The organism is Streptomyces corchorusii (assembly GCF_001514055.1).
GTDB lineage: Bacteria > Actinomycetota > Actinomycetes > Streptomycetales > Streptomycetaceae > Streptomyces > Streptomyces olivaceoviridis.
In genome coordinates this window covers 565,267-677,325 of the sequence record NZ_KQ948352.1, presented here as the reverse complement: position 1 = coordinate 677,325, position 112,059 = coordinate 565,267, and the positions used below count along the sequence as shown (strand labels likewise).

108 protein-coding genes, 3 tRNA genes, 1 pseudogene and 1 riboswitch (2 of these 113 cut by a window edge) are annotated in these 112,059 nt (G+C 72.6%); of the genes and pseudogenes, 40 read left to right on the top strand and 72 right to left on the bottom strand.

Annotation, left to right across the window (positions count from 1 at the left end; translation table 11 throughout):
* The 8 genes from AQJ11_RS07175 to AQJ11_RS52360 all read right to left on the bottom strand — a co-directional run.
* A protein-coding gene (locus AQJ11_RS07175; RefSeq protein WP_059262243.1) for an LLM class flavin-dependent oxidoreductase crosses the window boundary here: on the bottom strand, positions 1–1,160 show its 5' portion. 43 nt of this gene lie to the left of the window's left edge; 1,160 of the gene's 1,203 nt are visible here — the first part of the coding sequence; the start codon lies at positions 1,158–1,160; its stop codon lies beyond the left edge, outside the window.
* A 129-nt stretch (positions 1,161–1,289) separates the two neighbouring features.
* Positions 1,290–1,403, bottom strand: coding sequence for a putative leader peptide (locus AQJ11_RS52615; protein ID WP_359834900.1), 114 nt, complete (start codon positions 1,401–1,403; stop codon positions 1,290–1,292).
* Positions 1,404–1,417: 14 nt separating this feature from the next.
* On the bottom strand, positions 1,418–2,227 hold the full coding sequence (locus AQJ11_RS07170; protein ID WP_059262242.1) for a GNAT family N-acetyltransferase: 810 nt from the start codon (positions 2,225–2,227) through the stop codon (positions 1,418–1,420).
* A 47-nt stretch (positions 2,228–2,274) separates the two neighbouring features.
* Positions 2,275–3,294, bottom strand: a complete 1,020-nt coding sequence (locus tag AQJ11_RS07165) for an ABC transporter substrate-binding protein (RefSeq protein ID WP_014676299.1) — start codon at positions 3,292–3,294, stop codon at positions 2,275–2,277.
* A gap of 115 nt (positions 3,295–3,409) precedes the next feature.
* Entirely contained in the window at positions 3,410–4,198 is a 789-nt protein-coding gene (locus AQJ11_RS07160) for an amino acid ABC transporter ATP-binding protein (protein ID WP_014676298.1), read from the bottom strand.
* Positions 4,195–5,178: an amino acid ABC transporter permease gene (locus AQJ11_RS07155; RefSeq protein WP_014676297.1), complete on the bottom strand. Its 984-nt coding sequence runs from the start codon at positions 5,176–5,178 to the stop codon at positions 4,195–4,197. The genes AQJ11_RS07160 and AQJ11_RS07155 overlap by 4 nt, the downstream gene beginning before the upstream one ends.
* Positions 5,179–5,531: 353 nt before the next feature.
* Positions 5,532–5,642: riboswitch (SAM riboswitch) on the bottom strand.
* A 77-nt stretch (positions 5,643–5,719) separates the two neighbouring features.
* The gene (locus AQJ11_RS07150; protein ID WP_059262241.1) at positions 5,720–6,607 is read right to left on the bottom strand and encodes a glutathione S-transferase C-terminal domain-containing protein; all 888 of its coding nucleotides are present in this window, start codon (positions 6,605–6,607) and stop codon (positions 5,720–5,722) included.
* An 82-nt stretch (positions 6,608–6,689) separates the two neighbouring features.
* Positions 6,690–6,812 carry a putative leader peptide gene (locus AQJ11_RS52360; RefSeq protein ID WP_341846274.1) on the bottom strand — a complete coding sequence of 41 codons (123 nt, stop codon included), beginning with the start codon at positions 6,810–6,812 and terminating at the stop codon, positions 6,690–6,692.
* Positions 6,813–6,952: 140 nt separating this feature from the next.
* Between AQJ11_RS52360 and AQJ11_RS07145 the strand changes: the two genes are divergently transcribed.
* From AQJ11_RS07145 to AQJ11_RS07115, 7 genes are all read left to right on the top strand, one after another.
* Positions 6,953–8,113 carry an NAD(P)/FAD-dependent oxidoreductase gene (locus tag AQJ11_RS07145; protein WP_059262240.1) on the top strand — a complete coding sequence of 387 codons (1,161 nt, stop codon included), beginning with the start codon at positions 6,953–6,955 and terminating at the stop codon, positions 8,111–8,113.
* Positions 8,110–8,412: a (2Fe-2S)-binding protein gene (locus AQJ11_RS07140; RefSeq protein ID WP_107120797.1), complete on the top strand. Its 303-nt coding sequence runs from the start codon at positions 8,110–8,112 to the stop codon at positions 8,410–8,412. Before AQJ11_RS07145 ends, AQJ11_RS07140 begins: the two co-directional genes overlap by 4 nt.
* Positions 8,405–9,802 (top strand): FAD-dependent oxidoreductase, encoded by a 1,398-nt coding sequence (locus tag AQJ11_RS07135; RefSeq protein ID WP_059262239.1) that lies wholly within the window; start codon positions 8,405–8,407, stop codon positions 9,800–9,802. The genes AQJ11_RS07140 and AQJ11_RS07135 overlap by 8 nt, the downstream gene beginning before the upstream one ends.
* Before the next feature lie 79 nt (positions 9,803–9,881).
* Entirely contained in the window at positions 9,882–10,781 is a 900-nt protein-coding gene (locus AQJ11_RS07130; RefSeq protein ID WP_014676292.1) for a dihydrodipicolinate synthase family protein, read from the top strand.
* Positions 10,782–10,794: 13 nt separating this feature from the next.
* Entirely contained in the window at positions 10,795–11,796 is a 1,002-nt protein-coding gene (locus tag AQJ11_RS07125) for a proline racemase family protein (RefSeq protein WP_014676291.1), read from the top strand.
* A 23-nt stretch (positions 11,797–11,819) separates the two neighbouring features.
* The gene (locus tag AQJ11_RS07120) at positions 11,820–12,515 is read left to right on the top strand and encodes a GntR family transcriptional regulator (protein ID WP_059262238.1); all 696 of its coding nucleotides are present in this window, start codon (positions 11,820–11,822) and stop codon (positions 12,513–12,515) included.
* Between the two features lie 178 nt (positions 12,516–12,693).
* A complete protein-coding gene (locus AQJ11_RS07115) occupies positions 12,694–14,127 on the top strand; it encodes an amino acid permease (RefSeq protein WP_059262237.1) in 1,434 nt (477 codons plus the stop codon).
* Between the two features lie 18 nt (positions 14,128–14,145).
* Here the strand turns inward: AQJ11_RS07115 and AQJ11_RS07110 are convergent, their stop codons facing one another.
* From AQJ11_RS07110 to AQJ11_RS07085, 6 genes are all read right to left on the bottom strand, one after another.
* On the bottom strand, positions 14,146–15,363 hold the full coding sequence (locus AQJ11_RS07110) for a GAF domain-containing sensor histidine kinase (RefSeq protein ID WP_059262236.1): 1,218 nt from the start codon (positions 15,361–15,363) through the stop codon (positions 14,146–14,148).
* Between the two features lie 34 nt (positions 15,364–15,397).
* Positions 15,398–17,152 (bottom strand): sodium/solute symporter, encoded by a 1,755-nt coding sequence (locus AQJ11_RS07105; protein WP_059262235.1) that lies wholly within the window; start codon positions 17,150–17,152, stop codon positions 15,398–15,400.
* Between the two features lie 49 nt (positions 17,153–17,201).
* Positions 17,202–17,603, bottom strand: coding sequence for a hypothetical protein (locus tag AQJ11_RS50815; protein ID WP_063807663.1), 402 nt, complete (start codon positions 17,601–17,603; stop codon positions 17,202–17,204).
* A gap of 76 nt (positions 17,604–17,679) precedes the next feature.
* Entirely contained in the window at positions 17,680–18,468 is a 789-nt protein-coding gene (locus AQJ11_RS07095; protein WP_059262234.1) for a LytR/AlgR family response regulator transcription factor, read from the bottom strand.
* Positions 18,469–18,645: 177 nt separating this feature from the next.
* Positions 18,646–18,719 (bottom strand) — tRNA-Pro (locus tag AQJ11_RS07090).
* A gap of 45 nt (positions 18,720–18,764) precedes the next feature.
* The gene (locus AQJ11_RS07085) at positions 18,765–20,195 is read right to left on the bottom strand and encodes an MFS transporter (RefSeq protein WP_014676284.1); all 1,431 of its coding nucleotides are present in this window, start codon (positions 20,193–20,195) and stop codon (positions 18,765–18,767) included.
* Between the two features lie 243 nt (positions 20,196–20,438).
* On the opposite strand from AQJ11_RS07085, the gene AQJ11_RS07080 reads away from it, so the two are divergent.
* Complete coding sequence (locus AQJ11_RS07080; protein ID WP_058082875.1) at positions 20,439–21,017, top strand: TetR/AcrR family transcriptional regulator; 579 nt, start codon at positions 20,439–20,441, stop codon at positions 21,015–21,017.
* A 28-nt stretch (positions 21,018–21,045) separates the two neighbouring features.
* Here AQJ11_RS07080 and AQJ11_RS07075 read toward each other — a convergent pair whose 3' ends face one another.
* Positions 21,046–21,561: a hypothetical protein gene (locus AQJ11_RS07075; RefSeq protein ID WP_058082874.1), complete on the bottom strand. Its 516-nt coding sequence runs from the start codon at positions 21,559–21,561 to the stop codon at positions 21,046–21,048.
* 130 nt (positions 21,562–21,691) lie between these two features.
* On the opposite strand from AQJ11_RS07075, the gene AQJ11_RS07070 reads away from it, so the two are divergent.
* Positions 21,692–22,036, top strand: coding sequence for a cupin domain-containing protein (locus AQJ11_RS07070; RefSeq protein WP_059262233.1), 345 nt, complete (start codon positions 21,692–21,694; stop codon positions 22,034–22,036).
* A 25-nt stretch (positions 22,037–22,061) separates the two neighbouring features.
* On the opposite strand, the gene AQJ11_RS07065 is transcribed toward AQJ11_RS07070, so the two are convergent.
* Positions 22,062–23,069, bottom strand: coding sequence for a LacI family DNA-binding transcriptional regulator (locus AQJ11_RS07065; protein WP_059262232.1), 1,008 nt, complete (start codon positions 23,067–23,069; stop codon positions 22,062–22,064).
* 126 nt (positions 23,070–23,195) lie between these two features.
* Here AQJ11_RS07065 and AQJ11_RS07060 point away from each other — a divergent pair, with 126 nt between their 5' ends.
* Positions 23,196–24,356 carry a Gfo/Idh/MocA family protein gene (locus tag AQJ11_RS07060; protein WP_059262231.1) on the top strand — a complete coding sequence of 387 codons (1,161 nt, stop codon included), beginning with the start codon at positions 23,196–23,198 and terminating at the stop codon, positions 24,354–24,356.
* On the opposite strand, the gene AQJ11_RS07055 is transcribed toward AQJ11_RS07060, so the two are convergent.
* Complete coding sequence (locus AQJ11_RS07055; protein ID WP_059262230.1) at positions 24,337–25,368, bottom strand: LacI family DNA-binding transcriptional regulator; 1,032 nt, start codon at positions 25,366–25,368, stop codon at positions 24,337–24,339. The genes AQJ11_RS07060 and AQJ11_RS07055 overlap by 20 nt on opposite strands.
* Before the next feature lie 156 nt (positions 25,369–25,524).
* Here AQJ11_RS07055 and AQJ11_RS07050 point away from each other — a divergent pair, with 156 nt between their 5' ends.
* The 3 genes from AQJ11_RS07050 to AQJ11_RS07040 are packed head-to-tail and all read left to right on the top strand — an operon-like array spanning position 25,525 to position 28,513.
* Positions 25,525–26,691, top strand: a complete 1,167-nt coding sequence (locus tag AQJ11_RS07050) for a phytanoyl-CoA dioxygenase family protein (RefSeq protein ID WP_059262229.1) — start codon at positions 25,525–25,527, stop codon at positions 26,689–26,691.
* A gap of 8 nt (positions 26,692–26,699) precedes the next feature.
* Positions 26,700–27,476, top strand: a complete 777-nt coding sequence (locus AQJ11_RS07045) for an SDR family oxidoreductase (RefSeq protein WP_059262228.1) — start codon at positions 26,700–26,702, stop codon at positions 27,474–27,476.
* A 32-nt stretch (positions 27,477–27,508) separates the two neighbouring features.
* Positions 27,509–28,513 carry a Gfo/Idh/MocA family protein gene (locus AQJ11_RS07040; RefSeq protein ID WP_059262227.1) on the top strand — a complete coding sequence of 335 codons (1,005 nt, stop codon included), beginning with the start codon at positions 27,509–27,511 and terminating at the stop codon, positions 28,511–28,513.
* A 49-nt stretch (positions 28,514–28,562) separates the two neighbouring features.
* Here the strand turns inward: AQJ11_RS07040 and AQJ11_RS07035 are convergent, their stop codons facing one another.
* From AQJ11_RS07035 to AQJ11_RS07015, 5 genes are all read right to left on the bottom strand, one after another.
* Complete coding sequence (locus tag AQJ11_RS07035) at positions 28,563–28,763, bottom strand: hypothetical protein (RefSeq protein WP_014676274.1); 201 nt, start codon at positions 28,761–28,763, stop codon at positions 28,563–28,565.
* 159 nt (positions 28,764–28,922) lie between these two features.
* A complete protein-coding gene (locus AQJ11_RS07030) occupies positions 28,923–29,831 on the bottom strand; it encodes a sugar phosphate isomerase/epimerase family protein (protein ID WP_014676273.1) in 909 nt (302 codons plus the stop codon).
* 2 nt (positions 29,832–29,833) lie between these two features.
* Positions 29,834–30,745, bottom strand: coding sequence for an ATP-binding cassette domain-containing protein (locus AQJ11_RS07025; RefSeq protein ID WP_058082866.1), 912 nt, complete (start codon positions 30,743–30,745; stop codon positions 29,834–29,836).
* Positions 30,746–30,748: 3 nt separating this feature from the next.
* Entirely contained in the window at positions 30,749–31,825 is a 1,077-nt protein-coding gene (locus AQJ11_RS07020; protein WP_058082865.1) for an ABC transporter permease, read from the bottom strand.
* On the bottom strand, positions 31,825–32,844 hold the full coding sequence (locus AQJ11_RS07015; protein ID WP_059262226.1) for a sugar ABC transporter substrate-binding protein: 1,020 nt from the start codon (positions 32,842–32,844) through the stop codon (positions 31,825–31,827). Before AQJ11_RS07015 ends, AQJ11_RS07020 begins: the two co-directional genes overlap by 1 nt.
* A gap of 176 nt (positions 32,845–33,020) precedes the next feature.
* Between AQJ11_RS07015 and AQJ11_RS07010 the strand changes: the two genes are divergently transcribed.
* The 5 genes from AQJ11_RS07010 to AQJ11_RS06990 all read left to right on the top strand — a co-directional run bounded on the left by AQJ11_RS07010 (position 33,021) and on the right by AQJ11_RS06990 (position 39,311).
* Positions 33,021–33,812 (top strand): GntR family transcriptional regulator, encoded by a 792-nt coding sequence (locus tag AQJ11_RS07010; RefSeq protein WP_051009751.1) that lies wholly within the window; start codon positions 33,021–33,023, stop codon positions 33,810–33,812.
* Positions 33,813–34,079: 267 nt separating this feature from the next.
* Positions 34,080–35,393, top strand: a complete 1,314-nt coding sequence (locus AQJ11_RS07005) for an ABC transporter substrate-binding protein (protein ID WP_014676268.1) — start codon at positions 34,080–34,082, stop codon at positions 35,391–35,393.
* An 8-nt stretch (positions 35,394–35,401) separates the two neighbouring features.
* Positions 35,402–36,382 (top strand): carbohydrate ABC transporter permease, encoded by a 981-nt coding sequence (locus AQJ11_RS07000; protein ID WP_059262225.1) that lies wholly within the window; start codon positions 35,402–35,404, stop codon positions 36,380–36,382.
* Positions 36,379–37,266: a carbohydrate ABC transporter permease gene (locus AQJ11_RS06995; RefSeq protein ID WP_014676266.1), complete on the top strand. Its 888-nt coding sequence runs from the start codon at positions 36,379–36,381 to the stop codon at positions 37,264–37,266. Before AQJ11_RS07000 ends, AQJ11_RS06995 begins: the two co-directional genes overlap by 4 nt.
* Before the next feature lie 26 nt (positions 37,267–37,292).
* The gene (locus tag AQJ11_RS06990) at positions 37,293–39,311 is read left to right on the top strand and encodes a beta-galactosidase (protein ID WP_059262224.1); all 2,019 of its coding nucleotides are present in this window, start codon (positions 37,293–37,295) and stop codon (positions 39,309–39,311) included.
* Positions 39,312–39,321: 10 nt separating this feature from the next.
* Here the strand turns inward: AQJ11_RS06990 and AQJ11_RS06985 are convergent, their stop codons facing one another.
* Positions 39,322–40,308 carry an aldo/keto reductase gene (locus AQJ11_RS06985; RefSeq protein ID WP_059262223.1) on the bottom strand — a complete coding sequence of 329 codons (987 nt, stop codon included), beginning with the start codon at positions 40,306–40,308 and terminating at the stop codon, positions 39,322–39,324.
* A gap of 97 nt (positions 40,309–40,405) precedes the next feature.
* Between AQJ11_RS06985 and AQJ11_RS06980 the strand changes: the two genes are divergently transcribed.
* Positions 40,406–41,773, top strand: coding sequence for a cellulase family glycosylhydrolase (locus AQJ11_RS06980; protein ID WP_059262222.1), 1,368 nt, complete (start codon positions 40,406–40,408; stop codon positions 41,771–41,773).
* A gap of 57 nt (positions 41,774–41,830) precedes the next feature.
* Here the strand turns inward: AQJ11_RS06980 and AQJ11_RS06975 are convergent, their stop codons facing one another.
* The 4 genes from AQJ11_RS06975 to AQJ11_RS06960 are packed head-to-tail and all read right to left on the bottom strand — an operon-like array spanning position 41,831 to position 47,295.
* The gene (locus tag AQJ11_RS06975; RefSeq protein WP_107120796.1) at positions 41,831–44,215 is read right to left on the bottom strand and encodes a beta-xylosidase/alpha-l-arabinosidase; all 2,385 of its coding nucleotides are present in this window, start codon (positions 44,213–44,215) and stop codon (positions 41,831–41,833) included.
* The gene (locus AQJ11_RS06970; RefSeq protein WP_014676261.1) at positions 44,212–45,030 is read right to left on the bottom strand and encodes a carbohydrate ABC transporter permease; all 819 of its coding nucleotides are present in this window, start codon (positions 45,028–45,030) and stop codon (positions 44,212–44,214) included. The genes AQJ11_RS06975 and AQJ11_RS06970 overlap by 4 nt, the downstream gene beginning before the upstream one ends.
* Entirely contained in the window at positions 45,027–45,983 is a 957-nt protein-coding gene (locus AQJ11_RS06965; RefSeq protein WP_014676260.1) for a carbohydrate ABC transporter permease, read from the bottom strand. Before AQJ11_RS06965 ends, AQJ11_RS06970 begins: the two co-directional genes overlap by 4 nt.
* 7 nt (positions 45,984–45,990) lie before the next feature.
* Positions 45,991–47,295 carry an ABC transporter substrate-binding protein gene (locus AQJ11_RS06960; protein WP_058082860.1) on the bottom strand — a complete coding sequence of 435 codons (1,305 nt, stop codon included), beginning with the start codon at positions 47,293–47,295 and terminating at the stop codon, positions 45,991–45,993.
* 133 nt (positions 47,296–47,428) lie between these two features.
* On the opposite strand from AQJ11_RS06960, the gene AQJ11_RS06955 reads away from it, so the two are divergent.
* Positions 47,429–48,451 (top strand): LacI family DNA-binding transcriptional regulator, encoded by a 1,023-nt coding sequence (locus tag AQJ11_RS06955; RefSeq protein ID WP_079082236.1) that lies wholly within the window; start codon positions 47,429–47,431, stop codon positions 48,449–48,451.
* 168 nt (positions 48,452–48,619) lie between these two features.
* Here the strand turns inward: AQJ11_RS06955 and AQJ11_RS06950 are convergent, their stop codons facing one another.
* Both AQJ11_RS06950 and AQJ11_RS06945 read right to left on the bottom strand, forming a co-directional pair.
* Complete coding sequence (locus AQJ11_RS06950; protein WP_059262221.1) at positions 48,620–49,513, bottom strand: IS982 family transposase; 894 nt, start codon at positions 49,511–49,513, stop codon at positions 48,620–48,622.
* A 151-nt stretch (positions 49,514–49,664) separates the two neighbouring features.
* On the bottom strand, positions 49,665–50,750 hold the full coding sequence (locus AQJ11_RS06945; RefSeq protein ID WP_059262220.1) for an endo-1,4-beta-xylanase: 1,086 nt from the start codon (positions 50,748–50,750) through the stop codon (positions 49,665–49,667).
* Between the two features lie 311 nt (positions 50,751–51,061).
* Between AQJ11_RS06945 and AQJ11_RS06940 the strand changes: the two genes are divergently transcribed.
* The 3 genes and pseudogenes from AQJ11_RS06940 to AQJ11_RS49725 all read left to right on the top strand — a co-directional run bounded on the left by AQJ11_RS06940 (position 51,062) and on the right by AQJ11_RS49725 (position 52,893).
* Positions 51,062–51,757 (top strand): glycoside hydrolase family 11 protein, encoded by a 696-nt coding sequence (locus AQJ11_RS06940; protein WP_014676256.1) that lies wholly within the window; start codon positions 51,062–51,064, stop codon positions 51,755–51,757.
* Between the two features lie 64 nt (positions 51,758–51,821).
* Positions 51,822–52,502, top strand: a pseudogene (locus AQJ11_RS06935) (polysaccharide deacetylase family protein); the annotation flags it as partial.
* 220 nt (positions 52,503–52,722) lie between these two features.
* Entirely contained in the window at positions 52,723–52,893 is a 171-nt protein-coding gene (locus AQJ11_RS49725) for a hypothetical protein (protein ID WP_167360850.1), read from the top strand.
* A gap of 102 nt (positions 52,894–52,995) precedes the next feature.
* Here AQJ11_RS49725 and AQJ11_RS06930 read toward each other — a convergent pair whose 3' ends face one another.
* Positions 52,996–54,012, bottom strand: coding sequence for a zinc-dependent alcohol dehydrogenase family protein (locus AQJ11_RS06930; protein WP_059262219.1), 1,017 nt, complete (start codon positions 54,010–54,012; stop codon positions 52,996–52,998).
* Positions 54,013–54,287: 275 nt separating this feature from the next.
* Positions 54,288–54,361 (bottom strand) — tRNA-Pro (locus AQJ11_RS06925).
* Between the two features lie 104 nt (positions 54,362–54,465).
* Here AQJ11_RS06925 and AQJ11_RS06920 point away from each other — a divergent pair.
* A complete protein-coding gene (locus AQJ11_RS06920; protein ID WP_059262218.1) occupies positions 54,466–54,972 on the top strand; it encodes a DUF309 domain-containing protein in 507 nt (168 codons plus the stop codon).
* A gap of 94 nt (positions 54,973–55,066) precedes the next feature.
* Entirely contained in the window at positions 55,067–55,849 is a 783-nt protein-coding gene (cobF, locus tag AQJ11_RS06915) for a precorrin-6A synthase (deacetylating) (protein WP_203349072.1), read from the top strand.
* A gap of 257 nt (positions 55,850–56,106) precedes the next feature.
* On the opposite strand, the gene AQJ11_RS06910 is transcribed toward cobF, so the two are convergent.
* Entirely contained in the window at positions 56,107–56,853 is a 747-nt protein-coding gene (locus tag AQJ11_RS06910) for a cobalt-precorrin-6A reductase (RefSeq protein WP_059262217.1), read from the bottom strand.
* Between the two features lie 69 nt (positions 56,854–56,922).
* On the opposite strand from AQJ11_RS06910, the gene AQJ11_RS06905 reads away from it, so the two are divergent.
* Positions 56,923–57,702, top strand: a complete 780-nt coding sequence (locus tag AQJ11_RS06905; RefSeq protein WP_208616456.1) for an HAD-IIA family hydrolase — start codon at positions 56,923–56,925, stop codon at positions 57,700–57,702.
* 16 nt (positions 57,703–57,718) lie between these two features.
* Here AQJ11_RS06905 and AQJ11_RS06900 read toward each other — a convergent pair whose 3' ends face one another.
* The 3 genes from AQJ11_RS06900 to AQJ11_RS06890 all read right to left on the bottom strand — a co-directional run bounded on the left by AQJ11_RS06900 (position 57,719) and on the right by AQJ11_RS06890 (position 61,526).
* Complete coding sequence (locus AQJ11_RS06900) at positions 57,719–58,492, bottom strand: sulfite exporter TauE/SafE family protein (RefSeq protein ID WP_058082853.1); 774 nt, start codon at positions 58,490–58,492, stop codon at positions 57,719–57,721.
* 84 nt (positions 58,493–58,576) lie between these two features.
* Positions 58,577–60,088 (bottom strand): long-chain-fatty-acid--CoA ligase, encoded by a 1,512-nt coding sequence (locus AQJ11_RS06895; RefSeq protein ID WP_059262215.1) that lies wholly within the window; start codon positions 60,086–60,088, stop codon positions 58,577–58,579.
* Between the two features lie 250 nt (positions 60,089–60,338).
* Positions 60,339–61,526, bottom strand: a complete 1,188-nt coding sequence (locus AQJ11_RS06890) for a thiolase family protein (protein ID WP_059262214.1) — start codon at positions 61,524–61,526, stop codon at positions 60,339–60,341.
* 163 nt (positions 61,527–61,689) lie between these two features.
* Between AQJ11_RS06890 and AQJ11_RS06885 the strand changes: the two genes are divergently transcribed.
* From AQJ11_RS06885 to AQJ11_RS06865, 5 genes are all read left to right on the top strand, one after another.
* Complete coding sequence (locus AQJ11_RS06885; RefSeq protein WP_059262213.1) at positions 61,690–62,499, top strand: alpha/beta hydrolase; 810 nt, start codon at positions 61,690–61,692, stop codon at positions 62,497–62,499.
* Positions 62,500–62,583: 84 nt separating this feature from the next.
* Positions 62,584–63,075, top strand: a complete 492-nt coding sequence (locus tag AQJ11_RS06880; RefSeq protein ID WP_059262212.1) for a Dps family protein — start codon at positions 62,584–62,586, stop codon at positions 63,073–63,075.
* Between the two features lie 209 nt (positions 63,076–63,284).
* Positions 63,285–63,629, top strand: a complete 345-nt coding sequence (locus AQJ11_RS06875) for a DUF3140 domain-containing protein (RefSeq protein WP_059262211.1) — start codon at positions 63,285–63,287, stop codon at positions 63,627–63,629.
* Positions 63,630–63,642: 13 nt separating this feature from the next.
* Complete coding sequence (locus AQJ11_RS06870) at positions 63,643–64,290, top strand: HhH-GDP family DNA glycosylase (RefSeq protein ID WP_014676241.1); 648 nt, start codon at positions 63,643–63,645, stop codon at positions 64,288–64,290.
* A 67-nt stretch (positions 64,291–64,357) separates the two neighbouring features.
* Positions 64,358–65,155 (top strand): SAM-dependent methyltransferase, encoded by a 798-nt coding sequence (locus tag AQJ11_RS06865; RefSeq protein ID WP_059262210.1) that lies wholly within the window; start codon positions 64,358–64,360, stop codon positions 65,153–65,155.
* Here AQJ11_RS06865 and AQJ11_RS06860 read toward each other — a convergent pair.
* Positions 65,145–66,020, bottom strand: coding sequence for a Cof-type HAD-IIB family hydrolase (locus tag AQJ11_RS06860; protein WP_059262287.1), 876 nt, complete (start codon positions 66,018–66,020; stop codon positions 65,145–65,147). The two genes, AQJ11_RS06865 and AQJ11_RS06860, sit on opposite strands and share 11 nt — an antisense overlap.
* 185 nt (positions 66,021–66,205) lie before the next feature.
* Here AQJ11_RS06860 and AQJ11_RS06855 point away from each other — a divergent pair, with 185 nt between their 5' ends.
* The 4 genes from AQJ11_RS06855 to AQJ11_RS06840 are packed head-to-tail and all read left to right on the top strand — an operon-like array spanning position 66,206 to position 70,183.
* On the top strand, positions 66,206–67,018 hold the full coding sequence (locus AQJ11_RS06855; protein WP_014676238.1) for an SAM-dependent methyltransferase: 813 nt from the start codon (positions 66,206–66,208) through the stop codon (positions 67,016–67,018).
* Positions 67,019–67,057: 39 nt separating this feature from the next.
* Positions 67,058–68,461 (top strand): type I glutamate--ammonia ligase, encoded by a 1,404-nt coding sequence (locus AQJ11_RS06850; protein WP_059262209.1) that lies wholly within the window; start codon positions 67,058–67,060, stop codon positions 68,459–68,461.
* A 2-nt stretch (positions 68,462–68,463) separates the two neighbouring features.
* Complete coding sequence (locus AQJ11_RS06845) at positions 68,464–69,639, top strand: amidohydrolase family protein (RefSeq protein ID WP_059262208.1); 1,176 nt, start codon at positions 68,464–68,466, stop codon at positions 69,637–69,639.
* Between the two features lie 7 nt (positions 69,640–69,646).
* The gene (locus AQJ11_RS06840; RefSeq protein WP_086011601.1) at positions 69,647–70,183 is read left to right on the top strand and encodes an NUDIX hydrolase family protein; all 537 of its coding nucleotides are present in this window, start codon (positions 69,647–69,649) and stop codon (positions 70,181–70,183) included.
* 293 nt (positions 70,184–70,476) lie between these two features.
* On the opposite strand, the gene AQJ11_RS06835 is transcribed toward AQJ11_RS06840, so the two are convergent.
* Positions 70,477–70,550: transfer RNA gene (locus AQJ11_RS06835), tRNA-Pro, on the bottom strand.
* A 124-nt stretch (positions 70,551–70,674) separates the two neighbouring features.
* Between AQJ11_RS06835 and AQJ11_RS06830 the strand changes: the two genes are divergently transcribed.
* Positions 70,675–71,382, top strand: coding sequence for a thiamine pyrophosphate-dependent enzyme (locus AQJ11_RS06830; protein ID WP_059262207.1), 708 nt, complete (start codon positions 70,675–70,677; stop codon positions 71,380–71,382).
* A 22-nt stretch (positions 71,383–71,404) separates the two neighbouring features.
* Entirely contained in the window at positions 71,405–72,328 is a 924-nt protein-coding gene (locus AQJ11_RS06825; protein WP_059262206.1) for a transketolase family protein, read from the top strand.
* Positions 72,329–72,668: 340 nt separating this feature from the next.
* Here AQJ11_RS06825 and AQJ11_RS06820 read toward each other — a convergent pair whose 3' ends face one another.
* The 13 genes from AQJ11_RS06820 to AQJ11_RS06760 all read right to left on the bottom strand — a co-directional run bounded on the left by AQJ11_RS06820 (position 72,669) and on the right by AQJ11_RS06760 (position 85,629).
* On the bottom strand, positions 72,669–73,961 hold the full coding sequence (locus AQJ11_RS06820) for an MFS transporter (protein WP_059262205.1): 1,293 nt from the start codon (positions 73,959–73,961) through the stop codon (positions 72,669–72,671).
* A 123-nt stretch (positions 73,962–74,084) separates the two neighbouring features.
* Positions 74,085–74,444 (bottom strand): MmcQ/YjbR family DNA-binding protein, encoded by a 360-nt coding sequence (locus tag AQJ11_RS06815; protein ID WP_059262204.1) that lies wholly within the window; start codon positions 74,442–74,444, stop codon positions 74,085–74,087.
* A gap of 69 nt (positions 74,445–74,513) precedes the next feature.
* The gene (locus tag AQJ11_RS06810; protein ID WP_244218132.1) at positions 74,514–75,059 is read right to left on the bottom strand and encodes a GNAT family N-acetyltransferase; all 546 of its coding nucleotides are present in this window, start codon (positions 75,057–75,059) and stop codon (positions 74,514–74,516) included.
* A complete protein-coding gene (locus AQJ11_RS06805) occupies positions 75,056–75,622 on the bottom strand; it encodes a helix-turn-helix domain-containing protein (protein ID WP_059262203.1) in 567 nt (188 codons plus the stop codon). Before AQJ11_RS06805 ends, AQJ11_RS06810 begins: the two co-directional genes overlap by 4 nt.
* A gap of 46 nt (positions 75,623–75,668) precedes the next feature.
* Entirely contained in the window at positions 75,669–76,571 is a 903-nt protein-coding gene (locus AQJ11_RS06800; RefSeq protein ID WP_014676228.1) for a LysR family transcriptional regulator, read from the bottom strand.
* Positions 76,572–76,601: 30 nt separating this feature from the next.
* Positions 76,602–77,795, bottom strand: a complete 1,194-nt coding sequence (locus tag AQJ11_RS06795; RefSeq protein ID WP_014676227.1) for a glycine C-acetyltransferase — start codon at positions 77,793–77,795, stop codon at positions 76,602–76,604.
* Positions 77,796–77,840: 45 nt separating this feature from the next.
* Positions 77,841–78,869, bottom strand: coding sequence for an L-threonine 3-dehydrogenase (tdh, locus tag AQJ11_RS06790; protein WP_014676226.1), 1,029 nt, complete (start codon positions 78,867–78,869; stop codon positions 77,841–77,843).
* A 198-nt stretch (positions 78,870–79,067) separates the two neighbouring features.
* Positions 79,068–79,643: a GAF domain-containing protein gene (locus AQJ11_RS06785; protein ID WP_058082838.1), complete on the bottom strand. Its 576-nt coding sequence runs from the start codon at positions 79,641–79,643 to the stop codon at positions 79,068–79,070.
* A 61-nt stretch (positions 79,644–79,704) separates the two neighbouring features.
* A complete protein-coding gene (locus AQJ11_RS06780; protein ID WP_014676224.1) occupies positions 79,705–80,304 on the bottom strand; it encodes a GTP-binding protein in 600 nt (199 codons plus the stop codon).
* A complete protein-coding gene (locus AQJ11_RS06775) occupies positions 80,282–80,653 on the bottom strand; it encodes a DUF742 domain-containing protein (protein ID WP_014676223.1) in 372 nt (123 codons plus the stop codon). The genes AQJ11_RS06780 and AQJ11_RS06775 overlap by 23 nt, the downstream gene beginning before the upstream one ends.
* 2 nt (positions 80,654–80,655) lie before the next feature.
* On the bottom strand, positions 80,656–81,090 hold the full coding sequence (locus tag AQJ11_RS06770) for a roadblock/LC7 domain-containing protein (RefSeq protein ID WP_059262202.1): 435 nt from the start codon (positions 81,088–81,090) through the stop codon (positions 80,656–80,658).
* A gap of 89 nt (positions 81,091–81,179) precedes the next feature.
* On the bottom strand, positions 81,180–83,585 hold the full coding sequence (locus tag AQJ11_RS06765) for an ATP-binding protein (RefSeq protein ID WP_244218131.1): 2,406 nt from the start codon (positions 83,583–83,585) through the stop codon (positions 81,180–81,182).
* Between the two features lie 835 nt (positions 83,586–84,420).
* The gene (locus AQJ11_RS06760; protein WP_398780083.1) at positions 84,421–85,629 is read right to left on the bottom strand and encodes an MBL fold metallo-hydrolase; all 1,209 of its coding nucleotides are present in this window, start codon (positions 85,627–85,629) and stop codon (positions 84,421–84,423) included.
* A gap of 162 nt (positions 85,630–85,791) precedes the next feature.
* On the opposite strand from AQJ11_RS06760, the gene AQJ11_RS06755 reads away from it, so the two are divergent.
* Positions 85,792–86,970, top strand: a complete 1,179-nt coding sequence (locus tag AQJ11_RS06755) for a glutamate dehydrogenase (RefSeq protein ID WP_059262285.1) — start codon at positions 85,792–85,794, stop codon at positions 86,968–86,970.
* A gap of 56 nt (positions 86,971–87,026) precedes the next feature.
* Positions 87,027–87,647 (top strand): TetR/AcrR family transcriptional regulator, encoded by a 621-nt coding sequence (locus AQJ11_RS06750; RefSeq protein ID WP_107120794.1) that lies wholly within the window; start codon positions 87,027–87,029, stop codon positions 87,645–87,647.
* A 250-nt stretch (positions 87,648–87,897) separates the two neighbouring features.
* Here the strand turns inward: AQJ11_RS06750 and AQJ11_RS06745 are convergent, their stop codons facing one another.
* A complete protein-coding gene (locus AQJ11_RS06745) occupies positions 87,898–88,683 on the bottom strand; it encodes an SGNH/GDSL hydrolase family protein (RefSeq protein ID WP_059262199.1) in 786 nt (261 codons plus the stop codon).
* 194 nt (positions 88,684–88,877) lie between these two features.
* A complete protein-coding gene (locus AQJ11_RS06740; protein WP_059262198.1) occupies positions 88,878–90,953 on the bottom strand; it encodes an alpha-galactosidase in 2,076 nt (691 codons plus the stop codon).
* A gap of 172 nt (positions 90,954–91,125) precedes the next feature.
* On the opposite strand from AQJ11_RS06740, the gene AQJ11_RS06735 reads away from it, so the two are divergent.
* Positions 91,126–91,923, top strand: coding sequence for a tyrosine-protein phosphatase (locus AQJ11_RS06735; protein WP_014676214.1), 798 nt, complete (start codon positions 91,126–91,128; stop codon positions 91,921–91,923).
* Between the two features lie 279 nt (positions 91,924–92,202).
* Here AQJ11_RS06735 and AQJ11_RS06730 read toward each other — a convergent pair whose 3' ends face one another.
* The 20 genes from AQJ11_RS06730 to AQJ11_RS06640 all read right to left on the bottom strand — a co-directional run.
* Complete coding sequence (locus AQJ11_RS06730) at positions 92,203–92,325, bottom strand: DUF6126 family protein (RefSeq protein WP_014676213.1); 123 nt, start codon at positions 92,323–92,325, stop codon at positions 92,203–92,205.
* Positions 92,322–92,951 carry a helix-turn-helix domain-containing protein gene (locus AQJ11_RS06725; protein ID WP_059262197.1) on the bottom strand — a complete coding sequence of 210 codons (630 nt, stop codon included), beginning with the start codon at positions 92,949–92,951 and terminating at the stop codon, positions 92,322–92,324. Before AQJ11_RS06725 ends, AQJ11_RS06730 begins: the two co-directional genes overlap by 4 nt.
* A 91-nt stretch (positions 92,952–93,042) precedes the next feature.
* The gene (locus AQJ11_RS06720; protein WP_059262196.1) at positions 93,043–94,428 is read right to left on the bottom strand and encodes an aspartate aminotransferase family protein; all 1,386 of its coding nucleotides are present in this window, start codon (positions 94,426–94,428) and stop codon (positions 93,043–93,045) included.
* On the bottom strand, positions 94,425–96,323 hold the full coding sequence (dxs, locus tag AQJ11_RS06715) for a 1-deoxy-D-xylulose-5-phosphate synthase (protein WP_014676210.1): 1,899 nt from the start codon (positions 96,321–96,323) through the stop codon (positions 94,425–94,427). The genes AQJ11_RS06720 and dxs overlap by 4 nt, the downstream gene beginning before the upstream one ends.
* Before the next feature lie 36 nt (positions 96,324–96,359).
* A complete protein-coding gene (ispG, locus tag AQJ11_RS06710; protein ID WP_058082828.1) occupies positions 96,360–97,487 on the bottom strand; it encodes a flavodoxin-dependent (E)-4-hydroxy-3-methylbut-2-enyl-diphosphate synthase in 1,128 nt (375 codons plus the stop codon).
* Between the two features lie 4 nt (positions 97,488–97,491).
* On the bottom strand, positions 97,492–98,514 hold the full coding sequence (gene hpnH / locus AQJ11_RS06705) for an adenosyl-hopene transferase HpnH (RefSeq protein WP_014676208.1): 1,023 nt from the start codon (positions 98,512–98,514) through the stop codon (positions 97,492–97,494).
* A gap of 5 nt (positions 98,515–98,519) precedes the next feature.
* Complete coding sequence (locus AQJ11_RS06700; RefSeq protein WP_014676207.1) at positions 98,520–99,161, bottom strand: phosphorylase family protein; 642 nt, start codon at positions 99,159–99,161, stop codon at positions 98,520–98,522.
* Between the two features lies 1 nt (position 99,162).
* Positions 99,163–101,193: a squalene--hopene cyclase gene (shc, locus tag AQJ11_RS06695; RefSeq protein WP_014676206.1), complete on the bottom strand. Its 2,031-nt coding sequence runs from the start codon at positions 101,191–101,193 to the stop codon at positions 99,163–99,165.
* A 120-nt stretch (positions 101,194–101,313) separates the two neighbouring features.
* Entirely contained in the window at positions 101,314–102,447 is a 1,134-nt protein-coding gene (locus AQJ11_RS06690; RefSeq protein ID WP_078611855.1) for a polyprenyl synthetase family protein, read from the bottom strand.
* Positions 102,447–103,874 carry a hydroxysqualene dehydroxylase HpnE gene (hpnE, locus tag AQJ11_RS06685; protein ID WP_014676204.1) on the bottom strand — a complete coding sequence of 476 codons (1,428 nt, stop codon included), beginning with the start codon at positions 103,872–103,874 and terminating at the stop codon, positions 102,447–102,449. Before hpnE ends, AQJ11_RS06690 begins: the two co-directional genes overlap by 1 nt.
* Positions 103,871–104,092: a DUF6380 family protein gene (locus tag AQJ11_RS52610; protein WP_425265006.1), complete on the bottom strand. Its 222-nt coding sequence runs from the start codon at positions 104,090–104,092 to the stop codon at positions 103,871–103,873. The genes hpnE and AQJ11_RS52610 overlap by 4 nt, the downstream gene beginning before the upstream one ends.
* A 38-nt stretch (positions 104,093–104,130) precedes the next feature.
* Positions 104,131–105,093, bottom strand: a complete 963-nt coding sequence (gene hpnD, locus AQJ11_RS06680) for a presqualene diphosphate synthase HpnD (RefSeq protein ID WP_059262195.1) — start codon at positions 105,091–105,093, stop codon at positions 104,131–104,133.
* Positions 105,090–105,986, bottom strand: a complete 897-nt coding sequence (gene hpnC, locus AQJ11_RS06675) for a squalene synthase HpnC (protein WP_058082824.1) — start codon at positions 105,984–105,986, stop codon at positions 105,090–105,092. Before hpnC ends, hpnD begins: the two co-directional genes overlap by 4 nt.
* A 362-nt stretch (positions 105,987–106,348) precedes the next feature.
* Complete coding sequence (locus AQJ11_RS06670; RefSeq protein WP_014676201.1) at positions 106,349–107,137, bottom strand: ABC transporter ATP-binding protein; 789 nt, start codon at positions 107,135–107,137, stop codon at positions 106,349–106,351.
* Positions 107,130–108,059 carry an ABC transporter permease gene (locus tag AQJ11_RS06665; protein WP_014676200.1) on the bottom strand — a complete coding sequence of 310 codons (930 nt, stop codon included), beginning with the start codon at positions 108,057–108,059 and terminating at the stop codon, positions 107,130–107,132. The genes AQJ11_RS06670 and AQJ11_RS06665 overlap by 8 nt, the downstream gene beginning before the upstream one ends.
* A gap of 90 nt (positions 108,060–108,149) precedes the next feature.
* Entirely contained in the window at positions 108,150–109,022 is an 873-nt protein-coding gene (locus AQJ11_RS06660) for a glycosyltransferase family 2 protein (protein WP_014676199.1), read from the bottom strand.
* A gap of 8 nt (positions 109,023–109,030) precedes the next feature.
* On the bottom strand, positions 109,031–109,810 hold the full coding sequence (locus tag AQJ11_RS06655) for a CDP-alcohol phosphatidyltransferase family protein (RefSeq protein WP_079082241.1): 780 nt from the start codon (positions 109,808–109,810) through the stop codon (positions 109,031–109,033).
* Positions 109,788–110,849, bottom strand: coding sequence for an iron-containing alcohol dehydrogenase family protein (locus AQJ11_RS06650; protein ID WP_014676197.1), 1,062 nt, complete (start codon positions 110,847–110,849; stop codon positions 109,788–109,790). Before AQJ11_RS06650 ends, AQJ11_RS06655 begins: the two co-directional genes overlap by 23 nt.
* Positions 110,837–111,589 carry a phosphocholine cytidylyltransferase family protein gene (locus tag AQJ11_RS06645; RefSeq protein WP_014676196.1) on the bottom strand — a complete coding sequence of 251 codons (753 nt, stop codon included), beginning with the start codon at positions 111,587–111,589 and terminating at the stop codon, positions 110,837–110,839. The genes AQJ11_RS06650 and AQJ11_RS06645 overlap by 13 nt, the downstream gene beginning before the upstream one ends.
* On the bottom strand, positions 111,586–112,059 hold the 3' portion of the coding sequence (locus AQJ11_RS06640) for a DUF5941 domain-containing protein (protein ID WP_059262194.1). It continues 1,350 nt past the right edge of the window; the window shows 474 of its 1,824 coding nt (coding positions 1,351–1,824); the start codon falls outside the window, past its right edge; the stop codon is at positions 111,586–111,588. The genes AQJ11_RS06645 and AQJ11_RS06640 overlap by 4 nt, the downstream gene beginning before the upstream one ends.

Here is a 112,059-nt window from a genome sequence, read left to right as displayed (position 1 = left end):
AGGCCGCGCAGGGTGCCGGCCTCGTAGGCGTCCCGGAAGCGGCGGCGGCGCCGCAGCTCGGGTACCAGGTCCTGGGTGATCCGGGGCAGGTCGTGGCCGGCGACCGCGGGCCGCAGCCGGAACCCGGTCAGCCCGCCCTCCGCCAGCTCCTCCAGCAGATCGGCGAGTTCGGCGGCCGTGCCGGTGAAGATCCGGGCATCGCTGGTGTACGGCTCGCCCGCGAGGGTGTCGAGGCGGTCGCGGCGGGCCTCGGCCCCGGCCCGGCTGTCGTCCAGGAAGACGTCGAGGTCCCCGAAGACGTGCAGCGTCTCGCCGGCACGGCCCGCCGCCTGCTGCTCGGCGCGGATCTCGGTGACGATCGCCCGGGCCTGATCCGCGTCGTGCGGGGTGACGTAGCCGACGTCGGCCTGACGGGCCACGAGCCGGTACGGGACGGTCTGGTGGGCGAGGGCGGTGACCAGGGGCTGGCCCTGCGGCGGGCGGGGCGTGATGGACGGGCCCTTGACGCTGAACCAGCGGCCCTCGAAGTCGATGTAGTGCAGCTTGTCCCGGTCGATGAAGCGGCCGGTCGCCGCGTCCCGGATCTCGGCGTCGTCCTCCCAGCTGTCCCAGAGCCGGCGGACCACTTCCACGTAGTCGGCGGCCTCGTCGAACAGGTCGGTGATCGTCGCCTGCGCGTCCGGGGCGTCGAAGCCGTCGATCCGGGGGATGGTGCGCCGGCCGAAGTGCGCGGCCTCGTCCGGGCGGAAGTCGGTCCGCACGCGCAGGCCCGCGCGTCCGGTGCTGACGTAGTCGAGGGTGGCGATCGCCTTGGAGATGTGGAACGGCTCGGTGTGCGTGGCCACCACGGTCGGGACCAGACCTATGTGGCGGGTGACCGGGGCGACGCGGGAGGCGATGAGGACCGCGTCGAGCCGGCCGCGGACTTGGTCGGTGCGCTCGTCGGAGGTGAGGATCTGGGAGGACTGCGGGCCGAGGCCGTCCTCGATGGTGACGAAGTCGAGCAGGCCGCGCTCGGCCTCGGTGATCAGGTCGGTCCAGTAGCCGGCGGTGAACAGGTCGTGGGGGCGGGCGACCGGCTCGCGCCAGGACGCCGGGTGCCATCCGGTGCCGTCCAGGGCGACGGCGAGGTGCAGGGGTGCGGCGGGAGTTGGGGACACGTCGGTGCCTTCCTTGATGTCCGTACGAGAACGCCGGCTCACGGGGCCGGCGGCGGCCGGGCGGGCGGCGTCGGCCACGGGCGGGCGCGGCGGGAGGAGCCCCTGGCCGGGGCGAGGGCCGGGGAGAGGTCAGTGGCGACAGAGCGCGGCGGACACGCGCTGGAGGTCGATGTGCGGCCGGGAGTGCAGACGGACGGACCGGTACGGGTGCGGGGCACGCGGCGGGCGGGCCCGCGGGGGCACTCGGGTCACGGCCGTCACCTCCGTCCGTCGGGCGCGGCGGGCCGGGTCGGCGTCCGCCTTGCGGATCTCGTCGTGACGTCCAACGTCCGGCCGGCGCCGGTTGTTCCCGGGCTGCGCAGGTGCGTGATGCGGGAGCGGCGGCGCAGGGTGAACCCGATCGACTCGTAGAGCCGGATCGCGGGCGTGTTGTCGGCGGCGGCGTGCAGGAACGGGATGTCGCCGCGGTCCCGGATGCCGGCCGCGACCGCGCGCACCAGCCGGGTGGCCAGTCCCCGGCCGCGGTACGCGGGGTCGGTGCACACGGCGCTGATCTCGGTCCAGCCGGGCGGCCGCAGCCTCTCCCCCGCCATGGCGACGAGCCTGCCCCGGTGCCGGATGCCGAGGTAGGTGCCCATCTCGACGGTCCGCCTCAGGAACGGGCCCGGCCGGGTGCGGGCCACCAGATCGAGGATCTCGGGGACGTCGTCGGCTCCCAGGCGGACCGCCCGCGGGTCCGGCTCGGCCCGCAGCGCGGTGTCCACGAGCTGGACTCCCACGCCCTGGTCGAGCACCTCCCAGCCGTCGGGAACCCGCTCGACCGGCTTGACCCGTACCGGGTTTCCCGGACCGACCAGCGTGTGCAGGTCGGCCCAGGCCGCCGGGTCCGCCGGGTCGGCGAGCGCGGCGAAGGCGTAGGTCTCCGGCCGGTAGCGGGCCGCGCGGCCGTACCGGTCGGCGAGGTGGGCGTGCGGGCCGGTGAGGGCGGCCCAGACGGCGTTGTCCAGGACGGGGTCGGCGGGCGGGAGCGGGGCCGCGCCTGGGCGGACGTCGGTCGGGTGGGCCACGGAAGCGATCCCCTCTGTTGACTCCATGTCGGTGGGGCGGCGTCCCGTCAGGAGTTGTCCAGCGGCAGCCCGGGCGGGTTGACCTCCGACTTCGCCACGGACTCGTTGGAGAGGCCGTAGGCGGCCAGCCACTTGCCGTACTGCCCGTTCTCGATCAGGTGGTTGAGGGCGTCGGCGAGCGGCTTGGCGAGTCCGCTGTCCTTCTTGGCGGTCGCGGCGATCAGGCCCTGGAGCGTCTCTCCGGCACCGGAGAAGGTGCCCGCGTTGCGGGTGGCGTTGGGGGTGTTCGCGGTCTGCCGGGCGCGGTAGGCGACCGCGGGGTTGGGACCGAGGAAGGCGTCGATCTTTCCGCTGGCGAGCGCCAGGTTGGTGGCGTTCTGGTCCGGGAAGTACTTGACGGTGAGCGTCTTGCCCTCCTTGGCCAGCTTGGCCTTCCACTCCAGGAGGATCTTCTCCTGGTTGGTGCCGGCGCCCACGCTGACCGTCTTGCCGGCGAGGTTCTCGTAGTCGTCGTCGAAGTTCCAGGAGTTCTTCTTCAGCACCTCGAAGGCCAGGTTGTCCTTGCGGTAGGAGGCGAACTCGTACTTCCGCTTGCGTTCCTCGGTGACGGTGACGTTGGAGAACGCCACGTCGACCTTGCCGCTGTCGACGCCGACGAAGAGGTTCTCCCAGGTGGAGTTCCTGATCTCGGGCTTCAGGCCGAGGACCGCGGCCACCAGGCGGCCGAGGTCGGGCTCGGAGCCGGTGAGGGTCTTCTGGTCGCTGCCCACGAAGTTCAGCGGCGCGGAGCCCGAGGGCAGGGCTCCGACGCCGATGACGAGCTTGCCGCTCCTGCGCACGGAGGCGGGCAGTTCGGCGCTGATGGACTTCACTTCGGAGACCTTCAGCGCGGTCTCCTTGGCGGCTCCGTTGGACAGCCGCCCCACGGTCACCGTGCCGGCGGTGTCGGTCTTGGTGACGGCTTCGCTGTCGCCTCCGCAGGCGGCGAGCCCGGTGGCGAGGGTGGCGACGGCGGTCGCCGCGGTGATGCCGCGGAACACGGCGCGTCGGGAGAGGTGGCTGGGCATGGCGTGGCTGTCCTTGTCTCGCTGATGAGGGTGATGAGCGATGGGAGTGCGGTGGGGGGTGGGGGTCGTGGAGGGCCCGAGCGGCCGAGCCCGGACACCTTGCCGGGCGGCGCGGTCAGAGCACCTTGCCGAGGAATTCCCGGGTCCGTGTATGCCGGGGCCGGTCCAGCACCTCGCCGGGCGGGCCCTGTTCGACGATCCGGCCGCCGTCGATGAAGACGACCCGGTCGGCGACCTCGCGGGCGAAGCCGATCTCGTGGGTGACGATGACGAGGGTGGTGCCGCTGGTGGCCAGGTCCTTGATGACGGCCAGCACCTCGCCGACGAGTTCGGGATCGAGTGCCGAGGTCGGCTCGTCGAAGAGGATGATCCCGGGCCGCAGGGCGAGGGCGCGGGCGATGGCGACGCGCTGCTGCTGGCCGCCGGACAGCTGCCGCGGGTAGGCGCCGGTCTTGTCGCCGAGTCCGACGCGGTCGAGGAGTTCCCGGGCGAGTTCCCGGGCCGCCGCCCTGGTCAGCCTGCCGGTGGCGGCGGGTGCCGCGGCGACGTTCTCCAGGACGGTCAGGTGCGGGAAGAGGTTGAAGTTCTGGAAGACGAAGCCGATCCGGCTGCGCTGGGCGAGGATGGCGCGCTCGCTGAGTTCCCTGAGCCGGTCCCCGTGCCGCTTCACCCCGATCAGCTCGCCGCCCACGCTGACGTGGCCGATCTCGGGCTTCTCCAGGTGGTTGACGACCCTGAGCAGCGTGGACTTGCCGGAGCCGGACGGTCCGAGGATCACCGTGACCTCGCCGGGGCGGACGGTCAGGTCGATGCCGTCGAGGACGCGGTGGGAGCCGTACCACTTGTGGACGCCGTGCACTTCGAGCGCGGCGGGGGCGGCCTTCGGCAGGGTCTGCGCGGTCATACGGCGGCCTCCCGGCTCAGCCGGGCCCGCAGGTCGGCGAGGCCGGCCCGGGCCTTCTGCAAGGGGGTCGGCGGCAGGGTGCGGGTGGCGCCCCGGGCGTAGTACCGCTCGACGTAGAACTGGACGACGGACACGGCGCTGGTGAGGATCAGGTACCAGACGGTGGCGACCATCAGCAGCGGCACGACGTCACCGGGGTAGGTGCTGCCCATCGACTGCACCGCGCCGAACAGGTCGAGCAGCGACACGTAGAAGACCAGGGACGTGCTCTTGACGAGGCCGATGAGCTGGTTGACGTAGTTCGGGGTGATGGACCTGAGGGCCTGCGGGAAGACGATCCTGCGGAACCGGTAGCCCTGGGGCAGGCCGAGCGCGGCGGCGGCCTCGTGCTGTCCCTGGTCGACGGAGAGGATGCCGCCGCGGACCACCTCGGCCGCGTACGCCGCCTCGTTGAGGCTGAGGCCGATGACGGCGATCGTCATGTCCGTGGCCAGCCGGGACTCGTCGAAGGTGACGAAGGCGGGTCCGAACGGCACGCCGAGGCTCAACGTCTTGTACAGGGCACTGAAGTTGTACAGGAAGATCAGTACGACGATGAGCGGTACGGAGCGGAACAGCCAGGTGTAGGTCCAGCTGACCGCGCGCAGCACCGGGCTCCCGGAGAGCCGGGCGAGTGCCAGCAGGATGCCGCCGAGGAGCCCCAGGACGGCGCTGAGCGCGGCGACTTCGAGGGTGACGAGGAGGCCGTCGAGGACGGTGGGGCGCAGGAACCAGTAACGGAAGCGGTCCCACTGGTAGAAGGGGTTCGTGACCAGTCCGTGCAGGATCTGCGCGACGAGCACGAGGACGACGGCGGTGACGATCCACCGGCCGGGCCGGCGCAGCGGCTGGACCCGCTGGGCGGACGGGGATTCTGACGGTGTGTCGGCGGGGGCCGGCGCCTCGGCTAGGGAGACGGCGGCGCCTGGGAGTTCACTCATGGCGGGCTCCGGCGGAGTCGGTCACCCCGGGGCCGCGCGGGAGCGGAGGTGGGCCACGACGGCACTGGGGCACGAGGCGGCGCACGGACAGGCGCGGAACCGGGGGCTGGGCGGACAACGGCACACCGGACGGACGGTGTGCGGCGGGAACGCGGGGGCTGGGAGGAGACGTCAGCCCTGACAGCGGGCAGAGCCCGGTGCGGTACACAGTGCGCTGTTCACGCGGAGCAGATCGACGGCGCGGTCGGCGACGAGGAGACCGGCGTACGACGGTACGCAGCCCTGGGGGCGGCTCGCGGCCGTCCTGGGAGCTGCGTACATGGCGTCACCTGTCACTGTTGCGGCCCCGGGGGGCCTCGCGCTTACCGAAAACGTCATCCGGTCCGGTCGTCACCTGGGGCACCCCACCGCGATGCGAGGGTTGCCGGTCAGCGAGCCAGGGCTTGGCGCTGACGCTCATGACCGTTCTGAGCCGTAAGTAAGGCAGTTGCCCGTTCGAATGTCAACGGCCGTCCGCCCAGTGGACATCACAGGCCCGCTCTCACCTGCGCGAAGCGTCCGGGGCGTCCGCGGCATGGCCTGCCCAGTCCAGGATCTGGACAGCGGCTCCGGCGGCCTCCAGGCCCTGGCAGCGGCCGTGGTGGCGGCGGGCGATGCCGTCGAGGTCGAGGTGGCGGCCGAAGGCGGGGTGGGCGGCCAGGCGGCGGGCGTAGGCCCACAGGGCGTGGTGGCCGGCGATGCGGTGCACGGCGGAGGCGTCGAGGTGGCAGCGGTGGACGGTGTCGAGCTGCACGAGGGTGACCCACAGCTCGATGTCGGCGGCGGTGAGCCGGTCGTCGGCCAGGTACTCCTCGCCGCTCAGCCGCCGCTCCAGCCGGCCCAGGGTGTCCAGCAGCACGTCGAGGGCGGCGGCTCGTTCGGCGGGGTCGGCACCGGCGCGTCCGGCGCTCTGCGCGGCCTCCTCGATGCCCTCGGCGCACATCCGCTCGACGGCCTCGATCACGGACTCCAGGCCGGAGGGGTACAGGCGGGCGTCGCCGCCCGGCCTGAAGCGGTCCAGGTCGCGCAGGATGTCGGGGGTGTGGGTGCTGACGATGCGTCCGGACCAGTCGTCGCTGAGCACGGGTGCGAGCGCCGGGCCGGTGTAGTGGTGGGCGCTCGCCTCGTAGAGCGGGCGGAGCACGGCGTGGCCGCCGCCGGGACAGTCCGGGACGGCGGGCAGGAGGGTGACGGGACAACGGGCGTCCAGGCCGAGCAGGCTGTGGCCGACGGCGAGGCGCAGCCCGTCGGGGCAGGCGGTCGACAGATGGAGCCGGTAGCGGTGCGGCACGGCGTAGTGGCCGCTGCGCGCGTCCCGGCCGATCCGGCCCCGGAAGACGGGTGCGGTGGCGCGGGTGGACGGGACGGCGGCGAGCGGAGTGATGGACATGCGTCTCCCCGGGTGGTGGGTGTGCGAAGGGGCGCGCCGGCGCGGGCGTGACCGGCCGGTGGGGGCGAAGGGGCGGCCCGGCTCAGCGGTGGCGGCTGATCGCGCTGCAAACGCGCTGGAGGTCGATGTGGCGACGGGAGGTGAGCAGGGGTACGCGCAACGGCGTCCGGCCCGTCCGGCCGGTGCCCGTTCCGCGGCGCGTCATGATTCCCTACCTGTTCACTAGGATTCCCTCCCTGGAGTGTCGAACGGGCTCCGTACGACGTCAAGGGGGCGTCCACGCCTGGGGATCGATGTCGGCGCCGGGTACTCCTCAGAGAGAGGAACATGTGACATAGTACTGGCGTGGCGAAGCTACTGACCTGCGATGTCGTGGTCGTCGGGGCCGGAATGACGGGCGCGGCCTGCGCCCTGTACGCCGCGCGCGCCGGACTCGACGTACGACTGGTGGACCGGGGCCCGGTGGCCGGCGGCACCACCGGAGCCGGCGAGGGCAACCTGCTCGTCTCCGACAAGGAGCCGGGCCCGGAACTCGAACTCGCACTGCTGTCGGCCCGGTTGTGGGCCGAGCTGGCGGGGGAACTGGGCGCCGCGATCGAGTACGAGCCCAAGGGCGGCCTCGTGGTCGCCTCGACGCCCGGCGCCCTGGCCGCCCTGCGGGACTTCGCCGCGGACCAGCGCACCGCCGGTGTCACCGCCGTACCGGTCGACGCCGGGCAACTGGCCGATGTGGAACCGTACGTGGCGCCCGGCATGGCGGGCGCGGTGCACTACCCGCAGGACGCCCAGGTCATGCCCGCGCTGGCCGCCGCACACCTGGTCCGCGCCTCCGGCGCCGCCCTGCACACCGGCCGTACGGTGACCGGGGTGCTGCGCACCGCGCGGGGAGCGGTCCGCGGCGTCCGCACCGACCGGGGCGACATCCACGCACCGGCGGTGGTGAACGCGGCCGGCACCTGGGGCGGCGACCTCGCATCGCTCGCCGGCGTCCGGCTGCCGGTGCTCCCCCGGCGCGGCTTCGTGCTGGTCACCGAGCCGCTGCCGCGCATGGTCCGGCACAAGGTGTACGCGGCGGACTACGTGGCCGACGTGGCCAGCGACTCGGCCGCGCTGCGCAGCTCACCGGTCGTGGAGGGCACGGCCGCCGGTCCGGTGCTGATCGGCGCCACCCGGGAACGGGTCGGCTTCGACCGGTCGTTGTCGCTGACCGCGATGCGGGCGCTCGCCGCCGGGGCGATCGGGCTGTTCCCGTTCCTGGAAAGGGTCCGCGCGCTGCGCACGTACGCGGGCTTCCGGCCGTACCTGCCGGACCACCTGCCGGCGATCGGGCCCGATCCGCGGGTGCCCGGCCTGTTCCACGCCTGCGGGCACGAGGGCGCCGGCATCGGACTGGCCCCCGGTACCGGGCAGTTGATCGCGCAGGCACTCACCGGGAAGGCGCCGGAGCTGGACCTCACGCCGTTCCGGCCGGAGCGGTTCGACACCGAGAAAGGCGACGTCCGGTGAATCCGAGGGAGTTGACCCGGGCCCGGCCGGGCCCCGCCTGCACCGTGACCTTCGACGGCCGGCCCCTGGAGGCGCTGCCGGGCCAGACGGTGGCGGCGGCGCTGTGGGCGGCGGGCGTGACGGCCTGGCGCGGCACACGGGGCGCCGGGCAGCCCCGCGGGGTGTTCTGCGGGATCGGGGTGTGCTTCGACTGCCTGGTCATCGTCAACGGCCGCCCCAACCAACGGGCCTGCCTGGTTCCGGTGCGCCCGGGAGACGACATCCGCACGCAGGAGGGGACGGGCCGGGACGATGACTGAACGACCGCGCCTCGCCGTCGTCGGCGCGGGCCCGGCCGGGCTCGCCGCGGCGCTGGCGGCGGCCGCACGGGGCGTCCGGGTGACCCTGGTCGACGCAGCCGACCAGGCCGGCGGACAGTTCTACCGGCAGCCCGCCGCCGCCCTCGGCGCCCGCCGGCCCCAGGCCCTGCACCACCAGTGGCGCACCTGGGAACGGCTGCGGGACGGCCTGGACCGGCACCGCACGGCCGGCCGGATCACTCATCTGGCCGACCATCATGTGTGGTGCGTGGCGCGGGAATCCGCCTCCGGAGCGTTCGCCGTGCACGCCCTGCTCGGCCCTGCGCAGGAGGACGGCGTCACCGTGCACGCCGACGCGGTACTGCTCGCCACCGGCGCCTACGAGCGGGTGCTGCCCTTCCCCGGCTGGACGCTGCCCGGCGTCGTCACGGCGGGCGGGGCGCAGGCCATGCTCAAGGGCGGTCTGGTGCTGCCCGGCCGCAGGGTGGTGGTGGCCGGGACCGGACCGCTGCTGCTGCCGGTGGCCGCCGGGCTCGCCGCGGCCGGCGCGCGGGTCGCCGCGCTGGTGGAGTCCGCCGGTCCCGGCGCGCTGCTCCACCGGGCGCCCGCGCTGGCCGCACAGCCCGGCAAACTCGCCGAGGGCGCCGGTTACGCGGCCCGGCTGCTGCGGCACGGCGTGCGCACCCTGGCCCGGCACACCGTCGTGGCGGCGCACGGCGCCGACCGGCTGGAGGCGGTGACGGTGGCCGCGCTGGGCCGGGACGGACGCCCGCGGCCCGGCAGCGCCCGGCGCATCCCCTGCGACACCCTGGCCGTGGGCCACGGCATGCTGCCGCACACCGACCTCGCCGAGACCCTCGGCTGCGCCCTGTCCGGCACCGCCGTACGGGTCGACGCCGAGCAGCGCACCGACGTGCCGGGCGTCTGGGCCGCCGGGGAGGCCACCGGCGTCGGCGGCGCGGCGCTCGCGCTCGCCGAGGGGCACATCGCCGGGCGCTCGGCCGCCGCCCGGCTGCGCGGCACCGCCCCCGACCCGGGCGGCTGGGGCGCCGCCGCCCGGACCCGCGCCCGGCTGCGCGCGTTCGCCACGGCCCTGGACGCGGTGTACGCCCCGCCGGCGGGCTGGGCGGACCGGGTCCCGGACGAGACGGTGGTGTGCCGCTGCGAGGAGGTCACCGCCGGGGAGGTGCGCGGGGCCGTCGACTCGCTCGGCGCGGGCGACCTGCGCACGGTGAAGCTGCTCACCCGGGCCGGGATGGGCTGGTGCCAGGGGCGGATGTGCGCGCCCGCGGTGGCGGGCCTGACCGGCTGCCCGCTCACCGCCGGACGGCGGCCGTTCGCCCGGCCGGTACCGCTCGGCGTCCTGGCCGCCCTGCCGGAGACGGACTGAGGCGGCGGCCCGCCCCGCCCCTGACCGGCCTTCCGGACCGCTCAGTAATATGTCACACCCCATTGAATGAGGGATCACCATGAGCAACCCCGAGCACCACCGCCCCTGGCGCGGCATCCTCGTCGCCACCGCCCTCCCGCTGCGCGCCGACCTCTCGGTCGACCACGACCGCTACGCCGAGCACTGCGCCTGGCTCGTCGCGAACGGCTGCGACGGCGTCGTGCCGAACGGCTCGCTCGGCGAGTACCAGGTGCTCACCCCCGAGGAGCGCGCCCGGGTGGTGGAGACCGCCGTGGCCGCGATCGGCGGGGAGCGGGTGATGCCGGGCGTCGCCGCGTACGGCTCGGCCGAGGCCCGCCGCTGGGCCGAGCGGGCGGCCGAGGCCGGCTGCGCGTCGGTGATGCTGCTGCCGCCCAACGCCTACCGCGCCGACGAGCGCTCCGTCCTCGCCCACTACGCGGAGGTCGCGAAGGCGGGCCTGCCGGTGGTGGCGTACAACAACCCGATCGACACGAAGGTCGACCTGGTGCCCGAACTCCTCGCCCGGCTGCACGGCGAGGGGCTCGTCCACGCGGTCAAGGAGTTCTCCGGTGACGTCCGCCGCGCCTACCGCATCGCCGAACTCGCCCCGGAGCTCGACCTGTTGATCGGCGCCGACGATGTGCTGCTGGAGCTGGCGGTGGCCGGCGCCAAGGGCTGGGTGGCCGGCTACCCGAACGCGCTGCCGCGTGCGTCGGCGGAGCTGTACCGCGCCGCGCTGGCCGGTGACCTGACCACCGCGCTCCCCCTGTACCGGCAACTGCACCCGCTGCTGCGCTGGGACTCGAAGACGGAGTTCGTCCAGGCGATCAAGCTCTCCATGGACGTCGTCGGGCGGTACGGCGGCCCGGTGCGCCCGCCGCGCGTGCCGCTGCTGCCCGAGCAGGAGGCCGCGGTCCGCGCGGCCACCGAGAAGGCCGTCGCCGCCGGCCTGGCGTGAGAGGAGCCGGACCATGCGCAGCAAGCTCGTCCTGCACGCCGTCGACTCGCACACCGAGGGCATGCCGACCCGCGTGATCACCGGCGGGATCGGCACCATCCCGGGGGCGACCATGAACGAACGGCGGCTGTGGTTCCGCGAACACCGCGACGACGTCAAACAGCTGCTGATGAACGAGCCGCGCGGACACGCCGCGATGAGCGGCGCGATCCTTCAGCCGCCGACCCGCCCCGACTGCGACTGGGGCGTGGTCTACATCGAGGTCTCCGGCTATCTGCCGATGTGCGGGCACGGCACGATCGGCGTGGCGACCGTGCTGGTCGAGACCGGCATGGTGGAGGTCACGGAACCGGTGACCACGATCCGGCTCGACACCCCGGCGGGGGTCGTGGTCGCCGAGGTCGCGGTGGAGGACGGCGCCGCGCGGAACGTGACGCTGAGGAACGTGCCGTCGTTCGCCGTGGCCCTGGACCGCGCGATCACCCTCCCGGACGGCCGCACCGTCACCTACGACCTGGCCTACGGCGGCAACTTCTACGCGATCCTGCCGCTCGACGCCTTCGGGCTGCCCTTCGACCGCGCCCGCAAGGACGACATCCTCGCGGCCGGCCTGTCCCTGATGGACGCGATCAACGCGGAGGCGGAGCCGGTGCATCCGGAGGACCCCTCGATCCGGGGCTGTCACCACGTCCACCTGCACGCGCCCGGCGCCACGGCCCGGCACTCCCGGCACGCCATGGTCATCCACCCCGGCTGGTTCGACCGGTCCCCGTGCGGCACGGGGACCAGCGCGCGCATGGCGCAACTGCACGCGCGCGGCGAACTCCCGCTGCACACCGAGTTCGTGAACGAGTCGTTCATCGGCACCCGGTTCACCGGCCGGCTGCTGGGGACCGCGGAGGTCGGCGGGGTCCCGGCCGTGCTGCCCAGCTTCACCGGCCGCGCGTGGATCACGGGGACCGCGCAGTACCTGCTGGACCCGACCGATCCGTTCCCGGAAGGGTTCGTCCTGTAGCGTCCTCTACACTCACCCCGGTGATGCGTGACATGGCACAGAACACCCAGGGCGACCAGATGCCCGCGCTCCCCCGGCTCGGCGGCCGGCGGAGCAGCTACCGCGAGCGGGTCGCGGACGCCCTGCGCGCCGCGCTGATCGCGGGCGAGCTGCGGCCGGGCGAGGTGTACTCGGCGCCCTCGCTGGCCGCCCGGTTCGGCGTCTCGGCCACGCCGGTGCGGGAGGCGATGCTCGACCTGGCCAAGGAGGGGCTGGTCGACACCGTGCCCAACAAGGGCTTCCGGGTCACCGCCGTCTCCGACCGACAGCTGGACGAGTACACGCACGTCCGGGCGCTCATCGAGATCCCCACCGTGGTGGACCTGGCCCGCACGGCCGACCGCGTCTCCCTGGAGGCGCTGCGCCCGGCGGCCCGGGAGATCGTCACCGCCGCGGTGGCGGGCGACCTGATCGCCTACGTCGAGGCCGACACCCGCTTCCACCTCGGGCTGCTCGCCCTGGCGGGCAACGCCCACCTGGTCGAGGTCGTCGCCGACCTGCGCAAGCGCTCCCGTCTGTACGGGCTGACCGCGCTGGTGGAGGCGGGCAGGCTGCTCGCCTCCGCCGAGGAGCACCTGGAGCTGCTGGACGCCCTGCTGGAACGCGACGAGAAGGCCGTACACGCGATCATGACCCGGCACCTGGGGCATGTGCGCAGCCTGTGGGCGGCGACGGACTGACCGGCGTACGGCGCCGGACATCTCACGGCCAGGGATCCGCGCCGCGATGGTTTTTGCATGATCCGGCGGCCCGCACGGAACAAAAACCGGCGATTTTGCGTCACATCGGCACATCCCCGACCATGGGACGCGTCCCGGTGATCCCGGGAACACCAGTTCCATGAGAGGCGCACCACCCATGCACAACACCGGAACCGTCCCGCAGTCGGCTCCGGCCCCCGCGGAGATCCCCGCGGAGACCCCCACGGCTCCCGTCGAGGACCCGCACGGCGACAGCGGCAGGCATGCCCGCCGGTTCGGTCTGCCCGTCGCCACCGCGCTGGTCATGGGCAACATCATCGGCGGCGGCATCTTCCTGCTCCCCGCGTCCATCGCCCCCTACGGCACGGTCAGCCTGGTGGCCTTCGGGGTGCTGACCGTCGGCGCCATCGCGCTGGCCCTGGTCTTCGGCCGGCTCGCCGCGCGCGACCCGCGCACCGGCGGCCCCTACGTCTACGCCCGCGAGGCGTTCGGTGACTTCGCGGGGTTCCTCGCGGCCTGGTCGTACTGGATCACCACCTGGGTGTCGAACGCCGCGCTCGCCGTGGCCGCCGTCGGCTACCTCGACGTGCTGATCCCGGTGAACCAGCACCGCTGGACCGCCTGCCTGGCCGCGCTGGTCCTCCAGTGGCTGCCCGCCCTCGCCAACTTCGCGGGCACCCGGTACGTGGGTGCGGTGCAGCTGGTGTCCACGGTGCTGAAGTTCGTGCCGCTGCTGCTCGTCGCGGTCGGCGGGCTGTTCTTCTTCGACCCCGGCCGGCTCGGCCCGTTCAACTCCAGCGGCCAGGGCGCGATCGGCGCGGTGTCGGCCTCCGCCGCCCTGCTCCTCTTCTCCTACCTCGGGGTGGAGTCCGCCGCCGTCAGCGCGGGCGAGGTCAGGAACGCCCGCCGCAACGTGGGGCGCGCCACCGTGATCGGCACCGCGGGGGCGGCGCTGGTGTACCTGCTGGGCACGCTGTCGGTGTTCGGCACGGTCGCGCACGACCGCCTGGTGACCTCCACCGCGCCGTTCTCGGACGCCGTGAACACGATGTTCGGCGGCAGCTGGGGCGGTACGGCCGTGGCGCTGGCCGCCCTCGTGTCGATGACCGGCTGCCTCAACGGCTGGACCCTGCTGAGTGCCCAGACACCGTACGCGGCGGCCCGCGACGGGCTGTTCCCGAGCGCCTTCACGCGCCGGCGGCGGGGCGTGCCCACGGCCGGGGTGGGCGTGACGGTCGTCCTCGCCTCGCTGCTCACCGTCTACAACTACGTCTCGGGTTCGGGCAGGGTCTTCGAGGTCCTGGTCCTGGTCACCACGTTCACCGCGACCGTGCCGTACCTGCTGGCCGCCGCCGCGCAGATCTTCCACCTCGTGTCCGGCCGTCCCGAGGCGGTCGACCGGGCCCGGCTGGTGCGGGACTGCGTGGTCACCGCGGTGGCCGCCGCCTTCTCGGTCTGGCTGATGGCGGGCGCCGGCTACGCGGCGGTCTACCAGGGCGTGCTGTTCCTGTTCGTCGGGATCATCGTCTACGCCCTGATGGCGGCACGACGGCAGCGCAAGCAGGCGATGCCCTCGGCGACCGGTCGCTGACGTACCGGCCGGCCCCCTTCAGGCGCCGCCGGACGCCGTGCGCGGGGGCGTGCTGTGTACTCCCGGCCGGTACTTGGGGACGCGGATCGTGATCTTCATGCCGGCTCCGACGCCGGTCTCGATCACCAGCCCGTGGCCGTCGCCGTAGACCTGCCGCAGCCGCTCGTCCACGTTGCGCAGCCCGATGCCCGTCGACGGGCCGCCCTCGCCGCGCAGGATCCGGCGCAGCCGGTCCGGTTCCATGCCGATCCCGTTGTCCTCGATGACGATGCGGGCCAGGGCCCCCTCGTCCAGCGCGGTGATGCTGATCCGGCTGCGCTCGACGCTCTCCTCCAGCCCGTGCTTGACGGCGTTCTCCACCAGCGGCTGGAGGCACAGGAAGGGCACCGTCACGGGCAGCACCTCGGGGGCGATCTGGAGGGTCACGCGCAACCGCTGCCCGAACCGGGCGCGGACCAGTTCCAGGAACTGCTCGATGGAGCGCAGCTCCTCGGCCAGCGTGGTGAACTCGCCGTGCCGGCGGAAGGAGTAGCGGGTGAAGTCGGCGAACTCCAGGAGGAGCTCGCGTGCCCGCTCGGGGTCGGTGCGGACGAACGAGGCGATCGCCGCCAGGGAGTTGTAGATGAAGTGCGGGGAGATCTGCGCGCGCAGCGCCCGGATCTCCGCCTCGATCAGTCCCGTGCGGGCCCGGTCCAGCTCGGCGAGTTCGAGCTGCACGGAGATCCAGCGCGCCACCTCCTCGGCGGCCCGCAGGAGGGACGCCGACTCCCGGACGCCGAGCACGACGAGGGCGCCGAGCACCCGCCCGTCGACGGTGAGCGGCACGGCCGCGCCCCAGCGCACGGGACAGTCCGGGTCCGGGCAGCCGACGGCGAAGGTCTGGGCGCGGCCGGTGCCGAGCACCTGGCGGACCCGGTCCGAGACGGTGTCCTCGTGGTGCCGGCCCGGCCCGTCCCAGGCCAGCGGCCGGTCCCGGTCGGTGAGGCCGAGCGCGGCCGTGCCGAACAGCGGCCGGAGCCGTCGTACCGCCTTGCGGGCCGCGTCCTCGGTGAGTCCGGCGCGCAGCGGGGGCGCGGCCTCCGACGCGGTGTGCAGGGTGTGGAAGGTGGCGCGTTCCACGGGGGTGCCGGGGTCCGTCCCGCCCCCGGCTGCGCGACGGGCCAGCAGGCGTCCGGCGGCGAGGCCCCCGGCGAACAGCAGCGGGGCCCCGGCGGCGAGGAGGGCGAACGCGTTCACGCGCGGGCCCCCTCGGCCGCGGGCCGGTGGGTCGTCATGGGGTGGTCGCTCCTCGGCGGGTGGTGGGGGCGCCCTGGCCGGCGGGGCGTTCGGGCAGGTGGAGGCGGGCCATGGCGGCCTCGGTGCCGGCCGGGATCCGGTCCCGGGTGGCCACGGAGACCAGGAGCATGGTCAGGAAGCCGAGCGGTACGGACCACACGGCCGGCCAGGCGAGCAGGGTGTGCGCCCAGCCGTCGGTCAGGGGCCCGGCGATGGTCAGGGCGACCGCGACGAGGGCGCTGCCACCGCCGGTGAGCAGCCCCGCGACGGCGCCGGGCGCGGTGAGGCCGCGCCACCAGATGCCGAGCACCAGCAGCGGGCAGAAGGAGGAGGCGGCCACCGCGAAGGCGAGGCCGACGGCGTTGGCGACGGGGAGGTTGCCGGCGGCCACGCTCACCGTGACGGGCACGGCGACCGCCAGGAGCGTCGCCAGCCGGAAGTGGCGGACGCCGAGGGAGGGCAGGACGTCCTGGCTGAGCACGCCCGCGACGGACAGGGTGAGCCCGGAGGCGGTGGACAGGAAGGCGGCGCAGGCGCCGGCGGCGATCAGCGCGCCGAGCAGGTCGCCGCCCGCTCCGCCGACGAGGCGTTCCGGCAGGACGAGCACGGCGGCGTCCGTGGTGCCGGTGAGCAGCAGGTCGGGGGCGTAGATGCGGCCGAGCAGGCCGTAGAGGGGCGGCAGCAGGTAGAAGCCGCCGACCAGGGCGAGCACGATCACGGTGGTGCGCCGGGCGGCGCGGCCGTCGGGGTTGGTGTAGAAGCGGACGAGGACGTGGGGCAGCCCCATGGTGCCGAGGAAGGTGGCGAAGATCAGCCCGTACGTCGTGTAGAGCGGGTGATCGTCCTTGCCGCCCGACAGGGGCGCCGCCCAGCTGGAGGCTCCGGTGCGCCGTCCGTCGTCAGACGCGCGCTCGGGCACCGGGGTGTCCGGCGGGAACCGGAGGGTCGTCCCGGCCCGGACCTCGTGCACCCCGGGGTCGAGCAGCAGGGGGCCGTCGTCGTAGCCCTGTCCGTCCACGGCGCCGGTCGCGACGGCCCGCAGCGGCGTCTCGATCCGGATGCGGACGGTGGTCTCGACGGTGACCTGGGTGTGCCGGCGGAAGGTCGGCGGTTCGTCCAGGGCGCCGGCGGGGCGCGGGTCGCCGTGCCAGGCGAGCACCAGGAAGACCGCGGGCACGAGCAGGGCGGTCAGTTTCAGGCAGTATTGGAAGGCCTGGACGAAGGTGATGCTGCGCATGCCGCCGGCGGCCACGGCCAGGGTGACGACGACGGCGACGAGCACCCCGCCGAGCCAGCGCGGTGCGCCGGTGACCAGGCCGAGGGTGAGGCCCGCGCCCTGGAGCTGGGGCAGCAGGTAGAGCCAGCCGACGCCGACGACGAGCACGCTGGCGACGCGCCGGGCGGCCCTCGACTCCAGCCGCGCGTCGGCGAAGTCGGGCAGGGTGTACGCCCCGGAGCGGCGCAGCGGGGCGGCGACGAACACGAGCAGCACGAGGTAGCCGGCGGCGTAGCCGACGGGGAACCAGAGCATCTCGACGCCCTCGGCGGCGACGAGTCCGGCGATGCCGAGGAAGGAGGCCGCCGACAGGTACTCGCCGCTGATGGCCATGGCGTTGAGGTACGGCGGCACGGTACGGGAGGCGACGTAGAAGTCGGAGGTGGTGCGGGAGATGCGCAGCCCCGTCGAGCCGATCACCAGGGTCGCGACGACCGCCGCCGACACGGCCACGATGCCGTACGTCTGGTTCACCAGGCGGCCCCCGCGCGGCCGGGCCGGTGGTGCGGAGCGTCGGTCACCGTCAGGCCCTTTCGGCGAGGTCCGCGGTGTCCCGTTCGTTGCGTTCGGCGCGTACGACGTACCAGCGGCCGATGACGACGAGCGCCGGGTAGACGGCGACGCCGAGAACGGCCCACACGATCAGGGCGCTGCCCGGCCGGACACCCGTGTCCGGCCGGGCCGTGAGAACGAGGGGCAGTGGCCCGAGGAGGACGACGAGCAGACCGAACGCGAGGAGGCCGAGCCGGAGTTGACGGCGTATCAGGGCGCGAAGGGCGAGGGATGCGACGGCCGGGCCCTCCTCGCCGGCCCGGACGGCACCGGGGCGGGCGTGACCTTGGCCCCCGTGGCCCCCGTGGTCCACGCGGGCCGCACGCGGAGTCCCCGTGACCACTTCACGTCGAGGAGTCCCAGGAGCACCCATGCCGCGTCCTCCGACCGCGATGATCACACGTCGCAGTGGAGTGTACGCACCAGGGAACCAAAGCGACAGCTTCCGGTCAGCGACCGTTGCCGGGCGGGTCCGTCGTGGCCTTCTCGACCAGCAGATCCCGCAGTTCGCGGGCGCACCGGCGGCTCACGAGCAGCACCGACGCGCCGATCCTGACCGTCAGCCTCCCCCCGTCGACCCGCAGGGCGTCGATGCGGGCGAGGGAGACGAGATGGCGCCGGTGGATCCGCACGAAGCCCTTCGCCCGCCAGCACTCCTCCAGCGTGGACAACGGGATGCGCACCAGGTGGCTGTCCTCGCGGGTGTGGAGCCGGGCGTGGTCGCCATGGGCCTCGGCACGGGTGATGTCGGCGACGGGCAGGAACCGTGTGACGCCCTCGCGCTCCACCGGGACGCCGTCGGCGAGCGGCCGGGGCCCGGAGCGGCCCGGGTGGGGGGCGCGGTCGGCCGCGACCAGTTCGGCGACCCGCCGCACCGCCTCGGCCAGGCGCTCGCGCCGCACCGGCTTGAGCAGCCAGTCGACGGCCCGGACCCCGGGCGCCCGGAGCGCGTACTCCTCGTGTTCCGCGTGCGCGGAGACGAAGACGACGCGGGGCGGCTCGGCGCGACCGGCGAGCAGCCGGGCGAGGTCCAGACCGCTGAACCCCGCCATGCGGACGTCCAGGAACACCGCGTCGATGTCCGCCGCGCCGTCCGCCCCTCGCCGGCCCAGCCGCCGCAGCGCCTCGGCCGCTTCGAGGACCCCCTCCGCCGACCGCACCCGGGGATCGGCCCGCAGCAGGAACAGCAGTTCGGCGAGGGCCGGTTCCTCGTCGTCGACGGCCAGCACCCGAAGCATGGCGACTCCCCAGGAAGCGGACGGGCGGGGGCCGTGGGCGTGCGGTGTCCCCGTGCGGGACCACGGGGCGGGGGGCCGACGGGTTCAACGGGAGGGAGGCGTCCGATGGCCGGGCACAGCACAGGGCCGGTTTTCGGATGACTCCGAAAACCGGCCCTGGTCTACGACTCTCACGAGTCGGGACGACAGGATTTGAACCTGCGACCCCTTGACCCCCAGTCAAGTGCGCTACCAAGCTGCGCCACGTCCCGCCGCGGTCTCACGCGGAGCGTTCCGCGTGATCACGCAGGTCAACCCTACCGCACCTGAGCGGGTGCCCGTGTCGCCTCCGGTACGGCGTCCGGGACGGACGGGCGGCCGGTGCGGTGGACCGGGACGAGGAGGGCGGCGCCGGTCGCGGCCAGGCAGAGGACGGCGAGCAGGGCCCAGCCGTGGGTGTAGCCGGAGGCGTACGGCAGGCCCGAGGGCTGGAGCCGGCCGGTGACCAGGACGCTGGTGAGCGCGGCGCCGATCGAGCCGCCGATGGTGCGGATGTTGGCGTTCATGCCGGTCGCGGCGCCGGTCTGCTCCGCCGGCACGCTGCCCACGATGAGGTTGGCCATCGAGGCGAAGGCGAGTCCGATGCCGAGGCCGAACAGGCCCGAGACGACGGCCACCTGCCACTGCTCGTCATGCCACAGGGTGAGGAAGCCGCAGGCCAGTGCGCCGAGCGCGGCGCCCGTGGTGAGCAGCGCCTTCGCGCCGACGCGGGGTTCCAGGCGGCCCGACAGGACGCCGGAGAGGAACATCGCGACCAGCATCGGCAGCATGAGCAGTCCGGACGCGGTGACACTGGCGCCGAAGCCGTAACCGGCCGCGGACGGCGTCTGGACGAAGCCCGGCAGGAAGGACCAGATGGAGTACATGCCGGCGCCGAACAGCAGCGCGGCCGTGTTGGTCGTCCACACCGCGGGCAGCCGCAGCACCCGCAGGTCGATGAGCGGGGTGCGCGAGCGGGCCTCGGTCGCGAGCCACACGCCGAAGAGCACGACGGCGGCGGTGAACAGACCGAGCACCTTCGCCGAGCCCCAGCCCCACTGGCCGGCCTGGCTCAACGGCAGCAGCAGGGCCACCAGCCAGCCGGAGAGCAGCACGGACCCGCTCCAACTGACCTTCCCCTGCGCCCGCTTGGGCGACTCGGGGACGTAGCGCAGCGCGATCAGGACCGTCGCGGCGACGACCGCCACCGGGATCCAGAACAGCCAGCGGTAGTCGAGCGCGGACACGATCGGACCGGCGGCCACGATGCCGACCCCGCCGCCCGCGGCGATCACGGCCGAGAGGTTGCTGATGCTGCCGCTGACCTCGCCGGGGGCGAACTCGTCCCGGATGATGCCGAAGGAGAGCGGGAACAGGGCGCCGCCGACGCCCTGGACGACGCGGGCGATGATGAGCACGCCGATGTTCGGGGCGAGCGCGGCGACGAGACAGCCCGCGAGGACGGCCAGCAGGACGGCGACGAGGGTCCGCTTCTTGCCGACGAGGTCGCCGACCCGGCCGAGGATCGGGGTGAAGACCGAGGCGGACAGCAGGTAGGCCGTCATCACCCAGGTCGCGGTGGACTGCGAGGTGTGCAGGGCGTGTTGGACGGTCGGCAGGGCCGGCGCGATCAGCGACTGGAGCATGGAGAACACGCCGGCACCGGTCGCGAGGACCGCGAAGGTGAGGCGAGTGGACGCGCGGGGCATGAAGAAGCCTCTCCGAAATCAGGGACGCGGAGGGAGAACAGGGACGCGGAGGGTCGGTACCGAGTGAGCCGGGCGCCGCGGGCGCGGTCGTACGGGCCGCGCCACGCAGATGCCCGGCAGCCGGCTCCGCGGGCCGCGTCCGGCCACGGCGGAGCCGACCCCGCACTGTTAAAGTGGAGGTATGCCTCCACTGTAGCGGAGGTACCCCTCCGGTTCCAGTCGATTCCCTCCCGGGAGGCAGCAGTGACGGCCACGCCGTTCCCCGTCGGCGAGATCGTGGCGGCCCGCCGGCCGCACCGAAAGGACGCCGCCCGCAACTACGACGCCCTGCTCGACGCGGCCCGCGAGGCGTTCGCGGAGCACGGCGCCGACGCCTCCCTGGAGGACATCGCCCGCCGCGCGGGCGTCGGCATCGGCACCCTGTACCGGAACTTCCCGACCCGCCGCGACCTGTTCGAGAGCGTCTACGCCGACGACGTCAACGCCCTGTGCCGGGCGGCCGTCGAGCTCGCGGACCGGGAACCGTGGGAGGCGCTGACGGCCTGGCTGAACCGGTTCTCCGGGTACATGGTCACCAAGCGCGCCGTGCGCGAAGCCCTCGACGGCGAGTCGGACATCTTCCAGTCCTGCCGCGACTCCATGTTCGCGGCCGGCGGCCCCCTGCTGGAGCGGGCGCAGCGGGCCGGCGTCGCCCGGACGGACATGGACTTCGGTGATCTGGTGCGGATGGTCGCCGGGATCACGGCGACGGCGTTCGAGGACGACGCCCAGCGCGACCGGGTCCTCGCCATCGCCTTGGACGGAGTCCGCACCACCCGCTGAGCGCACCGGTCCGCGGACCGCCCGCCCCCTACTTGATGAGCGCGTTCGCCACCACCACCACGACCCCCAGGCACGCGTCCCCGAGCCCCATGAGGACGGCGGTCGGCCAGCGGCGCGCCGACCAGCGGGCGGTGACGAGGCCGATGCCGAAGAGGATCACGATGTTGAGGGCGAACGCCACGTACTCGACGCCTTTCGCGGGCCACCACCCCCAGCGCGCGCCCGCGAGCAGGAAGACCGTGGGCAGCACGGCCGTGACCAGCGGCCACTCGTTGCGCATGGCGAGCAGGACGTCCCACCGGCCGTGCGGGGCGCGCTCGGCGATGTAGTGGGCGTAGCCGTGGGCGAGGGCGGAGGCGCACGCGGTCACCAGCACCCATGCCGCGTCGTAGCCGCGGACGTCGGCGGACGTGTGCCCGTACTGGGTGAGCGCCGCGACCATCGAGCTGGCGAGGACGGCGCCGTACACCCCGCCGAACAGGACGATCTCCCGTGTGCCGTGCTGCCGGGGCGGCGCCGGTCCGGCCGCCGTGGAGTCAGCCATGTCCCCACGATCACCCGGGCCCCGCGCCCCCGCCAGCCGGCGCTCCCCGACGAAGTGTCCCCCGACCAGGCCCGATGCCCCACACCCTGTCCATGGCGGCGCGGCTGCCGCACCGGCCAGGGTCGGTGGCATGACGCACAGCTTCGCGCTTCACATCCCCGACGCCGACCTCGAACCCGAGCCCCTGGACCCGGGGCAGATCGTGGCCGGGAACCCCGAGGTGACGGGGAAGGTGGTGTGGGAGTCGGCGGACGGCCGGCAGCTCCGCGGGATCTGGCAGATCACCCCGGGCGTGGTCACGGACACGGAGGCGGACGAGCTGTTCGTGGTGATCAGCGGCTCGGCGACCATCGAGGTCGAGGGCGGGCCGACGCTGAGGGTGGGGCCCGGCGACATGGCGGTGCTGCGCGCGGGCGACCGTACGACGTGGACCGTGCACGAGACGCTGCGCAAGGCCTACGCGATCAACCTGTGAGACCGCATCCCGGTGTGAGGCCGTATCACCGCGGGGAGCCGTCCCCCGGCGGCCCCGTCGTCCCCCGGATCTCCAGTGTCGGCACGGCCAGCCGCACCCGCCCCTCGCCGTCCGGCCGTTCGAAGCGGTCCAGCAGGCAGCGGGCGGCGCGCCGGCCCACCTCGTGCGGGGCGGTGTCGACGGTGGTCAGCCACAGGTGCCGCAGCCGGGAGACGCTGGTGTTGTCGTACCCGGTCACCGACAGCTCGCCGGGCACGCTCAGCCCCAGCTCACCGGCCGCCGACAGCGCGCCCACCGCGGCCATGTCGTTGACGGCGAAGAGCGCCGTGGGCCGCTCGGCGCGGCTGAGCAGGCGGACGGTTCCGCGGTAGCCGCCCTCCTCGGTCAGATCGCCGGGTTCGACGAGCGGTTCGGCGCCGTGCGCCCGCATCGCCGTCTCGAAGCCCCGCCGGCGCAGCGCGCCGACGGCCCCGTGGCCGGCGAGGTGCGCGATCCGGCGGTGGCCGAGCCCGAGCAGGTGCTCGGTGGCGAGCCGGGCGCCCCGCTCGTCGTCGCCGGCGACGACGTCCACGCCCGGCGGCTGCGCCTCGCGGGCACCCGCCACGACCACCGGCATCCGCCGCGCGAGCGCGCCGAGGCCGCCCGCGTCCGGGACCGTGCCGACCACCACCAGTCCGTCGACGCCCAGGTCCAGGAAGGGCTCGGCGAGGTCGTGGCCCATCCGCCGGCCCAGGCGGGCGTCGGCGAGGAGCATGTGCAGACCGGCCGCGTGCAGCAGGGAGTTCAGCCCGTCGAGCAGCTCGACGAACCAGGGGTTGCGCAGGTCGTCCAGGAGGACACCGATGGTGCGGGTGCGCTGCTCGCTCAGGCTGCGGGCCGCCGCGTTCGGCCGGTAGCCCAGCTCGCGCACGGCCCGCAGGACCGCCTCCCGCTTCTCGGGGCGCACCGGACCGGAGCCGCGCAGCACCAGGGACACGAGCGACTTCGACACGCCGGCCCGTTCGGCCACGTCGCGGATCGTCGGCGGTCTCATGGGATGGACCGTTCCATGCGGCGCGCCGCGCTGTCAAAGGGTTGACACGCTGGTCATGTCCGAACAAAGGTGGCCCGGAGCGGATCTGGACCGGTCCAACAACCGGTCCGAGGGAGAGGGGCTGTCATGGTGGACGCGCTCGGTGTCGCCGTCATCGGGTTCGGCTGGATGGGCCGGGTGCACACCCAGGCGTACGCCCGTCTCCCGCACCACTACCCCCGGCTGCCGTTGCGGCCCCGGCTCGTCACCGTCGCCGAGGAGGTGCCGGGGCGGGCGGAGGAGGCCGCCGAGCGGTTCGGGTTCGCCTCGGCGACCCGGGACTGGCGCGAGGTGGCCGCCGACCCGCGCGTCCAGGCGGTGAGCGTCACCGCGCCGAACTTCCTGCACCGGGAGATCGGCGTGGCGATGGCCGAGGCCGGCAAGCACCTGTGGATCGAGAAGCCGGTGGGCCTGACCGCCGATGACGCCCGCGCGGTCGCCGACGCCGTCGTCAAGGCCGGCGTGCGGGGCACGGTCGGCTTCAACTACCGCAACGCGCCCGCCGTCGAGGCCGCCCGCGAGCTCATCGCCGCCGGCGAGATCGGCACGGTCACCCACGTCCGCATCCGCCTCTTCAGCGACTACGCGGCCCATCCGGACGGCGCCCTGACCTGGCGTTACGAGCGCGAGCGCGGTGGCAGCGGGGTGCTGGGCGACCTGGCCTCGCACGGCGCCGACCTGGCCCGCTTCCTGCTCGGCGACATCGCCTCGCTCACCGCGGACACGGCGGTCTTCGTCCCGGAACGCGCCCGTCCGAGCGGGGCGACGGCCGGCCACGCCCTGGCCGCCGGCGGCGAGCCGGGCCCGGTCGAGAACGAGGACTACGTCAGCTGCCTGCTCCGCTTCGCCTCCGGCGCCCGCGGCGTCCTGGAGGCCTGCCGGGTCTCGGTCGGCGAGCAGAACAACTACGGCTTCGAGGTGCACGGCACCCGGGGCGCGGTGTTCTGGGACTTCCGCCGGATGAACGAGCTGAAGGTGAGCCGGGGCACGACGTACCAGGACCAGCCGGTGAGCACGGTGTACGTCGGTCCGGGTGCCGGGGAGTTCGCCGCGTTCCAGCCGGGCGCGGCCAACGCGATGGGCTACGACGACCTGAAGGTGATCGAGGCCTACCGCTTCGTCCGCTCCATCGCCGAGGGCACCCCGTACGGCACCACGCTCGCGGACGCGGTGCACAGCGCGACCGTGCTGGACGCGATGGCGGAGTCGGCCGCGAGCGGGACCTGGGTCACCCTGCCGGGGGCGTAGGCATGTTGTACGGCGTGACCACCTGGATCGGGGACGGCAGGACCGGCCCGGCCGGCGGCAGCGCGCCGTGGAAGCGCATCACCTCGTGGCAGGCCTCGCGCAGATCGTGCCGCAGGTCGTGGTGGAGCACGGCGGACAGCCGGTGCTCGCGCAGCAGCCGGGTGTTGTCGTGGTCGAGGTCGTGCGCGACGAACACGGCGCACTCGCGGCCGAGGTCGGCGAAGGCCCGCAGGGTGGCGTTGTTGCCGCCGCCGATGGAGTACACCGCCCGGATCCCCGGGTCGCGTTCCAGGGCGGTGCGGACCAGGTCGTACTGCGTGGCGTCCAGACCCTGGCCCTCGGCGATCTCCACCAGCGCCCGGTGCGGGTGCCGGGCCCGCATGACGCCGCGGAAGCCCATCTCGCGCTCCTCCTCGTTGCGGAAGAAGCCGCTGCTGAGGCTGGTGAGGACGTTGCCGGGCCGGTCCCCGAGCCACTGGCCCATCAGGTAGGCGGCGGTCGCGCCGGCCGCCCGGTTGTCGATGCCGACGTAGCCGACGCGTCCGCTCGCGGGCAGGTCGGTGACGAGGGTGACGACCGGGACCCCGGCGGCGGTCAGCCGGCCGACGGCCGCGGTGACCTCGGGGACGTCCGGCGCCTTGAGGATCACGCCCTGCGAGCCGCGCCGGGCGATCCGGTCGAGCGTGCCGACCAGCTCGCGGACCGGTCCGGTCTCCCGGAAGTGGAAGCGGGAGCGCACGACGGCCGGGTGCAGGGCGGGCAGTTCGGCCTCCAGGGCGGCGCGTACGGCCGTGGTGAACCGCTCGGGCGCCTGGGCCACGATGTCGACCATGAAGGTACGGCCGACCAGCCGGACCTGGGTGCGCTGCCGGTCGAGATCGGCGATGGCCCGGTGCACCTCCCGCGCGGTGCTCTCCCGCACCCCTCCCCTGCCGTTCAGCACCCGGTCCACGGTGGCCTCGCTGAGACCGGCCTGACGTGCGATCTCCCGGATCGGGAAGGGGTGGCCCATGGACCGGCTCCTTGAGGGGTTTTTGATGGCCTCGTGCTGGTTGTTCGAGGGGTTTGTACTGACAAGAATGACAGGACCGCGCCACTGCCGTGACCGGAATCCCGGCGCTCCCGTGACCGAAGGCGCGCCGCTCCCGTGACCGAAAGAGGGACACCGATGTCCGTCGCCGCCGTGCCAGGCCCTGCCTGGCTGTCCGAGCAGGACTGCGATCTCGGCGCGTTCCGCGCCCTGGTGGAGCGGACCACGGACGCCGCCGGCTACCCGCACGCCGCGTCCGTCGTGGAGAACGTCCTCGTGTACGAGGGTGAGCGGCTGCGGACGGCCGGCGACCGGAGCGCGCTGCGGGCCGAACTGGTGCGGGCGCTCGCCGAGGGCCCCGGGATCGTCGTCGTCCGGGGCGCCTTCCCGGAGCCGGACGTCGTCGACCGGGTCACGGCGGTGTTCGAGGCGCTGATCGCCGAGCAGCGGGCCGCGGGGGCGACCGCGGGCGACCACTTCGCCGCGCCGGGCGCCAACGACCGGGTGTGGAACGCGCTGGAGAAGACGGCCCTGTACGACGCGGAGGCGTTCGCCGACTACTACGCCAACGACGTCCTGGCGCTGCTCGCCACGGCCTGGCTGGGCCCCGGCTACCAGGTCACCTCCCAGGTCAACGTGGTCAACCCGGGCGGCGCCGGACAGACCGCGCACCGGGACTACCACCTGGGCTTCCTGAGCAACGCGGTGGCCGCCGCCTACCCCGCGCACGTGCACCGCCTCTCCCCCGTGCTCACCCTCCAGGGCGCGGTCGCCCACTGCGCCATGCCGGTGGAGTCCGGGCCGACGCTGTACCTGCCGTACTCCCAGCTCTACGAGCCGGGCTACCTGGCCTGGCGGCTACCGGAGTTCCAGGAGTACTTCGCGGCCCACCACGTGCGGCTCCCGCTCGCGAAGGGCGACGCCGCCTTCTTCAACCCGGCGCTCTTCCACGCCGCCGGCACCAACCGGACGGCGGACGTCCGGCGCACGGCCAACCTCCTCCAGATCTCGTCCGCGTTCGGCCGCGCGATGGAGACCGTGGACCGCGAGGCGGTGTCGAACGCGGTGTTCCCGGTGCTGCTGCGGCGCAAGGCGGCGGGCGCGTCGGAGGAGTGGCTGGAGAACGTGATCGCCGCGAGCGCCGAGGGCTATCCCTTCCCCACCAACCTGGACAGCGATCCGCCGGTCGCCGGGCTGGCCCCGCCGGCGCAGGCGGACCTGGTGCGGCGGGCGCTGAGGGAGACCTGGCAGCCCGAGCGGCTGCGCGAGGAACTGCGGGCGGCGGCGGAACGCCGGGAGAGCTGAGGCGGGGCATGGGACTTCTCGACGACAAGGTCGTTCTCGTCAACGGCGGCAGCCAGGGCGTGGGGGCCGCCGTCGCGCGGGCCGCCGTCCGCGAGGGCGCCGCCGTGGCGGTGAGCGGGCGGCGCCGGGAGCCGGGCGAGGCGCTGGTGGCGGAGCTGTCGGCGGCCGGCGGCGAGGCGGTGTACGTCCAGGCCGATCTGGCCGAGGCCGGGCAGGCCAAGGCGTCGGTCGCCGCGGTGGTGGACGCGTACGGCCGGATCGACTGCCTGGTCAACTCGGCCGGGCTGACCTCGCGGGGCACGCTGCTGGACACCACGCCGGAGCTGTTCGACGCGCACATCGCGGTCAACCTCAAGGGGCCGTTCTTCGCGATGCAGGCCGCGGTCGCCGACATGACGGCCCGCAAGGCGCCCGGCACGATCGTCAACGTCATCACCTCCTCGGCGCACGGCGGACAGCCGTTCCTCGCGCCGTACGTCGCCGCCAAGGCGGGCCTGGCGGGTCTGACCCGCAACGCGGCGCACGCCCACCGCTGGGACCGGATCCGGATCAACGGCCTGAACATCGGCTGGACCGCGACCGAGGGCGAGGACGCCACCCAGCGGGCCTTCCACGGCGCCGGCGACGACTGGCGGGAGCGGGCCGCGGCCCGGCTGCCGATGGGCAGGCTCGGCCGGCCGGACGAAATCGCGGACTTCGTGGTCTTCCTGCTGTCCGAGCGGTCGGGGGTGGTCACGGGGTCGGTGATCGACTGGGACCAGAACGTGCTCGGCGGCCTCGACTAGAACTGAAGCACCCACCCTAGGAGCACTACCGCATGCGTATCGGAATCCTCGGCCTCGGCCGCATCGGCGCCTTCCACGCCGAGACCCTCTCCCACCTGGACGCCGTCGAGTCGCTCGTCGTCGCCGACCCGTTCGCGGAGGCGGCCAAGGCCGCCGCCGAGCGGTTCGGGGCACAGGTCGCGGACTCGCCGGAGGCCCTCCTCGCGGCCGGCGTGGACGGCCTGGTCGTGGCGGCGGCCACCGACGCCCACCCCGCCCTGATCCTGGCCGGCGTCGAGGCGGGCGTCCCCGTCTTCTGCGAGAAGCCGGTCGCCCGCACCATGGCGGAGGGCGTGGAGGTGCTGAAGGCCGTGCGGGGCAGCGGCGTGCCCATCCAGATCGGCTACAACCGGCGCTTCGACGCGGGCTTCGCCGCCGCGCGGGCCGCCGTGCGGGCCGGTGAGCTGGGCATGCTGCACACGGTCCGCTCCACGACCCTGGACCCGGCGCCGCCGCCCGCCGCCTACGTCGCCGCGTCCGGCGGCATCTTCCGTGACTGCTCGGTGCACGACTTCGACATCATCCGCTGGGTGACGGGCCGCGAGGTCACCGAGGTGTACGCGGTCGGCGGCAACCGGGGCGCCGACTACATCAAGGCGGCGGGCGACGCCGACACCACCGGCGCCGTCCTGACCCTGGACGACGGCACGATCGCGGTGGTGTCCAACTCCCGGCACAACAAGCGCGGTTACGACGTGCGCATGGAACTGCACGGCTTCGCCGACTCCATCGCCGTCGGCCTGGACGACAAGCTGCCGCTGCGTTCGGTCGAGCCCGGTGTCACCTTCCCCGCCGGCACCCCGCACGACTTCTTCATGGACCGCTTCACCGACGCCTACCGCGCCGAACTGACCGCGTTCACCGAGGTCGTGGCCGGCACCCGGACCTCGCCGTGCACCGTCGAGGACGCCCTGGAGGCCGGCTGGATCGCCGAGGCCTGCACGCTGTCCCTGCACGAGCACCGGCCGGTGACCCTCGCGGAGGTGCGGACGGCCTGACCGCACGGGAACGGCGCCGGGCAGGTGCCCGGCGCCGTCGGCGTGCCGCTCAGCCGCAGTACCGGATCAGCCACTCGTCCGGGTTGTAGGTGTCCCGCGCCGGGTCCGGGACCGTCGCCGGCTTCGTCTCCACCGTGTCCTGCGGGCGTATCCGCTCCGGCAGCGCGCCGAAGCGGTCGCGGCGCCGGGCCTCGGCGTCGGCCGCCTCCTGGGATGGCGGTGTGGTGCGAGCGTCCGTACGGTGTGTCATCTCGTCCTCCCGTCCGGGCGTTCCCCGTCGTCTGTCGGAACGCCCGCGTGACCCCGTTGGTTCCCTGCGGGCCGGTGACCGAATCCCCCGGAACAGCGCAGGAACCGGGCCGCGGTCGTCGGCACCGCGGCCCGGCTGACGGTGGGACCGCCCGGCCCCTCAGGCCCCGCAGGACCGCAGGAAGCGCCGGGTGCGTACGGCGATCGGCAGCGGCTTGTCCGGCTCGCACGGGTACATGTCCTGCTCCACGATCGCGAACAGCTCCACGCCCAGCTTCTGCGCCGCCTCCAGCACCGGCCCCAGCTCCGGGACCCCGGAGGGCGGTTCGCACATCACCCCGCGCTGCACGGCCGGCCCGAACGGCACCCCGCCCGCGACCACCTCGGCGAGGATGTCCGGGTCGACCTGCTTGAGGTGCAGGTACCCGATGCGCTCGCCGTAGGTCTCGATCAGCTTGACGCTGTCCCCGCCGCAGTAGGCGTAGTGCCCGGTGTCCAGGCAGAGGTTGACCAGCTCGCTGTCGGTCGAGTCCAGGAAGCGCTCGACGTGTTCCTCGGTGTCGATGTGGGTGTCGGCGTGCGGGTGCACGACGATGTCCAGGCCGTAGGTCTCCTTGACCTCGTGGCCGAGCCGTTCCATGCCCTTCGTCAGGTGGGCCCACTGCCCGGCGGTCAGCTCGGGCGGCTCCAGGATCTCGGCGGTCTTGTCGTCCCGCCAGAAGGAGGGGATGACGACCAGGTGCCGGGCGCCCATCGCCTGGGTGAGCGCGGCGACCTGGCTGACGTGCGCCCAGGTCTCCTCCCAGACGGCGGGGCCGCGGTGCATGCCGGTGAAGACCGTGCCCGCCGAGACCTTCAGGTTCCGCTTGGCCACCTCGTCGGTGAGCCGTGCCGGGTCGGTGGGGAGGTAGCCGTAGGGGCCGAGTTCGATCCAGTCGTAGCCGGCCTCGGCGACCTCGTCGAGGAAGCGTTCCCAGGGCACCTGCCGGGGGTCGTCGGGGAACCAGACGCCCCAGGAGTCGGGGGCCGAGCCGACCCGGATGCGGTCGAGCGAAGTGGGGTGCGCCATGATCAGGGGGTTCCTTCCGGGGAGGTCGCCACGGGTGCGCTGAGGTCGCCCTCCTCGGGCAGCTCCTCCACGTCGACGCCGCGCACCTGGGCCAGCTCGTGCTTGAGCGCGGCGAGTTCGGCGCCGCCGGCCATGTGGTTGGTCAGTTCTTCGAGGCCGATCTCACTGCGTTCGGCGCTCAGCTCCAGGGTGCCGAGGCGCAGGACGCTGAAGTGGTCGCCGACCATGTAGGCGTGGTGGGGGTTGTGGGTGATGAAGATGACGCCGAGGCCGCGGTCGCGGGCGGCGGCGATGTACTTCAGCACCACCCCGGACTGCTTGACGCCGAGGGCGGCGGTGGGCTCGTCCAGGATGAGGACGCGGGCGCCGAAGTAGACGGCGCGGGCGATCGCGACGCACTGGCGCTGGCCGCCGGAGAGGGTGCCGATGGGCTGTTCCAGGTCGTCCAGGACGATGCCCATGTGGCGCAGTTCCCGGTCGGCGGTCTCCTTCATCCGGGCGATGTCGAGCCGGCGCACCGGCCAGGGGCCCTTGGTCAGCTCGGAGCCGAGGAAGAAGTTCCGCCACACCGGCATCAGCGGGACGGTGGCGAGGTCCTGGTAGACGGTGGCGATGCCCCGGTCCAGGGCCTCGCGCGGGGTGGTGAAGCGCACCGGCTGCGCGTCGACGAGGAATTCGCCCTCGGTGTGCTGGTGCAGCCCCGAGATGATCTTGATGAGGGTGGACTTGCCGGCGCCGTTGTCGCCGAGGACGCAGGTCACCCGGCCGGCGTGGACCCTCAGGTCGACGCCGTGCAGGGCACGGATGTTGCCGTAGGACTTGCCGGCGCCGCGGAGTTCGACCAGCGGCCCGTCGGGGGCCGGCGCGCCGTCCTGGAGGACGGCGCCATGGGTGCCCGTGGTGTTGTCGGTCATCGCTTACCTCCGGGTCGCCGTGCGCTGGACCCACAGATTGATCAGGACGGCGCCGAGGAGCATCACGCCGAGGAAGGCCTTGAACCAGTCGGGGTTCCAGCCGGCGTAGACGATTCCCTGCTGCACCATGCCGAACATGAAGGCGCCGAAGACCGGGCCGATCGCGGAGCCGTAGCCGCCGGTGAGCAGGCAGCCGCCGATGACCGCCGCGGCGATGTAGATCAGCTCCTGGCCGACGCCCTCGCCGGACTGCACGGTGTTGAACGAGAACAGGTTGTGCATGCCGACGAACCAGGCACCGAAGCCGACCAGCATGAACAGGGTGATCTTGGTGAACTTCACCGGGACGCCGACCGCGCGGGCGCTGTCCTTGCTGCCGCCGACGGCGAAGATCCAGTTGCCGTACTTGGTGCGCAGCAGCACCCAGGTGGCGAGGGCCGCGAACACCAGCCACCACAGCACGGTGATCTTCACCTGGACCCCGCCCACGTCGAAGGAGGAGGCGAAGATCTTCCGAGCCTGGTCGAAGCCGTCCATGTCGCTGATGTCGTCGGTGGCGACGTTGCCGGTGACCAGCTTGGTGACCGCGAGGTTGGCACCCTGGAGGATCAGGAAGGTGCCGAGGGTGACCAGGAAGCTGGGCAGCCCGGTCTTCATCACCATCCAGCCGTTGAAGGCGCCGATCGCGAGGGAGACGATCAGGGCGACGATCACGCCGGTCCACACGTTCACGGTGAGCTGGTAGCTGAGCATGCTCGCGGTGAGCGCCGAGGAGATCACGGCGACGCCGGAGGAGAGGTCGAACTCCCCGCCGATCATCAGCAGGGCCACCGGGAGGGCCATGATGCCGATGGTCGAGGACTGGTACAGGATGTTCGCCATCGAGCTGCCGTCGCGCACCGGCGGCGCCGTGATCAGGAAGAAGACCAGGACGGCGACGGCGCCGAGGAAGACACCCACCTCGGGCCGGGCCAGCAGCCTGAGGGCCGGCGAGCGCCGGGCGGTACGGCCGTCGGTCGGTTTCGGGCCGGATGCCGGCGGCCTGCCGACCGCCGGTTCAGCCTGCTGGGCCATGCTCATCACCGGGTGCCCTTCGCGGCGAACCCGGCGACCTTGTCGACGTTGGACTTGTCCACGAAGGCCGGGCCGGTGAGCACGGCCTGCTCACCGCCGCCGCTGTAGTTGCCGTTGTTCTTGTAGAGCCACAGCGAGTCGACCGCCAGGTAGCCCTGGAGGTAGGGCTGCTGGTCGACGGCGAACTCGATGGTGCCCTTCTGCACCGCCTTGACCAGGTCCTTGTTGAGGTCGAAGGTGGCCACCTTCGCCTTGCTGCCCGCGTCGCCCACCGACTGCACCGCGGTCAGCGCGAAGGGGGCGCCGAGGGTGACGACGGTGTCGACGGACTTGTCCTGCTTCAGCTTGGCCGTGATGGTCGACTTCACCGACGGCATGTCGGTGCCGTTCACGTACAGGGTCTCGGTGGTGCCCTTGAACGTCTTCTTCACGCCGTCGCAGCGCTGGGTGAGGCCCACGTTGCCCTGTTCCTGGATCACGCAGACGATCTTCCTCGCGCCGGTGGTGTTGAGCTTGTTGCCGAACGCCTCGCCCGCCACGCTCTCGTCCTGCCCGAAGAACTCCAGCAGGCCGAGCTTCTTCCAGTCGCTCAGTCCGGAGTTGAGGCCGACCACCGGGATGCCGGCCTGCTCGGCCTTGGCGATCGCGCCCTTCATCGCGTCGGGCTTGGCCAGGGTGACCGCGATGCCGTCGACCTTCTGGTCGATCGCGTTCTGCACGTAGTTGGCCTGGGTGCCGGCGTTGGGGTCGGCGGAGTAGATCAGCTTGATGTTGTCCTTGGCCGCCGCGGCCTCCGCGCCCTTGCGGACGGTGTCCCAGAAGGTGTCGCCGGGCGCCTGGTGGGTGACCAGGGCGACGGTCATGCGGGGGGTGTCGGCCTTGCCCGCGGAGGGGTTCGCCGCTTCCTCCTCGGCCTTCTTGCCGCCGGAACTGCTGGAGCAGCCGGCGAGGGTGAGGGCTGCCGCGGCGGCCACCGCCACCAGGGGGGCCAGTCTGCGGGAGCGGGGACGAGAAGAGCGGTCCATCTTTCCAGCACCTCACTGTGCGTGCGACGGGGCAAGGACGCTGTTGCGTTGGGACGGGATACAAGCCTCTGTCGAGCCCGCTGTCAATACTTTGTTAAGACATCATTTCACAAGCAGGTCCGAATGTAAGTACAAACTATTGACACCTTCGGCGCCGGGACCTACACCTGAAGGGCATGAGCCCAGTACACCGCACCCCGCAGCGAACGGCACCGGGTGATCGCGCGCTGGATCCCGTGGCCTTCGCCCTGGACCGGTCGAGTCCGGTTCCGCTGTACTACCAACTCGCCCGGCAACTGGAGGCGGCCATCGAGCGCGGCGTGCTGGTGCCGGGGAACCTGCTCGGCAACGAGGTCGACCTGTCGGCACGGCTCGGGCTGTCCCGGCCCACCGTCCGCCAGGCGATCCAGTCCCTGGTCGACAAGGGGCTGCTGGTGCGCCGCCGAGGGGTCGGTACGCAGGTGGTGCACAGCCAGGTCAGACGCCCGCTGGAACTCAGCAGCCTCTACGACGACCTGGAGTCGGCCGGACAGGGCCCGACCACCCGGGTGCTACGCAACGAGCGGATCGCGGCGCCCGCCGACGTGGCCGCCGCCCTCGGCCTTTCCGAGGGCGCCGAGGTCGTCGTGCTGGAGCGGCTGCGCCGCACCCACGGCCGGCCGGTGGCGTTCCTGCGCAACCACCTGCCCGCCTCGCTGCTCGAACTCGGCACCGACCGGCTGGAGTCCACGGGCCTGTACCGGATGCTGCGCTCCGCCGGGATCGTCCTGCACAGCGCCCGCCAGTCCATCGGCGCCCGCGCCGCGAGCGCCGAGGAGGGCGCCCTGCTGGAGGAGCCGGAGGGCGCGGCCCTGCTCACCATGCGGCGCACCGCCTACGACGACGCGGGCCGGCCGGTGGAGCACGGCAGCCATGTCTACCGGGCGTCCCGGTACGCCTTCGACTTCCAACTGCTGGTCAGAAGCTGAAACGGAACGCTCTGTTTCACACAGCCCGCTCGGCCGCCCGGGCCGTGGGGGCCGCCGCGTTCCGCCGTCGCCAACGGCGCAGGTGACGATGACGATTACGTTTCGGGCAAGAGACACCTCCGCGCGACCGGAGCTATTGACGCATGAGCGGACATGGGGCTGTTATTACGCCCACGATGTTCGGTCGAGTTGATTTCTGAGCGGTTTCGAACCTTTCGGTGATCAACTCATCCCCTTGGCCGAACCCTGGATGCCTCAGGAGCCGCCATGCGCCTCTCCCCCTCCGGTCTCTCCGTTCCGGGGCCCAGCCGACGTTCCCTGCTGCGCGGGGCGGGCGGTACCGCCCTGCTCGCGGGTGCCGGCATACCCCTGCTGTCCGCCTGCGGAGGCAGCGGTTCCGGATCCGACCCCAAGGCCGTCTCCCTGGGCTCGAACGCCTCCGACGCGGTGCCCAAGAAGGCCTACGAGAGCGTCTACGCGGCCTTCAAGAAGCAGTCCGGCCTCAGCGTCGATGTGAACACCAAGGACCACAACACCTTCCAGGAGCAGATCAACTCCTACCTCCAGGGCACGCCGGACGACGTGTTCAACTGGTTCGCCGGGTACCGCATGCAGTTCTTCGCGGCCAAGGGCCTCGCCAGCCCGATCGACGACGTGTGGGCGAAGATCGGGGACAACTTCCCCGAGGCGATGAAGAAGCTCAGCAAGGGCGCGGACGGCAAGTACTACTTCGTGCCGCTGACCACCTACCCGTGGGCGGTCTTCTACCGCAAGAGCGTCTTCCAGCAGCACGGTTACAAGGTCCCCGCCACCTGGGACGACCTGGTCGCCCTGTGCAAGCAGATGAAGAAGGACGGCCTGGTCCCGATCGCCTTCGGCGACAAGGACGCCTGGCCGGCGATGGGCACCTTCGACCAGATCAACTTCCGCCTGAACGGCTACGACTTCCACGTCGAGCTGATGGCCGGCAAGGCGTCCTGGACCGACGCCAAGGTGAAGGACGTCTTCGACCACTGGGCCGAGATCCTCCCCTACCACCAAGACGGCTTCATGGGCCGCACCTGGCAGGACGCCGCGCAGACGCTGGTGGCGAAGAAGGCCGGCATGTACCTCCTCGGCTCCTTCGTGGCCCAGCAGTTCACCAACAAGGCCGACCTGGACGACCTCGACTTCTTCGCCTTCCCGGAGATCAACTCCGCGTACGGCCAGGACACCGTCGAGGCCCCGACCGACGGCTTCATGGTGAGCAAGTCCCCGAAGAACCACGCGGGTGTCGTCAAGCTGCTGGAGTACCTGGGCACCCCGGCGGCCGAGGAGCTGTACCTGAAGACCGACCCGAGCGTGGTCGCCGCCTCCAGCAAGGCCGACACCTCCTCCTACTCGGCGCTCCAGAAGAAGGCGTTCGAGATGATCGGCAGCGCCAAGAGCCTCACCCAGTTCATGGACCGCGACAGCCGCCCCGACTTCACCGCCACGGTGATGCAGCCGGGTCTGCAGAAGTTCCTCCAGAACCCCAAGGGCGTGGACGGTCTGCTGTCGTCCATCGAGCGCCAGAAGAAGACCATCTTCGCGTCCTCGTGAGCGGCCCGATGAGCACTGACACGACGACGAAGACCCCGGAGCCGGCGGCCGTGCCGGCTCCGGGGGCCGCGCCCGAGAAGAAGCGGGCCTCGCAGGGCCACCAGCGCCTGCTGACCCGCCGTGACCGGATCACGCTCGCCCTCATGGCGGGCGTTCCGACCGTCCTGCACGTGATCCTCGTCTGGTTCACCGCCCTCGCCTCGATCCTCCTCGCCTTCACCACCTGGGACGGCATCGGCTTCGACTCGATCAAGTGGGTCGGCCTGGACAACTTCACACAACTCTTCACCGACAACCCGCAGTTCTGGCCGGCCGTCCAGCACAACGTCATCTGGTTCGTCGTGCTGATCCTGATCCCGACGCCGTTCGGCCTGTTCCTCGCGGTCCAGCTCGACAAGCGGATCCGGTTCAGCCGGGTCTACCAGACCGCGTACTTCCTGCCCGTCGTCATCTCGATGGCGTGCATCGGCTTCGTCTGGCAGCTGGTCTACAACCCGGACACCGGCCTGATCAACAGCATCATCGGCGCCAACAAGCCCGGTCACTACATCGACTGGATCGGCGACCCCGACCTCAACCTGTGGGCGGTCCTGATCGCCGCGTCCTGGCGGCACGCCGGCTACATGATGATCCTGTACCTGGCCGGCCTGAAGAGCGTCGACCCCTCGCTCAGGGAGGCGTCCGCGCTGGACGGCGCCAACGAGTGGCAGACGTTCAAGAACGTCATCTTCCCGACCCTGCGCCCGACCAACACGGTCGTCCTCGTCGTCACCATCATCGAGGCACTGCGCGCCTTCGACCTGGTCTTCGTCTTCAACAAGGGCGCCCAGGGCACCGAGTTGCTGTCGATCCTGGTCACCAACAACATCATCGGCGAGTCCAGCCGCATCGGATACGGCTCCGCCATCGCCGTCGTCCTGCTGGTGATCTCCCTCGCCGTCATCATCCCGTACCTGATCGCCACCTTCCGGAAGGAGCGGCGCGCATGAGCACCGTGAGCGCCCTGGGAAAGCGGCGTACCCCCGTCCGGCCGGCCCGCATCCTGCTGCATGTCTTCCTCGCGGGCACCGCCCTCGCCTGGCTGGCGCCGCTGCTCTGGGCGGTCTTCTCGGCCCTGCGCCCGTACAGCGAGACCAGCGCCAAGGGTTACGTCTCCTGGCCGGACACGCTGAACTTCGACAACTTCACCAACGCCTTCCAGCAGTCGGACATGCTGCACTACTTCGGCAACACGCTGATCATCGCGGTGCCGGCCGTCCTGCTGACGCTGTTCCTGTCGTCGATGGTCGCCTTCTACGTCAGCCGCTTCGACTTCCGGGTCAACCTGGCGCTGCTGCTGGTCTTCACGGCGGGCAACCTGCTGCCGCAGCAGGTCATCATCACCCCGCTGTACCGGCTGTACCTGCTCACCGACCTGCCGGGCATCACCGCGAGCGGGAAGCTGTACGACTCCGCGCTGGGCCTGGTCCTGATCCACGTGGCGTTCCAGTCCGGCTTCTGCGCCTTCGTGCTGAGCAACTACATGCGCTCGCTGCCGCACGAGCTGACCGAGGCCGCGCTGGTCGACGGCGCCTCGGTGTGGCGGCTGTACTGGCAGATCACGCTGCCGCTGTGCAAGCCGGCGATGGCGGCCCTGGCGACCCTGCTGTCCATCTGGATCTACAACGACTTCTTCTGGGCCCTCGTACTGATCTCCACCGGCGAGAACATGCCGATCACCTCGGCGCTGAACAACCTCTCCGGGCAGTACTTCACCGACCCCAACCTGGTCGCCGCCGGCGCGCTGCTGACCGCGATCCCCACCCTGGTCGTGTACTTCGTGCTCCAGCGCCAGTTCGTCAGCGGCCTCACCCTGGGCTCCAACAAGGGCTGAGGCACCCGCACGTGAAAGAGAACCCCGTGAAGCGCACCCTGTCCGTCCCCGGCCTCGCCTACGGCGGCGACTACAACCCCGAGCAGTGGCCCGAGGAGGTGTGGGCCGAGGACATGCGCCTGATGCGCGAGGCCGGGGTGAACCTGGTCAGCGTCGGCATCTTCTCGTGGGCGCTGCTGGAGCCGTCCGAGGGCGTGTACGACTTCTCGCGCCTGGACAAGGTCCTGGACCTGCTGCACGAGAACGGCATCGCCGCCGACCTCGCCACGCCCACGGCGGCGCCGCCGGCCTGGTTCTTCCGGGCCCACCCGGAGGCCCTGCCGGCCGACCGGGACGGCCGTACCCTCTCCTACGGCAGCCGCCAGACGTTCTGCCCGTCCAGCCCCGCCTACCGGCGGGCCGCGCTGCGCATCGCGGGCGCGCTCGCCGACCGGTACGCGGACCACCCGGCCCTCCGCATGTGGCACGTGCACAACGAGTACGGCTGCCACAACGCGGCCTGCTACTGCGACACCAGCGCGGCGGCCTTCCGGCGCTGGCTGCGCGACCGCTACGGCGACGACCTGGCGGCCCTCAACCACGCCTGGGGCACCGCGTTCTGGTCCCAGTGGTACTACGACTGGGAGGAGGTCCTGCCGCCGCGCGCCACCGGCGCCGTGTCCAACCCGACGCACCAGCTGGACTGGCGGCGGTTCTGCTCCGACGAGCTGCTGTCGCTGTACACGGCGGAACGGGACCTGCTGCGGGCGGCGGCCCCCGCGATCCCGGCCACCACCAACTTCATGGTCAACTTCAGCTTCGACGCCCTGGACTACTGGCGCTGGGCGCCCGAGCTGGACATCGTCTCCAACGACCACTACCTCCGGTCCACGGACCCCGAGCCGCAGATCGACATCGCGCTCAGCGGCGATCTGACGCGCTCGCTCGCGGACGGCCCGTGGCTGCTGATGGAGCACTCGACCGGCGCGGTGAACTGGCAGCCCGTCAACCGGGCGAAGAACCCCGGCCAGTTGCGCCGGGACGCGCTCGCCCACGTGGCGCGCGGCGCGGACGGCATCGCCTACTTCCAGTGGCGCCAGTCCAAGGCCGGTGCCGAGCAGTGGCACTCGGCGATGGTGCCGCACGCCGGGACGGACAGCCGGATCTGGCGGGACGTGGTCCGGCTCGGCGCCGACCTGAAGGCGCTGGCCGAGGTGCGCGGCAGCACCGGCACCGCCGAGGCCGCGATCGTCTGGGACTGGGACGCCCGCTGGGCCTTGGAGCTCCCCTCCCAGCCGAGCGGCGAGCTGCGCTACCTGGACCTGGTGCGGGCCTGGTACGAGCCGCTGTGGCGGTCGGGCGTGGCCGTGGACTTCGTCCGGCCGGGCGCGGACCTGACCCGCTACCGGCTGGTGCTGGCCCCGAGCCTGTACCTGGTCGACGAGGCGGGCGCGGCCAACCTCACGTCGTACGCCGCGGGCGGCGGGACCCTGGCGGTCGGCTTCCACAGCGGGGCGGTGGACGAGAACTGCCATGCCCGGCTGGGCGGTTACCCCGGAGCGTTCCGGGAGGTGCTGGGCGTGCGCTCCGACGAGCCGTTCCCGCTGCTGCCCGGCGAGCCGGTCGCGCTGACCGGTGCCGTACCGGACGGGGCGACGGGCTCCCTGTGGTCGGAGCGGCTGCGGCTCGCGGGTGCCGAGGCGGTCGCCTCGTACGCCGACGGACCCCTGGCGGGGGTCCCGGCGGTGACCCGGCTCGCGCACGGCACCGGGTCCGCCTGGTACCTGGCCACCCTGCCCGACCCGGCCACGCTGGCCGCGCTGCTGGACCGCGTCCGCGAGGAGGCGGGTGTGGCGCCGGTGCGGACCGCCCCGCCCGGGGTGGAGGTGGTCCGCCGGCGCGGTCCGCGGGCGGACTACCTGTTCGTCATCGACCACACCGGCCGGGGTGCCGAAGTCCCGGTGCGCGACGGCTCGTTCGAGCTGCTGACCGGCAAGGAGACGACCGGCGCGGTCACCGTCGCCCCCGGCGACGTGGCCGTCGTCCGCGAACCACGCGATCAGTAGGCGGCGCGGCTCAGTGAGCCGCGTCCAGCCGGGCGCGCTGTTCCCCGGTGAGTTCCAGGTCGACGGCGGCGAGGCTCTCGTCGAGCTGGGCCACCGAGGAGGCGCCGACGAGCGGGATCACGGGCAGCTCACCGCCCAGCTGCCAGGCGAGCACGACCTGGTTGACGGTCGCCCCGGTCTCCCGGGCCACCTCGCGCAGCACCGCGAGCCGGGCCGGGGTGCCGGGGTGGTCGTAGTCCGGCGGCAGCGGCTTGTCGGCGCGGGTGTAGGCGCCGGTGAGCAGCGGTGAGTAGGCGACCAGGGTCAGCCCCGGCTCCGCCCGCAGGTAGTTCAGCAGCTGGGCGTCCGCGCCGCCGAGGCCGCCGTCCGGGAACAGCTCGCTCGGCACGTCCGTGCGCGGGCGGAGGTAGCTGTGCTGGTACTGGAGCACCTCGTACCCCGGCAGTCCCGCCGCCGCCGCGAGGGCGCGGGCCCGTTCCACCCGCCACACGGCGTGGTTGCTGACGCCGAGCAGACCGACGGTGCCCTCGGCGACGAGCGCGGCGAAGCCCTCGACGGTCTCCGCGAGCGGGACGGCGGGGTCCTCTATGTGCGCGTAGAGCAGGTCCAGCCGGTCCACGCCGAGCAGTTCCCGGCTGCGTTCGGCCGACTCCCGGATGACCTTGGCGGACAGGCCCTCGGCGTTGTCGGTGTAGCTGGTGCCGGGGGCGAGGGGCCGGGCGCCGAGCTTGGTGGCGATGACGATCTCGTCGCCGGCGCCCCGGCTGCGCCGCCACCGCCCGAGCAGTTCCTCGCTCTGACCGCCCTGGCCGCCGTCCTCCCAGAAGGCGTAGTTGTCGGAGGTGTCGATGAAGGTCCCGCCCGCCTCGACATAGCGGTCGAGGACGGCGAAGGAGGTCTTCTCGTCGGTGCGCGACCCGAACAGCATCGCGCCGAGCGCGAGCACGCTCACCTCCCGGCGGGTGGCCGGATCGGTGCCGATGGTGCGGTACTTCATGCTGGTCCTCCCCGTGCGTGGCTGGTAGCACGGAAGTGTTCAGCTTGAAGTGCACACGAAGTCAAGGAACTCGGCGCCGGCTTCCCGGAGGTCTCCCGTGCTGCGAGCGATGCTGACGGCGGGCGCGGTCCTCGCCGCCCTCCTCACCCCCGCCACCGCCCGCGCCGAGGAGACCGGGCCGGACATCCCGCGGCTCACCGACCACAGCGGACGGGTGCTCACCCTGCACGGCTGGAACATCGAGGACAAGGCGCACCGGGGCGAGGACGCCTTGACCGCCGTGACCGAGCGCCATCTGCGCGACCTGCGGGCCCGGGGCTTCGACTTCGCCCGGCTGCTGGTCTTCTGGGACGACCTGGAGCCCGCGCCCGGGCGGTACAGCCGGCGTTACCTGCACAAGATCGAGCGCGTCCTGGACTGGGCCCACCGCCATGACGTGAAGGTCGTCATCGACGCCCACCAGGACGTGTTCGGACCCGCCTTCGGCCATCGCGGCATACCCGAGTGGGCGACCCGGACCGACGGGCTGCCGTTCACCGCGCACCCCGACGACTGGTTCGCCGAGTACTTCGAACCCGCCGTGCAGCGCGCGTTCACCCATCTCTACGAGGACGAGGACCTCCGGCGCGCCCAGGCCGGGATGTGGCGCACCCTCGCCGCCCGCTTCGCCCGCCATCCGGCCGTGCTCGGCTACGACCTGATCAACGAGCCGATGGGCGAGCCGAAGCCCGGGGAGGACCTGCCGACGGCCGCGCGCCGCATCGAACGCGAGCAGCTCACGCCGATGTACGACCGCCTCACCGACGCCGTCCGTTCGGCCGACCGGGACGCCTGGCTGTTCGTGGAGCCGACCCCGGTCGTGGGCGAGGGCGTACCGACCGGACTCGGCCGCGTCCACGATCCCCGGGTGGTGTACGCGCCGCACTTCTACGACGCGGCCATGGAGGCGGGCGCCGACTACGACCCCGGGGCCGGCTGGATCGAGGCGTACGAGCGGGCCGTCACCGCGTACCCGAAGCGGTACCGGGTCCCGGTGGTGGTCGGCGAGTGGGGTCCGCCGGACAGCTCGCTGCCGCACATGGACCGCTTCTACCGGGACGCGATGGCCTCCCTGGGCCGCTACACGTCCGGCTGGGCGGGCTATGTGTGGTGCTACGGCGGCGGGTACTGCGCGCTGGACGGCACCGGTGCCTTCCGCGCCCACAAGGAGCTGACCGCCGAACCGTACGCGCAGGCCGTGGCGGGCACGGTCCGCTCCGCCGCGTACGACGCCGGGACGGGCGTGTACCGGCTGGTCTACCGCGCGGCGCCGCACGGCTCCCGGGTGACGGAGCTGTCCCTGCCGCCGGGCGCCTGGCGGATCACGGCCGACGGCGGCGCGAGCGTCGTACGCCGGACGGCCGGCCGGGCCCGGGTGACGGCCGCCCCGGGCGCTCTGGTGACCCTCACCGTGGAGCGGGGCTGACCGCGCCGTGGCCCGGTCCCCGGGCGTGCGGGGAGCGGGCCACGGCGCGGTGACGGGTCACACGGCAGGGTGCGCGGGCTCCTGCTCGAAGCGCGCGTGGAACCGGCGGGTGTGGTCCACGTGGCGTGCGGGGCCGGTCAGGGTGACCGTCGCGGTCAGCCGGGCGTCGCTGCTGGACGCCGCCAGCCGCAGCTCCAGTTCGCCCGGTTCGACCACCCGGCGCCCGTCGCGGCCGGTGAAGGAGGCCAGGTCGGCCGGCACGGTGACCCGCAGCCTGCGGGCCTCGCCCGGGGCGAGCGGGACCCGCGCGTAGCCGACGAGGCGCTGCACCGGCTGGACGACGGAGGCGACCGGGTCGTGCAGGTAGAGCTGGACGACTTCGGTGCCCTCCCGCTCCCCCGTGTTGCGCACGGTCAGGGCGAGGGAGAACGCGCCGCTCGTGTCCGCCTCCGGCCGGTCGACCGTCAGCCCGCCCCACTCGAAGGACGTGTACGACAGGCCGTGTCCGAACGCGAAGGCCGCCGTGGGGTCGATGTTGGACACGTCGCTGGCCTGGGCGAGCCGGGCGCCGAGGTAGCCGGCGGGCTGGCTGCCGGTACCGCGCGGCACGCTGACGGGCAGCCGTCCGGAGGGGTTGGTCCGGCCGCTGAGCACGCCGGCGATGGCCGTGGTGCCCTCCACCCCGGGGAAGAAGGACTGCACGATGGCGGCTGCCTCGTCCACGGCGCGGCCGAGGGCGTAGGGCCGGCCGGCCAGCAGGACCGTCACCACGGGTGTGCCGGTGTCGAGCAGCGCGTCGAGCAGGTGCTGTTGGGCGCCGGGCAGGGCCAGGGACTCGACGTCGCAGCCCTCGCCGCTGGTGCCCCGGCCGAAGAGGCCCGCGCGGTCGCCGAGCGCCGCGACGACGACGTCGGCCCGGCGCGCGGTGTCGACGGCCTCGGCGATGCCGAGGAGGTCACCGTCGTCCACGCCGGTGCCGCGTACGACGGTGAACTCCGCGTCGGGGAACTCGCGCCGGAGGGCGTCCTCCAGGGTCGGCAGGTCGATGCCGGGCGGGGTCTCGGGGTGGTGCACGCCGACGTGCTGGGGGAAGGAGTAGCAGCCCAGTACGGCCGTGGGCTCGGCCGTGTTGGGGCCGATCAGGGCGATGCGGCGCGGCCGGCCGAGGGGCAGGGTGCCGTCGTTGCGCAGCAGGACGACCGCTTCCTCGGCGACCGTGCGGGCCAGCTCCCGGTTCTCGGCGGAGTCCAGGTCGACGGTGCCGCGCAGGGCGTCGGGGTCGTCCAGGTCCGCTCCCCCGAGGGCGGCCGGGACCGGGTTCCAGTTGGCGTCGAGCAGGCCGAGCCGGGCCTTCTGGAGGAGCACCCGGCGCAGCGCGCGGTCGATCAGCGCCTCCGGTACCCGGCCGTCGGCGACGGCCTCGGCGAGGGGCGCGCCGAACGTCTTCACGGTGGGCAGTTCCACGTCGACGCCCGCGCGCAGGGCCGTGCCCGCCGCGTCCGCCCAGTCGCCGGCGACGCCGTGCAGGATGCGGAGGAAGGCGATGCCGAAGTAGTCGGCGACGACCGTGCCCTCGAAGCCCCAGGTGTCCCGGAGCAGCCCGGTGAGCAGGTCCTCGTCGGCCGCCGAGGGCATGCCGTCGGTGTCGGTGTAGGCGTGCATGACGGAGTCGGCCGCGCCCTCGCGCACCGCCATCTCGAAGGGGGGCAGCAGGACGTCCGCCCGCTCGCGCGGACCCATGCCGACGGGGGCGAGGTTGCGCCCGGCGCGGGAGGCGGAGTAGCCGGCGAAGTGCTTCAGGGTGGCGACGACACCGGCGGACTGGAGGCCCTGGACGTAGGCGGTGCCGATGCTGCCGACGAGGTAGGGGTCCTCCCCGATGGTCTCCTCGACACGGCCCCAGCGGGCGTCCCGCACCACGTCCAGGACGGGCGCGAGGCCCTGGTGGACGCCGACGGACCGCATGTCGCGGCCGATGGCGGCGGCCATCCGGCGGATGAGGGCGGGGTCGAAGGTGGCGCCCCAGGACAGCGGGACGGGGTAGGCGGTGGCGCCCCAGGTGGCGAATCCGGCCAGGCACTCCTCGTGGGCCAGGGCGGGGATGCCGAAGCGGTTCGCGGCGGCGATCCGGGTCTGGGTGCGCAGCAGGGACAGCGCGCCGAGCGCGGGGTCGACGGGCGCCGTGCCGAAGGGGCGGGTCAGCTGGCCGAGCCCGGCCGGCAGGAGCGCGTCGAGGTCGACGGCCTCCTCCATGTCGTGCTGGTGCGGGGCGACTTCGCCGCCCTCGTCGGACGCGCCGACCCACACGCCGTACAGCTGGGCGATCTTCTCCTCGACGGTCATCGCGTCGATCAGCGCGGACACACGGGTGCCGATGTCCTGGGTCGGGTCGTTCCAGAGGGGGATCTCGGGGGTGGTCTCTACGGCCACGTTGGCGGTCACTTTCCTCCCATGCCCATCAGGCCCTGGACGAGGGCGCGGCGGGCGAACAGGTAGACGAGCAGGACGGGCACCATGGACAGCGTCACGGCTCCCAGCAGGCCGGGGATGTCGATCCCGTGTTCGGTCTGGAAGTTGTACAGACCCAGGGTGATGACCTTGGTCGAGTCGGACTGGGTCAGGACGAGCGGGAACAGGAAGCCGTTCCAGGCCTGGAGCGCGGAGAACACCACGATCGTGGACAGGCCGCCGCGCGAGAGCGGCACGACGAGCTGGAAGAACATCCGCCGCGGGGTCGCTCCGTCCACCGTCATGGCCTCGAACAGCTCCGGGGAGATGTCGCGCATGGAGCCGCTGAGGATCAGCGCGGACATCGGCAGGCAGAACGCGGCCGTGGGCAGGATGACCCCGAGGAGGTTGTCGTACAGGCCCGCCTCGCTGATCAGGTAGAACATCGGCACGATCACGGCCTGGGCGGGGATGGCGAGGCCCAGCAGGAACAGCCGGAAGATCTGCGAGGTGACACGGCTGCGGCTGCGTACGATCGCGTAGGCCAGGGGCGGTACGAGCAGCAGCACCACGGCGACGACGCAGACGGTGACGATGATGGTGTTGAGGAAGTACCGCCCGAAGCCCGAGTCGAACGCCCCGGTGTAGTTGTCGAGGGTGAAGTCGCCGGGGAAGGACAGCGGGCCCTTCTCCGCGTAGTCCTGCCGGGTGCGCAGGGTCGCCGCGAGCATCACGTACAGCGGCAGACCCACCAGGACGAGCCAGACGATCGAGCCCGTTCCGGCCAGGTAGTTGGGGCGGCGCCTCATGACACCCCTTCCATGTCGCTGCGCATCTTGTCGTAGCCGGAGACGCGGACGACGATCAGCGAGATCACCGTGGCGGCGACGACCAGGCACAGGGCGATGGCCGAGCCGGCGCCGAAGTCGAAGCCCTTGAATGCCTTTTGGTACATGTAGTAGGCGCTGATCGTGGTGTCGGTGCCCGGTCCGCCCTGGGTCAGGATGAGCACGGTCTCGAACGTGGTGAGCCCGCCGACGATCATCAGGATCATCGAGGTGACGATCGAGTTGCGCAGCTGCGGCAGGGTGATGTGGAAGAACTGGCGGTAGCGTCCCGCGCCGTCGATCTCCGCCGCCTGGTACAGCACCGGCGGGATCGCCCGGGCGGCGCCCTGGTAGATCAGCGTGTGGAACGGCGTGAACTGCCAGGTGCTGACGAAGGCCAGCACCCCGATGGCCGAGGCCTGCTCACCGAACAGGTTGCCGTCCCCGAAGAGCCAGGTCATGCGCGCGGGGATGCCGAAGTTGGGGTCGAGCAGCGCCCGCCAGAGCACCGACACCGCGGTGGAGGACAGCAGCAGCGGGATGAAGTAGATCGCCGAGAGGACGGCGCGGTTGCGCTGGTGTCCGGCGGCCCAGACGCCGAGCACGATGCTCAGCGGGGTCTGGATGGCCACGCCCAGGGCGGTGAGCAGCAGGGTGAGCCAGATGCTCTTGATCATGACGGGGTCGTCGAGGATGCGCTCCCAGTTGTCCGTCCCGACGAACTGCGGTGACCCCAGGCCGTTCCAGCTCATGAAGGACAGCACCGCGACCATGATCAGCGGTACGAGGGCGAAGAGGGCGAAGAACAGGGTGGCGGGCAGCGCCCAGCCGAAGCCGGGGCGCGTGCCGCGTGCGGTGTAGGAGTCCTCCGGCCGCCGCCGGGCCTTCCGGGAAGGCACGGCGGAGGGCGGAGCGCTCGTGAGCTGTGTGGTCATGAGCGGTTCATTCGGTCGGGAGGGCCTGCATGGCCTTGATGAAGCCGTCCGTGTCGAGCTGTCCGTTGAAGAACTGCTGGACGGCCTGGTGGATCGGCGTCATGGCCGACGGCGGGAAGGCCTGGTCCCAGGAGAGCTGGAAGGACTTGGCCTTGGCGACGAGGTCGTACTGGAAGCGGGAGTACTCGGGGCTGGCCGAGGTGTCCAGGAACTTCTGGGTGTTGGTGGTGGTGGGGAGGTTGCCGATGGCCATCTGGGCCTTGACGAACTCGTCGGAGTACATCAGCTTCAGGAACTCGGCGACCGCCTCGGGGTGCTTGGTCTTCTTCAGCACCGAGTAGAAGTTGTTGGTGTTGCCGACGACGTCGGTCGGGTCGCCCTTGCCGCCGGGGACCGTCGGGAACGTGCTGTAGCCGAGCCCCTTGACGGCGAAGTCCTTCGCGTCCTGCTGCTGCTGCGCGTAGTACCAGGACCCCATCAGCTCGAAGCCGGCCTTGCCCTGGGCCACCAGCGCGGGCGAGGCGCCGTTGGTGTACTTCACCGAGTCGTAGTTCTTGCCGAAGGCGCCGGTGTCGACCAGCTCCTTGAGCATGCCGAGCGCCTTCTTGCTGTCCGCGCTCGCCCAGGCGTCCTTGTCGCCGCTCAGGGCCTTCTGGAACAGCTCCGGGCCGGCCACACGGTCGTAGACGTACTCGAACCACATCAGCGTCGGCCACTGGTCGCCGCCGCCGAGGGCGATGGGGGTGACGCCCGAGGACTTGAGCTTCTTGACGGCGTCGAGCAACTGGTCCCAGGTCTGGGGCTGCTTCACGCCCGCCTTGTCGAGCACGTTCTTGTTGCTGAACAGCAGCACCGGCTGCGTTCCGCGCATGGGGATGCCGTACGGCTTTCCGTCGACGACCGCGCTGTTGTAGACGCTGGGCAGGAACTTGTCGTCGAGGTTCGGGTCCTTCTTGACGAAGTCGTCCAGCGGCATCAGCAGCCCGGCCTTGACGAACGGCTGGATGCTGCCGCCGCCCCAGTTGAAGAAGATGTCGGGCGCCTGGGGCGTGTTGATGATCGTCTGCAGCTTCTGCTGGTAGTCGGCGCCGGGGATGGTGTCCAGGACGGCCTTGACCTTCGACGTCTTGTTGAAGGTATCAACGATCTGCTTCTCGACCTTGTTGCTGGCGTCCCCGTACACCAGCACATGGATCTTGCCGTCGTTCGAGGAACCCCCGCCACTGCCGTTCCCGCAAGCGGCGAGACTCGCCGCGAGCGCGAGCGTCGCGCCGCAGGCGAGCACCCGGGGCATCCGTGTACGCATGATCATCCGCCTTCCGAAAGTTTCGGCTCTGGACCCGAAAGTCATGCGCTGGACAGTAGGAGCGGAGGGAAGAAATGGTCAACGGTCGTGCACCTACGCGGCCAAACCGTTATCCGGCGGAGTGGCCTATGCTGCGGCCATGCGCGAAGAAGCCCAGGTCGGTCGCAGAGTCACCTTGGCAGCCGTGGCACGAGAGGCCGGCGTCTCGCTGCCGACAGTTTCGAAGGTCCTCAACGGTCGTTCGGATGTGTCCCCCGCGACCCGCGCCAAGGTCGAACGGCTGCTGGACGCCCACGGCTACCGTCGGCGCACCCCCGGACAGCCGCAGGCCCCACTGATCGAGATCGTCTTCCACGAGCTGGAGAGCGTCTGGGCGATGGAGCTCATCCGCGGTGTGGAGAACGTCGCCAAGCAGAACGACGCGACCGTCGCGCTCACCGAGAGCGGCACCCGGCAGGCTCCCGGGCCCGAGTGGATCGGGGGCGTACTGCGGCGTCGGCCCCTCGGGGTGCTGCTGGTCTTCTCCACCGTGCCGGAGGACGTGAAGCGGCAACTGCGGTCCCGGGCCATCCCGTTCGTCATCGTGGACCCGGCGGGCGATCCCGACCCCGACGTCCCGTCCGTCGGTTCGGCCAACTGGGCCGGAGGAGTGGCCGCCACCCGCCACCTCACCGACCAGGGACACCAACGCGTCGCCATCATCACCGGCCCCGAGGACCTGATGTGCTCACTGGCCCGGCTGGACGGGTACCGCTCCGCGATGGCGATGGCCGGTCACGAACCGGACCCCGGGCTGGTGCGGTTCGGCGACTTCCACGTCCAGGGCGGCTTCGAACACGCCATGGACCTGCTGCGGCGGCCCGACCGCCCCACGGCGATCTTCGCCGGGAGCGACCTCCAGGCGCTGGGCGTCCTGGAGGCGGCCCGGGTCCTCGGCCTGAGCGTCCCCGGGGACCTGTCGGTGGTCGGCTACGACGACGTCCCACCGGCCCGCTGGTCGAGCCCCCCGCTGACCACCGTGCAACAGCCCCTCCAGCGCATGGCCGAGGAGGCGGCCCGGATGCTGCTGCGGCCGAAGGACACCAAGAAGGCGGCCCTGCGCATCGAACTGGCCACCCATTTGGTGGTACGCCAGAGCACGGCACCCCCCGCGGGGCGTTGAGGGGCACGGGAAGGTGACGGAGCCGCCGGTGGCAGGCGGGGCCGCCCGTGGGCGGAACCGATGGACGGCCGCTCGTGTCGTTCGCCCACGCGTGCGCGCGCATGCCCCTGCCGGCGCCCGGACGGCCCGGCACGCCGCGGACCTAGACGAGTAAGTCCGAAGGCCGGGTCAGTGGTCGTAGGCGGTCAGTGATCGAGTGATGGCTTGGCCCGTGTTGCGGTTGTGCCAGATGGCGGCCGTCATCGCCAGGATCCTTTGTCCGACGCGGGCGAGGCCCCCGGCCGGGGTCCTCGCTCCGTGGCGTTCGAGGTCGAGTTGACCCTTGAGGGTGTCGTTGACCGACTCGATGAGCTGACGGATGGGCTTGAGCAGGTGCTCGCCGGGCCGGGCGGTGAGGGTGCGGTAGGTTGGCCGCAGCAGGGTCAGGCCGTGCTCGGCCATGAACGCGTCGAGGTGCTTGGACACGTAGCCCTTGTCGCCGACGATCGTCTGCCCCGGATGTGTGGCCAGCAGGTCCTGGTCACCCGTGAGCATGTCGGCCAGTACCTCGCGTTCGTCGGTCTTGGGGTTGGCCAGGGCCCAGGTGATCGGCAGACCGCCGGGGGTGCATACAAGGTGCAGGCGCAGGCCCCAGAAGAACCGGGAGTGGGAGGGGCAGTAGCCGTATCCGGCCCAGCCGGCCAGGTCGGAGCGCTTGACGGTGGGCCGTGAGCGGGCGCACTCGACAGGGGTGGAGTCCACGGTCCACACGTCGTCGTGCCACAGGTCGGTGTCACGGGCGAGGGTGCGGATGAACTTGCTGATCAGCGTGTTCGCGGCCCGCAGGCGTTTGTTGTAGCCGGACTGCCCGGGCAGGTAGGGAAACTCGGCCGCCAGATGGGCGCGGGCGAAGCGCAGCCAGCGGGCCTCGGAGACGAAGCCGAGCAGGGCCTGCATCACCGCCAGCGTCAACAGCTCGGCATCGGTCAGGCTCGGCGGGCGTCCCCATCGGCGTGATCCCACCAGAGAGTCATCGATCTTCACGTACAGTGCAGTCGCGAGGGTTTCGAGGTCTGTCGTCACAAACGGACCAACGAGACCCTCGCTTCATGCACCCGGCCCCTTAGGACTTACTCGTCTAGGCGGGGGTACGTCGTCCGCCGTATCGGGCCGCAGCCGTACGGACCGGCCGGCCACCAAGGGCCGGCCGGTCCGTACGGCACCGACGCACGTGCTACTCGGCACCCCCGGCCCGTGCCCGGCCCGCCAGTGCGGACTGGAGCGTGCGGTACGCCGGCTTCGGGCGGTAGTCCTCGTCGTACAGGTTCGCGGCGCCCTCGCCGGGGAACGTGCCGGGGACCCAGGAGTACGTGTCGGTGAAACCCCAGACGGTGAACGAGATGCAGTGGCGGGTGCGCAGGCAGGCGTCGAGCAGGAGCCGGTAGCCCTCGGCCTGCGTGGCGAGCTTGTCCGCGTCGGCCGGCAGTGGCATGCGCACGTCCGCCTCCGTGACGGCGGTGGCCAGTCCGAGCTTGTCGAAGCGGGCGAAGTTGGCCGCCATCCCGGAGGGCAGGCCGTATTGGATGCCGAGGTGCCCCTGGAAGCCGACTCCGTCGATGGGAACGCCCTGCGCGCGCAGGCGGCCGGCCAGTTCGTAGACGGCGTCGCTCTTCGGGCCCGTCCACTCGGTGTTGTAGTCGTTGTAGAACAGCAGGGCGTGCGGGTCGGCCTCGTGGGCCCAGCGGAAGGCGTCGGCGATGTAGCCGGGACCGAGCTCGCGCAGCCAGATGCTGTCGCGCAGGGTGCCGTCCTCGTTGAACGCCTCGTTCACCACGTCCCACTGCCAGACCCTGCCCTTGAAGTGCCGGACGGTGTCGGTGATGTGACGGTGCAGGATCTCGCGCAGCTGGTCGGCGCCGAAGTCGCCGGAGGTGAGCCAGGACGGCAACTGGCTGTGCCAGACCAGGACATGGCCGCGCACCTTCTGGCCGTGCTTGCGCGCGAAGTCGACCAGGCGGTCGGCGGGCGCGTAGTCGTACTCCCCCTGGCGGGGCTCGATCGCCTCCCACTTCATCACGTTCTCCGGGGTGACGGTGGAGAACTCGGAGCCCGCGAGCCGACGGTAGGCGGCGTCGTCGGCGAGCGCGGACATGTCGACGGCGGTGCCTACCCGCAGGTGGTCGTCGGCGGCGAGCTGCCGCAGCGGACGGTCCGGTACGCCGGTGCCGCCGAAGGCGCTCGCGGGGCTCGCGGCGACGAGGGGGAGCAGGGTCAGGCAGCAGACCGAGGCGACGGCCGCGAGGGAGCGGGGCAGGTTCACGGGCACTCCTGTGAGGAATCGAAAGTTTCGTATTGCCTGACGAGCGTTGCGTCACGCTAAGCAGGCGCCAATTCCGCGTCAACCATCGTGTCGACAGTCTTTTCGGCCACCCCTTCCAGCGGCTTCGAAAGTTGCGGCTCTACACGCCGGAGTTCACCGTCAAGTTTCGATGAAGTTTCGGAAACAGACGCATTGACCGCCCTTTCGAACCCGCCCCATACTCTCCAGCAATCGAGCCCTCCCTCCCACGGGAACGGCCCGGCCATGGCGTATGGCGCGAACATGACAACCCACCTCATCCAGGAGGCACGATGGACATGGAGCACGCCCTCACCCGCCCGATGAGCCGCAGGGGCTTCATCAACCGTGCCGGCGCGCTCGCGCTGGCCACCACCGCGTCCGGGCTGCTGCTGCCCGACACCGCTCAGGCCGCCACGGTCATCACCACCAACCAGACCGGCACCAACAACGGGTTCTACTACTCCTTCTGGACCGACGGCGGCGGTTCGGTCTCGATGACCCTGAACTCCGGCGGCAACTACAGCACCTCGTGGACGAACTGCGGGAACTTCGTCGCCGGCAAGGGCTGGAGCAACGGCGGACGCAGGAACGTGCAGTACTCGGGCAGCTTCTACCCGTCCGGCAACGGCTACCTGGCGCTGTACGGGTGGACCTCGAACCCGCTCGTCGAGTACTACATCGTCGACAACTGGGGCAACTACCGGCCCACCGGAACGTACAAGGGCACGGTCACCAGCGACGGCGGCACGTACGACGTCTACCAGACGACGCGGTACAACGCCCCCTCCGTGGAAGGCACCAAGACCTTCAACCAGTACTGGAGCGTCCGGCAGTCCAAGCGGACCGGCGGCACCATCACCACCGGCAACCACTTCGACGCCTGGGCCCGCTACGGCATGCAACTGGGCAGCTTCAGCTACTACATGATCCTCGCCACCGAGGGCTACCAGAGCAGCGGCTCCTCCAACCTCACGGTGAGCGGCTGACCCTCCCCGTCCCGTCCCATCCCCCACGGCGGTCACGCCGCCCACCCGAGGAGGACGCACCCGCATGCGTGCCGCACCCCGCTCCCTGCTGACCGGACTGGCCCTCGCGGCGACCGCCGTGGCCGGCACGGTCACCGCCGTCACCGACGCCGCCCCGGCGCACGCCGCCGCCTGCTCCGGGTACGTCGGGCTCACCTTCGACGACGGCCCGTCCAACGACCACACCCCGGCCCTGCTCAACGCCCTGCGGCAGAACGGCCTGCGCGCCACGATGTTCAACGAGGGCCAGTTCGCCGCCGCCTACCCGGCCCAGGTCCGGGCCGAGGCCAACGCCGGGATGTGGATCGGCAACCACAGCTACACCCATCCCCACCTCACCCAGCAGAGCCAGGCGCAGATCGACTCCGAGATCTCCCGTACCCAGCAGGCCATCGCCGCGGCCGGCGGCGGGACGCCGCAACTGTTCCGCCCGCCGTACGGCGAGACCAACGCCACCGTCCAGGCGGTGGAGGCCAAGTACGGCCTGAGGCAGATCATCTGGGATGTCGACTCGCAGGACTGGAACGGCGCGAGCACCGACGCGATCGTGCAGGCGGTGTCCCGGCTGACCAACGGCCAGATCATCCTCATGCACGAGTGGCCGGCCAACACCCTGGCGGCCATCCCGCGCATCGCGCAGACGCTGGCGGGCAAGGGCCTGTGCGCCGGCCGCATCTCCCCGCAGACGGGCCGCGCCGTGGCCCCCTGACCCCGGGCGCGAAGTGGTGAGGGGCGGCTCCGGACACCACCGGAGCCGCCCCTGACCCATGTCCGCGGGGGCAGGTCGTCCGCGCGGGCATGCCCCCGTGTCCGGCGAGAACCCGCACGTCGCGGGCGCGCGGCGGGACGACATGCGCGTTACGCCGTTCGGGCGCATGCTGGGAGCGGCCCAACCAGGTGCCACAGACCGACCTCCGGGAGGTGCTGTGATCCTGATTGCCCTGCTCGTGCCCGTCCTGATGATCGCGTTCCTCTTCATCACACCGGCGCTCGAAGAACTCCTGTTCCCCCTTCCCGAGACCGACGACGTCGCCGGTCCCCCGGCCCACGCAATCGCGCCCCGCCTCGTGCACCCGAGGCAGGAGGAAGAGCAGTGAACCGGTCCGCCGGCCCGGTGCGGCGGCGTACCCCCCGCCGAGGCGGCGGCGCACCCCTGGTCGGCGCCGTCCTCCTCGGCGCCGACCTGTCCACGGCGCGGGTCAGGGCGTGAGGAGGGCCTTGACGGCGCGGCGCTCGTCCATGGCCCGGTAGCCCTCGGCGACCTGCTCCAGGGGCAGGGTGAGGTCGAAGACCCTGCCCGGGTCGATCCGGCCCGACAGGACGCGGTCGATCAGGTCGGGCAGGTAGCGCCGCACGGGGGCGGGACCGCCGCGCAGGCCGACGTGGGTGAAGAACAGCTCCTGGCCGTCGATGGCCACCTCGTGCGGGAGGCCGACGAAACCGACGTTGCCGCCGGGCCGTGCCGAGTGCAGGGCCTGCTGCATGGCCTGGGCGGTGCCGACGCACTCCAGGATCGAGTCCGCGCCGATGCCGTCGGTCATCTCCTTGATCCGGGCGACGCCGTCCTCACCGCGCTCGGTGACGATGTCGGTGGCGCCGAACTCCCGGGCCAGCTTCTGCCGGGGCTCGTGCCGGCTCATGACGACGATCCGCTCGGCGCCCATCTCCTTGGCGGCGATCACGGCGCACAGCCCGACCGCGCCGTCACCGACGACCACGGCCGTGGAGCCGGGCTCCACCTCTGCGGCCTCGGCGGCGTACCAGCCGGTGCCCATCACGTCGGAGACGGCCAGCAGGCCCGGCCAGAACTCCTCGTCCGGCACCCCGTCCGTGGCGACCAGGGTGCCCTGGGCGTTGGGTATGCGGACGTAGTCGGCCTGGCAGGTGCTCATGAACTCACGGTTCAGGCAGTTGGACTGCCACCCGTTGCGACAGTTGGCGCAGGTGTTGTCCGAGGTCGCGAACGAGCCCACGACGAACTGGCCGGGCTCGACCGAGGCGACCTCGCTGCCGACCGCCTCGACGAAGCCGACGTACTCGTGCCCCATGGGATGCGCCTCGTCGGTCGCGTCCAGGCCGCGCCAGGGCCACAGGTCGGAGCCGCACACACAGGTGACGGCCGTACGGATGATCGCGTCCGTCGGCTCCAGGATCTCCAGGTCGTCCAGGGTCTCGAAGCGCACGTCTCCGGGGGCGTGGATCACTGCTCCGTGCATGGGGGAAGTCCTTACGTTGCGTGGGGGGGGGAGGGGCTCGGGGCGGCTCGCGGGCCGCCGGGGCCGTGTGCGGCACGGATCGGGGACGCCTCCAGGCGTCGTCGTCCCTCACGCGCCGCCCGGCCGGGTACCCCGCCACGCGGTCGATGCCACCCGGGGTTGGACCTCCCCGGACACCCAGGACGCCGGCCGGGCTCCCCGACCGGTCTCCACACACACGTCAGGGCCGGTTTCGGATGCCTCCGAAACCGGCCCTGACCTGCGACTTCCATAAGTCGGGACGACAGGATTTGAACCTGCGACCCCTTGACCCCCAGTCAAGTGCGCTACCAAGCTGCGCCACGTCCCGCCGCACTCACGCGCGGTGCCCCGCGTGATCGTGCGGACAGCACTTTACCCCACGCCCGGGGGTGCGCCGAAGGAGGCCCGGCGGTGCGGGGGACAATCGGCGGTATGACGAACGCGGGCGCATCGGATGCCAGGGACCGGGACGTGGCCGGGCGGGCGCGGAACGCGCGGCCCCGGGACGGGCTGGGACGCCCGCTGCCGTACGGCGCCGAGGGCGTCCCGCGGCAGCCGGAGGGGGTCCTGCGCACGCCGCAGGACACGGTCGCCGAGGCACGGGCGCTGCTGGCCTCGGGGCGGCCGTTCCACGCGCACGAGGTGTTCGAGGACGCCTGGAAGTCGGGGCCGCCGGAGGAGCGCGCGCTGTGGCGGGGGCTGGCCCAGCTGGCGGTGGGCCTCACCCACGCGGCCCGCGGGAACGCCGTCGGCGGGGCGCGGCTGCTGCGGCGGGGCGCCGGCGCGGTCGAGGAGTGGGCGGCCGAACGCGGCGAGGACCGCCCGTACGGACTGGACCTGCCGGGCCTCGCCCGCTGGGCCCGGGAGCTGGCGGGACGGGTGGAGGACGGCTCGGCACCGGTCGACGCCGAGACCGAGGCACCGCGCCTGGGACCGTGACCGCCGACGCCCGCAGCAGCGCCGGGCAGGCCGTCGTCGCAGGCTGTGCGGAGGCGGTGGACGGATGGTCAGCGGGATGCGGCAGACTCGGGGCGTGCGAAAGATTCATGTCATCGGTATCGGCGCGGGCGACCCCGACCAGCTGACCCTCCAGGCGGTCAAGGCGCTGCGGAGCACGGATGTGTTCTTCCTGCTCGACAAGGGCGAGGTGAAGAGCGATCTCACCCAGCTCCGCCGGGACATGCTGGACGCGCATCTGCCCGAGGGGTCGTACCGGGTGGTGGAGGCCCGTGACCCGGAGCGGGACCGGACGGCGGGCGGGCCGGCCTACTCCCCGGCCGTCGGGGACTGGCGCAGTGCCCGCGCCGGGATCTACGAGCGGCTGATCGCCGAGGAGCTGGACGAGGACGGCACGGGCGCCTTCCTGGTCTGGGGGGACCCGGCGTTGTACGACAGCACGCTGGGCATCCTGGAGGAGGTGCTGGAGCGGGGCGCGGTGGCGTTCACGTACGACGTGGTGCCCGGCGTCAGCAGTGTCTCCGCGCTGGTCGCCCGGCATCGCACGGGGCTGAACCGGGTCGCCCGGCCGGTGCAGATCACCACCGGGCGGCGGCTGGCCGAGGGCTTCCCGGAGGGCGTCGACGACGTGGTCGTGATGCTCGACGCGCACCAGGTCTTCCGGCGGTACGCCGAGGAGGACATGGACATCTACTGGGGTGCCTACATCGGCACGCCGGACGAGATCCTCGTCTCCGGGCCGATCGCCGAGGCCGCTCCGCGCATCGAGCGGCTGCGGGCCGAGGCTCGGGAGCGCAAGGGCTGGATCATGGACACGTACCTGCTGCGCCGGCGCCCGTCGCGGGACGGGCGGGACTGACACCGGCCGGAGGAAGGCGCGGGCCGGCAGCCCGGCCGCCGGGCGGTGGAGCGGAGCAGCGGTGGCTCCGGCGCGAGACCCGGCACGGCCGGGTGTGGGCGTACGACCTGCGGCAGCCGGACCTCGTCCGGCGCTGTGTCACGGCCGGTCTGCGGGAAGGCGCCCCTTGGTACGACACCGGCCGGAAGACGACCCTCGTCTGGTACGACCCCGGCCGGAAGACGACCCTCGTCACCCGTCTCCCCGGGCCACCGCCGTCAGGCCGGGCCGAAGCCCAGGCGTTCCAGGGCGCCCGCCACGTCGGGTACGGCGGTCACGCCGGCCGGCAGGGCGGGGCGGCGTACGACGACCACGGGCAGTCCCAGCCCGCGTGCCGCCGTCAGTTTCGCGGCCGTCGCCTCGCCGCCGCTGTCCTTGGTGACCAGGACGTCGATCCGGTGGGCGCGCAGGAGTTCCGTCTCCCCGGTGACCGTGAAGGGGCCCCGGGCCAGGACGACGGCGGTGTCCGGGGGCAGCGGGGGCTCGGGCGGGTCGACGGAGCGGACGAGGAAGCTCAGGTCCGCGAGGTGGGCGAAGGCCGCGAGGCCGAGGCGGCCGGTGGTGAGGAAGACCCGGCGGCCCAGGCCGGGCAGGGCCTCGGCGGCTGCGGCCAGGGACGGGACGTCGTACCAGCGGTCGCCGGGGCCCGGCCGCCAGCCTGGGCGGCGCAGGACGACGGCGGGGACGCCCGTGGCCCGCGCCGCACGGGCCGCGTGGTCCGTGATCGACTCGGCGAAGGGGTGGGTGGCGTCCACGAGGGCGTCCACCCGGTGCGCGCGCAGCCAGTCGGCGAGGCCCTCCGGCCCGCCGAAGCCACCGGTGCGCACCTCGCCGGGCAGCGCTCCGGGCCGGGCGACCCGGCCGGCGAGCGAGGTGGTGACCCGCACCCCGGGCCGGGCCGCGAGGTCGGCGGCGAGTCGGCGGGCCTCGGTGGTGCCGCCGAGGACCAGGACGTGGGCGGGCATAGGGGTGAGCGTACGAGGTCGTGCGGGCCGGCGCGCCGGCCGGGTCGCTACCGTCGGGCCATGGAGTCCTTGGCGTCCGTGCGTGCCGTCCTGATCGACATCGACGGGGTCCTCACCGTGTCCTGGAAGCCGCTGCCCGGTGCGGTGGAGGCGCTGCGCGGCATCCGCGCGGCCGGGTTCGGCGTGGCGCTGGTGACGAACACGACGTCCCGGACCCGGGCGTCGATCGCCGCGACCCTGTCGGAGGCCGGTTTCGAGGTGGGCGCGCGGGACGTGCTGACCGCGCCCGCCGTCACCGCCGCCCATCTCGCCGAGCGCCATCCGGGCGCCCGGTGCCTGCTGCTCAACAGCGGGGACATCGCGGCGGACCTGGGCGACGTCACGCTGGTCGAGGAGGGCGCCGACGTGGTCGTGGTCGGCGGCGCCGGGCCGGGGTTCGACTACGCGGCGCTCAACCGGGCGTTCGGCGAGTTGCAGCGGGGTGCGCGGCTGGTCGCCATGCACCGCAACCTGTACTGGCGCACCGACGCCGGGCTGCAACTGGACTCGGGCGCGTTCCTGCTGGGGCTGGAACGGGCGGCGCGCGTGGAGGCCGAGGTCACGGGCAAGCCGTCTCCGGCGTTCTTCGCGGCGGCGCTCGCCCGGCTGGGAGTGGACGCCGGGCGGGCGCTGATGGTCGGCGACGACATCGAGTCGGACGTGCTCGCGGCGCAGCGGGCCGGGCTGACCGGGGTGCTGGTGCGGACGGGCAAGTACCGGCCGGAGACGCACGAGGAGGCGAGCGGCACCCCGGACCATGTGCTGGACTCCTTCGCGGACGTCCCGGCGCTGCTGGGACCGGCGCGGTAGCCGTTGGGCGCAGGGCCTAGCGGAGCAGCAGTTGCAGGCCGCCCACGATCGTCGCCGCGATGACGAGTTGTTCGAAGAGCCGCTGGTTGATCCGGTTCACAGCCCACTTCCCGAGGAACGCGCCGGGCACCACGAACACCACCAGCGCGGCGTCGAGGAGTAGCGAGTGCCCGTCGATCAGGCCCAGGCCGGCGCTGAACGGCACCTTGGAGACGTTCACGATGAGGAAGAAGAACGCGGAGGTGCCGAGGAAGCCGAGCTTGCGGAACCCCGCGGACAGCAGGTACATCGACATCACCGGCCCGCCGGCGTTGGCGACCATCGTCGTGAACCCGCCGAGCACCCCGTAGGAGCGGGCCTTGACGCGGCCCGCCCGGGTGGCGACCTCGTCCGGGTCCTCCGGGGTGCCGGCCGTCCGCCGGCGCCACAGCGTCACCCCGGCCATCAGCAGCAGAATCGCGCCGATCGAGGTCCGTACGGCCCCGTCGCCGGCCCACACCAGGAACAGCGTGCCGGCCACCACGCCCGCCGCCACCGCCGGGAACAGCCGCCACAGCGTGGGCCAGTGCGCGTGCCGCCGGTAGGTGAGGACGGCGAGCACGTCGCCGGCGATCAGGACGGGCAGCAGGACGCCGGTGGAGGCGCGGGCGGGCAGGATCGCGGCGAAGACCGCGAGACTGACCGTGTTGGCCCCGCTGACGGCCGTTTTGGAGAAGCCGACGAGCAGGGCCGCGAAGGCGAGCGCCGCGAACCCCCAGCCGGATATGTGCCAGAGCGTCATCGTGTTCATGGAGGAACCGATGCTATGCACATGCATGGGTGGGGCGTAAGCGGCGTCTCGCCGGTCGGTCCTGGTGGGACGGCCGCTCGGCGCCTAACGGCCCGTGTACCGCGCCCGCAGTTCCCGCTTGAGCACCTTCATGCTCGGTCCGAGCGGCAGCGCGTCCGCGAGCTCCACCCGCCGCGGGTACTTGTGCCGGCCCAGGTGCTCCTTGGACCACTCGGTGAGCGCGGCGGCGTCCGGCGCGGTGCCCGGCGCCGGGACGACGACCGCGCACACCTCCTCGCCGTGCAGGTCGTCGGGCAGGCCGATGACGGCGACCTGGGCGATGTCGGGGTGGCGCATGAGGACCTCCTCGACCTCCCTCGGGTACACGTTGTAGCCGCCGCGGATGATGACGTCCTTCTTCCGGTCGACGATCCGCAGGAAGCCCTCGTCGTCCTTGGTACCGAGGTCGCCGGTGCGGAACCAGCCGTCCACCAGGGCCTCGGCGGTGGCCTCGGGGCGGCCGAGGTAGCCGGAGAAGACGTTGTGGCCGCGGATGACGACCTCGCCCACCTCACCGGGCGGCAGCAGTTCGATCCGGCCCTCCGTCTCCGCGCGGGCGATCTCCACGTCGATGCCCCACAGCGGGTGGCCGATGGTGCCGGCCTTCGTGCCGAACACCGGCTGGTTGACGGTGGCGGTCGGCGAGGTCTCCGACAGCCCGTACCCCTCGTGGATCTTCGCGCCGAAGGCGGCCTCGAACCGCTCCAGCACGGCGACCGGGAGCGAGGCCCCGCCGGAGACGCACACGCGCAGCACCGGGAGCCGCTCCGCGTCCGCGGCAGCCGCCGCGAGGGCGACGAACATGGTGGGCACGCCGTGGAAGGTGTTCACGCTCTCGCGCACCATCAGGTCGATGGCGCGGGCCGCGTCGAAGCGGGGCAGCAGCACGAGCGTGGCGCCGGCCCGCCAAGTGGAGTTGAGCGAGACGGTCTGGCCGAAGGCGTGGAACAGCGGCAGCGCGCCGAGGGCGATGTCGTCGGCGCGGATGTCGTTGGCGTCGAAGGCGTTGACGGTCGCGTTCATCACCAGGTTGAAGTGGCTGAGCACGGCGCCCTTGGGGACACCGGTCGTCCCGCTGGTGTAGAAGATCACCGCGGGGTCGTCGGCGGCCCGGGTGACGTACGACGCGAGGGGCTCGGCGCCGGCCGCGAGCTTCTCGAACTCCGTGCCGAGGGTGAGCGCCCGCACGCCCGTCGCCTGTGCGGCGGCCGTGCCGGTCTCCGCCTGGGCCGGGTGGACCAGCAGCAGGGTGGCCCCGCTGTCGCGCAGCACGTGCTCGACCTCGCCGGCGGAGAGCAGCAGGTGCACGGGGACGACGACCCCGCCCGCCGCGGCGATCGCGTAGTACGCCACCGGGAACTGGGCGGTGTTGGGGGCCATGAGGGCGACCCGGTCGCCGGGCCGTACGCCGAGAGCGGTGAGCGCGCCCGCCTGGGCCAGCGCGCGCTGCCACGCGTCGGCGAAGGTGAGCCGCAGGTCGCCTTCGACGAGGGCGGTCTTGCCGGGGCGGCGCCGGGCGTTCTCGGCGAGGATGGCGGCGACGGACAGGGTGGCCATGGAGTGCTGCTCCGTTTCCTTGCTGCGGCTCGTGTACCGGATCCCCTTGCGGGGAGCCCCCGTTGAGGTGGCTCTAGGTCCTGTCGTCAAACTCCCGTCGTCCGCCCGGAGGGCGGGCCGCGCGGCGTCAGGTGCGTGCTCTCGGCGTGCCGGGCCCTGGCCCTCGTACTGGATGTACTTGGGTCGGGGCCCGGTGCGGCGAGAGTGCGTGCATGGCGTCGCGTGGCAGACGGGAGTTTGACGACAGGGCCTAGTGCCTCTCGACCAGCACCGCGCTCCCCTGCCCCACGCCCACGCACATCGTCGCGAGTCCCCGCCGCGCGCCCGTGCGGCGCATCCGGTGCAGCAGGGTGGTGAGGATACGGGCGCCGGAGCAGCCGAGGGGGTGGCCGAGGGCGATGGCGCCGCCGGTGGGGTTGACCAGGTCGGGGTCGATGCCCAGCCGGTCGACGCACGCGAGTGCCTGCGCGGCGAACGCCTCGTTGAACTCGGCCTCCTGGACGTCGCCGGTCTCCCAGCCGGCCCGGGCCAGCGCCTTGCGGGTGGCGGGGACCGGGCCGAGGCCCATCACGTCGGGGTGGACACCGGCGGAGGCGCCCGCGACGTAGCGTCCCAGGGACTCCAGTCCCAGCTCGTTCAGGGCCTCCTCGCTGACCAGCAGCAGGCCGGCCGCGCCGTCGTTCATCGGCGAGGCGTTGCCGGCGGTGACGGTGCCGTCCGGACGGAAGACCGGCTTCAGCCGGGACAGTTTCTCCAGCGAGGTGTCCTCGCGGACGCACTCGTCCCGCTCGACCACGATGCCGTCGGGACGCTCGACGGGCAGGAGTTCGTCGTCGAAGTGGCCCTTGTCGCGCGCGGCGGCGGCGAGCCGGTGGCTGCGCAGGGCGAACTCGTCCTGGCGCTCGCGCGGGATGCCGTACCGCGCGGCGACCTCCTCGGCGGTCTCGCCCATGGAGAGCAGGCCGTGCAGTTCCCTCATGGCGGGGTTGACCAGCCGCCAGCCGAGCCGGGTGTCGTAGGTCTCGATGCGCTGCGGCAGGGCCTCGTCGGGGCGGGGCAGGACGAAGGGGGCGCGGCTCATGGACTCGGAACCGCCGGCGATCACGATGTCGGCCTCTCCGGCGGCGATGGTCCGGGCGGCGGTGGTGACGGCTTCGAGTCCGGAGGCGCACAGCCGGTTGACGGTGGCGCCGGGCACGGAGTCGGGCAGTCCGGCGAGCAGGGCGGCCATACGGGCGACGTTGCGGTTGTCCTCGCCGGCCTGGTTGGCGGCGCCCCAGTAGACGTCGTCGATCCGGGCGGGGTCGAGTGCGGGCACGTCGGCCGCCAGGTGGCGGATGACGGTCGCGGCCAGGTCGTCGGGGCGGACCGGGGAGAGGGCTCCGCGCAGCTTGCCGATGGGGGTGCGGCGGGCGGCCGCGAAGTGGACGGGACGCACGGCTGGGACTCCTGACCTACGACGCTGTGGATCAGCACGGACCTCGCGACAGCCTCTTTCGCTGCCCGGCAGCTTAATTAGCACTGCTAGTTTTGGACTATAGACCGCCGACCGCCCCCCTGGGAAGATCCCCAGGACCTTCCCCGAGGCAGCTGGAGGAGAGATGTCCCACGTCCGCGAGCACGTCCTCGACGGCACGCACGGAGCCCTCGCCGTACGGGAGTGGCCGCACCCGGCCCCCCGCTGCCTGGCACTCCTGGTGCACGGGTACGGCGAGCACGCCGGCCGGTACGCGGAACTCGCCGCCCGGCTCACCGGCTACGGCGCCGCCGTGTACGCGCCGGACCACGCCGGCCACGGCCGCTCCGCCGGGGAGCGGGTGCTGATCGAGGACTTCGAGGACGTGGTCACGGACGTGCACACGGTGGCGGACTCGGCCCGCGCCGCGCACCCCGGCCTGCCGCTGGTCCTGGTGGGCCACTCCATGGGCGGGCTGGTCGCGGCCCGCTACGCCCAGCGGTACGGCGGCGAACTGAGCGCCCTGGTCCTGTCCGGCCCGGTGATCGGCGCCTGGGAACTGCCGGGGCGGCTGCTGGCCCTCAAGGAGATCCCGGACATCCCGATCAGCCCGTCCGCGCTCTCCCGGGACCCGGCCGTGGGCGCCGCGTACGCGGCCGATCCGCTGGTCTGGCACGGGCCCATGAAGCGGCCGACGCTGGAGGCGTTCGCCCGGACGCTGGACACCGTCGCCCGGGGCGGTGACGTCGGCGCACTGCCGCTGCTGTGGCTGCACGGCGACGACGACCGGCTGGTGCCGCTGCCGGGGAGCCGCACCGGCGTGGAGCGGCTGAGCGGCGGCCGGCACACCGGGCGGGTCTTCCCGGGGGCGCGGCACGAGGTGTTCCACGAGACGTGCAAGGAGGACGCCTTCGCGGAGCTGCTGGCCTTCCTGGACCGGGTACTGCCCCGCTGATCAGCCGGTTTGCTCCCCGGCGCAGCGGGCACCCGCCCTGTCGGACATGACCGTGGACAGTTGCCGAAAGGGGATATACGGACCATGACCGTGGTCAAGAGCACGCTGCCCGAGGAGGCGCTCCGCGTCACCGGAACCGCCCTCCAGGAAACCCTGGTCGACTTGCTCGGGCTGTCGCTGATCGGCAAGCAGGCACACTGGAACGTCGTGGGCCCGCGGTTCCGGTCGATCCACCTCCAGCTCGACGAGGTGGTCGCCACGACCCGGAGCCACTCGGACACGGTGGCCGAGCGTGCCGCCGCGCTGGGCGTGCCGCTGGACGGCCGGCCGGAGACCATCGCCGCGACCTTCGCGCTGCCGGGCGCCAAGGACGGCTGGCTGCGCGACACCGAGGCCGTGGAGCTGATGGTGTCGGCGCTGGAGGCGGCCATCGGCCGGCTGCGCGAGCGGATCGAGGCGACCGAGAAGGCCGACCCGGTCACCCAGGACCTGCTGATCTCCGTCACCGCCGACCTGGAGAAGCAGCGCTGGATGTTCGAGGCCGAGAACCACCCGCGCGACGACGCCGCCCGCTAGGCCCTGTCGTCAAACTCCCGTCTGCCACGCGACGCCATGCACGCACTCTCGCCGCACCGGGCCCCGACCCAAGTACATCCAGTACGAGGGCCAGGGCCCGGCACGCCGAGAGCACGCACCTGACGCCGCGCGGCCCGCCCTCCGGGCGGACGACGGGAGTTTGACGACAGGACCTAGTACACCCACTCCCGCACGGAAGGGGGAGACCCATGGCCGACGCACTGGAGATCGAGGCGCTGTGGGAGGACTTCCACCGCGTGGTGAACATGACCTCCGCGGAACTCGCGGCCTGGCTGAAGGTCCGGGACGCCGACGAGGAGACGGAACCCCTGCCGGAGGAGGCGGGCACGCCCACCGGGCAGCACGTCCTCGCCATCCTCCAGAAGCGCCGTACCGACCTCACCGACGACGACATCCGGGTCATGCACAAGGTCGTCGACACGGTCGATGACCTGGTCGACATGGAGAACGAACCCGAGCCGGAGAGCACGCCGGAGGACACCCGGCGCCGGCACCGGCTGATGACGCTGGGCCACGACCCGCTCAAGCCCTAACCGGAGCCGGACCATGGACCGGGACCAACGGGTCGTGCGCGAGCTGGTGTCCGAGTACGGGCGGACGTACGCCGAGGAGGCGGGCATCCGCCTGAAGGACACCCCGCAGCCGCTGTACCGGCTGCTCGTGCTGTCCCTGCTGCTCAGCGCCCGGATCCGGGCCTCCGTCGCGGTGGCCGCCGCCCGGGCCCTGCACGAGGACCGCCTGGACAGCCCCCGCCGGATGGCCGAGGCCGACTGGCAGCGGCGGGTGGACGCGCTCGGCCGGGGCGGCTACCGCCGGTACGACGAACGCACCGCGACCCAGCTCGGCGACGGCGCCCGGTTGCTGACCGAGCGCTGGGGCGGCGACCTGCGCCGGCTGCACCGGGAGGCGGAGGGCGACGCCGGCGAGTTGAAGCGGCTGCTCCAGGAGGAGCCGGGCATCGGGCCGGCCGGCGCCGACATCTTCCTGCGCGAGGCGCAGCGGGTGTGGCCGGACATCGCCCCCTACCTGGACGGCAAGGCGCTGTCCGGGGCCGGGCGGCTGGGCCTGCCGAAGGACCCGGAGAAGCTGACGGAGCTGGCCGGGGACACCCAACCGGCCGTCCTCGCCGCCGCGTTGGTCCGGGCGGCGCTCGACGGACAGGTGGCCGAAGACTGTCTGCGCCGGGCCGCTTGATCGTGTCAGACTGCTCCCCGCACGTCCCGGAGTGACCACCGGGGCCTGACGGGTGGAGGAGCGGCGCGTGACGGGGACAGGCCCGCGGAGCCAGGACGGCATCGACACGACCCGGCCGCATCCGGCCCGGGTGTACGACTGGTTCCTCGGCGGCAAAGACAACTACCCGGTCGACGAGGAACTCGGCCGGCGGATCGCGGAGATCGACGGGGGCGCCCCGAAGGCCGCCCGCGCGAACCGCGCGTTCATGCGCCGCAGTACGCGGATTCTGGCCACGGAGCGGGGGATCCGCCAGTTCCTGGACATCGGCACCGGCATACCGACCGAGCCGAACCTGCACCAGATCGCCCAGTCCGTGGCCCCCGACGCCCGCGTGGTGTACGCGGACAACGACCCCATCGTGCTGGCCCACGCGAGCGCGCTGCTGCGCGGCACCCCGCAGGGCGTGACCGAGTACGTGCAGGCCGACGCCCGCGATCCGCACGCGATCCTCGACGAGGCCGCCCGCGTCCTCGACCTCGACCGCCCGGTGGCCCTCTCCCTCATCGCCCTGCTGCACTTCATCGCCGACGAGGACGGCGCCCACGACCTGGTGGACACCCTGGTCGGCGCGCTGGCGCCGGGCAGCTGTCTGGTGCTGTCCACCATGACCGCCGACTTCGAGCCGGAGAACGTCCGGCGGGGCATCGCGGCCTACGCGGCCGGCGGGGTCACCCTGGTGGCGCGTTCGCGGGCCGACGTGGGCACCTTCTTCGAGGGGCTCCGGCTGCTGGAGCCCGGGATCGTGCCGGTGGCCGACTGGCGGCCCGAGGAAGCGCCCGACGGGCCGGTCTCGCTGTACGGCGGGGTCGCGGTCAAGCCCTGACGCCGTCGTAGGGCAGGTCCAGCACGCGGGCGATGGTCCGCAGTACGCCGTCGTCGTTGTTGGACGGGGCCAGGTGGCGGGCCCGCCGGATCACCTCGGGGTGGGCGCCCGTCATGGCGAAGGACCACTCGGCGGCGTCGAGCATCTCCAGGTCGTTCAGGTAGTCGCCGAACACCATGGTCTGGGCGGGCGTGATGCCGAGCGCCCGCTGGAGGCCGCGCAGGGCGGTGCCCTTGTCGGCGGTGCGGTTCATCACGTCCACCCAGTGCTCGCCGGAGACGACGACCTGGTGGGTCGCGGCGAACTCCGCGAGGGCCGGGGCGGTGGTGTGCTCGGCGGACCCGAAGTCGAACAGCGCCACTTTGATCATCTCGTCGTCCACGGCGGTGACGTCCTCGACGATCCGGTGCTCGACGTAGTACTTGCGCACCTCCGCGAGGAACGCCTCGTCGGTCCGCTCGACGTACGCCGCCCGCTTGCCGCAGACGACCGCGCCGACGTCCGCGCCGTCCGCGACCAGCCGCCGCGCCGCCCGGGCCACCCCGGCGGCGACGGACCGGTCCAGCGGGTCGGAACTCAGCTCCACGCCGTCGCGGACCACGTACGTGCCGTTCTCCGCGATGAAGACCATGCCCTCGGCGACCTCTTCGAACTGCCGGAAGAGGGTGGCGTACTGGCGTCCGCTCGCCGGGCTGAACAGCACCCCGCGGCGGCGCAGTTCGGCGAGCATCGGCCACAGTCCGTCGGGAATCCGCTTGGCGTCGTCCAGCAGCGTGCCGTCCATGTCGGTGACGATCAGCCGGATGTCGGCGGGGCCGGCGGGCAGGCCGGAGGAGTCGAGGAGGGGCGTGGGCGTGGCGGGCATGTCCTGCTTCCGGTCGGGGGCGGGGATACCGGTCCAGTGTTCCTCATGCGCCTCGGGGACCCGGAACCGCCCGGGGCCGGGGCGCACGGCTGTCCGGAACCGCCCACCGTGCCCGTTTCCCGGGACAGCTCGATCACCGGGGGGCACAATGACGGCGGAGAACCGCACGTGAGAAGGGCGGACAGGTGAGCGAGGTCGACTCCCCGGGGGCCGGATCGGCGCGGCTGGACACCAGCGTGGCGCACAACGCCCGGGTCTGGAACTACTGGATCGGCGGCAAGGACCACTACGAGGTCGACCAGCGCGTGGGCGACCACATCGCCGGCATGTTCCCGGTGATCCGGGCGGTGGCGCGCGCCGACCGGGAGTTCCTGGGACGGGCGGTGCGCTTCCTGGCCGCCGAACGGGGGATCCGGCAGTTCCTCGACATCGGCACCGGCCTGCCGACGGCCGACAACACGCACGAGATAGCGCAGCGGATCGCCCCCGAGTCCCGGATCGTGTACGTCGACAACGACCCGATCGTGCTCGTGCACGCCCGCTCGCTGCTCACCAGCTCCCCGGAGGGCGTCACGGACTACGTCGACGCCGACGCGCACGACCCGGACGGCATCATGCGACGGGCCGCCGAGACCCTGGACCTGTCCCGGCCGGTGGCGGTGCTGATGCTGGGCATCCTCAACTTCGTGCTGGACACCGACGAGGCCCGGGACATCGTGCGCCGGCTGATGGCGGGGGTGCCCGCCGGCAGCCACCTGGTCCTCACCCACCCGACGTACGACCGTGACGTGGGCGGCGAGGGCAACGTGGCCGCCATGGAGTTCTGGAACGCGCACGCCACCCCGCCGATCACCGCCCGCGGCCGTGCCGAGATCGCCGGGTTCCTTGAGGGCCTGGACCTGGTGGAGCCGGGACTGGTGCCGTGCTCGCAGTGGCGCGCCGAGCCGGCGTCCGCCGCACCGGTGCCGCAGTTCGGCGCGGTGGCCGTGAAACCCTGACCCCGGCCGCGCGCGGGCCGGACTCGCCGAGGAGGACGCATGACGACTTTCGCCGACCCCGTGCCCGGCGGCCGCCCCGACGACCTGCGCCGGGTCGCCGGCCTCACCGCCGACCTGGCCGCGCGGGGCGTGCGCGGCATCGTGCTGGCGTACGTGGACACCGCGGGCGTCTGCCGGGTGAAGACGATCCCCACCGGGCGGCTGGAGGCGGCCGTGTCGTGGGGCGTCGGCATGTCCCCGGTGTTCGACACCTTCCTCGCCCACGACGCGATCGTCACCACCGACGTGCTCGGCTCCCCCGACGGCGACCTCAGGCTCTACCCGGACCTGGACCGGCTGGTGGCGCTGGCCGGGCAGCCCGGCTGGGCGTGGGCGCCGGTGGACCGGATCACCCAGGAGGGCGCCCGGCACCCCGGCTGTGCCCGGACCTTCCTGCGCCGGATCGTCACCGGCGCCGCCGAACGGCACGGCCTCGCCTTCAAGGCGGCGATCGAGATCGAGTGGTCCGTCGGGCTGGACTCGGCGCCCGCCGGGGAGTTCGTACCGGCCGTCTCCGGCCCGGCGTACGGCGCGATCCGGCAGGTCGGGCTGAGCGACTACACCGCCGATCTGCTGGCCGCGTGCGCCGCGCAGGGCGTGGACGTCGACCAGGTGCACCCCGAGTACGCGCCCGGGCAGTTCGAGATCTCGGTGGGCGCCCGGGATCCGGTGACGGCGGCCGACCTCAGTGTGCTGGTCCGGCAGACGATCCGGGCGGTGGCCCAGCGGCACGGTCTGCGGGTGTCGTTCGCGCCCGCGGTGTCCGCCGAGGGCGTCGGCAACGGCGGCCACCTGCACCTGTCCTGCTGGCGCGACGGCGTCAACCTGCACGCCGGCGGCGAGCGCCGGTACGGCATGACGGCCGAGGCGGAGTCCTTCGCGGCCGGGGTCCTCGCCCACCTCCCGGCCCTGACGGCGGTCACCGCCCCCAGCCCGGCCAGCTACCTGCGGCTGAAGCCCTCCCAGTGGGCCGGTGTCTTCACCGCCTGGGGCCGCGAGACCCGCGAGGCCGCCCTGCGGATGATCACGGGCACGGCGGGCCGCCACGACCAGGACGCCAACATGGAGGTCAAACCGGTCGACCTGGCCGCCAACCCGTACCTCGCCCTCGGCTGTGTGATCGCCGCCGGACTCGACGGCGTCACGGCGGCCCGCACGCTGCCCGACGAGATCACCGGCGATCCGGCCCGCCACGGCCCCGACGAGGCGGCGGCCCTGGGCGTGCGGCGGCTGCCGCGGTCGCTGCCGGAGGCGGTGGAGGAGTTCCGCGCGGACCCGGTGCCGCGGGCCGCGCTCGGCCCGGTCCTCGCGGACGCGGTGATCGCCGTACGGCTCGGCGAGGCGGCGGCCGTCGACGGACTCGGCCCCGACCAGGTGGCGGCGGCCTACCGCTGGACGTACTGACCATGGCCGCCTCCGGACCGGTCCACGAGGCCCTCGCCGCGCTGCCGCTCGTCGACCACCACTGCCACGGCGCCGTCACGGCCGACCTGAGCGGCACGGAGTTCGCGTCCCTGCTCACCGAGGGCGCGGCCTGGCCGGACGTCTCGCCCTTCGACAGCCCCGTCGGCCTGGCCGTCCGCCGCCACTGCGCGCCCCTGCTGGACCTCCCCCGGCACGCGCCGCCCGCCGACTACGTGGCCCGGCGTGCCGAACTGGGCTGGCGGGAGGTCAACCGCCGCTTCCTGACGGCGGCCGGAGCCGGGGTGTTCTGCGTGGACACCGGCTACGCCCCGCACCCCCTCACCAGCCCGGCCGAACTGGGGGCAGCCGCCGGCACCGCCGCCTGCGAGGTCGTACGGCTGGAGCAGATCGCGGAGTCGGTGGCGGCGCGGGGCGTGGAGGCGGACGAGTACGCGGCCGTGTTCCGCACAGCCGCCGAGGAGGCCGTACGGCGGCCGGGCGTGGTGGCGGTGAAGTCGGTCGCGGCCTACCGCACGGGTTTCGCCCTCGACCCGGAGCGCCCGGCCGGGGCCGAGGTGACGGAGGCCGCCCGGCACTGGCTGGCGCGCGGCGGACGCCTCACGGACCCGGTCCTGGTCCGGCACCTGCTGTGGACCGCCGTGGAACTGGGGCTTCCGCTGCAACTGCACACCGGCTTCGGCGACGCGGACGTACGGCTGCACCGCGCGGACCCCGCCCTGCTCACCGACTGGCTGCACCGGACCGCCGGCACGATCCCGGTGCTGCTGCTGCACTGCTGGCCGTACCACCGCCAGGCCGCCTATCTGGCCGCGGTGTTCGAGCAGGTGTACCTGGACGTCGGACTCGCCCTGCACTACACCGGCCCGGCCCGGTGCCGGGCGGTGCTGGAGGAGGCGCTGGAGATCACCCCGTTCCGCAAACTGCTGTACAGCTCCGACGCCTATGGTGTGTCCGAGTTCCACCACCTGGGTGCCCTGTGCTTCCGGCAGGGCCTCGCCGATCTGCTGCAAGAGCGCGTGGACGCCGACGAGTTCGGTCTTGCCGACGCCCTGCGCATCGCGGCCTGGACGGGCCGCGACAACGCCCGCCGACTGTACGGACCGCCCGTATCCGAACCGGCCCGCGATTCCAGCGGGCGCCCCACCCGGAAAGTATGATCAAGCAATGTCTGACATGACCGAGACCACGCCCGGCTGGCTGACCACGGACGAGTTGGAAATGGCCAGGGCCCGGATGCCGATCCTGTACGTCGAGGCCGTGCCCGTGCGCGTGGACGACAGCGGTGAAGTCACCAGTATCGGGCTGCTGCTGCGCATCGGCCCGGACGGCACGGTCAGCCGGACCCTGGTCTCCGGCCGGGTGCTGCACCACGAGCGGGTCCGCGACGCGCTGCTGCGCCATCTGGAGAAGGATCTCGGCCCGGTCGCCCTGCCGCGCGTCCCCGCCTCGCTCCAGCCGTTCACGGTCGCGGAGTACTTCCCGACGGCGGGCATCACGCCGTACCACGACCCGCGCCAGCACGCGGTGTCGCTGGCCTACATCGTGCCGGTGACCGGCGACTGCCGGCCCCGCCAGGACGCGCTGGACCTCGTCTGGTTCAGCCCCCAGGAGGCCGCCTCGCCGGCGGTGCAGAACGAGATGCCGGGCGGTCACGGGGTACTGCTGAAGCAGGCGCTGGCGCACGTGGGGCTGGCCTTCTGACCAACCGTCACATCCTGGGGAACCGGACTTCCACGGCGGCCGTCACGAGGTGACAGGCCGCCCGGGAAACGCGGCAGACCCAAGCTCGGCCAGTCCGGCGGCGGGAATCCCGGGACGGTCGTCTTCTCGGACCACGAGAAGCCGGTCAAGGCGGTGCTCCCGCCGACGGGACAGGTGATCGACGCGGCCAAGGGCGACGAGGCGGCTTCCTGACCCGTTGCAGAACCGATCGAACGCTTGAGGGCCGGTCCCGGATGTCTCCGGAACCGGCCCTCACCGCCGACTCTCACACGTCGGGACGACAGGATTTGAACCTGCGACCCCTTGACCCCCAGTCAAGTGCGCTACCAAGCTGCGCCACGTCCCGGTGCCGTTTGACCTGGGGTTTCCCCGGCCGAACGCGCAGGGAAACAATACCGCACTCGGCTCGGTGGTCGCGCGCCCCTTTCCCGGTTGACCTCAAGTTTGATTGAGGTTGCACGATCATCGGCATGACGACCGCAACGGACCAGAGCCGTACGTACGGCTACGACGACCTGCCCCGGCTGATGAGGCTCATGACCGGCGACGAGAAGCACGGACCGGCCGCCACGTCCACGCTCGACGTGCTGTGGGTGCTCTACGACCGCGTGCTCCGGGTCGCTCCGCAGCGGCGGGACGACCCGGCCCGGGACCGCTTCCTGCTGAGCAAGGGGCACGGGCCCATGGCGTACTACGCCGTGCTGGCCGCGAAGGGGTTCGTGCCCGTCGAGTGGCTGCCGGGCTTCGGATCGTACGACTCCCCGCTCGGGCACCACCCGGACCGCGTGCTGGTGCCGGGGGCCGAGATCGGCAGCGGCTCGCTCGGGCACGGGCTGCCGATCGCCGTGGGCACCGCGCTGGGCCTGCGGGCGCAGGGCCGGCCCGATCCGGCGGTCTGGGTGCTGATCGGCGACGCCGAGCTCGACGAGGGCAGCAACCACGAGGCGATCGCCTTCGCGGGGCCCGCCGGGCTGGACCGGCTGCACACCGTCGTGATCGACAACTCCTCCGCCAGCCACGCGCTGCCCGGCGGGATCGCCGCCCGGTTCGAGGCCGCGGGCTGGTCCGCCGTGACCGTCGACGGGCGCGACCACGAGGCGCTGTACACCGCGTTCACCGCGCCGCATCCCGGCCGGCCCCATGTCGTCGTGGCCCGCGTCGAGCCGAAGAACGCCTGACTTCCCGGAAAGGGTCTTTTCGATGGACACCATGCGTGACCGTTTCGCCCCCGTCGTCTCCCGGCTGCTGGACGAGGACCCCCGGGTCGCGGTCGTCCTCGCCGAGATCGGCCGGGACGGGTTCCGCGAGGCCGAGCGCCGGCACCCCGACCGGGTGATCAACGTCGGCATCCGTGAACAGCTGCTGATCGGCGCGGCGGCGGGGCTGGCGCTCACCGGGCTGCGGCCGATCGTGCACACCTTCGCCAGCTTCCTCGTGGAGCGGCCGTTCGAGCAGGTCAAACTGGACCTGGGGCACCAGGGCACGGGCGCGGTGCTGGTGAGTGCCGCCGCCTCCTTCGACTGGCCGGCCGGCGGCTTCACGCACATGGCCCCGGGCGACGTGGCCCTCCTCGACACGCTGGACGGCTGGACCGTCCATGTGCCCGGACACCCGGACGAGGCCGAGACGCTGCTGCGCCACGCGGTCGCGGCGGGCGACGACCGGGTGTACGTACGGCTGTCCGTGCAGGCCAACCGGCAGGGGCGGGCCGTCGACGGCCGGCGCTTCGTCACCGTCCGCGAGGGCCGCTCGGGGGTGGTCGTCGCCGTGGGCCCGGTGCTGGACGCGGTCCTCGCGGCGACGGAGGGCCTGGACGTGACCGTGCTGTACGCGACGACCGTACGGCCGTTCGACGCGGCCGGGCTGCGCCGGGCGACGGAGGCGGCGGGCACCGACGTCGTGCTGGTCGAGCCGTACCTGGCCGGGACGTCGACGGCCGCGGTGAGCGAGGCACTGACCGATGTCCCGCACCGGGTGCTCGGCCTCGGCGTCGCCCGCCGCGAACTGCGCCGGTACGGGACGGTCGAGGAACATGTGGCCGCCCACGGCCTGGACGCGGCGACCCTGCGGGAACGGATCGGGCACTTCATGAACGCGGGCCGGGTGACAGCGGAACGGGGGTGAGCGCCGACGCGGGGGGCGTGGCGGAGGGAACCAGGTCGGCACCCACGGCCCAGACCGCCGACGAAGCCGCACGTGCAAGGTCCGGCGCAGGTGGCCCCCTCGACCCGGACCAGGGCGCGGGTGAAGCCTCGCGGCGAGTGCGGTCGCGGTCGTCCCGGCCAGGTCGCGCCGATCCCCGCACTCAGGCGATCCCTCGGTCCGGGGCAGGACACGTGCAGCCCCGTGCGCGGAGCGCGGTCGGCCGGTGGCGGCTCGCACAGAGCGCGTCCGGCCCGCGCGCCCGAGTTCCCGTGGAGGGCAGTCGCGTCGGCACGGGCCAGGACGCGTCCGGCACTCTTCCTCACGCCGCGGCGGATGCCCTCGCGTCGGCCCGGGTCAGGTCGCGTATCGGGGGGATCGCCAGCAGGAGGGCCGCCACCGCCAGGCTCACCGCCGCCGAGGTCAGCAGGACGTGGCCGGCGCCCAGGGATTCGGCCGCCGGGCCCGCGAGGGCCTGGCCGACCGGCATCATGGCGAGGGAGCCGGCCACGTCGTAGGCGTGGATGCGGTTGAGCACGTCGGCCGGGACCTGGGTCTGCACGGTGGTCGCCCACATCACGCCCCAGAACGACATCCCGGCGCCGGCGACCGCGGCCCCGGCCGCCATGGCCGGTACGCCGAGGCCCGCCCCGACGGTCGCGGGGAAGCCGAAGAAGGCGAAGAGGGAGAGCGCGCCCGCGCGGAGCATGCGGCGAGGGCGCAGCCGCAGGGCGAGCAGGCCGCCGACCACCGTGCCCGCGCCGAGGGCCGAGTTGACCAGGCCGTAGGCGCCGGGGCCGTGGTGCCGGACGACCTCGGTGGCCACCAGCGGCACGGTCGGGCCCCAAACGGCGATCATGTAGAGGCACCAGACGGCGATCACCCCCCACAGCCAGGCCCGGGAGCGGAACTCCCGCCAGCCGTCGACGAGATCGGCGCGGAAGGCGCGCAGGGCGGACCCTGCGGCGGCGCGGGCGGCGACGGGGAGCGGGCGCAGCCGGAGCAGCAGCAGGCACAGGGCGCTGAGCGCGTAGGTGGCGGCGTGCGCGGCGAAGACCCCGCCGGGCGAGGCGAGGCCCACCAGGACGCCGGCGACGGCGGGACCGGCGAGCTGGGCGGCGGACTCGGCGATGCGGACGGCGCCGTTGGCGCCCTGGATGTCGGTGGCGAGACGGGGCACGGTGCTGGCCACGCCGGGCTGGAAGACCGCGCCGGCCACGCCGTTGACGACGCCGATGGCGCAGATCTGCCACAGCACCACGTGCCCGGTGAAGAACAGGCCGGCGGCGAGGGACTGGGTGCCGAGCCGGACGAGGTCGGCGCCGATCATCAGCCTGCGGGTGCTGAACCGGTCGGCGATGACCCCGCCGAAGACGACCAGTCCCGCGAACGCGGCGGCCGTGGAGGCCATGGCGAGGCCGACCGCGCCCGCGCCGTACCCGTGCTCCAGCAGGCCGGCGGCGAGGGCGACGGGCAGCATGGTGTCGCCGAGGCGGGCGACGGCCCGGGCCACGAAGAAGAGCGCGAAGTCCCGCGACCAGACCGCCGGGGCACCGGCCGCCGCCTCCCGCACACCCTGGCCGGCGACATCCCGCCGCGCGTCCGTTCCGGTCATCCCGAGCGCTCCCCTCCCCGACCGGGCCGCTCCCCGCCCGTGCCGTTCCCCGTCCGTGTCCCGGCCGCTCCCCGCCTGCCGAGGCGGGATCATGCCACCCCCCGGCCGCGCCCGCCGGGCTTTTCAGGCCCCGGCCGGAAGCCCCAGCTCCGGGTGGGCGTCGAGGAGTTGGGGCGGTGCGGCCTGGCGCCAGGAGTCGGCCAGGATGTCCCGCAGCTCCTCCTCGTCCTCCAGGACGGCGAGTCTCGCTCTCACCCAGGCGAACTGCGCCTCGTGGTCGGCGATCCAGAACTTCTCCGGCTCGGCCAGCACCAGTTCGTCGCGCTCCTCCTTGGGGCAGCGCACGGCGAGGGACGTCTCGTCCTCGGGGAGGGTCGCGAACATCTTCCCGGCGACCCTGAACGTGGGCATGCTCCAGGCGATCTTCTCCGTGGTGTCCGGCAGGGACAGGGCGATTCGGCGTACGTCGTGTGCATCCGGCATGCCACGCACGGTAGCCCCTGCCACTGACAGTCACCCGTCCCGGCCGCCCCCTCCCTCCCCCGCCGACCGTCATCCTCCGAGCCGCTTGTAGTACAGCGTCGTCGGCCGCAACACGCCCGCCGGGCTCGCCGCGTAGTCGGGGATGGTCCCGGCCCTGGTCCAGCCGGCCGAGCGGTACAGCTCCTCGGCGGGGCTGCCCGTCTCCGTGTCGAGATGGAGCAGGGTGCGACCGTCGGCCGCGGCGGCCTGTTCGGCGGTGGTGAGGAGCCGGCGGCCGAGGCCCTGTCCGCGCGCGCAGCGGTGCACCATCAGCTTGACCAGCTCCGCGCGGTGCCGGCTGTTCGGCTTGTCGGGGTAGGCCAGGCCGACCGTGCCCGTCACCCGGTCCCTGGGGTCCAGGGCCGCCCAGACGGCGAGCCGTCCCGCCGCCGTGGCCTCCGCCCGCTCCCGCCACCAGGCGACCGCCTGCGCGTGGCCGAGCGGCGCGAGGAAGCCGACGGAGGCGCCCGAGGCCACGGTGTCGGCCAGCAGCGCCGCCAAGTCGTCGGCCCGGTCGCGCACTCGGGTGCCGTCCCAGCGCTCCACCCTCGTCGCCGCGTCCCCGCGAGCGCTCATGGCCGTACCACCGCCAGCACGTACCGCGCCTCGTCCGGACCGGCGCAGCGGAAGCGGGTCGCGCCGGTCACCCGCATCCGCAGGCAGTCCCCCGCGGCGAGCCGGTGCACCCGGTCCCCTGCGGTCACCTCCAGGGCTCCCTCCAGCAGCCAGAGGTGCTGTTCCAGGCCGGGCAGGGGCGGGCGGTCGTAGGCGATGTCCGCACCCGGGGCGAGCCGGCCCTCGACCAGTTCGCCGCGCAGTCCGGTGTGCGGCGGGGACACGGACCGGCGGACGAAGCCGGAGGCGCGGTCCTGCCACACCTGCTGGTCGGCGGCCCGGACCAGCGGGGCCGGTGCCGCCTCGACCTCGCTGAGCAGCTGGGACATGGTGCGGCCGTAGACGTGGCAGAGCCGGTTCAGGAGGGCGGCGGTGGGGCTGGTCTCCGCGCGTTCGGCGCGCGACAGGGTGGACCGGCTGACCCCGCTGCGCTCCGCCAGCTCGCCGAGGGACCAGCCGTGCTGGGCGCGCAGTTCGGCGAGCCGGGCGCCGATGAGGAGATCGACAGCGTCTTCGCGTCTCATATCCGGGACGCTATCCCCCATATGAGACGCCCCTGTTACGGACACCTCACGCCTGCGCCGCCTCGCCGAGCGCCTCCAGTACCGGGCGGATCAGCGGGTGTCCCTCGGCGCCCCGGCGGACGGCGGCGAAGACCCGGCGGGTCGGGGCGACACCGTCGACGGGCCGGACGACCACGCCGGTGAGGTCCATGCCGCGCAGCGCGGAGCGCGGGACGAGGGCCACGCCCACGTCGGCCGAGGCGAGCGCGACGACGGCCCGGAAGTCGTCGGAGGAGTGTTCCAGGCGCGGCTGGAAGCCGGCGCTCTCACAGGCGAGGACGACCACGTCGTGGCAGGGGTTGCCGGGGTACGGCCCGATCCAGGGGTCCTTGGCCAGTTCGGCGAGGGGGACCTCGGGGGCGTCCGCCAGGCGGTGCCCGAGGGGTACGACCGCGTCGAACGGCTCGGCGTAGAGCGGGACATGGGTCAGGCGCGGGTCGTCGGCGGACGGCGCGCCCCGGTACTCGACGGCGACCGCGACGTCGACCTGCCGGTCCAGGACCATCGGCAGGCTGGCGTCGCCCTCCGCGTCCTGCACACGGATCCTTATGCCGGGCGCGTGATGGGCGAGGCGGGCCACGGCCGGGGCCACGACCTGGGCGATGCCGGTCGCGAAGGCGGCCACGGTGACCGTGCCCGCCTCGCCCGAGCCGTAGGCGGCCAGCTCGGCCTCGGCCCGCTCCAGCTGGGCGAGGACCGCGTTGGTGTGGCTGAGCAGGATCTCGCCCGCCGGGGTGAGCCGTACGCCCTTGGCGCCGCGCTCGACCAGGCGGTGGCCGGTCTCCTGCTCCAGGGCCGTCAGCTGCTGGGAGACGGCGGAGGGGGTCAGGTAGAGCGCGGCGGCAGCCGCGGTGACCGTGCGGTGGTCGGCCACCGCACGGAGGATGTGGAGCCGCCGCGCCTCGATCATGCCCCCATTATCCCAGGGCGTCCGCCCTGGTCAGGCCGCCAGCTCGGCGCGCGCCGCGACGAACGCGTCGACCGCGCGGTTGACGTCGGCCGTGGAGTGCGCGGCGGACAGCTGGACGCGGATGCGGGCCTGGCCCTGCGGCACGACCGGGTAGGAGAACCCGATCACGTAGACCCCGCGCTCCAGCAGCAGCTCGGCCATCCGGGCCGCCTCGGCCGCGTCACCGATCATGACGGGGGCGATGGCGTGGTCGCCGGGGAGGATGTCGAAGCCCTCCTCGGTCATCCGGCGGCGGAACAGCGCGGTGTTCTCGGCGAGCCGGACGCGCAGGTCGTCGGCGGACTCCAGCAGGTCGAGGACCTTCAGGGAGGCTGCCGCGATCACCGGGGCGAGCGTGTTGGAGAACAGGTAGGGGCGGGAGCGCTGGCGCAGCAGGGCGACGATCTCGGCGCGGGCGGCGACGTAACCGCCGGAGGCGCCGCCGAGGGCCTTGCCGAGGGTTCCGGTGATGATGTCGACGCGGTCCATGACGCCGTGCAGTTCGGGGGTGCCGCGGCCGGTCGGGCCGACGAAGCCGACGGCGTGCGAGTCGTCGACCATGACCATCGCGTCGTAGCGGTCGGCGAGGTCGCAGATCTCCGCCAGGGGCGCCACGTAGCCGTCCATGGAGAACACGCCGTCGGTGACGATCAGGCGGCGCCGGGCGTCGGACGCCTCCTTGAGCTTGGCCTCCAGGTCCGCGAGGTCGCGGTTGGCGTAGCGGAAGCGGCGGGCCTTGGACAGCCGGATGCCGTCGATGATGGAGGCGTGGTTGAGGGCGTCGGAGATCACCGCGTCCTCCTCGCCTAGCAGGGTCTCGAAGACACCGCCGTTGGCGTCGAAGCAGGAGGAGTACAGGATCGTGTCCTCCTGGCCGAGGAACGCCGACAGCCGGGCCTCCAGCTCCTTGTGCACCTCCTGGGTGCCGCAGATGAAGCGGACGGAGGCCATGCCGTAGCCCCAGCGGTCCAGGGCCTCGTGGGCGGCGGCGATCACGTCGGGGTGGTCGGCGAGGCCGAGGTAGTTGTTGGCGCAGAAGTTGAGGACCTCGCCGGGGCGGCCACCGGCGGTGACGTTCACGGTCGCGGACTGCGGGGTGCCGATGACCCGCTCGGGCTTGTGCAGGCCGGCGGCGCGGATCTCGTCGAGGGTGGCGCGCAGGTCGTCGCGGACGGTGTCGAACATGAGGGTGCTCCTGAAATACCTGAAGGTGCTTGCGGGGGAAGGGGGTTACGCGGTCCAGTCCAGGATGACCTTGCCGCCCTTGCCGCTCGCGGCGTCGGCGAAGGCCGCCTCGAAGTCGCGGTAGTCGTAGCGGCCGGTGATCACGGGGGCGAGGTCCAGGCCGCCCTCCAGCAGCACCGACATCGCGTACCAGGTCTCGAACATCTCACGGCCGTAGATGCCCTTGATGGTGATCATCGAGGTGACGATCCGGGCCCAGTCCACCGGGAACTCCTCGGCGGGCAGGCCGAGCATGGCGATCCGGCCGCCGTGCGTCATGTTCGCGATCATGTCGCGCATGGCCTCGGGCCGGCCGGACATCTCCAGGCCGATGTCGAAGCCCTCGCGCAGCCCCAGTTCGCGCTGTCCGTCGGCGATGGTGGACTCGGCCACGTTCAGGGCCAGGCTCACCCCTATCTTGCGGGCGATCTCCAGGCGCTCCTCGCTGACGTCGGTGACGACGACGTTGCGGGCGCCCGCGTGCCGTGCCACGGCGGCGGCCATCAGGCCGATCGGGCCCGCGCCGGTGATCAGCACGTCCTCGCCGACCAGCGGGAAGGAGAGCGCGGTGTGCACGGCGTTGCCGAACGGGTCGAAGATCGCGGCGACGTCGAGGTCGACGGGGACGCGGTGCACCCAGACGTTGGACGCGGGCAGGGCGACGTACTCGGCGAACGCGCCGTCGCGGCCGACGCCGAGGCCGACGGTGGCCCGGCACAGGTGGCGGCGGCCGGCCAGGCAGTTGCGGCACTTGCCGCACACCAGGTGGCCCTCGCCGCTGACCCGGTCGCCGATGCGGATGTCGGTCACGTCCCGCCCGGTCTCGACGACCTGCCCGACGAACTCGTGGCCCAGCACGAGCGGGGTCCGGATCGTCTGCCGGGCCCAGCCGTCCCAGGACCGGATGTGCAGATCGGTGCCGCAGATACCGGTCCGCATGACCTTGATCAGGACGTCACCGGGGCCGATGGCGGGCTCCGGGACGTCCGTCAGCCAGAGTCCCGGCTCCGCCTTCTCCTTGACCAGCGCCTTCAACGCTACGGCTCCTGAGTGTGAGGCCCGGCCCGCGGGCACGCCGAAGGGGCCCGCACCGGGTCAGAGGGGTGGAATCACGCTGCAATCTGCCGCACGCGGGACCCGGGGTCCATCGAGCTTTTCTTAACCGGCGCCTCAGCTTTCCTACACGCCCCCCGAAAACGCCCGTCGCGCCGCCCCGCGCGGGTGTCCTCGGCGTCAGAGAGGAAGTCCGTCCTCCCTACTCCGTTCGAGGCGTACGACGAGATCGGCGGCGAGCGCCTTGATGGTCTCCAAGCCCTGCCTGCCCCACGCGCGGGGCGCTGTGTCGGCCGCGCACACGGTGCCGAGCGCCATGCCGGAGCTGTCGATGAGCGGGGCGCCGAGGTAGGAGCGGATGCCGTACCCGTCGACGACCGGATTGCACGCGAAGCGCGGGTAGTCGCCGACGTCCTCCAGGACGAGAGCCTTGCGGCGGACCACCACATGGGGGCAGAAACCATGGTCGCGCGGCAGCACCCGGCCGATCCCGGCCCTGGTGCCGTCGTCCCGTACGACCGGGGAGGTGGCCGGGGCGCTCAGGCCCGCGAAGAACTGGTGCTCCTCGCCGATGAAGTTGACCATGGCGTAGAGCGCGCCGGTGAGCTGCGCGAGGTGGCCGGCGAAGGCGTCGAGCGCGGGATCGGGCCGGTCCGCCAGGCCGAGCCGGCGCAGCCGGTGGACACGGGCGGGGGCCTCCTTGTCCTCGGGGGTGAGCAGCAGGCCCCGGACCGGCCGGGGCGGCTCGTAGCTCATGGCCGGGCTCCGTCGCTGTGGGCGTACCTCATATAGGGGCTCCGTGGGCGGTAGGGCGGGATCACATGTGGGCGCCGTGGCTGGGCGCGGTCGCCGGGGCGTGGGCGAGGAGGTGGCGGACGAGCACGAGCAGGGTCTGGACGCCGGAGCTGGAGATCCGCGCGTCGCAGCGGACCACGGGGATCTCCGGGTCGAGGTCGATGGCGGCCCGCACCTCCTCGGGGTCGTAGCGGTGGCAGCCGTCGAACTCGTTGAGGGCGACGATGAAGGCGAGCCCGCGTTCCTCGAAGAAGTCGACGGCGGCGAAGCAGTCCTGGAGGCGCCGGGTGTCGGCGAGGACGACCGCGCCGAGCGCGCCCTCGGACAGCTCGTCCCACATGAACCAGAACCGCTCCTGCCCCGGCGTGCCGAACAGGTACAGCACATGGTGCGGATCGAGGGTGATCCGGCCGAAGTCCATGGCGACCGTGGTCTCCATCTTGTTCTCGACGCCGTCGAGACTGTCCGTGCCGACACTGACCGTGGTGAGCAGCTCCTCCGTGCTGAGCGGCGCGATCTCGCTGACGGCGCCCACGAAGGTGGTCTTGCCGACGCCGAACCCGCCCGCCACCAGGATCTTGAGCGCGGTCGGGAACGGGTCAGAGCTGTCGTCGTAGTCCATCGAGCACTGCCTCCAGCAGAGACCGGTCAGTGGGAGTGTGGTGGTAGACGGGCGGCTTGGTGGTCAGCGCGCCGCAGTCGACCAGGTCCGAGAGCAGCACCTTGGTGACCACGGCGGGCAGTGTGAGCTGGGCGGCGACCTCGGCGACCGAGACGGGCGCGCGGCACAGGTCGAGCGCCTGCGCGTGCTCGGGGCCGAGGTAGCCGAGCGGGGTGACGCCGGTGGCCATCACCTGCGACATCAGGTCGAGGGCGATGCTGGGTTCGGTGCGGCCGTTGCTGACCGTGAACGGCCGCACGAGCCGTCCGGCCGCGTCGTCCAGCCAGGGCCCGTCGCCGGCTGCGGCCACGCTCAGGGCCTCGTCGCCGTGGTTTCGACGGCGTGCTGCCGGGGCGCGGTGACCAGGTAGGGGCGGACGCTCTTGACCAGCATCGCCATCTCGTAGCCGAGCACCGCGGCGTCGGCCTCGCGGCCCGCCAGCACGGCGAGGCAGGTGCCGGAGCCGGCGGTGGTGACGAACAGCAGGGTCGCGTCGAGTTCGACGACGACCTGGCGGACGTCCCCGCCGTCGCCGAACCGGACGCCCGCGCTGCGGCCGAGGGAGTACAGGCCGGAGGCCAGGGCCGCCATGTGGTCGGCGCTGTCGGCGTCCAGGCCGTGCACGGACTTCACCAGTCCGTCGCAGGACAGGAGCACCGCGCTGGTGGTGTGCGGTACGCGCTGCACGAGGCCGCTCAGCAGCCAGTCGAGGTCGGATGCGTGGGCGGTCGGCGCATCGCTCGCCATGGTGGATCGACTCCTTGGGGTACGAGGACCAGCGGGAGCGCTGGGGGTGGAGGTGGGGGTACGACGTACGGGTGCGGGGGCGGAGGCGGTCATCCGGCCGGAGGGCTCCCCTCGGTCCGGCCGGTGCCGCGACCGCCGTCGCCTGCGGGCGCGTGGGCGTGCGCCTGGGGTATGGGGGCCGGGGACAGGGGGTCCGGCGCCGGGTGCTGCGGCGCGGTGGGGCCCGAGGTGGTGGGGCCCGGAGTGGTGGGGGGCTGGGCTGTGTGGTCTGTGGGCATATGGCCCGGCCCCATGTGGTGCGCACCCGTGTAGCCCTGGGCCGCCCGGTCCGGGCCCCTGTGCTCCGAACTTGCGTGGCCCTGGGCCGGATGGTCCGCACCCGTGTGGTCCGGCCCCATGTGCCTCCGGCCCGGGTGCTCCTGGCCCCTGTGCTGCGACCCCGTGTCATCCGCATCGCCGTGCTCGGGGCGTGCGCGCGTCGGCTCGGCCGACCCCGGTGCGGACACCGGCAGGTGCGCGTCCGCCCTGTGTCCGGCATCCATATGGGCCGAACCCATGTGCCCGTACGACGTGTCCCCGTACGCCGGCTCCTCGTACGCCGACTTCTCGTACTTCTCGTACGCCGGCTCCTCCTGCTGCTCGGACTCCAGGCTCTGCTGGGCCTCGGCCAGTCCGATGCCGCGCTGGAAGGCGGCCATCAGGCCGGGGTCGTGGCCGGCGACGGTGTCGCTCTCCTGGCGGGGCAGCGGGCCGCCGCGCAACTGGGGCGCGATGTGCTCCTGGGCACGTCGACGGGGCAATCGGGGCTTGTCCATGGTGCCGCGGACCGGGCCGACGCGCGGGGTGGGCAGGACGCCCGTGTGCGCTTCCACCGCCGCCCGGTCCTCGGCGCCGATGCCCGGCACGGCCTCGGCGGGGGTGGGCCGTGCCTCTTGGGCACCGCGCACGGGAAGCGGGGCCGGGGCGCCTCCGTGCCGCCCGCGCGCGCCGCTCTCCGTCCCAGGCCGCCCCGGTCCCCGCTGGGCGTGCCTCCGCCGCCCGGTGGCCGCGGACTGGCCGCCGCCCGTCCCGGCCTCGGCCGCCTCGCCGGCCCGGTCCCCGCCGCCCGAAGCGGCGTCGCGCCCGCCGCCGGCACTCCCGGCTCCGGCACCGTTCCCGGCACCTGGGGCCAGTGCGGGCGGCGGCACGGGCGCCGCCGGCCGCACGTCCTGCGACGCCCCGGCCTCCCCCGACGGCTGCGCCTGCGCCTGCGGTACGGCGGTCCCCGCGCCCGCGCCGGGCACGCCCGGCGCGTTGCCCAGCAGGGCCTGCGGCACGACGAGGACGGCCTGCACCCCGCCGTAGATGTTGGTCTGCAACCGCACGTGGATGCTGTGCCGGCGGGCGATCTGGGAGACGACGTAGAGCCCGATACGGCCGTCGGCCAGCAGGCTCGCGACGTTGACCTGGTCGGGGTCGGCGAGCACGGCGTTCATCCGCTCCTGCTCGGCGACGGGCATGCCGAGCCCCCGGTCCTCGACCTCCACGGCGAGGCCGGAGGTGACGAGGTTGGCGCGGAGCAGCACCTGGGTCTGCGGGGCGGAGAACACCGTGGCGTTCTCGATGAGTTCGGCGAGCAGGTGGATGACGTCGGCGACGGCGTGGCCGCGCAGTTCGCCGGCGATGGGCGGCACCAGTCTGACCCGGGAGTACTGCTCGACCTCGGCGATGGCGGAGCGCAGCACCTCGGTCATGCTGACGGGGTTGCTCCACTGCCGCCGGGAGACCGCGCCGCCGAGCACGGCCAGGTTCTCGGCGTGCCGGCGGATGCGGGTGGCCAGATGGTCGACGTGGAAGAGCCCCTTGAGCAGATCGGGGTCCTCGATCTCGTTCTCCAGGTCGTCGAGGATCGAGATCTCCCGGTGCACCAGGGACTGGAGCCGCCGCGCGAGGTTGACGAACACCTCCAGCTTCTGCTGGCTGCCGGTCTGGCTGGAGAGCTGGGCGGCCCGTACGACGGCGGTGACGGCGCCGTCGTACGCGCGCGCCAGATCGGCGGCGAGCAGTTCGAAGTCGTCGGCGTCGGCGGGCGGTCGGCGGCGCGGGCCGGGCTGCGGCGGCTGCTCGCCCTGCCGCAGCGCGTCGACCAGGGCGTGCAGGTCGGCCTCGCCGCGCGCGGCGGTGCGGCGCAGCGCGTCGACGCGGTCGGCGACCGAGCGGGCGGCGCGGTCGGCGGCCACGGCCGCGATCAGGATGCCGGCGACCGCCACGGTGACCGACCCGGCGAGCACGGCCCACAGGAGGGGGCCGGTGCGTGCGCCGGTGGAGCGGATGCTGAAGAGCACCGCGGCGGTGGCGCTGAGCGCGACCGCGAGGGGCGGCAGGACGGCGAGCCGCATCAGCTGGGGCCGTATGTGTGTTTCGGGCAGTGCGGGAGCGGGTCGGGCGACCGGTCGCCCGTGCCGGCCGCCCTCGCGGCGCTCGGCGCGGGCGGCCGGTGCTCGGAGGTGAGACATCTGCGTCCTCGTACTGGTCCGTCGGGCCTGTGTCCTCGTGCGGTGCGCGGTGCGGGCATGCGTCGATGCGGGCGTGCGTCATCGCTGCCGACCGGCGGGACCGGTGCACCCGGCCGTGCGTCGCCCGGCGGACACTCACAGTAGTTGCCTGAGCATCATGTGCGGTGGGCAGTTGACAAAGTCACCCGAGCAGCGTCCCGCTCTGGTATGAGGCGTCGTACGAAGGTCCGATGACCGCTGTTCGACACCGGGCCGATTCGATTCATGAGCGATCCGGCCTGGTCACAAGCGGTCAGGAACGGAACGGTCGGCCGATCACCACCCCCCGCCGCACCCCCTCCGCGCGGCGCACGCGCACGGGGGGAACACTCCCGGCGCCGCCTCCACGGCGAACCGCGGAGCCCCCTCCACCCAGCCACCCACCCCGGACCGCTCACTCAACGTGTTCGCTTTGGCCTTGACCGGGCCAGGGGTCCAGGAGACTAAGGTTCGGGGCGCCGGGCCACGGGCACGGCGAGCGGGCGGGCGGCCAGCACCGGCAGCACTTCGGAGTGGGCGTGCACCACACCGGCGAACGCCCGCGCGATACCGGTAGAGCGCCATCGGCTCCACGCCCGGGTCCGCCGCCAGGCGGCGCAGGGAAGGGCCGCCGGCCCTTACCGGTCGGCGAGGGCGACGGCCGCGGCGAGCACCCCACGGGGCGGCTCAGGCGCCGCCGCACCTCCGGTTCGGCGTGCTCTGCCGTGGCCACACTTCGCGAACGCCGCGCGGACCTTACATTTCCTTCAAGATCGTACGATTTATCGGCGGAGCCGGGGCCGCTCCGCCCGTCGACTCAGGCGCGCGTGTCGCGCGCGGGCGGCTCCGCGACGAATGCCCCCACCGAGCGCCAGGTGCGCCGCACGTCCCCCGACGCGCTCCGCCACCACGCCTCGGCCGGCAGCTTGCCGGCGGCCTCGAAGGGCTCGCCCGGCCGGGGCAGGGCCACCGCCTGGCCGGCCTCCTCGGCGGCCTCCTTCGTCCACTCCCCCGGCTCGGCCCAGGGGTGCGGGGCGAGGTTGAAGGTGCCCCAGTGGATGGGCAGCAGGACGCCGTGCGGCGCGCCGCCCTGGAGGTCGAGGTGGGCGCGCAGGCCCTCCTCGGGGGTCATGTGGATGTCGGGCCAGAACTCGCTGTACGCCCCGATCTGGATCATCGTGGCGTCGAACGGGCCGTGCGCGGCGCCGATGTCCTTGAAGCCGTCGAAGTAGCCGGTGTCGCCGCTGTGGTAGATCCGGTGCTCCTCGCCGGCGACGACCCAGGACGCCCAGAGGGTGTGCTGGGTGTTGCGCAGGCCCCGGCCGCAGAAGTGGCGGGCCGGGGTGGCGGTGAGGGTGAGGCCGCCGACCCGGGTGGACTCGTGCCAGTCGAGTTCGCGCAGCCGGTCCGGGCGGACGCCCCAGTGTTCGAGGTGGGCCCCCACGCCGAGCGGCACGGCGAACAGGGTGTCCGTGCCGGCCAGCGCCTTGATGGTGGGCAGGTCCAGGTGGTCGTAGTGGTCGTGCGAGATGACGACGGCGTCGACCGGGCCGAGCGCGGCCAGCGGCAGCGGCACCGGGTGGAGCCGCTTGGGCCCGGCGAAGGGGAACGGGGAGCAGCGCTCGCCCCAGACGGGGTCGAACAGGATCCGGTGGCCGTCGATCTCGGCGAGCACGCTGGAGTGCCCCATCCAGGTCAGCCGCAGTCCGGTGGCGGGCGGCTTGGCCAGGTCGGCGAAGGTCGTGGGATGCACCGGGACGGTGCCCTTGGGGGCGCGCAGCGGCCGGGTGTCCTTGTCCAGGAACACCTTCGCGAGGTCCAGCGAGGAACCCGAGGGCCGGGTGCGGGCGGGGCCGCCGGGGTTCTGGAAGACGCCGTCCTTGAAATGCGGCGAGCGGCGGATGCGTGCCATGCGCTCACCCCCCGGGTCCGCTCCGAACGCAGCGGGCCGCAGCGCGCGGAGCCCGGAGCTCGCGGAACGCAGACCGGTCACGGTACCTCCCGGTGGAGTGGGTGAGGCCCCCATTATGGTCGGCCCCGTCGGCGGCCGGGCCACGGAGGGGTGCGTCCGGCCGCTACTGACGAACCGTTCAGCGCGTTGACAGGCTCCGGACCGGCTCCGGATACTGACTCGCCGTTCAGTTGATCGCCTCATCGCTCCCCCGAGGAAACCTTTATGGCCGCCCCCATGACCAGCCCCTTGCTGTCACTCGTCTGGACCGATCACGTCACCGGCCGCCAAGGCTTCCTGGTCGTGGACCGGCTGGTGCGGGGCGTGGCGAGCGGCGGACTGCGGATGCGGCCCGGCTGCACGCTGGAGGAGGTGGCCGGGCTCGCCCGCGGCATGACGATGAAGGAGGCCCTGCACTACAGCCCCGAGGGCCGCTACATCCCGCTCGGCGGTGCCAAGGGCGGCATCGACTGCGATCCCCGCGACCCGGAGGCGTACGGGCTCCTCGTCCGCTATCTGCGCGCCATGCGGCCGTACGTCGAGAGCTGCTGGACCACCGGCGAGGACCTGGGGCTCACCCAGGACCTGGTGGACCGCGCGGCGGCCGAGGCGGGCCTGGTCTCCTCGATCCAGGCGGTCTACCCGCTGCTGGACGACGAGGCGACGGCCCGCGAGCGGCTCGCGGACGCCTTCGCGGTGGAGGTGGACGGCATCGGGCTGGACGAGTTGGCGGGCGGCTGCGGGGTCGCCGAGTCGGTGCTGACGGCCCTGGACCGGGCGGCGGTGCCCTATTCCGGCACCCGGGTCGCCGTGCAGGGGCTCGGCACGATGGGCGGGGCCACCGCGCGCTTCCTCGCGCGCGCGGGCCTGACGGTCGTGGCCGTCGCCGACGTCAAGGGCACGATCGCCAACCCTGCGGGGCTCGACGTCGAGGCGCTGCTGGCGGCGCGGGACGGCTACGGCACCGTGGACCGCGGCGCGCTGCGCCCCGGCGACCGCGAACTGCCCGGCGACGCCTGGCTGTCCGCGGAGGCGGAGGTGCTGGTGCCGGCCGCCGTGTCGTACGCCGTCGACCGTGCGAACCAGGAGGGCGTCCGGGCCCGTTGGATCGTCGAGGCCGCCAACATGCCCGTCGTGCCCGAGGCGGAGGCGCCGCTGACCGCGCGCGGGGTGACGGTGCTGCCGGACGTTGTGGTCAACTCCGCGACGAACGCCTGGTGGTGGTGGACCCTGTTCGGCGACATCGGCGCGGACGCCGACGAGGCGTTCGGTCACATCCGGCGCTCGATGCGCGCCCTGACCGGGCGGGTGCTGGACCGTGCGGAGGCCGACGGCACGACGCCGCGCGTGGCCGCGCACGCCCTGGTGGCCGACCGGTTGCCGGTGATCGCGGAACGGTTCGGCTGGTACCGGTGACGGGCCTGCCGCGCGACGGCTTCGGCGGCGTCGAGGTCAACGACTAGGGTGACCGCGTGGCGAGAGTGCGGTTGAGCGTGGCCGAGCGGCGGGAGGAGCTGCTGCGGGCAGCCATCGAGCAGATCGAGGCGCGGGGCGTGGCGGCGGTCAGGATCGCCGACGTGGCCGCGGCCCTGGGGGTGAGCAACGCGCTGGTGCTGTACCACTTCTCCACGAAGGAGAAGCTGGTCGCCGCCGCGTTCACCTACGCGGCCGAGGACGACCTCGCGCGCCTGCGCAAGCTGCTGGGCCGGCGGACCACCGCGCTGCGCCGGCTGCGGGCGGCGGTGCGCTGGTACGCGCCGACCGGGCAGGCCAAGGGCTGGCGGCTGTGGATCGAGGGCTGGGCCGTGTCCCTGCGCGAGCCCGCCCTGCGGGAGGTCACCCGGGAGCTGGACGCACAGTGGAAGGCGGCGATCGCGCGCGTCATCGCGGAGGGCGTGGCGGCCGGTGAGTTCGCCTGTGCGGACCCGGCCGGCACGGCACTGCGGCTGACCGCGCTGCTGGACGGGCTGGCGGTCCAGCTGACGTCGTACCCGGGCGCGGTGCCCCGGTCCCGGGCGCAGGAGTGGGTGGACGACGCCCTCGCTCGCGAACTGGGCCTGGAGCGGGAGGCGTTGGCCGACCGGCAGCGCTGACGCGCGCCCCCGGAACCGCCGGCGCGACCGGACCCCGCACACCGCGGACCCGGCGACAGCGCTGCCGGGCCGCGCGGGACCGGTGCCGCGATGGACGTACGCGCCTCGACGAGCGCCGCATCCCGCCGGCCCGGCACGGCCGCCCCGACGGGACACCGCCACCGGCGGCGTCCCGGCCTCGAAGGCCGGTCGGGGCCGCCGGCGCTCTCCCTGTCCGGCACGGGCTGTGGCAGGGCGGTGGGTCGGCGGGTCAGGCCACCGAAGCGATCCGCATCTTGATGTCGTCCGGTGACAGCGTGCCCTTGGCGGTCACGTGGTCGCCCGAGGACTCGCCGCGCAGCCGGCGGCCGATCCAGGGGACGAGGTACTCGCGGGCCCACTGGACGTCGTCGCGGCGGACCTCCAGCGTTCCCCGGGGCGGCAGCGGCGGCCACGGCTGCTCCGGGTCGGCCGGGACGTCCAGGCCGAGGGCCTGTCCCGCGCGCAGCGCCACGCGCGTGTGTCCCTCGGGCGAGAGGTGCAGCCGGTCGTTGTCCCAGGCCCTGCGGTCCTGCACGGACTTGAGGGACCACAGGTCGAGGACGGGGCAGCCGTACCGGTCGGCGATGGCACGGACGTGCCCGTTGTAGGTGGCGATCTTGCCGCGGAGGTGCTTGAGGACGGGGACGCCACGGGTGTCGAAGCCGGTCGTCACCATCACCGTGGCGGCGGCCTCCGTCAGCCGGGCGACGGCGCGTTCGAAGCGCTCGGCCACCTCGTCGGGGTCGGTGCCGGGGCGGATGATGTCGTTGCCGCCCGCGCAGAAGGAGATCAGGTCCGGGGCCAGGGCGATGGCCTGCGGCACCTGGTCGGCCACGATCTGGTCCAGCAGCTTTCCGCGCACGGCGAGGTTGGTGTACTGGAAGTCGCCCTCGGGACGCCGGTCGGCGAGGAGCACCGCGAACCGGTCGGCCCAGCCCACGAACGCCCCGTCGGGGCCGGGGTCGCCGACGCCCTCGGTGAAGCTGTCCCCCACCGCCACGTACGACCCGATCACTGATCTGCTGTCATTCTTCGAATCGTCTGCCACATCGGACCATGATTCACCTTCGGATGTGACCTACGCGACCGTAGGCAGGACTTGACGAACGGTGAGATGAGCCACTCTTAAATAGTTCGCAAAGCCAGGAATAAAGGCTGCACGGTACACCGAAGCCGGACCCGGGGATCACGGGTCCGGCCTCCGAAGGGTCAGATACGGCGCAGCCGGATGACCGTGGCGTCCAGGTCGCCCTTGAGGCCGGTGCGCAGTCCGTGGTGCAGCAGTACGGCGCCTCGGTGCACCTCACCCGTTTCACGGCATTCGTACGACGCCGTCGGGTCGAGTCCGCGCAGCCGCAGCGCCGGCACCGGCTCGCCGTAGCTCTGGGCCTGTAGCCAGGCGAGGACGACGGCCTCCTCGCCGCGGACGTACTGCACGGCGCTCAGGCCCCCTGCCGGAGGCCGCAGCCGGTACAGCTCTCCGTGCTGCACGACCGGGCGGATCTCCTTGTACAGCTCCACCCACCGCCGGGCCTCGGCCAGCTCCTGCGCGCTCCACTCCGTCAGGTCGCCGCCGACCCCGAGCACGCCCGCCATGGCGCTGACGAACCGGAAGCGCAGCGAGCTGACCCGCCCGTTGAGCTGGGTGTTCGGGCTGTCGGTGACCCAGGCCGCCATCACGCGCGCGGGGTGGATCTGCGTGAAGCCGTGCTGGATGGCGAGCCGGTCGAGCGGGTCGGTGTTGTCGGAGGTCCACACCTGGTCGGTGCGTCCGAGCACGCCGAGGTCGATCCGGCCGCCGCCGCCCGAGCAGGACTCGAAGGCGACCCCGGGGTGCGCGGCCCGCAGCCGGTCCAGCAGGGCGTACAGGGCGCGGACGTGGTCCACCCACAGGCGCTGCGGGTACGGCTCCCCGGGCCAGCCGGCGTCGGTGAAGCAGCGGTTGAAGTCCCACTTCACATAGTCGATGGGGGCGCTGGACAGCAGGACGTCCAACTGCTCCCACAGGTAGTCCTGGACGTCCTCGCGCGCGAGGTTGAGCACGAGCTGATTGCGCAGTTCCGTCCGCTTCCGCCCCGGCTGGTACTGGACCCAGTCCGGGTGGGCCCGGTACAGGTCGCTGTCCGGGTTGACCATCTCGGGCTCGACCCAGATGCCGAACTGCATGCCGAGCCCGTGCACCTGGTCGGCGAGAGGCTTGAGGCCGCGCGGGAAGCGGCCGGGGTTGGGCGTCCAGTCGCCGAGGCCGGCGCGGTCGCTGGTGCGGGCGCCGAACCAGCCGTCGTCCACGACGAACAGCTCGATCCCGATCTCGGCGGCCCGGCGGGCGAGCGCGAGCTGCTGCTCCTCGGAGATGTCGAAGAAGGTGGCCTCCCAGGAGTTGAACAGCACGGGCCGGTCCCGCTCGGCGTCCGGGATGACGTACGCCCGCTGGTAGGCGTGCCAGGCGCGGCTCGCGCCGCCGAAGCCGCCGTCGCTCCACAGCCCCGCGAAGACCGGGGTGGTGTACGACTCCCCGGGCGCGAGGAGCAGCAGGCCCGAGTCGTCGTAACCGGCGCCGCCGGTGATCTGCACGCGCGCGTCCGGGAGCTGGGCGACGGCGATGCGCCAGGAGCCGGACCAGCCGAGCGCGCAGCCGTAGACCTCGCCGCGCTCCTCGGTGGCGTCGGTGTCGAGGGCCACCCAGGGCAGGTGCTGGTGGCCGGTGTGGCCGCGACGGCTGCCGATGACCTTCTCGCCGTAGGTGAGGGGGCCGGTGGTGAGCCGGGACTCGGCGGCCCAGCGGCCGTGCAGCTGGGACAGCCGCCAGCCCTCACGGTCGGGCAGGGTCCAGGTGGCCGCGTCGGCCCGCAGCAGCTCCACGCGCGCGTGGCCGCCGTTCTCGACGGTGACCCAGCGCTCCACGACATCGTCGCGCATCCGGTAGTGCAGGGTGATCGCCACGCCGTCGTCGTCGAAGCGCAGCCGCAGCTCGTCGTCCTGCGTGGTGTCGTACGCCACGAAGCGCCACTCGGTGCCGCGCCGCTCCTCGGTGCGCACGGACAGGGCGGGGCGGACGAAGCGGGGGCCGCCCTCGACCGGGTACTCCTCCCGGCCGTCGAGCGGGGACTCGAAGGCCCAGTAGCCGGGCAGCGGGCTCACCGCGAGCGCCTCGGCGTCGGCGAGGGCGATCCGTGGCCCCCAGTGCAGATGGAGCAGCTCGTCCGCGTCGGTGAGATGCAGGGCATAGCTGCTGCCGGGGCCCGACAGGAGCCACGTACGACCGTTTTCGGCGATGTCCAGCATCGAGACCTCACAGGTGCCAACAGATCCGCTCAAGTGCCAACATCATCAAGGGCCGCGGACCCCTCTGACAATGCCTGTGGACAACTCATTGCCCGAGGAAATCGATGCCGTATGGTCGACGGAGCGCCCGCCGACGAGCCGCGACGGCGGGGACCGATCGGGAGGAGCCCCCGTGACGCAGCAGGTGCCGTCGATCGAGCCGGAGCTGGCCGGAGTGCGCAATTTCCGTGACGTGGGCGGGCTGCCGACCACGGACGGGCGGCGGGTGCGGTACGGCGTGCTGTTCCGCAGCGGGCACCTGGCGCACGCGACACAGGAGGACGCGGCCTTCCTCGCCTCCCTGGGCCTGCACACGATCTTCGACTTCCGCAACGCGGCCGACCAGAAGCTGGAGGGCCCGGATGTCGAGCTGCCCGGCGTGCGGAACGTGAACCTGCCGCTGAGCGACCCGGCGGACGGCGCCGAGTTCTGGAAGATGGTCCGCGAAGGCGACCTCGACCAGCTGCGCGCGATCCTGGACGACGGCAAGGGCGCGGCCCGGATGATCGCTTCCTACCGGAAGATCGTCACGGAGCGCACCGCCGAGCACACGCGCGTGCTGCACGCGCTGGCCGACGACAGCGTGCCCGCGCTGATGCACTGCGCGGCCGGCAAGGACCGCGCGGGCATCTCCATGGCAGTCACGCTCCTCGCTCTCGGGGTGGAGCGGGACGCGATCGTCGCCGACTACCTGGAGTCGGGCGCCGCGCACCGCCGCTACAAGGTCCGCCGCAGCGGCAGCGCGGACACCGCGTACACCCCCGAGGTGATGGAGCTCCTCAACCCGCTCTTCGACGCCCGCACCGAGTACCTGGAGGCGGCCTTCGCGAGCATCGAGGAGACCTGGGGCGACATCGACACCTACCTGGTGCGGGGCCTCGGCTTCTCCCCCGACTCGCGCGAGCGCCTGCGCGCCCGCCTGCTGGACTGACGGGACCCGTTCAGGGAGCCCAGGGCAGGCGGACCGCCTCGACCCGGCGTCGCGCGGCAGCGCCTCGACGAGCGGGGCGGAGCCGCCACCTTGGTGGCCCACAGGTCGTGGTCGCCGCACAGCAGGCACGTGCGGTCCTCGGTCCAGAGGTCACCGGGCACCCGTCACCGGCCGGCTCCCGCGACGGGTCGGCCGCGCGGGGCGGGGCGACGGGCCGGTGGGCGGTGACCAGGCCGGATGCCTCGGGCGTCGGCGCGCCCTGTCACGCGCCCCGCGGCGTCAGCCCTTGCCGCCCACCGCGAACAGCAGGTAGAGGAACGCGGCCAGGACGTGCCCGAGGGCGATGTAGATGATCAGCCGGATCCACAGGGATCGGGGGAACTTCTCCTCGAAGTTGCTCATGGCAGCTCTCCGGTCAACGGGCCCAGGCACAGCGTGGCCGTGGGGCTTTGCAGCAGGGTGTGGACGAACAGCAGCTCCACGCCGTCGTGGTCCTCGGCGGCGAGGCGGTGCGGGGTGAGCGAGTCGAAGTGCGCGCTGTCACCGGGCCCCAGCAGGTGCGCGGTGTCGCCCAGACGCAGGCGCAGGCGCCCCTTGAGGACGTAGAGCCACTCCTCGCCGGGGTGGACGCGCACGATGTCGCCCTGCGAGCCGTACGGCACCCGCACCCGCAGGGCCTGCATGCCGCGGCCGGGCGCCCCGGCCTGGACGTACGTCCACCCGCCCGCGTGGGTCGGCTCCATGTCGGCGGCCCGTACGATCGCGTCCCGGTCGGCGACCGTCTCGCCGAGGAGCTCGGAGACGGTCGTACTGTAGATACGGGCGAGCGCGAGCAGCATCGGCAGCGACGGCTGACGCTGCCCGGTCTCCAGCCGGGAGAGGTGGGCCGGGGAGAGCCCGGCCGCGCGGGCCGCGGCCTCCAGCGTGAGGCCGGCGCGCCGGCGCAGGGCGCGGAGCTGCGGCGCGACGGCGGGCAGGCCGTCGTCCGGAGCCGGGCCCGCCGCCGGCGCGGCGTCTGAGGCGTTCATGCCTCCATTTCAGCCCCAGTCTTGCCCCTGAGGCAATTTTCTTGCCTCTGAGGCAAAGGACCGGAGATCAGCCGCGCCGGCCGGCGCCCCGTCAGCGGTTCGCCACCGCCTGCTTGATCAAGGTCTTGCCGAAGTCCCACATCAGGCCGCCACCGCTGTGCGCGTCGTCCATGACCGCGGCGAAGGCGTCCACGAACCGGTCCACGTCGGCCTCGTCGACGACCAGCGGCGGAATGAGCTTGATCACCTCCAGATGGTCACCGGAGACCTGCGTGAGGATGCGGTGCTTCTGGAGCAGCGGTACGACGACCATCTGGGCGAACAGCCCCTTGCGGGCCGCCTGGAGCATGGTCCAGCGGCTGCGCAGCTTCAGTGAGGACGGCTTGCCGAACTCGATGCCGATCATCAGGCCCCGGCCCCGGACGTCGGCCAGCAGCTCGTACGTGTCGATCAGCTTGGTGAGCCGGGACTTCAGCAGCTCGCCCGTCCGGCGCACGCCGGCGACGATCTGCTCGTTCTCCATGACCGACAGCACGGCGAGCCCGCACGCCATCGCCTGCGCGTTGGCGCCGAAGCTCGCCGAGTGCACCAGCACCCGGTCCATGGACGAGTAGACCTTCTTGAAGATCCACTCCTTGCCGAGGGTGGCGCCGACGGGCACGTAGCCGCCGGAGAGGGCCTTGGCGACGCACACCAGGTCGGGTTCGACGCCGTCCTCGTGCTGGTAGGCGTAGAAGTCGCCGGTGCGGCCGAGGCCGGTCTGCACCTCGTCGGCGATGAGCAGCGCCTTGTGCCGGTGCAGCAGCTCCTGGGCGGCCCGCAGATAGCCGGGCGGCGCCTCGTGCACGCCCTTGCCCTGGATCGGCTCCAGGATCAGCGCGGCGACGTCGCCCTTCATCAACTCCCGTGCCAGGGCGTCGAGATCGCCGAGCGGTACGGCGGTGTCGGGCAGCAGCGGGGCGAAGCCGTCGCGGAAGCCCCTCTCGCCGTTGACCGAGAGGGAGCCGGTGGTCAGGCCGTGGAAGGCGTGGTCGCAGTAGAGGACGCGCGGCTTGCCGGTGGCATACCGGGCGAACTTCAAGGCCGTCTCGACGGCCTCGGTGCCGCTGTTGCCGAAGAACACCCGGTCCAGGTGCGGGCTGTGGGCCAGCAGCCGCTCGGCGAGCAGGCCGGGCAGCGGCTGGCAGTCGAAGCGGGTGAGGTCGGCGAGGTCCAGGTCCAGGACGTCGTGCAGCGCCTTGCGGACGACCGGGTGGTGGCGGCCGAGGCCCATCACGCCGAACCCGGCCAGCATGTCCAGGTAGTCGTTGCCCTCCGCGTCGAAGAAGTGCGCCCCCTCGGCACGCTCGTAGACCTTGTCGAAGCCGATGGTGTGCAGCATGCGCGGGAGCTGCGGATTGAGGTGCTTCGCGTGCAGCTCGTAGCGTTCGGCTCCGCGCTCGGCGAGCAGGGCGCCGAGGTCGAACTCGGTGGTCATTCACTCTCCTTGACTGCGCCGCCGGCGTCCTTGACGGCCAGGCTCGCACTGATCCGCCCGGCGATCTCGACGGGCGTGAGACCGATGTCGGCCAGCACCTCTCCGCGTTTGGCGTGCGGGAGGAACTGCTCCGGGATGCCGAACCGCCGTACCGGCACGTCCACGTCCGCGTCGCCGAGGGCCAGCGCCACCGCCGAACCGACGCCCGCGGCCCGGCTGTTGTCCTCGACCACGGCCACCAGCCGGTGCTCGGCCGCCAGACCCGGCAGCGCGGGGTCGACCGGCTTGACCCAGCGCGGGTCCACCACCGTGCAGCCGATGCCGCGGGCCTGGAGCAGCTCGGCGGCCTGGAGGCACACGGAGGCCATCACGCCGACGGCCACCAGCAGCACCTCGGGGCGGTCGGCGCGGTGCAGGACGTCCATGCCGCCGACGTGGTCGAGTGCCGGGACGGACGGACCGACGGACTCCTTCGGGAAGCGGACCAGGGTGGGCGCGTCGTCCACGGCGACCGCCTCGCGCAACTGGGCGCGCAGTTGGCCGGCGTCGCGCGGGGCGGCGATCCTGAGCCCCGGGACGACCTGGAGGACGGACATGTCCCACATGCCGTTGTGGGAGGGTCCGTCGGCGCCGGTGACGCCGGCCCGGTCCAGGACGAAGGTGACCCCGCAGCGGTGCAGGGCGACGTCCATCAACAGCTGGTCGAAGGCCCGGTTGAGGAAGGTGGCGTAGACGGCGACGACCGGGTGCAGCCCGCCGGTCGCGAGGCCGGCCGCGGAGACGGCCGCGTGCTGCTCGGCGATGCCCACGTCCCACACCCGGTCCGGGAAGCGCTCGGCGAACTTCCCGAGGCCGACCGGGTGCAGCATGGCCGCCGTGATCGCCACGACGTCCTCGCGCTCCTCGCCGATCCGCACGATCTCCTCGCCGAACACCGAGGTCCAGGAGGGGCCGCTCGCCGGAGTGAGCGGTGCGCAGGTGAGCGGGTCCATCACGCCGACGGTATGGAAGTGGTCCTCCTCGTGCGCGAGGGCGGGCTCGTAGCCGCGGCCCTTCACGGTGAGGCAGTGGACCAGGACCGGCCCGTGGAAGCGTTTCGCGCGGCGCAGCGCGGACTCGACGGCGTTGATGTCGTGGCCGTCGATCGGGCCGAGGTACTTCAGGCCCAGGTCCTCGAACATGCCCTGCGGGGCGAAGGCGTCCTTGAAGCCCTTCTTCGCGCCGTGCAGGGACTCGTAGAGCGTGGTGCCGACGACCGGGGTGCGCTGGAGCACCTCCTTGCCCCAGGCGAGGACCTTCTCGTAGCCGTCGGTGGTGCGCAGGGTGGCCAGGTGGTTGGCGAGGCCGCCGATGGTGGGGGCGTACGACCGCTCGTTGTCGTTGACGACGATGATCAGCGGCCGGTCCTTGGCCGCGGCGATGTTGTTGAGCGCTTCCCAGGCCATGCCGCCGGTCAGCGCGCCGTCGCCGATGACCGCGACCACATGGCCCTTCTCCCCCAGCACCTGGTTGGCCTTGGCGAGCCCGTCGGCCCAGCCGAGCGCGGTGGAGGCGTGGCTGTTCTCGATGACGTCGTGCTCGGACTCCTCGCGCGAGGGGTAGCCGGACAGTCCGCCCTTGCCGCGCAGCTTGGAGAAGTCCTGGCGGCCGGTCAGGAGCTTGTGCACATAGCTCTGGTGGCCGGTGTCCCACAGGATGCGGTCGACCGGTGACTCGAAGACCCGGTGGAGCGCGACGGTCAGTTCCACCACGCCCAGATTGGGGCCCAGGTGACCGCCCGTCCTCGACACCGCGTGCACCAGGAACTCACGTATCTCTTCGGACAGTTCACCGAGTTCCGCCTCGGACAGCGCCTTCAGGTCGCGTGGTCCCCGGATGTTCTCCAGAATGGTCACGCTCGGGCCCCCTCTCGGTCCGTGCCTTGCCTCAACTCAACTGTCTGCGGGGCTCGTCCGCCCGGCGAGCTTCATGGCCTCCTCGATGAGGGTCTCCACGATCTTCGACTCGGGGACGGTCTTGACGACCTCGCCCTTGACGAAGATCTGGCCCTTGCCGTTGCCCGAGGCAACTCCGAGGTCGGCCTCGCGGGCCTCGCCCGGACCGTTGACCACACACCCCATCACCGCGACCCTGAGCGGCACTTCCATGCCGTCCAGCCCCGCGGTGACCTCCTCGGCGAGCTTGTACACGTCCACCTGGGCCCGGCCGCAGGACGGACAGGAGACGATCTCCAGGCGTCGCTGCCGCAGCCCCAGCGACTGAAGGATCTGGATGCCGACCTTGACCTCTTCGGCGGGCGGCGCGCTCAGCGACACCCGGATGGTGTCCCCGATGCCCCGGGACAGCAACGCCCCGAAGGCGACGGCCGACTTGATCGTGCCCTGGAAGGCGGGGCCGGCCTCCGTGACGCCGAGGTGCAGCGGGTAGTCGCACTGTTCGGCGAGCTGCCGGTAGGCCTCGATCATCACGACCGGGTCGTTGTGCTTGACGGAGATCTTGATGTCGCGGAAGTCGTGCTCCTCGAAGAGGGACGCCTCCCACAACGCCGACTCCACCAGCGCCTCCGGGGTCGCCTTGCCGTACTTCCGGAGCAGGCGCTTGTCCAGCGAACCGGCGTTGACGCCGATCCGGATCGGCGTGCCGTGGTCCTTGGCGGCCCGCGCGATCTCCTTGACCTGGTCGTCGAACTTCTTGATGTTGCCCGGGTTCACGCGCACCGCCGCGCAGCCGGCCTCGATGGCGGCGAACACGTACTTCGGCTGGAAGTGGATGTCCGCGATCACCGGGATCCGCGACTTGCGGGCGATGGTCGCGAGGGCGTCCGCGTCGTCCTGCGTGGGGCAGGCGACGCGGACGATCTGGCAGCCGGACGCGGTGAGTTCCGCTATCTGCTGCAAGGTGGCGCCGATGTCCGAGGTGCGGGTCGTCGTCATGGACTGCACCGACACCGGGGCTCCGCCCCCGACCGCCACCGGCCCGACGTGGATCTGCCGCGACTGCCGCCGCGGCGCGACCGGACGGGCCGGTACCCCGGGAACGCCCAAGGGAACGGCGGTCACCGTGTCACTCCCGGTTTCCGGAGACGGTCTCGCGCATGGCCCGCAGGGACTCCTTCAGGGAGCCCATGGTGGCGAGGACGGCGGTCGGTTCGTAGCCGCAGTGCGCCATGCAGTTGTCGCAGCGCGGGTCCTTGCCGCGGCCGTACTTGTCCCAGTCGGTCTTCTCGATGAGTTCGCGGTACGTCGGCACGTACCCGTCGCTCATCAGGTAGCAGGGGCGCTGCCACCCGAAGAGCGAGTAGTTCGGGATCGCCCACGCGGTGCACGGGAAGTCGACCTTGCCCTCCAGGAAGTCCAGGAAGAGCGGGGAGTGGTTGAGCCGCCACTTCTTGCGGTTGCCGCCCGCGAAGGCCTTCCTGAACAGCTCGCGGGTCTGCTCGACACCGAGGAAGTGGTCCTGGTCGGGGGCCTTCTCGTAGGCATAGGCGGGCGAGATCATCATCTCGTCGACCTTGAGGTCGTCGTTGAGGAAGTTGAGCACCTCGATGATGGTCTGCGGGGTGTCGGTGTTGAAGAAGGTGGAGTTGGTGGTCACCCGGAAGCCGCGCCGCTTGGCCTCCTTGATGGCCTCCACCGCCTCGTCGAAGACGCCTTCCTTGGCGACGGACTCGTCGTGCCGCTCCCGCAGCCCGTCGATGTGCACGGCGAAGGCGAAGTAGGGCGACGGCGTGAACTTGTCCATCTTCTTGCGCAGCAGCATCGCGTTGGTGCACAGGAAGACGTATTTCCGCTTCGCCACCAACTGCCGCACGATCTCGTCGATCTGAGGGTGCATCAACGGTTCGCCGCCGGCGATGGACACCATCGGCGCACCGGACTCCAGCACCGCGCCCACGGCCTGGGCGACCGGCATGCGCTGCTTGAGCACACCGGCCGGGTGCTGGATCTTGCCGCAGCCCTCGCACTTCAGATTGCAGGCGAACAGCGGTTCCAGCTCCACGATGAGCGGGAACTTGTCCCGCTTGCGGAGCTTCTGTTCAGCCAGGTATGTCGCGACCTTGATGGACTGGCGCAACGGCATGGCCATCTGGCTCACCTCCGAGGGAGCAGCAAAGAACGGTGCCATTCAAAAAATGAGGGAAGGATGGAACGAAGAACGCGGAAGGCTGATATTCCGCCGCGCACCGTGCCGATCCGGACGAGTTCGTGTTCCGGGGCGTCCACGACCACCCGGACGGCCGCGACCGGGCGCTTGCCCGTACGGACGGCCGTGCGGAGCGTGGCCGCCGACTCCATGTCGACCGCGATCGCGCCGGTGGCGAGCAGATCGTACCGCTCGGCCCCCCGCACGACGTGGTCGGAGCCGGTGAGCGGGCCGGTGTGGACCGTGCGTCCGGGCAGCAGGCGCACGAGTTCCTTGACCAGCAGGTCGGTGCCCACGCACGGGACGGTCCCGCGCGGGTCCCGGGTCTCCTCGGCGACGACCAGGTCGCCGGGGTGCATGCCGGGGGCGAGCCCGGCACAGAAACCGGTGGCCAGCACGGCGGTGCCGGCCGCCGCCGGGCCGGCGAGGTGCCGGCCGACGGAGCGTTCCGCCGCCTTCGGGCCCATGCCCGTGCGGACGACGGTGTACGGCCCGTCCGCCCCGCTCCTGTCGCCGGTGCGCAGGGCGAGGTGCTCGATGCCGAGCGCGCAGGCGATCAGCAGCGGGGCCGGGGCGGGCTGGCCTCTCAAGTCAGCTCCCCGTCGCCCGTGACGCGGCCGTCTTGGCCTTGGCGAGCAGATTGCGCTCGAAGGGGTCGCCGTGCAGGTAGCGGCCGAGCGCGGTGAGCGGGAACACCTGCCGGTACAGGTGGTAGTTGATGGAGAAGTCCCAGGGGAAGCCGGTGCCGGTGAAGTACGGCTCGTCCCAGGTGCCGTCCTCGCGCTGGGTCCGGGCCAGCCACTGGATGCCGCGCTCGACGGCCTCGGAGTCCTTCTCCCCCGCCGCGAGCAGCGCCATCAGCGCCCACGCGGTCTGCGAGGCGGTGGAGGCGCCCCGGCCGCTCCACTCCTTGACGTACTTGTAGGAGCGCAGGTCCTCGCCCCAGCCGCCGTCGTCGTTCTGGACGCTCTCCAGCCAGGTCACGGCCCGCCGGATCGCCGGGTGCGAGCCGGGCAGTCCGGCCGCGGTCAGGGCGGGCACCACCGAGCCGGTGCCGTAGATGTAGTTGACGCCCCAGCGGCCGAACCACGAGCCGTTCGGCTCCTGTTCGGCGAGCAGCCAGTCGATGCCGCGCCGGGTGCGCGGGTCGTGGGCGAGGCCCTCGGCGGCGAGCATCTCCACGACGTGCGCGGTGACGTCCGCGGACGGCGGGTCGATGACCTCGCCGAAGTCGCAGAACGGCAGCCGGTTGGGGAACGGGCTGGTGTTGTCGACGTCGAAGGCGCCCCAGGCGCCGTTCTTCGACTGCATGCCGAGGTTCCAGCGCACCGCCCGGCCGATCGCCTTGTCGACGCGCTCCGGGTCGTGGTGCCGGACCCGGCGCAGCGCGAGGGCGACCTCGGCGGTGTCGTCGATGTCCGGGTAGTTGTCGTTGTGGAACTCGAACGCCCAGCCGCCCGGCGGCAGTCCGGGACGCTTCACGGCCCAGTCGCCGGGCCGGACGATCTCCTCGCCGAGCATCCAGTCGGCCGCCTTGACCAGTTGGGGGTGGTCGACGGGCAGGCCGGCGTCCACGAGGGCGATCGTGGCCAGGCAGGTGTCCCAGACCGGGGACTGGCAGGCCTCGATCATCCGGGCGCCGTCCTCGCGCCAGACGGCGAAGCGGTCCAGCGAGGCGAGGCCCTCACGCATCACGGGGTGCTGGAGGTCGTAGCCGAGCAGGTGCAGGGCGATGATCGAGTACACGGCCGGGGGCTGGATGCCGCCCCAGCAGCCGTCGTTCTCCTGCCGCTCGATGATCCAGCGGGCCGCCGCGTTCACCGCGGCCTTGCGCAGCCTGCGCGGGGCGACCTTGCGGAACTGGTGCAGCGCCTTGTCGATGCGCTGGAAGGCGCCGTCCCAACTGGCCAGCGGGGCCAGGGGCCGGGGCGGGTTGGGCCGGGCCGGGTCGGTGTGCAGTTCGTCCAGCGGGAAGGGCGCGGGGCGCACCGGCCGCTTGGCCGAGACGATGGTGAGCGGGACGATGGTCTGCCGGGCCCAGCAGCCGAAGTCGTAGATGTTGAGCGGCATCCAGGTGGGGAACCAGATCAGCTCCGGGGGGAGTTCGGGCAGGTCCTCCCACTTCCACCAGCCGAACAGGGCGAGCCAGATCCTGGTGAACACGCGGGAGGCGGCGATGCCGCCGCGCTCGCGGATCCAGGCGGACGCCTTCGCCATGTGCGGCGCGTCGGGCGCGTCACCGGCCAGGCGCAGGGCGACGTACGCCTCGACGGTGGTGGACAGTTCGCCGGGGCCGCCGTAGAAGGTGGCCCAGGTGCCGTCCTCACGCTGCTCGCCGCGGATGAACTTCGCGGCGGCCTGCGTGGTCTTCTCGTCCTGGATGCCCAGGAACTGACGGAGCAGCAGGTCCTCGGCGTCCATGGTGACGTTGGTCTCCAGGTCGCCCTTCCACCAGCCCTCCGAATCCTGCCGGGAGAGCAGGAAGTCGGTGGCGCGTCGTGCGGCGCGCGCGGCGGCTTCTTGTACCCCGGCCGCCTCGGGGGTGGTGAGGGTGGTGTCGCTGGCCGCGGCAGCCCGAGGCGGCAAGGTCGCCCCGGTGCTTCCGTCGGTCGTCGCTGTCATGGCATCCCCTTCGTGCAGTCGTGCAAGTCGTGCTGCTGTGGGTCCGCCGTCGGCCGGTGTCCTTCAACCGTGGGGAGACACCGGCCGGCGACTACGCGAGGCTCATCAGGCCAATGGTGATCATCTCTTCCGTACGACGACGAAGTCCGCGAGCGCCGTGAAGGAGTCCCGCACCCGGTCGGGCATGTCGACGGCGTCGAGGGCCTCGATGGCGATGGTGTGCTGGCGGCGCGCCTCCGCCGCCGTCCACTCACGGCCGCCGGCCTCCTCGATGAGGGCGGCGCGGGCCGCGAACTCCTCCTCGGAGAAGTTCTCGAAGTCGCTGCTCTTGGCGTCGGCGGCGAGGATGTCGCCGAGCTGCTCGGAGGCGGAGCCGCCGGCCGCGAGCGCGGCCACCACGGGCAGGGACTTCTTGCGCTGGCGCAGGTCGCTCCATGCCTGCTTGCCGGTGGCCTCCGGGTCGCCCCAGATGCCGAGCAGGTCGTCCACGGCCTGGAAGGCGAGGCCGAGGTGGTAGCCGTACCGTTCCAGCGCGTCGGCGGTGGCGTCGTCCGCGCCGCCGAGGACCGCGCCGATGGAGCAGGCGCAGGCGAGCAGGGCGCCGGTCTTGTTGCCCTCCATCTCCAGGCACTCCTCGACGCTGACCCGGTCGCGGTGCTCGTAGGAGATGTCCTGAGCCTGACCGTCGATCAGGGCGCGGGTGGCGGTGGTCAGCCGGCGGGTGGCGCGGCCGGCCTCGACCGTGCCGAGTTCCAGCAGGACCTCGTTGGCGAGGGCGAACAGGGCGTCACCGACCAGGATGGCCTGGGCGGGGCCGTGCACCTTCCAGACGGTGTCCCGGTGCCGGCGCTGCTCGTCGCCGTCCATGAGGTCGTCGTGCAGCAGCGAGAAGTTGTGCACGAGTTCGACGGCGACCGCGCCCGGGACGCCCGCCTCGGGTGCGGCGCCGGTGACCTCGGCGGAGAGCACGGCGAGCGCGGGGCGGACGGCCTTGCCGCCGTCGCCGTCGGCGGGGTTGCCGGCGGCGTCGATCCAGCCGAAGTGGTAGGCGGCGACGGTGTCCATGGGAGGCGCCAGGCGGTCGACGGCCGCGCGCAGCACCGGTGTGGCCAGGGTCCGGCCGCGCTCCAGCAGCGCGGTCACGTCCACCGCGGCCCGTGGAGCGGGCGTCGAGGCCGGGGGCACAGTGGGCACAGTCTCTCCTCTTGTTGCGGTACCGGGGGTGCGGGGGCCGGCCGCCTGCCGATGGGACATCAGGCCGCCTCCTCGAATGCGAAGAGGTGGCGGGGGCGGGGCCGGCCCAGGGCACTGAGCGCGGCGTCGGCCGCGCTCACTCCACTGCGGACCGCACTCTCCATGGTCGCGGGCCACCCGGTGGCGGTCCACGCTCCGGCCAGGTACAGGCCGGGGGCCTTGGTGCGGGCGCCGGGCCGCAGCCGCCCGACGCCGGGGGTGGGGGCGAACGTCGCCGTGCGCTCCCGGGTCACGAAGAAGTCCAGCACCTCGGCCGCGCGCGTACCCGGGATCAGCCGTTCCAGCTCGGGCAGGTAGCGCTCGCGGAGTTCGGCGACCGGGGTGTCGATGTCGTCCTGCGCGGCCGACTGGGACAGCGCCAGGTACTGTCCCGTGCGCAGCCCGGAGGCGTGGGTGCGGTCGAACACCCACTGCACGGGCGTGCCGAGGGCGGCGAAGAAGGGCCGGGCGAGCACCTCGCGGTCGTACACCACGTGGACGTTGAGGATCGGCGCGGTGCCGATCTCCAGCAGCCGCTCGGGCGCGTCGAGGGCGCCGGGCGGCAGCAGGTCGTGGGCCTCGCGCTGGGGTACGGCGAGGACGACCGCGTCGGTTTCGAGGTTCTCGCCGGGAACCTGAACGCTCCACGTCCCGTTCTCGTTGTTGGAGACGGAGGTGACGCGTGTACGGACCTCGGTACGCACGCCCGCGGAGTCGAGCGCCTTGCGGGCCAGCCGGTCGTGCAGTTCGCCCAGCGGGACATGGGCCCAGCCGATGTCGGCCGCGCCCGGGTCGGACAGCAGACCGGTCTTGAACACCATCGCGGCGAGTCCCAGCGAGGCGTCGCCCGCGACCGCGTTGAGGGTGGCGACCCCGACCAGGTCCCACAGGGCCTCGACGGCGCGCGCCGACTGACCGTGCGCGGCCAGCCAACTGCCGAAGTCCTGGTCGTCCAAGGCCGGATCGGCGAGGTCGAGCCCCTTCAGCGCGAGCGCGGCCCGCCCGACGGCCGCGCGCTCGGCGAGCGAGAGGTGCGGATAGGCGGCCAGGCTGCGCCCCAGGTGGAGGGGGACGGGCAGCGGGTCGCGCCGCAGTCTGCCGAGCCGCCGCCCCTCGGGCTTGGCGACGTCGACGACGGGCACGTCCAGGCGGTCCTGTAGCGGTGCCAGCGCCGCGCCCTCGATCCGGTCGAGGAACCAGCGGTAGGCGGTGCAGCAGCGCAGGTACACGTGCTGGCCGTTGTCGACGGTCAGTTCGCCGCGCTGGAAGGAGAAGGCGAGGCCGCCGAGCCGGGGCCTGCCTTCGAGCAGGGTGACCCGGACGCCGGCGTCGGCGAGGGCGAGCGCCGCGGTGATCCCGGCGAGGCCGCCACCGACCACGACCGCGCTGCGGCCCGCCGTGCCCGGAGTACCGGACCGCGCCGGTGCGGGGAGTGCGCCGTCGCTCATCGTGCGTCCTTCCGTGCGTGCGCGAGCGCTCCGCGGGCGGGGCCGTTGCGGACCGCCTTTCGTCCGCGGCTACGTCGTGGCTGGTCGTGCCCACGCGGCAGCCGCATGTCGGACACAGCCCCGCGCCCCTTCGGGGTGCGCGCCTGGTGGTCGAACGGTGCACGCCCGGCCGTCGCAGTCAGGGACGCCACGCCGCGGCGGAAGGTTGACTGTCGCATGCCGTCCGGTTCGGCCGGTTCTGGTGCGGTGCGCTGCATCAGGCGCGCCTCCGGACGGAGCGCCGGGAGACGTGGCGGGTCACATGCCGGGTGTCGAGCCCCGAGAGGCCGCGCACGGCGACGTAGGCCTTCTCGTGTCCGGGCAGCGAGACCCGGCCGCGCAGCACGGCCTCCGGGTCGCGCTCGATGCGGTCCAGCAGCCGGCGGTAGATGCCGGCCATCGCGGCCACACAGGCGCCGCTGCGGCGGTCGAGCATGGGCAGCAGCCGGTAGCCCTCGGCGAACAGGGCCCGGGCGCGCCGCACTTCGAAGTGCACGAGGCCCGCGAAGTCCGAGCCCTCCGGCGGGGTCGGCCCGTTGAACCCGGCCGAGCAGCCGAACTTGGCGAGGTCGTCGGCGGGCAGATAGGTACGGCCGCCGGCCGCGTCCTCGCGGACGTCGCGCAGGATGTTGGTGAGCTGGAGGGCGAGGCCCAGCGTGTCGGCGTACTCGGCCGCGCGCTCGGCTCCGCGCGCGGCCGGTTCGGTGCCGAACACGCCGAGCGAGAGGCGGCCGATGGCACCGGCGACACACCGGCAGTAGACCTTCAGGTCGTCCCAGGTCTCGTAGGTCTCGCCGCGCACGTCCATCTGGACGCCGTCGATCAGCTCGTCCAGGCCGCCGAGCGGGATCGGGAAGACGCGCGCGGCGTGGCTGAGGGCGACGGCCACCGGGTCGGTGTCGTCCTCCTCGACCCCGCCCTCGCGGATCCGGGCGAGCAGCGCCCGGGTGTCCTCCAGCCGCGCCAGCTTGACCTCGCCGGCCAGCTCGCCGTCGCCAATGTCGTCCACGCGCCGGGAGAACGCGTACAGCGCCGACATGGCGCGGCGCTTGGCCGTCGGCAGCAGCCGGATGCCGTAGGCGAAGTTACGGGCCTGCTGCCCGGTCACGGCCTCGCAGTAGCTGTAGGCGGCGAGTACCGGTGCGGACACGTGCGGCGGAGAATCCACGGTCCGGATCACCCCTCTCCTCGCAGGATCACGCCCGCCTCGCGCAGCAACTGGACCTTGCCGGGTCTGGGCGGGCCGGGAAGTACGTCGTATTCGGCGGCGGCGATCGCCCGGATCGCCGCCCTTCCTCCCGCCACGAACCCTGCGAGCAGCAGCTTGAGCCTGCCGTGGACGCTACCCACCAGGGGGGCGCCTTCATTCAGCAGATCGCGGGCGCGTTGAGCTTCATATGCAACCAGGGCGCGCACCGATGCGCCCGTGGTTTTCGCGGCGAGGTCCGCTTCCTGGACGTGGAAGCGCTTCATGTCCGCGGCGGGGAGATAGATCCGGTCGCGGCCGAGGTCCTCGGCGACGTCCTGGAGGTGCTCGACGATCTGGAGCGCCGTGCAGATCGCGTCGGACAGCCGGATCCGCTCGGGGGTGGAGGTGCCGGTGACGGCGAGCACGAGGCGGCCGACCGGGTTGGCGGAGAGTTCGCAGTAGGCGAGGAGGTCGTCGTAGGTCTCGTACCGGCTGACGAGCTGGTCCTGGCGGTTGGCGGCGATCAGCCCGAGGAACGGCTCGGGGGTGAGGGCGTGACGGCGGACGGTGGGCCGCAGGCGGCGCAGCAGCGGGTGGCGCGGGGTGCCGTCGAAGACGCGGCGCAGGTCGGCCTCGAAGGCGTCGAGGAGGACCAGGCGGTCGGCGGCCTCGGCGGGCGACACGCCGAGCAGCCGGGCGTCGGCGCCGCCGGGGGCGAGGTCGCCGTCGCCGATGTCGTCCACCAGACGGGCGAACCCGTAGACCGCCATGAGGTCGGCACGCCAGGCCCGGGGCAGGAAGAAGGGGGCCACCGGGAAGTTCTCGCTCGCGGCCTTGTCCAAAGTGGCGCGTTCCAGGTCGGGGGCCTCGGTGGTGGCCGTCATCGGGCGCTGCCCGGGGCGTGAACGGCACATGCTCCGCTGAGCAGGGGAGTTTCCGTAGCCATTGCCGTCACATCTCCCGTTCTACACTGCCGATCCGATACACACTATTTCGGACACGCCGCCCCGCTCCGCGCAGGCGTGCCCACCGCAGGTGGGCGCGCATTATCGCCCCACTTGCCGGTTTCCGACGCCGGTACAGCTTACGTTGTACAACGCGGCGTGGCGCGGCAGGGTGTCCTGCACATCACAACAACACACCGATTGCCTTCAAGATTCCTAACGCCAGATGGAGTTGACGCTTCCTTTGCAGACGGAAGGGCCCCGCCCGGAGGAATTCCGGCGGGGCCCTGGCCGAAAACGGGTCACTTGCCCGTGAACTTCTCGTACTCCTTGAGGACCTCTTCGGTGGGCCCGTCCATGCGCAGCTCACCGCGCTCCAGCCACAGCACCCGGTTGCAGGTGTCCCGGATGGACTTGTTGTTGTGGCTGACCAGGAACACCGTGCCGGCCTCCTTGCGCAGTTCCCGGATGCGCTCCTCCGAGCGCTTCTGGAACTTGCGGTCGCCGGTGGCCAGCGCCTCGTCGATCATGAGGACGTCGTGGTCCTTGGCGGCGGCGATGGAGAAGCGCAGGCGCGCCGCCATGCCGGAGGAGTACGTGCGCATCGGCAGGGTGATGAAGTCGCCCTTCTCGTTGATGCCCGAGAAGTCGACGATGTCCTGGTAGCGCTCCTTGATCTGCTCCCGGGACATGCCCATGGCGAGCCCGCCCAGGATGACGTTCCGCTCGCCGGTCAGGTCGTTCATCAGGGCCGCGTTGACGCCCAGCAGGGACGGCTGGCCGTCGGTGTAGACCTTGCCCTTCTCCGCGGGCAGCAGGCCGGCGATGGCCCGCAGCAGCGTCGACTTGCCGGAGCCGTTGGAGCCGATCAGGCCGATGGCCTCGCCGCGGTAGGCGACGAAGGACACGCCGCGCACGGCGTGCACCTTGCGGACCCCGCGCGCCGCGTCGTCGGAGCGGCGCCTGAGGATCCGGCTCAGGGCCGCCGTGGCGCTGCCCTTGCCGGTCTTGGCGCCGTTGACCCGGTAGACGATGTGCAGGTCGTCCGCGATGACCGTCGGGCGGCGATCCTGGGTGTTCTGCTCAGCCACGGCCGTACCGCTCCTCCGCCTTCCAGAAATACACGAAGCCGCCCACGGCGAAGAGCACGGCCCAGCCGCCGGCCACCGCCCACACATGGTCGGGCAGGTTCGCGGAACCGTAGCCGTCGATCAGGGCGAAGCGCATCAGGTCCATGTAGACGGCGGCCGGGTTCCACTGGAGGACCGTCGCGATCCACTGCGGCTTGTCCTCCAGCATGATCGGGATGGAGAACATCACGCCGGAGGCGTACATCCACGTCCGCATCACGAACGGCATGAGCTGGGCCAGGTCCGGGGTCTTGGCACCCGCACGGGCCATGATCAGCGCGAGCCCGGTGTTGAAGAGGAACTGGAGGGCGAGGACGGGCACGATCAGCAGCCAGGACAGGTCCGGGTAGCTGCCGAAGCCGATCGCCACGAGGAACAGCACGATCATCGAGAACAGCAGCTGCTGGAGCTGCTGGAGCGAGAAGGAGACGGGCAGCGAGGCGCGCGGGAAGTGCAGGGCGCGCACCAGGCCGAGGTTCCCGGAGATCGCGCGGACGCCCGACATCACCGAACTCTGCGTAAAGGTAAACACGAACACGCCGGTGACCAGGAACGGGATGTACACGTCCTGGGACATGCCGCGGCTGGCGTGCAGGATCAGCCCGAAGATGAAGAAGTACACGGCCGCGTTCAGCAGCGGTGTGGCCACCTGCCACAGCTGGCCGAGCTTGGCCTGGCTGTACTGCGCGGTCAGCTTCGCCTGGGAGAAGGCGAGGATGAAGTGGCGGCGCCCCCAGAGCTGACGGACGTACTCCACGAGCGAGGGCCGGGCGCCGCTCACGGCGAGCCCGTACTTGGCGGCGAGCTGGGCCGCCGTCAGCCCCTCGTCGGGCGGCGCGGCCGCGGTCACGGCGACCGTGCCGTCGTGCGTGGTCTCACTCACAGGTGGATACTTTCGTCTTCGGATTCGCGTTCGAGTTCGTCGTCCCGTGCGTCCGTCCACGGGCGCACGGGCACTTCGGGGACGAGCTTGTCAGATGACCGGCGGACGGCCCAGTCGGGTGAGTCGCCACACCGTACGCCAGCGCATCGGGCGGCGGGGACCGCAGGGCGTGGTCCAACCTTCCCGGAAGCCGCCGAACCATGCCTTCAGGGCCGGCCGCGAGGGGCGGCGGAGCAGCGTGAGCAGCAGCCAGACGCCGAGGTAGACCGGGACCAGGAGGGCGGGGAGGTTGCGGCGGGCGAGCCAGACGCGGTTGCGGGCGACCATGCGGTGGTAGACCGCGTGCCGCGAGGGCGCGGTCGTCGGGTGGTACAGCACCATGTCGGACCGGTAGTCGATCATCCAGCCCGCGTCGAGGGCCCGCCAGGCCAGGTCGGTTTCCTCGTGCGCGTAGAAGAACGCGTCCGGGAGCCCGCCGACCTCCGCGAAGACGCGGGTGCGGACGGCGTTGGCGCCACCGAGGAAGGTGGTGACCCGGGAGGAGCGCATCGGGTCGGATGCGCGCAGCCGGGGCACGTGCCGGCGCTGGGTCTCGCCGGTGTCGGGGTCGGCGATGCGGAAGCTGATGATGCCCAGCTCCGGGTCGGCCGCGAAGGCCTCGCGGCACAGCTCGGCGGTGTCGTGCCGGGCGAGCAGGCCGTCGTCGTCGAGGAAGAGCAATATGTCGACATCACGACCGCCGGGCCCGAAGGCCTCTATGCCGACGTTGCGCCCGCCGGGGATGCCCAGGTTCTCGGGCAGCTCGACGGTCCGCACGCCCTCGGGCACGTCCGGGACGGGCGAGCCGTTGCCGACGACGACCACCTGGACCGGGTCGCCGTCCTGCTTGGCGACGGAGTCGAGCAGGGCCCGCAGCTCCTCGGGCCGGTTGCCCATGGTGATGATGACGGCACCCACCTTCATGGGCGCGCTCACTTCAGCCTGCTGGAGGCGAGGATGGACACCAGGTGCAGCAGCGTCTGGAGCAGGGCGATGCCGGCGAGGACGGCCGTACCCAGGCGGGTGAAGAACAGGTCGCCGCGGACCTGGTCCAGGATCGCGAGGACGACGATGAGCAGCGAGGCCTCGATGCCGAGGATGAGCCGGTGGAACTTCAGCGCCGAGGCGGCCCGGCGGGCCAGCGCCATGCCGGAGGAGCGCGGTTCCGAGGCCGCCTCCTTGACCGGCGGCCTGCCGGTCTGGTGCCGGGCCACACCGACCAGGTCGGTCTCGGCCTTGATCAGGATGGCGCCGAGCGCGGCGAGGGTGCCGAGGAAGGCCCACAGCCAGTCGATCCGGCCGCTGCCCCACAGGTCGGCGGCGCGCAGGCCGAGGCCGACCAGCACGGCCGCGTCGGTGAGGTAGGCGCCGACGCGGTCCAGGTAGACCCCGCCGAGCGAGTACTGCTTCCTCCAGCGGGCGATCTCGCCGTCGACGCAGTCCAGCAGCAGGTAGAGCTGGGTGGCGACCACGCCGAGCACGGCGCCCGCGATCCCCGGCACCAGCAGGGCCGGGGCCGCGAGCACACCGCAGACGGTCATCAGGTACGTGAGCTGGTTGGGCGTGACCCTGGTGTTCACCAGGTAGCGGTCGACGCGCAGGGACACCTCACGCATGTAGAGGCGTCCCGCCCAGTGCTCACCGCTGCGCCGGTCCTTCACCCCGGCGGGGTGGACGACCGGACGGAGTTCAGCTACCGATGGCCTTGACATAGTCGGCGTAGATGTCCTTGATCTGGTTCGTCTTGAGGTCGAGGTGTTCGAGGATCGTGTAGCGGCCGGGCCGGGTCTCGGGGGCGAACTCCACGGCGCGGACGAACTCGTCCACCGTGAAACCGATCTCCTCCGGCAGCACCGGAAGCCCGTGCCGGCGCAGCACCTCGGTCATGTACGCCGACTCCTCGTGGGCGCCGCGCAGGTACATCGCGAAGGCGGCTCCGAGGCCGCACTGCTCGCCGTGGGCGGCGGCGCGCTTGGGGTAGAGCAGGTCGAAGGCGTGGTTGATCTCGTGGCAGGCGCCGGAGGACGGGCGGGAGTCGCCCGACACGGACATGGAGATACCGGTGAGGACCAGCGCCTCGGCCAGCACCTGGAGGAAGTCGTCGTCACCGATCCCGCCCGGGTGCCGCAGCACGGCCTCGCCCGCCTGGCGGGCCATGGCCGCGGCCAGGCCGTCCACCTTCTCGCCGTTGACCCGGTTGGCCAGCTCCCAGTCCGCGACCGCGGAGATGTTGGAGATGGCGTCACCGATGCCGGAGCGCACGAACCGGACGGGGGCCTCGCGGATCACGTTGAGGTCGATGACCACCGCGATCGGGTTGGGCACGCCGTACGAGCCGCGGCCCGCGTCGTTGTCCAGCGTGGCGACCGGCGAGCACAGGCCGTCGTGGGCGAGGTTGGTGGCGACCGCGACCAGCGGCAGGCCGACCCGGGCCGCCGCGAACTTGGCGCAGTCGATGATCTTGCCGCCGCCCAGGCCGACGACGGCGTCGTAGTGCCCGCCCTGCATGTCGCTCGCCAGCCGGACCGCGTCGTCGATGGTGCCGCCGCCGACCTCGTACCAGGTCGCGCCGGGCAGCGAGGGGGCGACCCGCTCGCGCAGCCGCGCCCCGGAGCCGCCGCTGACGGCGACGGCGAGCCGGCCGGACGGCGAGATGCGCTCGTCGGCGAGAACACTCGCCAGGTCGTCCAGGGCACCCGGGCGGATGTCGACGACGACCGGCGAGGGGATGAGCCGGGTCAGTACTGGCACGCGATCACCCGTCCGCGGGCGAGGTCGTCGTGGTTGTCGATCTCGACCCAGCTGACGTCGCCGATCGGCGCCACGTCGATGCGGAAGCCGCGGTTGACCAGCTCCTGGTAGCCGTGCTCGTAGAACTGCTGCGGGTCGGTCTCCCAGACCGCCTTCAGCGCGTCGGCGAGTTCCGGAGCGGCGTCGCCCTCGATCAGGGTGACGCCGATGTACTCGCCGGTCGCCTCGGCCGGGTCCATCAGCTTGGTGATCCTCGTCATGCCCTTCTCGGGGTCGACGACGACCTTCATCTCCTCGTCGGCCAGGCTCTTCACCGTGTCCAGGGCGAGGATGATCTTCTTGCCGTCGCCGCGCGCGGCGAGCAGGGTCTTCTCGACGGAGACCGGGTGCACGGTGTCGCCGTTGGCGAGGATCACGCCGTCCTTCAGAGCGTCACGGCCGCACCACAGGGAGTAGGCGTTGTTCCACTCCTCGGCCTTGTCGTTGTCGATGAGGGTGAGCTTCAGGCCGTACTTCCGCTCCAGGGCCGCCTTGCGCTCGTACACGGCCTCCTTGCGGTAGCCGACGATGATCGCGACCTCGGTCAGCCCCACTTCGGCGAAGTTGCCCAGCGTCAGGTCCAGGACCGTCAGCGACTCCTCCGCGCCCTCGGGGCCCACCGGCACCAGGGCCTTGGGCAGGGTGTCGGTGTAGGGGCGCAGACGGCGCCCGGCGCCGGCCGCCAGCACGAGGCCGATCATGCGGTTTCTCCTTCGTCGTGTACGGCGGGTGCCCCGGCGGACACCCAGAAGCGGATGCTCTCGACGAGCACCACCAGGGCGACGGCCACGGCGAGGACGGTGAGCGCGACCTTGAACTGCGCGCCGGTAAGTACCGCGGCCAGAACGGCGACGAGCAGCGTCCGCCCCTCGTGCCCCCCGATGGCGCGCACCAGCCAGGCCGGGGGCGCTCCGGCGCTGCCGCGGATGCGGTACACCGTGTCGTAGTGATGGTAGGCGACGGCCGCCACCAGGCCGAAAGCCGCGGGAAGGGCCCCGTTCACGCCCGCTTTGCCGGCCAGCGCGAGGACAGTGCCGTACTCGGCGGCCCGGAAGAAGGGCGGGACGAGCCAGTCGAGGGCGCCCTTGAGGGGGCGGGCGACGGCGAGGGCCGAGGTCAGGACGTACACGACGGCGCCGGCGACCGGCAGCGGCCCGCCGAAGTCCGTGAG

Coding starts and splice junctions, on each gene's coding strand:
- AQJ11_RS07115 (WP_059262237.1), top strand. CDS start 12,694: ATGCACAACACCGGAACCGTCCCGCAGTCGGCTCCGGCCCCCGCGGAG.
- AQJ11_RS06965 (WP_014676260.1), bottom strand. CDS start 45,983: ATGACCACACAGCTCACGAGCGCTCCGCCCTCCGCCGTGCCTTCCCGG.
- AQJ11_RS50815 (WP_063807663.1), bottom strand. CDS start 17,603: ATGGGTGCTCCTGGGACTCCTCGACGTGAAGTGGTCACGGGGACTCCG.
- AQJ11_RS07010 (WP_051009751.1), top strand. CDS start 33,021: ATGAGCCCAGTACACCGCACCCCGCAGCGAACGGCACCGGGTGATCGC.
- AQJ11_RS06720 (WP_059262196.1), bottom strand. CDS start 94,428: ATGACCACCGAGTTCGACCTCGGCGCCCTGCTCGCCGAGCGCGGAGCC.
- AQJ11_RS07000 (WP_059262225.1), top strand. CDS start 35,402: ATGAGCACTGACACGACGACGAAGACCCCGGAGCCGGCGGCCGTGCCG.
- AQJ11_RS07020 (WP_058082865.1), bottom strand. CDS start 31,825: ATGAGCATGGCCCAGCAGGCTGAACCGGCGGTCGGCAGGCCGCCGGCA.
- AQJ11_RS07030 (WP_014676273.1), bottom strand. CDS start 29,831: ATGGCGCACCCCACTTCGCTCGACCGCATCCGGGTCGGCTCGGCCCCC.
- AQJ11_RS06880 (WP_059262212.1), top strand. CDS start 62,584: ATGACCGTGGTCAAGAGCACGCTGCCCGAGGAGGCGCTCCGCGTCACC.
- AQJ11_RS06770 (WP_059262202.1), bottom strand. CDS start 81,090: ATGGCGAGCGATGCGCCGACCGCCCACGCATCCGACCTCGACTGGCTG.
- AQJ11_RS07005 (WP_014676268.1), top strand. CDS start 34,080: ATGCGCCTCTCCCCCTCCGGTCTCTCCGTTCCGGGGCCCAGCCGACGT.
- AQJ11_RS07150 (WP_059262241.1), bottom strand. CDS start 6,607: ATGTCCATCACTCCGCTCGCCGCCGTCCCGTCCACCCGCGCCACCGCA.
- AQJ11_RS07160 (WP_014676298.1), bottom strand. CDS start 4,198: ATGACCGCGCAGACCCTGCCGAAGGCCGCCCCCGCCGCGCTCGAAGTG.
- AQJ11_RS52360 (WP_341846274.1), bottom strand. CDS start 6,812: ATGACGCGCCGCGGAACGGGCACCGGCCGGACGGGCCGGACGCCGTTG.
- AQJ11_RS06955 (WP_079082236.1), top strand. CDS start 47,429: ATGCGCGAAGAAGCCCAGGTCGGTCGCAGAGTCACCTTGGCAGCCGTG.
- AQJ11_RS07065 (WP_059262232.1), bottom strand. CDS start 23,069: ATGAGACCGCCGACGATCCGCGACGTGGCCGAACGGGCCGGCGTGTCG.
- AQJ11_RS07040 (WP_059262227.1), top strand. CDS start 27,509: ATGCGTATCGGAATCCTCGGCCTCGGCCGCATCGGCGCCTTCCACGCC.
- AQJ11_RS07135 (WP_059262239.1), top strand. CDS start 8,405: ATGACTGAACGACCGCGCCTCGCCGTCGTCGGCGCGGGCCCGGCCGGG.
- AQJ11_RS06730 (WP_014676213.1), bottom strand. CDS start 92,325: ATGAGCAACTTCGAGGAGAAGTTCCCCCGATCCCTGTGGATCCGGCTG.
- AQJ11_RS07165 (WP_014676299.1), bottom strand. CDS start 3,294: ATGCCCAGCCACCTCTCCCGACGCGCCGTGTTCCGCGGCATCACCGCG.
- AQJ11_RS07045 (WP_059262228.1), top strand. CDS start 26,700: ATGGGACTTCTCGACGACAAGGTCGTTCTCGTCAACGGCGGCAGCCAG.
- AQJ11_RS06815 (WP_059262204.1), bottom strand. CDS start 74,444: ATGCCGGATGCACACGACGTACGCCGAATCGCCCTGTCCCTGCCGGAC.
- AQJ11_RS06740 (WP_059262198.1), bottom strand. CDS start 90,953: ATGCTGGACATCGCCGAAAACGGTCGTACGTGGCTCCTGTCGGGCCCC.
- AQJ11_RS06780 (WP_014676224.1), bottom strand. CDS start 80,304: ATGGACTACGACGACAGCTCTGACCCGTTCCCGACCGCGCTCAAGATC.
- AQJ11_RS06755 (WP_059262285.1), top strand. CDS start 85,792: ATGACCAGCCCCTTGCTGTCACTCGTCTGGACCGATCACGTCACCGGC.
- AQJ11_RS06795 (WP_014676227.1), bottom strand. CDS start 77,795: ATGTTCGACACCGTCCGCGACGACCTGCGCGCCACCCTCGACGAGATC.
- AQJ11_RS06910 (WP_059262217.1), bottom strand. CDS start 56,853: ATGCCCGCCCACGTCCTGGTCCTCGGCGGCACCACCGAGGCCCGCCGA.
- AQJ11_RS07060 (WP_059262231.1), top strand. CDS start 23,196: ATGGTGGACGCGCTCGGTGTCGCCGTCATCGGGTTCGGCTGGATGGGC.
- AQJ11_RS06820 (WP_059262205.1), bottom strand. CDS start 73,961: ATGACCGGAACGGACGCGCGGCGGGATGTCGCCGGCCAGGGTGTGCGG.
- AQJ11_RS06885 (WP_059262213.1), top strand. CDS start 61,690: ATGTCCCACGTCCGCGAGCACGTCCTCGACGGCACGCACGGAGCCCTC.
- AQJ11_RS06930 (WP_059262219.1), bottom strand. CDS start 54,012: ATGCACGGAGCAGTGATCCACGCCCCCGGAGACGTGCGCTTCGAGACC.
- AQJ11_RS07025 (WP_058082866.1), bottom strand. CDS start 30,745: ATGACCGACAACACCACGGGCACCCATGGCGCCGTCCTCCAGGACGGC.
- AQJ11_RS06805 (WP_059262203.1), bottom strand. CDS start 75,622: ATGAGACGCGAAGACGCTGTCGATCTCCTCATCGGCGCCCGGCTCGCC.
- AQJ11_RS06900 (WP_058082853.1), bottom strand. CDS start 58,492: ATGAACACGATGACGCTCTGGCACATATCCGGCTGGGGGTTCGCGGCG.
- AQJ11_RS07070 (WP_059262233.1), top strand. CDS start 21,692: ATGACGCACAGCTTCGCGCTTCACATCCCCGACGCCGACCTCGAACCC.
- AQJ11_RS06825 (WP_059262206.1), top strand. CDS start 71,405: ATGGACACCATGCGTGACCGTTTCGCCCCCGTCGTCTCCCGGCTGCTG.
- AQJ11_RS06840 (WP_086011601.1), top strand. CDS start 69,647: ATGTCTGACATGACCGAGACCACGCCCGGCTGGCTGACCACGGACGAG.
- AQJ11_RS07075 (WP_058082874.1), bottom strand. CDS start 21,561: ATGGCTGACTCCACGGCGGCCGGACCGGCGCCGCCCCGGCAGCACGGC.
- AQJ11_RS06875 (WP_059262211.1), top strand. CDS start 63,285: ATGGCCGACGCACTGGAGATCGAGGCGCTGTGGGAGGACTTCCACCGC.
- AQJ11_RS07085 (WP_014676284.1), bottom strand. CDS start 20,195: ATGCCCCGCGCGTCCACTCGCCTCACCTTCGCGGTCCTCGCGACCGGT.
- AQJ11_RS07015 (WP_059262226.1), bottom strand. CDS start 32,844: ATGGACCGCTCTTCTCGTCCCCGCTCCCGCAGACTGGCCCCCCTGGTG.
- AQJ11_RS07155 (WP_014676297.1), bottom strand. CDS start 5,178: ATGAGTGAACTCCCAGGCGCCGCCGTCTCCCTAGCCGAGGCGCCGGCC.
- AQJ11_RS07055 (WP_059262230.1), bottom strand. CDS start 25,368: ATGGGCCACCCCTTCCCGATCCGGGAGATCGCACGTCAGGCCGGTCTC.
- AQJ11_RS07125 (WP_014676291.1), top strand. CDS start 10,795: ATGCGCAGCAAGCTCGTCCTGCACGCCGTCGACTCGCACACCGAGGGC.
- AQJ11_RS06725 (WP_059262197.1), bottom strand. CDS start 92,951: ATGAACGCCTCAGACGCCGCGCCGGCGGCGGGCCCGGCTCCGGACGAC.
- AQJ11_RS06995 (WP_014676266.1), top strand. CDS start 36,379: ATGAGCACCGTGAGCGCCCTGGGAAAGCGGCGTACCCCCGTCCGGCCG.
- AQJ11_RS06850 (WP_059262209.1), top strand. CDS start 67,058: ATGACGACTTTCGCCGACCCCGTGCCCGGCGGCCGCCCCGACGACCTG.
- hpnE (WP_014676204.1), bottom strand. CDS start 103,874: ATGAGCGACGGCGCACTCCCCGCACCGGCGCGGTCCGGTACTCCGGGC.
- AQJ11_RS06655 (WP_079082241.1), bottom strand. CDS start 109,810: ATGTCAAGGCCATCGGTAGCTGAACTCCGTCCGGTCGTCCACCCCGCC.
- AQJ11_RS06970 (WP_014676261.1), bottom strand. CDS start 45,030: ATGAGGCGCCGCCCCAACTACCTGGCCGGAACGGGCTCGATCGTCTGG.
- AQJ11_RS06870 (WP_014676241.1), top strand. CDS start 63,643: ATGGACCGGGACCAACGGGTCGTGCGCGAGCTGGTGTCCGAGTACGGG.
- AQJ11_RS06940 (WP_014676256.1), top strand. CDS start 51,062: ATGGACATGGAGCACGCCCTCACCCGCCCGATGAGCCGCAGGGGCTTC.
- AQJ11_RS06810 (WP_244218132.1), bottom strand. CDS start 75,059: ATGAGCGCTCGCGGGGACGCGGCGACGAGGGTGGAGCGCTGGGACGGC.
- AQJ11_RS07120 (WP_059262238.1), top strand. CDS start 11,820: ATGCGTGACATGGCACAGAACACCCAGGGCGACCAGATGCCCGCGCTC.
- AQJ11_RS06785 (WP_058082838.1), bottom strand. CDS start 79,643: ATGAGCTACGAGCCGCCCCGGCCGGTCCGGGGCCTGCTGCTCACCCCC.
- hpnC (WP_058082824.1), bottom strand. CDS start 105,986: ATGACGGCCACCACCGAGGCCCCCGACCTGGAACGCGCCACTTTGGAC.
- AQJ11_RS07130 (WP_014676292.1), top strand. CDS start 9,882: ATGAGCAACCCCGAGCACCACCGCCCCTGGCGCGGCATCCTCGTCGCC.
- AQJ11_RS06845 (WP_059262208.1), top strand. CDS start 68,464: ATGGCCGCCTCCGGACCGGTCCACGAGGCCCTCGCCGCGCTGCCGCTC.
- AQJ11_RS06960 (WP_058082860.1), bottom strand. CDS start 47,295: ATGATCATGCGTACACGGATGCCCCGGGTGCTCGCCTGCGGCGCGACG.
- AQJ11_RS06645 (WP_014676196.1), bottom strand. CDS start 111,589: ATGATCGGCCTCGTGCTGGCGGCCGGCGCCGGGCGCCGTCTGCGCCCC.
- AQJ11_RS06860 (WP_059262287.1), bottom strand. CDS start 66,020: ATGCCCGCCACGCCCACGCCCCTCCTCGACTCCTCCGGCCTGCCCGCC.
- AQJ11_RS06800 (WP_014676228.1), bottom strand. CDS start 76,571: ATGATCGAGGCGCGGCGGCTCCACATCCTCCGTGCGGTGGCCGACCAC.
- AQJ11_RS06660 (WP_014676199.1), bottom strand. CDS start 109,022: ATGAAGGTGGGTGCCGTCATCATCACCATGGGCAACCGGCCCGAGGAG.
- hpnH (WP_014676208.1), bottom strand. CDS start 98,514: ATGGCCATGCCGTTGCGCCAGTCCATCAAGGTCGCGACATACCTGGCT.
- AQJ11_RS06765 (WP_244218131.1), bottom strand. CDS start 83,585: ATGTCTCACCTCCGAGCACCGGCCGCCCGCGCCGAGCGCCGCGAGGGC.
- shc (WP_014676206.1), bottom strand. CDS start 101,193: ATGACAGCGACGACCGACGGAAGCACCGGGGCGACCTTGCCGCCTCGG.
- AQJ11_RS06920 (WP_059262218.1), top strand. CDS start 54,466: ATGACGAACGCGGGCGCATCGGATGCCAGGGACCGGGACGTGGCCGGG.
- AQJ11_RS06690 (WP_078611855.1), bottom strand. CDS start 102,447: ATGTCCCATCGGCAGGCGGCCGGCCCCCGCACCCCCGGTACCGCAACA.
- AQJ11_RS07095 (WP_059262234.1), bottom strand. CDS start 18,468: ATGCTTCGGGTGCTGGCCGTCGACGACGAGGAACCGGCCCTCGCCGAA.
- AQJ11_RS07035 (WP_014676274.1), bottom strand. CDS start 28,763: ATGACACACCGTACGGACGCTCGCACCACACCGCCATCCCAGGAGGCG.
- AQJ11_RS06895 (WP_059262215.1), bottom strand. CDS start 60,088: ATGGCCACCCTGTCCGTCGCCGCCATCCTCGCCGAGAACGCCCGGCGC.
- AQJ11_RS06830 (WP_059262207.1), top strand. CDS start 70,675: ATGACGACCGCAACGGACCAGAGCCGTACGTACGGCTACGACGACCTG.
- AQJ11_RS06985 (WP_059262223.1), bottom strand. CDS start 40,308: ATGAAGTACCGCACCATCGGCACCGATCCGGCCACCCGCCGGGAGGTG.
- AQJ11_RS52610 (WP_425265006.1), bottom strand. CDS start 104,092: ATGCGACAGTCAACCTTCCGCCGCGGCGTGGCGTCCCTGACTGCGACG.
- AQJ11_RS06760 (WP_398780083.1), bottom strand. CDS start 85,629: ATGGGGGCCTCACCCACTCCACCGGGAGGTACCGTGACCGGTCTGCGT.
- AQJ11_RS07050 (WP_059262229.1), top strand. CDS start 25,525: ATGTCCGTCGCCGCCGTGCCAGGCCCTGCCTGGCTGTCCGAGCAGGAC.